General features: G+C 33.9%; 102 protein-coding genes, 5 tRNA genes and 1 pseudogene. 57 read left to right on the forward strand and 51 right to left on the reverse strand.

Going from position 1 to position 102,984, the window contains the following annotated elements; translation table 11 throughout:
• The coding region (locus B5X55_RS17885) for a beta strand repeat-containing protein (protein ID WP_143814539.1) at positions 1 to 2,519 on the reverse strand (2,519 nt) is incomplete at its 3' end.
• A 290-nt stretch (positions 2,520 to 2,809) separates the two neighbouring features.
• Between B5X55_RS17885 and B5X55_RS17890 the strand changes: the two genes are divergently transcribed.
• The 6 genes from B5X55_RS17890 to B5X55_RS17915 all read left to right on the forward strand — a co-directional run bounded on the left by B5X55_RS17890 (position 2,810) and on the right by B5X55_RS17915 (position 8,204).
• A complete protein-coding gene (locus B5X55_RS17890; protein ID WP_079514474.1) occupies positions 2,810 to 3,553 on the forward strand; it encodes a BamP family beta-assembly machinery protein in 744 nt (247 codons plus the stop codon).
• Positions 3,543 to 4,316 (forward strand): BamP family beta-assembly machinery protein, encoded by a 774-nt coding sequence (locus B5X55_RS17895; RefSeq protein WP_234999790.1) that lies wholly within the window; start codon positions 3,543 to 3,545, stop codon positions 4,314 to 4,316. The genes B5X55_RS17890 and B5X55_RS17895 overlap by 11 nt, the downstream gene beginning before the upstream one ends.
• 49 nt (positions 4,317 to 4,365) lie before the next feature.
• Positions 4,366 to 4,872: a DUF6702 family protein gene (locus tag B5X55_RS17900; protein ID WP_079514476.1), complete on the forward strand. Its 507-nt coding sequence runs from the start codon at positions 4,366 to 4,368 to the stop codon at positions 4,870 to 4,872.
• Positions 4,873 to 4,929: 57 nt separating this feature from the next.
• The gene (locus B5X55_RS17905; RefSeq protein ID WP_079514478.1) at positions 4,930 to 7,200 is read left to right on the forward strand and encodes a M1 family metallopeptidase; all 2,271 of its coding nucleotides are present in this window, start codon (positions 4,930 to 4,932) and stop codon (positions 7,198 to 7,200) included.
• 83 nt (positions 7,201 to 7,283) lie between these two features.
• Positions 7,284 to 7,622 (forward strand): Sec-independent protein translocase subunit TatA/TatB, encoded by a 339-nt coding sequence (locus tag B5X55_RS17910; RefSeq protein WP_079514480.1) that lies wholly within the window; start codon positions 7,284 to 7,286, stop codon positions 7,620 to 7,622.
• Between the two features lie 6 nt (positions 7,623 to 7,628).
• Positions 7,629 to 8,204, forward strand: a complete 576-nt coding sequence (locus tag B5X55_RS17915; protein WP_079514482.1) for a phosphatase PAP2 family protein — start codon at positions 7,629 to 7,631, stop codon at positions 8,202 to 8,204.
• Here the strand turns inward: B5X55_RS17915 and B5X55_RS17920 are convergent.
• A complete protein-coding gene (locus tag B5X55_RS17920; protein ID WP_079514484.1) occupies positions 8,167 to 8,808 on the reverse strand; it encodes an O-methyltransferase in 642 nt (213 codons plus the stop codon). The two genes, B5X55_RS17915 and B5X55_RS17920, sit on opposite strands and share 38 nt — an antisense overlap.
• A gap of 60 nt (positions 8,809 to 8,868) precedes the next feature.
• On the opposite strand from B5X55_RS17920, the gene B5X55_RS17925 reads away from it, so the two are divergent.
• The 3 genes from B5X55_RS17925 to B5X55_RS17935 all read left to right on the forward strand — a co-directional run bounded on the left by B5X55_RS17925 (position 8,869) and on the right by B5X55_RS17935 (position 11,931).
• Entirely contained in the window at positions 8,869 to 9,342 is a 474-nt protein-coding gene (locus tag B5X55_RS17925; RefSeq protein ID WP_079514486.1) for a GNAT family N-acetyltransferase, read from the forward strand.
• Positions 9,343 to 9,407: 65 nt separating this feature from the next.
• Complete coding sequence (gene kynU, locus B5X55_RS17930) at positions 9,408 to 10,676, forward strand: kynureninase (protein ID WP_079514488.1); 1,269 nt, start codon at positions 9,408 to 9,410, stop codon at positions 10,674 to 10,676.
• A gap of 106 nt (positions 10,677 to 10,782) precedes the next feature.
• Entirely contained in the window at positions 10,783 to 11,931 is a 1,149-nt protein-coding gene (locus B5X55_RS17935; protein WP_079514490.1) for an MFS transporter, read from the forward strand.
• Between the two features lie 16 nt (positions 11,932 to 11,947).
• Here B5X55_RS17935 and B5X55_RS17940 read toward each other — a convergent pair whose 3' ends face one another.
• Together B5X55_RS17940 and B5X55_RS17945 are read right to left on the reverse strand one after the other, a co-directional pair.
• Positions 11,948 to 13,114 (reverse strand): peptidase associated/transthyretin-like domain-containing protein, encoded by a 1,167-nt coding sequence (locus B5X55_RS17940; RefSeq protein ID WP_079514492.1) that lies wholly within the window; start codon positions 13,112 to 13,114, stop codon positions 11,948 to 11,950.
• A gap of 43 nt (positions 13,115 to 13,157) precedes the next feature.
• Entirely contained in the window at positions 13,158 to 13,838 is a 681-nt protein-coding gene (locus B5X55_RS17945; protein WP_079514494.1) for a hypothetical protein, read from the reverse strand.
• A 78-nt stretch (positions 13,839 to 13,916) separates the two neighbouring features.
• Between B5X55_RS17945 and B5X55_RS17950 the strand changes: the two genes are divergently transcribed.
• The 4 genes from B5X55_RS17950 (at position 13,917) to B5X55_RS17965 (ending at position 16,253) form a co-directional block, all read left to right on the forward strand.
• Entirely contained in the window at positions 13,917 to 14,540 is a 624-nt protein-coding gene (locus B5X55_RS17950) for an RNA polymerase sigma factor (protein ID WP_079514496.1), read from the forward strand.
• A complete protein-coding gene (locus B5X55_RS17955; RefSeq protein ID WP_079514498.1) occupies positions 14,540 to 14,725 on the forward strand; it encodes a hypothetical protein in 186 nt (61 codons plus the stop codon). The genes B5X55_RS17950 and B5X55_RS17955 overlap by 1 nt, the downstream gene beginning before the upstream one ends.
• Positions 14,726 to 14,751: 26 nt before the next feature.
• Entirely contained in the window at positions 14,752 to 15,585 is an 834-nt protein-coding gene (locus B5X55_RS17960) for a mechanosensitive ion channel family protein (protein ID WP_079514500.1), read from the forward strand.
• Between the two features lie 119 nt (positions 15,586 to 15,704).
• A complete protein-coding gene (locus tag B5X55_RS17965) occupies positions 15,705 to 16,253 on the forward strand; it encodes a ClpP family protease (RefSeq protein WP_079514502.1) in 549 nt (182 codons plus the stop codon).
• Positions 16,254 to 16,435: 182 nt separating this feature from the next.
• On the opposite strand, the gene B5X55_RS17970 is transcribed toward B5X55_RS17965, so the two are convergent.
• The 4 genes from B5X55_RS17970 to B5X55_RS17985 all read right to left on the reverse strand — a co-directional run bounded on the left by B5X55_RS17970 (position 16,436) and on the right by B5X55_RS17985 (position 20,132).
• Complete coding sequence (locus B5X55_RS17970; RefSeq protein ID WP_079514504.1) at positions 16,436 to 17,968, reverse strand: cryptochrome/photolyase family protein; 1,533 nt, start codon at positions 17,966 to 17,968, stop codon at positions 16,436 to 16,438.
• 82 nt (positions 17,969 to 18,050) lie between these two features.
• Entirely contained in the window at positions 18,051 to 19,346 is a 1,296-nt protein-coding gene (locus tag B5X55_RS17975; protein WP_079514506.1) for a DASH family cryptochrome, read from the reverse strand.
• Between the two features lie 16 nt (positions 19,347 to 19,362).
• Entirely contained in the window at positions 19,363 to 19,497 is a 135-nt protein-coding gene (locus B5X55_RS17980) for a DUF2256 domain-containing protein (RefSeq protein WP_079514508.1), read from the reverse strand.
• Positions 19,497 to 20,132: a flavin reductase family protein gene (locus tag B5X55_RS17985; RefSeq protein ID WP_234999792.1), complete on the reverse strand. Its 636-nt coding sequence runs from the start codon at positions 20,130 to 20,132 to the stop codon at positions 19,497 to 19,499. Before B5X55_RS17985 ends, B5X55_RS17980 begins: the two co-directional genes overlap by 1 nt.
• Before the next feature lie 153 nt (positions 20,133 to 20,285).
• Here B5X55_RS17985 and B5X55_RS17990 point away from each other — a divergent pair, with 153 nt between their 5' ends.
• Positions 20,286 to 21,629, forward strand: coding sequence for an FAD-dependent oxidoreductase (locus B5X55_RS17990; protein WP_079514512.1), 1,344 nt, complete (start codon positions 20,286 to 20,288; stop codon positions 21,627 to 21,629).
• Here B5X55_RS17990 and B5X55_RS17995 read toward each other — a convergent pair.
• The 3 genes from B5X55_RS17995 to B5X55_RS18005 form a co-directional block, all read right to left on the reverse strand.
• On the reverse strand, positions 21,618 to 22,031 hold the full coding sequence (locus B5X55_RS17995; protein ID WP_159447567.1) for a DUF4174 domain-containing protein: 414 nt from the start codon (positions 22,029 to 22,031) through the stop codon (positions 21,618 to 21,620). The genes B5X55_RS17990 and B5X55_RS17995 overlap by 12 nt on opposite strands.
• Positions 22,032 to 22,099: 68 nt before the next feature.
• Entirely contained in the window at positions 22,100 to 22,879 is a 780-nt protein-coding gene (locus B5X55_RS18000) for a zinc ribbon domain-containing protein (RefSeq protein ID WP_079514516.1), read from the reverse strand.
• Position 22,880: 1 nt separating this feature from the next.
• Positions 22,881 to 23,975, reverse strand: a complete 1,095-nt coding sequence (locus B5X55_RS18005; protein WP_079514518.1) for a Nif3-like dinuclear metal center hexameric protein — start codon at positions 23,973 to 23,975, stop codon at positions 22,881 to 22,883.
• 50 nt (positions 23,976 to 24,025) lie between these two features.
• Between B5X55_RS18005 and lpxK the strand changes: the two genes are divergently transcribed.
• A complete protein-coding gene (gene lpxK, locus B5X55_RS18010; RefSeq protein WP_079514520.1) occupies positions 24,026 to 25,027 on the forward strand; it encodes a tetraacyldisaccharide 4'-kinase in 1,002 nt (333 codons plus the stop codon).
• On the opposite strand, the gene B5X55_RS18015 is transcribed toward lpxK, so the two are convergent.
• The 9 genes from B5X55_RS18015 to B5X55_RS18055 all read right to left on the reverse strand — a co-directional run bounded on the left by B5X55_RS18015 (position 25,014) and on the right by B5X55_RS18055 (position 33,920).
• Complete coding sequence (locus B5X55_RS18015; protein WP_079514522.1) at positions 25,014 to 27,224, reverse strand: hybrid sensor histidine kinase/response regulator; 2,211 nt, start codon at positions 27,222 to 27,224, stop codon at positions 25,014 to 25,016. The two genes, lpxK and B5X55_RS18015, sit on opposite strands and share 14 nt — an antisense overlap.
• Positions 27,224 to 28,234, reverse strand: coding sequence for a type I glyceraldehyde-3-phosphate dehydrogenase (gene gap, locus B5X55_RS18020; protein ID WP_079514524.1), 1,011 nt, complete (start codon positions 28,232 to 28,234; stop codon positions 27,224 to 27,226). The genes B5X55_RS18015 and gap overlap by 1 nt, the downstream gene beginning before the upstream one ends.
• A gap of 102 nt (positions 28,235 to 28,336) precedes the next feature.
• Complete coding sequence (lipA, locus tag B5X55_RS18025) at positions 28,337 to 29,212, reverse strand: lipoyl synthase (RefSeq protein WP_079514526.1); 876 nt, start codon at positions 29,210 to 29,212, stop codon at positions 28,337 to 28,339.
• 97 nt (positions 29,213 to 29,309) lie between these two features.
• Entirely contained in the window at positions 29,310 to 29,867 is a 558-nt protein-coding gene (locus tag B5X55_RS18030; RefSeq protein ID WP_143814540.1) for an RNA polymerase sigma factor, read from the reverse strand.
• 44 nt (positions 29,868 to 29,911) lie between these two features.
• Positions 29,912 to 30,115, reverse strand: a complete 204-nt coding sequence (locus B5X55_RS18035) for a membrane or secreted protein (RefSeq protein ID WP_079514530.1) — start codon at positions 30,113 to 30,115, stop codon at positions 29,912 to 29,914.
• A 73-nt stretch (positions 30,116 to 30,188) separates the two neighbouring features.
• Positions 30,189 to 30,947 carry an anti-sigma factor gene (locus B5X55_RS18040; RefSeq protein ID WP_079514532.1) on the reverse strand — a complete coding sequence of 253 codons (759 nt, stop codon included), beginning with the start codon at positions 30,945 to 30,947 and terminating at the stop codon, positions 30,189 to 30,191.
• On the reverse strand, positions 30,944 to 31,507 hold the full coding sequence (locus tag B5X55_RS18045; RefSeq protein WP_079514534.1) for an RNA polymerase sigma factor: 564 nt from the start codon (positions 31,505 to 31,507) through the stop codon (positions 30,944 to 30,946). The genes B5X55_RS18040 and B5X55_RS18045 overlap by 4 nt, the downstream gene beginning before the upstream one ends.
• Positions 31,508 to 31,713: 206 nt before the next feature.
• A complete protein-coding gene (gene murB, locus B5X55_RS18050; protein WP_079514536.1) occupies positions 31,714 to 32,730 on the reverse strand; it encodes a UDP-N-acetylmuramate dehydrogenase in 1,017 nt (338 codons plus the stop codon).
• Entirely contained in the window at positions 32,730 to 33,920 is a 1,191-nt protein-coding gene (locus B5X55_RS18055) for a pyridoxal phosphate-dependent aminotransferase (protein ID WP_079514538.1), read from the reverse strand. The genes murB and B5X55_RS18055 overlap by 1 nt, the downstream gene beginning before the upstream one ends.
• 147 nt (positions 33,921 to 34,067) lie before the next feature.
• On the opposite strand from B5X55_RS18055, the gene B5X55_RS18060 reads away from it, so the two are divergent.
• Complete coding sequence (locus B5X55_RS18060) at positions 34,068 to 35,399, forward strand: aspartyl protease family protein (RefSeq protein WP_079514540.1); 1,332 nt, start codon at positions 34,068 to 34,070, stop codon at positions 35,397 to 35,399.
• A 61-nt stretch (positions 35,400 to 35,460) separates the two neighbouring features.
• On the opposite strand, the gene B5X55_RS18065 is transcribed toward B5X55_RS18060, so the two are convergent.
• On the reverse strand, positions 35,461 to 35,850 hold the full coding sequence (locus tag B5X55_RS18065) for a DUF1573 domain-containing protein (protein ID WP_079514542.1): 390 nt from the start codon (positions 35,848 to 35,850) through the stop codon (positions 35,461 to 35,463).
• Positions 35,851 to 36,043: 193 nt separating this feature from the next.
• On the opposite strand from B5X55_RS18065, the gene B5X55_RS18070 reads away from it, so the two are divergent.
• From B5X55_RS18070 to B5X55_RS18080, 4 genes are all read left to right on the forward strand, one after another.
• Positions 36,044 to 38,674 (forward strand): valine--tRNA ligase, encoded by a 2,631-nt coding sequence (locus tag B5X55_RS18070; protein ID WP_079514544.1) that lies wholly within the window; start codon positions 36,044 to 36,046, stop codon positions 38,672 to 38,674.
• Positions 38,675 to 38,799: 125 nt separating this feature from the next.
• Complete coding sequence (locus B5X55_RS18075) at positions 38,800 to 39,684, forward strand: dienelactone hydrolase family protein (protein ID WP_079514546.1); 885 nt, start codon at positions 38,800 to 38,802, stop codon at positions 39,682 to 39,684.
• A gap of 139 nt (positions 39,685 to 39,823) precedes the next feature.
• Positions 39,824 to 39,991 (forward strand): lmo0937 family membrane protein, encoded by a 168-nt coding sequence (locus B5X55_RS18740; protein WP_027067903.1) that lies wholly within the window; start codon positions 39,824 to 39,826, stop codon positions 39,989 to 39,991.
• A gap of 186 nt (positions 39,992 to 40,177) precedes the next feature.
• Positions 40,178 to 40,942 carry a creatininase family protein gene (locus tag B5X55_RS18080; protein WP_200811636.1) on the forward strand — a complete coding sequence of 255 codons (765 nt, stop codon included), beginning with the start codon at positions 40,178 to 40,180 and terminating at the stop codon, positions 40,940 to 40,942.
• Positions 40,943 to 40,953: 11 nt separating this feature from the next.
• Here the strand turns inward: B5X55_RS18080 and B5X55_RS18085 are convergent, their stop codons facing one another.
• The gene (locus B5X55_RS18085; RefSeq protein WP_079514548.1) at positions 40,954 to 41,430 is read right to left on the reverse strand and encodes a hypothetical protein; all 477 of its coding nucleotides are present in this window, start codon (positions 41,428 to 41,430) and stop codon (positions 40,954 to 40,956) included.
• A 14-nt stretch (positions 41,431 to 41,444) separates the two neighbouring features.
• Positions 41,445 to 42,590, reverse strand: a complete 1,146-nt coding sequence (locus B5X55_RS18090) for a transporter (protein ID WP_079514550.1) — start codon at positions 42,588 to 42,590, stop codon at positions 41,445 to 41,447.
• Positions 42,591 to 42,838: 248 nt separating this feature from the next.
• Between B5X55_RS18090 and B5X55_RS18095 the strand changes: the two genes are divergently transcribed.
• Positions 42,839 to 44,110, forward strand: a complete 1,272-nt coding sequence (locus B5X55_RS18095; RefSeq protein WP_079514552.1) for a sensor histidine kinase — start codon at positions 42,839 to 42,841, stop codon at positions 44,108 to 44,110.
• Positions 44,103 to 44,810, forward strand: a complete 708-nt coding sequence (locus tag B5X55_RS18100; RefSeq protein ID WP_079514554.1) for a response regulator transcription factor — start codon at positions 44,103 to 44,105, stop codon at positions 44,808 to 44,810. Before B5X55_RS18095 ends, B5X55_RS18100 begins: the two co-directional genes overlap by 8 nt.
• Before the next feature lie 2 nt (positions 44,811 to 44,812).
• On the opposite strand, the gene B5X55_RS18105 is transcribed toward B5X55_RS18100, so the two are convergent.
• The 6 genes from B5X55_RS18105 to rsfS are packed head-to-tail and all read right to left on the reverse strand — an operon-like array spanning position 44,813 to position 49,569.
• Entirely contained in the window at positions 44,813 to 45,070 is a 258-nt protein-coding gene (locus tag B5X55_RS18105; RefSeq protein WP_079514556.1) for an acyl-CoA-binding protein, read from the reverse strand.
• Complete coding sequence (locus tag B5X55_RS18110) at positions 45,045 to 45,728, reverse strand: phosphatidylserine decarboxylase family protein (protein WP_079514558.1); 684 nt, start codon at positions 45,726 to 45,728, stop codon at positions 45,045 to 45,047. The genes B5X55_RS18105 and B5X55_RS18110 overlap by 26 nt, the downstream gene beginning before the upstream one ends.
• Positions 45,718 to 46,521, reverse strand: a complete 804-nt coding sequence (locus tag B5X55_RS18115) for a phosphatidate cytidylyltransferase (RefSeq protein WP_079514559.1) — start codon at positions 46,519 to 46,521, stop codon at positions 45,718 to 45,720. The genes B5X55_RS18110 and B5X55_RS18115 overlap by 11 nt, the downstream gene beginning before the upstream one ends.
• Position 46,522: 1 nt before the next feature.
• Positions 46,523 to 47,134 (reverse strand): LUD domain-containing protein, encoded by a 612-nt coding sequence (locus B5X55_RS18120; protein WP_079514560.1) that lies wholly within the window; start codon positions 47,132 to 47,134, stop codon positions 46,523 to 46,525.
• Between the two features lie 41 nt (positions 47,135 to 47,175).
• The gene (gene ftsH / locus B5X55_RS18125) at positions 47,176 to 49,182 is read right to left on the reverse strand and encodes an ATP-dependent zinc metalloprotease FtsH (RefSeq protein ID WP_079514562.1); all 2,007 of its coding nucleotides are present in this window, start codon (positions 49,180 to 49,182) and stop codon (positions 47,176 to 47,178) included.
• 9 nt (positions 49,183 to 49,191) lie between these two features.
• Positions 49,192 to 49,569 (reverse strand): ribosome silencing factor, encoded by a 378-nt coding sequence (gene rsfS, locus B5X55_RS18130; protein ID WP_079514564.1) that lies wholly within the window; start codon positions 49,567 to 49,569, stop codon positions 49,192 to 49,194.
• 93 nt (positions 49,570 to 49,662) lie between these two features.
• Here rsfS and B5X55_RS18135 point away from each other — a divergent pair, with 93 nt between their 5' ends.
• Positions 49,663 to 50,394 (forward strand): biotin--[acetyl-CoA-carboxylase] ligase, encoded by a 732-nt coding sequence (locus B5X55_RS18135; protein ID WP_079514565.1) that lies wholly within the window; start codon positions 49,663 to 49,665, stop codon positions 50,392 to 50,394.
• Here the strand turns inward: B5X55_RS18135 and B5X55_RS18140 are convergent.
• Positions 50,391 to 50,783 (reverse strand): orotate phosphoribosyltransferase, encoded by a 393-nt coding sequence (locus B5X55_RS18140; RefSeq protein ID WP_079514566.1) that lies wholly within the window; start codon positions 50,781 to 50,783, stop codon positions 50,391 to 50,393. The two genes, B5X55_RS18135 and B5X55_RS18140, sit on opposite strands and share 4 nt — an antisense overlap.
• 2 nt (positions 50,784 to 50,785) lie before the next feature.
• Positions 50,786 to 51,430 (reverse strand): orotate phosphoribosyltransferase, encoded by a 645-nt coding sequence (pyrE, locus tag B5X55_RS18145; RefSeq protein ID WP_079514568.1) that lies wholly within the window; start codon positions 51,428 to 51,430, stop codon positions 50,786 to 50,788.
• Positions 51,431 to 51,437: 7 nt separating this feature from the next.
• Between pyrE and B5X55_RS18150 the strand changes: the two genes are divergently transcribed.
• Complete coding sequence (locus tag B5X55_RS18150) at positions 51,438 to 52,028, forward strand: NUDIX hydrolase (RefSeq protein ID WP_079514665.1); 591 nt, start codon at positions 51,438 to 51,440, stop codon at positions 52,026 to 52,028.
• A 7-nt stretch (positions 52,029 to 52,035) separates the two neighbouring features.
• Here the strand turns inward: B5X55_RS18150 and B5X55_RS18155 are convergent, their stop codons facing one another.
• The 6 genes from B5X55_RS18155 to B5X55_RS18180 form a co-directional block, all read right to left on the reverse strand.
• Positions 52,036 to 53,775, reverse strand: coding sequence for a M14 family metallopeptidase (locus tag B5X55_RS18155; RefSeq protein ID WP_079514570.1), 1,740 nt, complete (start codon positions 53,773 to 53,775; stop codon positions 52,036 to 52,038).
• Positions 53,776 to 53,841: 66 nt separating this feature from the next.
• Positions 53,842 to 54,246, reverse strand: a complete 405-nt coding sequence (locus B5X55_RS18160) for a response regulator (RefSeq protein WP_079514572.1) — start codon at positions 54,244 to 54,246, stop codon at positions 53,842 to 53,844.
• Complete coding sequence (locus tag B5X55_RS18165) at positions 54,233 to 56,086, reverse strand: PAS domain-containing sensor histidine kinase (protein WP_079514574.1); 1,854 nt, start codon at positions 56,084 to 56,086, stop codon at positions 54,233 to 54,235. The genes B5X55_RS18160 and B5X55_RS18165 overlap by 14 nt, the downstream gene beginning before the upstream one ends.
• Positions 56,087 to 56,466: 380 nt before the next feature.
• A complete protein-coding gene (locus tag B5X55_RS19100; protein ID WP_079514576.1) occupies positions 56,467 to 56,646 on the reverse strand; it encodes a hypothetical protein in 180 nt (59 codons plus the stop codon).
• 229 nt (positions 56,647 to 56,875) lie between these two features.
• A complete protein-coding gene (gene coaD / locus B5X55_RS18175) occupies positions 56,876 to 57,328 on the reverse strand; it encodes a pantetheine-phosphate adenylyltransferase (RefSeq protein ID WP_079514578.1) in 453 nt (150 codons plus the stop codon).
• Positions 57,329 to 57,359: 31 nt separating this feature from the next.
• Complete coding sequence (locus B5X55_RS18180; RefSeq protein WP_079514580.1) at positions 57,360 to 58,334, reverse strand: D-alanine--D-alanine ligase; 975 nt, start codon at positions 58,332 to 58,334, stop codon at positions 57,360 to 57,362.
• A gap of 173 nt (positions 58,335 to 58,507) precedes the next feature.
• Here B5X55_RS18180 and B5X55_RS18185 point away from each other — a divergent pair, with 173 nt between their 5' ends.
• The 4 genes from B5X55_RS18185 (at position 58,508) to B5X55_RS18200 (ending at position 61,395) form a co-directional block, all read left to right on the forward strand.
• Complete coding sequence (locus B5X55_RS18185; protein WP_079514582.1) at positions 58,508 to 59,098, forward strand: PASTA domain-containing protein; 591 nt, start codon at positions 58,508 to 58,510, stop codon at positions 59,096 to 59,098.
• Positions 59,099 to 60,127, forward strand: a complete 1,029-nt coding sequence (locus B5X55_RS18190) for an RluA family pseudouridine synthase (RefSeq protein ID WP_079514584.1) — start codon at positions 59,099 to 59,101, stop codon at positions 60,125 to 60,127.
• A 93-nt stretch (positions 60,128 to 60,220) separates the two neighbouring features.
• Positions 60,221 to 60,982, forward strand: a complete 762-nt coding sequence (yaaA, locus tag B5X55_RS18195; protein WP_079514586.1) for a peroxide stress protein YaaA — start codon at positions 60,221 to 60,223, stop codon at positions 60,980 to 60,982.
• Between the two features lie 47 nt (positions 60,983 to 61,029).
• On the forward strand, positions 61,030 to 61,395 hold the full coding sequence (locus B5X55_RS18200; protein ID WP_143814541.1) for a hypothetical protein: 366 nt from the start codon (positions 61,030 to 61,032) through the stop codon (positions 61,393 to 61,395).
• A gap of 2 nt (positions 61,396 to 61,397) precedes the next feature.
• On the opposite strand, the gene B5X55_RS18205 is transcribed toward B5X55_RS18200, so the two are convergent.
• Positions 61,398 to 61,526 carry a 30S ribosomal protein THX gene (locus B5X55_RS18205; RefSeq protein ID WP_079514591.1) on the reverse strand — a complete coding sequence of 43 codons (129 nt, stop codon included), beginning with the start codon at positions 61,524 to 61,526 and terminating at the stop codon, positions 61,398 to 61,400.
• 83 nt (positions 61,527 to 61,609) lie between these two features.
• On the opposite strand from B5X55_RS18205, the pseudogene B5X55_RS18210 reads away from it, so the two are divergent.
• From B5X55_RS18210 to B5X55_RS18220, 3 genes and pseudogenes are all read left to right on the forward strand, one after another.
• Positions 61,610 to 62,279 (forward strand): annotated as a pseudogene (locus tag B5X55_RS18210) (uracil-DNA glycosylase family protein).
• A 293-nt stretch (positions 62,280 to 62,572) separates the two neighbouring features.
• Complete coding sequence (locus B5X55_RS18215; protein ID WP_079514593.1) at positions 62,573 to 65,119, forward strand: phosphoenolpyruvate carboxylase; 2,547 nt, start codon at positions 62,573 to 62,575, stop codon at positions 65,117 to 65,119.
• 67 nt (positions 65,120 to 65,186) lie between these two features.
• Positions 65,187 to 65,843, forward strand: coding sequence for a TonB-dependent receptor plug domain-containing protein (locus tag B5X55_RS18220; protein WP_079514595.1), 657 nt, complete (start codon positions 65,187 to 65,189; stop codon positions 65,841 to 65,843).
• 65 nt (positions 65,844 to 65,908) lie between these two features.
• Here the strand turns inward: B5X55_RS18220 and B5X55_RS18225 are convergent, their stop codons facing one another.
• The 12 genes from B5X55_RS18225 to B5X55_RS18280 form a co-directional block, all read right to left on the reverse strand.
• Positions 65,909 to 67,402 (reverse strand): M20/M25/M40 family metallo-hydrolase, encoded by a 1,494-nt coding sequence (locus tag B5X55_RS18225; protein ID WP_079514597.1) that lies wholly within the window; start codon positions 67,400 to 67,402, stop codon positions 65,909 to 65,911.
• A 250-nt stretch (positions 67,403 to 67,652) separates the two neighbouring features.
• The gene (locus B5X55_RS18230; RefSeq protein ID WP_079514599.1) at positions 67,653 to 67,883 is read right to left on the reverse strand and encodes a hypothetical protein; all 231 of its coding nucleotides are present in this window, start codon (positions 67,881 to 67,883) and stop codon (positions 67,653 to 67,655) included.
• Between the two features lies 1 nt (position 67,884).
• Positions 67,885 to 68,649, reverse strand: a complete 765-nt coding sequence (gene trpA / locus B5X55_RS18235; RefSeq protein WP_079514601.1) for a tryptophan synthase subunit alpha — start codon at positions 68,647 to 68,649, stop codon at positions 67,885 to 67,887.
• A 1-nt stretch (position 68,650) separates the two neighbouring features.
• Positions 68,651 to 69,835 (reverse strand): tryptophan synthase subunit beta, encoded by a 1,185-nt coding sequence (gene trpB, locus B5X55_RS18240; protein ID WP_079514603.1) that lies wholly within the window; start codon positions 69,833 to 69,835, stop codon positions 68,651 to 68,653.
• Complete coding sequence (locus B5X55_RS18245) at positions 69,832 to 70,458, reverse strand: phosphoribosylanthranilate isomerase (RefSeq protein ID WP_079514605.1); 627 nt, start codon at positions 70,456 to 70,458, stop codon at positions 69,832 to 69,834. Before B5X55_RS18245 ends, trpB begins: the two co-directional genes overlap by 4 nt.
• Before the next feature lie 4 nt (positions 70,459 to 70,462).
• Complete coding sequence (gene trpC / locus B5X55_RS18250; protein WP_079514667.1) at positions 70,463 to 71,245, reverse strand: indole-3-glycerol phosphate synthase TrpC; 783 nt, start codon at positions 71,243 to 71,245, stop codon at positions 70,463 to 70,465.
• A gap of 100 nt (positions 71,246 to 71,345) precedes the next feature.
• Positions 71,346 to 72,341, reverse strand: coding sequence for an anthranilate phosphoribosyltransferase (gene trpD / locus B5X55_RS18255; protein WP_079514607.1), 996 nt, complete (start codon positions 72,339 to 72,341; stop codon positions 71,346 to 71,348).
• A gap of 66 nt (positions 72,342 to 72,407) precedes the next feature.
• Complete coding sequence (locus B5X55_RS18260; protein WP_079514609.1) at positions 72,408 to 72,977, reverse strand: anthranilate synthase component II; 570 nt, start codon at positions 72,975 to 72,977, stop codon at positions 72,408 to 72,410.
• A 1-nt stretch (position 72,978) separates the two neighbouring features.
• Entirely contained in the window at positions 72,979 to 74,376 is a 1,398-nt protein-coding gene (locus tag B5X55_RS18265) for an anthranilate synthase component I family protein (RefSeq protein WP_079514611.1), read from the reverse strand.
• Between the two features lie 267 nt (positions 74,377 to 74,643).
• On the reverse strand, positions 74,644 to 75,225 hold the full coding sequence (locus B5X55_RS18270) for a YceI family protein (protein WP_200811637.1): 582 nt from the start codon (positions 75,223 to 75,225) through the stop codon (positions 74,644 to 74,646).
• Between the two features lie 26 nt (positions 75,226 to 75,251).
• Entirely contained in the window at positions 75,252 to 75,884 is a 633-nt protein-coding gene (locus tag B5X55_RS18275; RefSeq protein WP_079514615.1) for an NAD(P)H-dependent oxidoreductase, read from the reverse strand.
• A 12-nt stretch (positions 75,885 to 75,896) separates the two neighbouring features.
• A complete protein-coding gene (locus B5X55_RS18280; protein ID WP_079514617.1) occupies positions 75,897 to 76,343 on the reverse strand; it encodes a MarR family winged helix-turn-helix transcriptional regulator in 447 nt (148 codons plus the stop codon).
• A gap of 139 nt (positions 76,344 to 76,482) precedes the next feature.
• On the opposite strand from B5X55_RS18280, the gene B5X55_RS18285 reads away from it, so the two are divergent.
• From B5X55_RS18285 to B5X55_RS18405, 25 genes are all read left to right on the forward strand, one after another.
• Positions 76,483 to 76,791 (forward strand): rhodanese-like domain-containing protein, encoded by a 309-nt coding sequence (locus tag B5X55_RS18285; RefSeq protein WP_079514619.1) that lies wholly within the window; start codon positions 76,483 to 76,485, stop codon positions 76,789 to 76,791.
• 57 nt (positions 76,792 to 76,848) lie between these two features.
• On the forward strand, positions 76,849 to 78,126 hold the full coding sequence (locus B5X55_RS18290; protein ID WP_079514621.1) for a DUF2851 family protein: 1,278 nt from the start codon (positions 76,849 to 76,851) through the stop codon (positions 78,124 to 78,126).
• Between the two features lie 11 nt (positions 78,127 to 78,137).
• Positions 78,138 to 78,365, forward strand: a complete 228-nt coding sequence (locus tag B5X55_RS18295) for a PspC domain-containing protein (protein WP_027067864.1) — start codon at positions 78,138 to 78,140, stop codon at positions 78,363 to 78,365.
• Positions 78,366 to 78,368: 3 nt separating this feature from the next.
• The gene (locus B5X55_RS18300; protein WP_079514623.1) at positions 78,369 to 79,376 is read left to right on the forward strand and encodes a potassium channel family protein; all 1,008 of its coding nucleotides are present in this window, start codon (positions 78,369 to 78,371) and stop codon (positions 79,374 to 79,376) included.
• Positions 79,377 to 79,465: 89 nt separating this feature from the next.
• The gene (locus tag B5X55_RS18305; RefSeq protein WP_079514625.1) at positions 79,466 to 81,076 is read left to right on the forward strand and encodes an alanine/glycine:cation symporter family protein; all 1,611 of its coding nucleotides are present in this window, start codon (positions 79,466 to 79,468) and stop codon (positions 81,074 to 81,076) included.
• A 10-nt stretch (positions 81,077 to 81,086) separates the two neighbouring features.
• Positions 81,087 to 81,965 carry a ComEA family DNA-binding protein gene (locus tag B5X55_RS18310; RefSeq protein WP_079514627.1) on the forward strand — a complete coding sequence of 293 codons (879 nt, stop codon included), beginning with the start codon at positions 81,087 to 81,089 and terminating at the stop codon, positions 81,963 to 81,965.
• Between the two features lie 10 nt (positions 81,966 to 81,975).
• Positions 81,976 to 83,145 (forward strand): acyl-CoA dehydrogenase family protein, encoded by a 1,170-nt coding sequence (locus B5X55_RS18315; protein WP_079514669.1) that lies wholly within the window; start codon positions 81,976 to 81,978, stop codon positions 83,143 to 83,145.
• Between the two features lie 100 nt (positions 83,146 to 83,245).
• On the forward strand, positions 83,246 to 83,440 hold the full coding sequence (gene rpsU, locus B5X55_RS18320) for a 30S ribosomal protein S21 (RefSeq protein WP_027067859.1): 195 nt from the start codon (positions 83,246 to 83,248) through the stop codon (positions 83,438 to 83,440).
• A gap of 92 nt (positions 83,441 to 83,532) precedes the next feature.
• Positions 83,533 to 84,426 (forward strand): tyrosine-type recombinase/integrase, encoded by an 894-nt coding sequence (locus B5X55_RS18325; RefSeq protein WP_079514629.1) that lies wholly within the window; start codon positions 83,533 to 83,535, stop codon positions 84,424 to 84,426.
• A gap of 43 nt (positions 84,427 to 84,469) precedes the next feature.
• A complete protein-coding gene (gene hpf / locus B5X55_RS18330; RefSeq protein WP_079514631.1) occupies positions 84,470 to 84,772 on the forward strand; it encodes a ribosome hibernation-promoting factor, HPF/YfiA family in 303 nt (100 codons plus the stop codon).
• 102 nt (positions 84,773 to 84,874) lie between these two features.
• Positions 84,875 to 84,948, forward strand: a tRNA-Thr gene (locus tag B5X55_RS18335).
• Positions 84,949 to 84,975: 27 nt separating this feature from the next.
• A tRNA-Tyr gene (locus tag B5X55_RS18340) sits at positions 84,976 to 85,057 on the forward strand.
• A 49-nt stretch (positions 85,058 to 85,106) separates the two neighbouring features.
• A tRNA-Gly gene (locus B5X55_RS18345) sits at positions 85,107 to 85,179 on the forward strand.
• 73 nt (positions 85,180 to 85,252) lie between these two features.
• Positions 85,253 to 85,324 (forward strand) — tRNA-Thr (locus tag B5X55_RS18350).
• Positions 85,325 to 85,379: 55 nt separating this feature from the next.
• On the forward strand, positions 85,380 to 86,567 hold the full coding sequence (tuf, locus tag B5X55_RS18355; RefSeq protein WP_079514633.1) for an elongation factor Tu: 1,188 nt from the start codon (positions 85,380 to 85,382) through the stop codon (positions 86,565 to 86,567).
• A 96-nt stretch (positions 86,568 to 86,663) separates the two neighbouring features.
• Positions 86,664 to 86,739 (forward strand) — tRNA-Trp (locus B5X55_RS18360).
• A gap of 54 nt (positions 86,740 to 86,793) precedes the next feature.
• Positions 86,794 to 86,982 carry a preprotein translocase subunit SecE gene (gene secE, locus B5X55_RS18365; RefSeq protein ID WP_079514635.1) on the forward strand — a complete coding sequence of 63 codons (189 nt, stop codon included), beginning with the start codon at positions 86,794 to 86,796 and terminating at the stop codon, positions 86,980 to 86,982.
• An 8-nt stretch (positions 86,983 to 86,990) separates the two neighbouring features.
• The gene (nusG, locus tag B5X55_RS18370) at positions 86,991 to 87,542 is read left to right on the forward strand and encodes a transcription termination/antitermination protein NusG (protein WP_079514637.1); all 552 of its coding nucleotides are present in this window, start codon (positions 86,991 to 86,993) and stop codon (positions 87,540 to 87,542) included.
• A 71-nt stretch (positions 87,543 to 87,613) separates the two neighbouring features.
• A complete protein-coding gene (gene rplK, locus B5X55_RS18375) occupies positions 87,614 to 88,051 on the forward strand; it encodes a 50S ribosomal protein L11 (protein ID WP_027067854.1) in 438 nt (145 codons plus the stop codon).
• Between the two features lie 18 nt (positions 88,052 to 88,069).
• Entirely contained in the window at positions 88,070 to 88,759 is a 690-nt protein-coding gene (gene rplA, locus B5X55_RS18380; protein WP_079514639.1) for a 50S ribosomal protein L1, read from the forward strand.
• 26 nt (positions 88,760 to 88,785) lie between these two features.
• Positions 88,786 to 89,301: a 50S ribosomal protein L10 gene (gene rplJ, locus B5X55_RS18385; protein WP_079514641.1), complete on the forward strand. Its 516-nt coding sequence runs from the start codon at positions 88,786 to 88,788 to the stop codon at positions 89,299 to 89,301.
• Between the two features lie 51 nt (positions 89,302 to 89,352).
• Entirely contained in the window at positions 89,353 to 89,730 is a 378-nt protein-coding gene (rplL, locus tag B5X55_RS18390; protein ID WP_079514643.1) for a 50S ribosomal protein L7/L12, read from the forward strand.
• Positions 89,731 to 89,862: 132 nt separating this feature from the next.
• Positions 89,863 to 93,672: a DNA-directed RNA polymerase subunit beta gene (gene rpoB, locus B5X55_RS18395; protein ID WP_079514645.1), complete on the forward strand. Its 3,810-nt coding sequence runs from the start codon at positions 89,863 to 89,865 to the stop codon at positions 93,670 to 93,672.
• A 61-nt stretch (positions 93,673 to 93,733) separates the two neighbouring features.
• Complete coding sequence (rpoC, locus tag B5X55_RS18400; RefSeq protein WP_079514647.1) at positions 93,734 to 98,032, forward strand: DNA-directed RNA polymerase subunit beta'; 4,299 nt, start codon at positions 93,734 to 93,736, stop codon at positions 98,030 to 98,032.
• 55 nt (positions 98,033 to 98,087) lie between these two features.
• Entirely contained in the window at positions 98,088 to 98,402 is a 315-nt protein-coding gene (locus B5X55_RS18405) for a DUF3467 domain-containing protein (RefSeq protein ID WP_079514649.1), read from the forward strand.
• A gap of 33 nt (positions 98,403 to 98,435) precedes the next feature.
• Here B5X55_RS18405 and B5X55_RS18410 read toward each other — a convergent pair whose 3' ends face one another.
• Positions 98,436 to 100,025: a peptide chain release factor 3 gene (locus tag B5X55_RS18410; protein WP_079514651.1), complete on the reverse strand. Its 1,590-nt coding sequence runs from the start codon at positions 100,023 to 100,025 to the stop codon at positions 98,436 to 98,438.
• Positions 100,026 to 100,404: 379 nt separating this feature from the next.
• Between B5X55_RS18410 and B5X55_RS18415 the strand changes: the two genes are divergently transcribed.
• Positions 100,405 to 102,984 (forward strand): gliding motility-associated C-terminal domain-containing protein (locus B5X55_RS18415; protein ID WP_200811638.1); only part of this gene is annotated, 2,580 nt, incomplete at its 3' end.

The following is a 102,984-nucleotide window of genomic DNA, read 5'->3' on the forward strand; positions in this document are numbered from 1 at the left end:
AGAACATCCCCAGAGGTTGCTGTTGCATCGTCTGGCAGTTCGATTTCGTTCTGGTCATCGGTGTCCCCGTCGTTTGTAATGTGCGTATTGATTAAAGTAGTGTTCGCCGTAATCGCTACGGTCTCTTCCAAAGCAGAAAGATCTACCGTCAACGGTATTTCACTATCATTTTCTAACGAAATGCTCAACAAGTTACCGGCTCCGAAAAGAAACTCGTCTACTGTTTGTTCATCTAAACTAGCTGGAAGAGCGGCCCATATAACATCTCCATTTATATCTGTTGTAAGAATTTCTCCGTTCCCTCCTTGTTCAATTTTATCTGGAGTTACATTATTGTCTGCAATATCAATTTCTAATATCGTACCATCTAAAATATTATCTGTTTCTACCCCGCCTAGTGCTATATCTACGGAACCAATTGTACCATTGGCGATATTTGTGGATAAAATAGTTTCAGCTTCAATTTGAACTGAGGTAATACTACCATCAATTACCTGTAATGGATTTAGGCTACTACCATTACCTTCAATTGTTGTATTGTCAGCTTCTACCGTACCACCAGTACCTGCGGGTAAGTTTGCCCAAGTAACTAAACCCGCAGTTGTATTTAAAAATTGTCCGTTAGCTCCTGGTTCAATTTTAAATGGATCTGCATTGCTACCTATTCCTGTAATTGTGCTACCATCTGCTTCTTCAGTAGAACCAGAATTTAACAATGCAGCATCAATGCCAGCTAAATGTGCTTCTACATCTTGGGTGCTGGCTATATAATTAATTGGAACAGCAGTTACCTCTACCTCATTTGCAACTTGGTTATCTAAAAATTGAGTTAGGTTTATAGGAGTTGCGTCATTTGTTATTGTAAGCAGATTTCCTGCTTCTAATGTTAGTTGTTGGTTGTCACTACCGGCAGGTAAGGCTGCAATTTCATCGTCTACATATTGTTTGGTTGCGGCATCGCTGTTAGCGGAAGGAGTGGGTAAGTTGGTTATTGTTGTACCATTAGCATTGTTGTTTAAGACTAAGATTTCGGTTAGACTTTGTTCATCAACCGTCTTTATATATCCAAAAGCCCCAATTTCAGCGTCGGATAATTGGGTATTCGTATCAATAGAAGATATCGGCACCGAAAAAGTACCTGATATATCGGTTATTCTAAGTTCGCCAGCAACAATACCAAATGCTTGATTTTGCTCATTAATTGGGTCACTACCACCAGAAGTGACAATATCTGCAATTTCGGTATCTACATAAACCTTTACTGCATTTTGAGTTGGATAAAGAACTGTTGAGTTACCTAAAGTTTCAATATTTGATTTATTTATAATATTTTCTTTGCCTGCTAAACCGGCTGTTACGACCGCGTCGGTGGCGAAAGCGCTCAAATTTGCTGTGGTGGGGTTTCCGTTTTGGATATTGATGGTAAGCTGTTCATTGGCCAAAGTTGCCGTACCTAAATTTTGTATATCGGTATTATCTATGTATTTACTTAAGTTAATAGTATTGCCGCCACTAATTGCTAAATCATCATTAGCGGCAAGGTTTAAGGTTTGTTCATCAGTATTGTCTAAATAGGTGGTAAGGTCGATATCAGCACCACCCTCTTCTAGCGATAAGTTATTATCTTCAAGAGTCAATTGTTGATCATCAGAACCTACCAAACCACTTAAATCTACCGAGGCTCCTACAGGAGTTGCAGATTGGCTGATACTTAAGGTATTGGTTAATTTGGTGAAGGTTAAATCTATTAATTCATTGGTGTCATCGGTATCTTGATCATCAATAATATGATCTGCAATTAATGCGGTATTATTTGAAATATTCAATTGTATGCCTTCGGTAATTTGCAGCGGATTGGCTGGTGTGCCACTTCCGGTAATGGTTATTTCGTCTCCTACTGCACCCATTAGGTCGCCCGCATCTCCCCACTGAACTATTCCATTTTCATCGGTAATTAATACTTGTCCTGGTATAAAGTTAGCGATATCACTTGGTGCAATACTACCATCTCGTATCTCATCTGAACCTACCGCATTCTGGCGTATTTCACTAGAACCAACAGATTCTGCCGCTAATTTATCTTGTGTAATACTGTTATCTTGTATGTCGTCTGGCCCAATGCCACCATCTACTATATTATCGCCAAGTATGCCATTTTTAGCAATTTCTAGGTTATAACCGCTTGCAGTTTGTGTAATTTCTATGGTAGCTCTATTGTTAATTATAGGGTCGTTGGTAATGGTGAAATTGACTGCATCGCAAAGGTTTACCCATTGTGTGCCATCATAATAATTAATACACTCGGTGTCGATATTATAAACGATACCACCTCTTTGCGGAGTTATAGCTTCCATTTCTAAAGTACTGACCCGTGTAATTACTAAGACTTTTGAAGTGCTTTCTAATTCTAGTACCGATGCAGGATCAATGTTTTGGGGATTATCACCTATTTTTATTTGCCCAAATACAGTTGGTATTGTGAGCATTATAAACAAAATAAACAGAATTATGGCTTTCATACTAAGCGTTTTATAACCTTAAAATGGTGGAAAACAAAAATAGTATTATCTTCTTATCTAGCTTTATTTATAAGTTGAAATAGTATGCTAATAGGTTAAAGAACATTAAACTTCGTTGAAAGGATGTATAACTTTAACCTATGGGTGCATATTTGTATAACAGTCTAAAAAAAGGCTGTTCTAATAAATTAACAAAAGTTTATTGACGCGTTTTTTTTTATCATATTAACATATCTTTACTTTATATCCTGAATACCCTATTATAGGGGTTCTTAGCTCAAAATAAAATAATGACCAAAAAATTACTCTTCTTAATAGTATTACTTACAACAGTAACCGGTTTTTCACAAGATGATGAAAGACGTCTTTTATTAGGTTCTGTTCTTTATATGAATGTTGCTGTACCTAATGAAAACGTGATTAACTCCACCTCTGAAAGGGCAACTATTACAAATGACCAAGGGAATTTTAAAATTAATGTAAAGCTGGGTGATCAGCTAGTATTTACTGCTGTCAACTACAATATTAAAGTGGTTACGATTACCGAAGAAATTTTGGCAAATAATCGCTTAGTTGTTGAGGTAAATGAAAAGGTGACCGAGTTAGATGAAGTGGTAATTACTCCAGATCAACAAGAGCGTTTTTTAAAGTTAAAGAATGAAGAGTTTAAAGCGTATGAATATGAAATTGATCGTAGTACAGAAGTAGAAAACATTTCATTATCTCAATCAGAAAGAGGAATGCAAGATGGTTTGAATTTCGTTAATATTTTCAGGGCAATTTTCAAGGCGCAGAACGAATCAGATGAACCCGGACCTAAGTTAAAGGTAAGTGATGTACTAAGACAAGTATATGATGATTCATTTTTTGTGGTTGATTTAGCGATACCTCAAGATAGAATAGATGAGTTCTTAATATTCTGCGATACAAGAATGCCAGCGCAATCTTTACTTAGGAAAGAAAATGAGTTTCAACTTATTGATGCCTTGGTTACTAACAGCAAATCGTTTCTGAAGGGAGTAGATGAGGAGTAGTCTCCTAATTTTACTTTTATTATCTAGCGTTGCAGTTGTAGCTCAAATTGGTGAACCTAAAAATTTAGAGGGTAGAGTATATAGCGATGATGGCGATGTAGCTGCCACACATGTTTTAAACTTAACGACAAAGCGAGCAACCATTACCGATGTAAACGGTTTTTTTACCATTGCCGTTCATCTATTTGATACTTTAGAGTTTTCTGCAATTCAATACAAAAAGAAGATTGTAATAATATCAACGTCTATTTTAGAAAGTAAGTTGGTGTCTATTGGTTTAGAAGAAGCTTTGACCGAGTTAGACGAGGTTACGGTAACACCTTATAACCTTAGTGGTGACCTCATTAAAGATTTAGCTACTTTAGAATTAGACCCAATAGTTACGGCATCTACCTTAGGCTTACCTAACGCATACGTTAAAATACCAACAAAGGCAGAACGAGAACTTACCGCTGCAACAGCCAACCCTATTATGAGTTTTGACCCATTAATAAACGCTATAACGGGTCGTACCAAAATGTTGAAGCAACGGGTGGAAAGAAATAAACTGTACGATCGAACAGAGCGTGTACGTGATTTTTATGAGGATAGTGTGTACCAAAAAGATTTAGGTATACCGTTAGAGAAAATAGATGATTTTCTCTATTTCTGTGAAGTAGACCCTAGGTTTCAAGAGATAGTTGATACCCATGACCAGATTAAAATTTGGGACTATTTTCTTCAGAAGAGTTTAATTTATAGAAAAAATAACTTCTTAGATTAGCAATTAAATTTGGCATATGCTTTGCAAACAGGTATTTAAACAAGACAATATGAAATTTTTTAGAACAGCATTGTTAGTAATCTTATTGCCGCTATTTGCTTTTGCAGGAGCACATAAATTCTATATCAGTGTTACCAACGTTGATTATTCTGAAAAAGACCAATCGGTGCAGATTATAACCCGCGTTTTTATTGATGATATAAATGCAGTATTGAAAGAGCGCTACGGTATACCCTCAAAATTAGGTACTGATAGCGAATCATCTGTTGATAGAGAGTATTTAGAGAAATACATTCGCACTAAATTTTTGGTAGAAATTAATGGAGAAACTGCTAAATATGATTTTATTGGTAAGAAGTATGATGCTGATATGGTCATTTGTTATTTAGAAGTAACCGATGTTCCACTAAAGAATTTGAAACAAATCGGTATTCAAAATGAAGTACTCACAGATATATATGATGATCAACAAAATGTTGTCCATTTTAATGTTAATGGGAAGAAAAAGAGTCACGTTTTGGTGAAATCACATACTAAAGGAATGTTAAATTTGTAACATATATTAAGAAATCTTTTTAAAAACTCTAAATTTCGCACACTAAATAATTAGATAATGATAAGAATAAAGTACGCGTTTGCCTCTGTATTATTTCTTTTTGTGGCACTTGGGTTTGCGCAAGAGAAAGTAACCAAAGAAAAGGAACCAGGGCATTATAATCAGAGTAAATTTAAACAATTATACGAGGAGTTTTCGACCCCAAATACTTACAGGTCAGCATCTGGTGCGCCAGGACCAGATTACTACCAACAACAGGCCGACTATGTGATGGACATTCTCTTAGATGATAAGAATGCCAAAATTTCAGGCCAAGAAACAATTACCTATACCAACAATTCTCCTGATGATTTAGAATATTTATGGTTACAATTAGATCAAAATATAAGGACTAAGGATTCAAAAGCAGCATTGAAAAATGGAGGTAATGTAAAAGAATCAGAAGATACGGCAGATTTTGTACAAAAGTATATCACAGAATCTTTTGATGGCGGTTTTAATATAGATTATATAAAAGATGCCTCTGGTAAAGCACTGCCATATACTATTAACTTTACTATGATGCGTGTCGATTTACCTACACCTCTCAAAAGTGGTGAAAAATATTCTTTTGATATAAAATGGAATTATAATATTCCTGATCATACCGTAAATAGAGCAAGATCTGGATATGAGTATTTTAAGGAGGATGGAAACAGGGCTTACGTAATTGCTCAGTTTTTTCCAAGAATGGCAGTTTACAGTGATGTAGAAGGCTGGCAGAATCATCAATTTTGGGGTAATGGAGAATTTGCCCTTCCATTTGGTAATTATGAAGTGAATATTACAGTGCCTGCAGATCATATCTTAGACGGTACTGGCGTACTTCAAAATCGAAAAGAAGTGTACTCAAAAGAAATGATGAGTCGTTACGAGCAAGCAAAAAAATCTTATGATAAGCCTGTAATAATAGTTACTCAAGCAGAAGCAGAAGCTGCTGAGAAAGGTTTTTCAAATAAAACGAAAACATGGAAGCTTAAAGCTGAAAATGTTCGTGATTTCGGTTTTGCAACATCAAGAAAATTCATTTGGGATATGCAAGCGGTGAAATTAGGAGGTAAGGATATCATGGCAGTATCCATGTATCCAAAAGAAGGTAACCCATTATGGGAAGAGTATTCAACTAAGGCAGTAGCACATACGCTAAAGTCATACTCGTCTCATACATTCGATTATCCTTATCCAAAAGCAATTTCAGTACATGCTAAGAATCAGGGGATGGAATACCCAATGATTTGTTGGAATTATGGTAGACCAAATGAAGATGGTAGCTATTCTGATAGAACTAAATACGGAATGATTAGCGTAATTATTCATGAAGTTGGTCATAACTTCTTCCCTATGATTGTTAACTCTGATGAACGTCAATGGGGATGGATGGATGAAGGCTTAGATACCTTTATGCAGTATATGGCTGAACAAGAGTTCGGAGAAGCTTATCCGGCAGCAATTGCACCAAATGATAAGTATCCTTCAAGAAGAGGTGATCCAACGAAGATAGTGCCTTATATGAGCGGCGATCAAAGCACAATTTCTCCGATTATGTCAAATCCTGAGAATGTATTTCAATTAGGGGCAAATGCTTATGGTAAGCCTGCAACTGCATTAAATATATTAAGAGAGACTGTAATGGGGCGTGAGGTTTTTGATCATGCTTTTAAAACCTATTCGCGCCGTTGGATGTTTAAACATCCAACTCCAGAAGATTTTTTCAGAACAATGGAAGACGCATCTGCCGTTGATTTAGATTGGTATTGGAGAGGGTGGTTCTATACGACCGATTATGTAGATATGGGAGTGAAGAATATTAAAAAGTTTCAGGTAGCAAAAAAACCTGTTACAGGTGATTTGATGTCGAAAGTATTTTTGGTGTCTTCTGACAGTGAAAGCTATGATCCTGCTTTAGATGGGGTAAACCCTTCTGAAACTTCAAAAACTCTTAAGGAGTTTATGATGGATAATATGACCGAGGCTGAAAGAGCTGCAGTGAAAGAACCAAAATATTTTTATGAGGTAACCTATAATAGTCCGGGTGGTTTACCTATGCCATTAATCGTAGAATATACCTATGCAGATGGTTCGGTTAAAAATATAACCTACCCACCAGAAATTTGGAGAAAGAACAGTAAAGAAGTGAGTATGGTGCTTTCTTCAACTTCTGAACTTACTGGTATTAATATTGATCCTAAAATGGAAACAGCAGATATTGATACTACGAACAACAGCTGGCCAAAGAAAGAACAGGAAAGCGAATTTGATAAAATGAAAGAGGAGATTAAAGGAAAATAAGCCTAAAAAATATTTCTATAAAAAGCCTCGTAGTTATACGAGGCTTTTTTAATTTGGATACTAAACTTGTTTATATTTGTAGTATGATTGCTATGTATTCGTTATTTATAAGTGGCGCAGAAATTTTCTTCATTATGTTTATCGTAGTGATGGTTTTTGGTGCCGACAAAATTCCTGGTATTGCCAAGGGGTTGGGTAAGGGTATGCGCCAATTGAAGGATGCGACCGAAGATATTAAACAAGAAATTCAAAAGAGTGCTGACAAGCAGGGTATTGATACTAGTTTTGTGACAGATATCAAGAAAGATATCGATGATATGAAAAAAGATATTGGTTCGGGCTTGGCAAAAGATGTTAAGAAGCAAATAAGTGATGTAGGCAAGAATATCAGCGATGTAACTGGCAGCATAAAGAGAAAGTAGCCTATTATGTTAGATAAGATTTTACAATGGGATCGAGAGACCTTTGTCTATCTTAACAGTTTAGGTATTGAGCAGTACGATATGTTTTGGTCAATAGTGACCAAGTTTCCACCTTGGATTCCACTTTTTGTACTTATTATCACACTTTTTTTTATAAAATTTTCGAAACGCGAAGCTTCATTCATGATTTTGACCCTTTTGGCTATGGTTTTGTTCGTGAGCACGTTAACAGATTTGACCAAGAACGTAGTTGCACGGTTGAGGCCAAACAACGATGAAGAAATAAATACCTTAATTCGTATTTTAAAGAGTCCGTCTGGGTTTAGTTTCTTTTCAGGGCACGCTTCGTCATCTTTTTCTATAATAACTTTAGTTGTCCTGTTTCTAAGGCAACATGTTAAATGGATATACCTACTTTATATTTGGCCCATCTTATTTGCTATGAGTAGAATTTACGTAGGGGTACATTTTCCAATAGACGTAATAATAGGTGCCTTGGTAGGAATATTTTCTGCTTGGATGTTTTATAAGTTGTATGGCTTACTTATTTCACCCTACTTAAAGTTAAACCATCGCGTATAGGCAATAATACAGTCTCTAAAAGCGGATGTTTGCTTAGTTTTTTATTGTAATCTAATAATACTTTCGTAGTAGTATCTTTTGGGTCTAAGGGTTCTACAACTTTACCAGACCATAAGACATTGTCAGAAAGTATAATTGTGCCCGATTTTGTTTTAGGTAAAACTTTTTCAAGATACTTATCGTATTGTTTTTTTTCTGCATCAATAAATATAAGGTCGAAAGTTATGTCAAGTTCAGGTATTATATCTAAAGCATTACCCACGTGTTGAATAATCTGATTTCCATAATCACTACGGTCAAAGAAAGTTCGTTGAATGTGTTTTAATTCGGCATTTACGTCGATGGTATGCAGTTCACCTTCTTTACATAATCCTTCGGCCAAGCATAAAGCTGAATAACCAGTGTAGGTTCCGATTTCAAGAATATAAGTAGGATTAATTATTTTAGACAACAAACTTAGAACTCTGCCTTGAAAATGGCCAGTAAGCATTCTCGGTTGAATCACTTTTAAATGAGTTTCGCGAGTAAGATCTTGTAATAATTTAGGTTCCTCTTGCGAATTATCTGCCAAATAGCTTTCTAAAAGTGGCGATATAAAATGCATACGTTTCTTTTTGCAAAAATAGGGTTTTAAGCCTTAATTTCATGACATCAAATTTAGCGCATGATAAACCAAGAAATTAGTATTAGGGAAGCTGTAATTGAAGATTTACCAGTGCTTTTACAACATGAGCAAGGAGTTGTTACCTCTGAGCGCCCTTTCGATCCTACAATTAGAAATAGTGATGTAACGTATTATGATTTAAATGCTTTGATGTCAAATTCACGAGCATTGGTTTTAGTTGCTTGTGACGGAGAAAAGATAGTAGCTACGGGTTATGCTTTAGAAAAGCCTGCACGACATTATTTAGATCATGAGACTTTTGCTTATTTTGGTTTTATGTACACCGACCCTGAATATAGGGGTAGGGGAATTAACGGCAAAATTATAAGTGGTTTACAAGAATGGGCAAGTTCTTTGGGGTTAGCAGAAATTAGATTACATGTTTATAGCGAGAATGAACCAGCTATTCGCGCCTATGAAAAAGTTGGGTTCAAAAAACACATGATAGAAATGCGACTGCGTACTAAATCGTAGCAAGCAATTATTCATTTGGACACATTAGATTATAGGCTTATGATTACTTTTATATAAAATTGGTTATGGAATTTAAAAATACGCTTGAGTTTGCACAATCATTAGATGCTCAAGACAACTTAAGAAGCTATAGAGATGAATTTATTTTCCCTAAAATAAACGGGAAAGAGGTGATATATTTCACAGGTAATTCTTTAGGTCTTCAACCAAAACGAACAAAAGGTTTTGTTGATGAGGTTATGAAAGATTGGGCAGAACTGGCAGTAGAAGGCCATTTTTATGCTGAAAAACCTTGGTGGGATTATCATGAACGCCTTGCGGAACCTTTAGCAAAGGTTGTGGGCGCATTGCCAGAAGAAGTTTCTGTGATGAATACTTTGACGGTAAATCTTCACTTATTGATGGTGTCTTTTTACAGACCTACCAAAACTCGATTCAAAATTCTATGTGAGGAAAAAGCTTTTCCTAGTGACCAATATATGTTTCAAAGTCAAGTGCGATTTCATGGGTTAGACCCAGATGAAACAATAGTGGAGATTAAAAAACGCGATGGTGAACATCATTGGAGAACCGAAGATATTCTTGAAAAAATAGAAGAATTGGGCGATGAACTGTCGCTTGTTTTAATAGGTGGCGTAAATTATTACAATGGCCAAGTGATGGATATGGAAGCCATTACCAGAGCAGGGAAAACGGCAGGAGCAAATGTAGGCTGGGACTTGGCTCATGCAGTGGGTAATGTGGAATTGAAGTTACATGATTGGGATGCCGATTTTGCATCATGGTGTAGTTATAAGTATATGAATAGTGGGCCAGGTAATGCATCAGGTATCTATGTGAATAAAAGACACTTGAATAAAAAAGATATTCAAAGATTCGAAGGATGGTGGGGAACAAAAAAAGAAACTCGATTTCTTATGAAACCTGAGTTTGAACCCATGGAAAATGCCGATGCATGGCAAATAAGTAATGTTCCTATACTGTCTGTTGCACCTTATTTAGCATCACTTACCATGTTTGAAGAAGTTGGGATGAATAAATTGATAGACAAGAGAAATACAATTGTCGCCTATTTAGAATTTATTCTGCATGAAATTGATAAAGAGGTCGATAGTTCTTTTGAAATTATAACACCAAAAGATAGAGGCTGTCAATTATCTGTCTTTTTGCACGGACAAGGAAAATCGTTGTTCAATTATTTGATGGAAAATGGAGTAGTTACCGATTGGCGCGAACCAAATGTAATACGGTTGGCACCTGCACCTTTTTATTCTTCGTATGAAGATATGTATCGTTTCGGGCAAATTTTGAAAGCAGGGGTTCTTGCGAACTAATTTGTAGTTAGAGGCTAGTCTTTATTGTATGGCTAGTAATATTCTTAAAAAACCTTTTGCTGAGCGAAGTCGAAGTAAACAACCAATAACCAACAACCAGCTGTAGATGAAATCATTAAAGTTAATTTTAGGTAATGCACGCTATTTCGGACCCTCTTGGGTTTTTGCAAGTATCAATATACTTTTTGGTACTTGGGCAATCTACATACCTACGGTAAAAGACACTTTAGATATTAGTAAGTCTGAATTGGGAATTGCTATTTTCTTTTTGGCATTAGGGGTATTCACTATTTTTCCGTTTGCATCTTCAATAATAAATAGGGTAGGAGTTGGTAAATCTACTTTCTATGGAGTTTTGTTGAGCTGTGCAGCTGCAATGTTACCTTTATTGGCACCAAACTATTATGTTTTAATGGCTGCGCTTTTTCTCTTCGGCGCATCGAATGGTATCACCGATATATCTATGAATACCTTGGTGACAGAAATAGAGAAAAAAGATAAAGTGAAATTTATGGCTGCTTCACATGGCTTTTTTAGCTTGGGCGGTGTATTGGCGGGTATGGGAAGTTTTTTAATTGGTCCGCTATCGAATCCTGTACTTCATATGTCAATTGCAGTTTTATTGGTTCTTGTAGTTAATTTTATATTTAGAAGGAAGTATATTTCTGAAATAGCCGAAGAAATAGAAAATGAACCATTTAGTTTTGGGTTGCTAAAACCACTTTTACTATTAGCGCTTATATCGTTTGTTGCCATGGGTAGTGAAGGAGCAATTGTTGATTGGAGTGGACTTTATTTAAAGGAAATTACCATGGCACCAGAAGCTTTATGGGGATTAGGCTTTTTAGGTTTTCAGGTAACAATGACCCTAGGTAGATTTTTAGGTGATGGAATTAGTGAAAAAATAGGCTCCATAAAAATTGTAGCCTTAGGAGCTATATTAGCAATTGTAGGGTATGTATTAGTATTGACCACAGATATTTATTTAAGTATTATAGGTTTTGCTTTAAATGGACTAGGTTTTTCGGTAATGGTGCCCGAAGTTTTTAGAATAGGTGGAAATGTGAAAGGTGTAGATTCCTCGAAAGGAATAGCTTTTATAGCTGGTTCTGGTTATGCGGGGTTTCTATGTGCTCCACCAATTTTAGGGTTCTTGGCAGAGAATTATAGTCTTACCAGAAGTTTTGTAGTACTTCTTGCCTGCGGATTTTTAATATTACTATTTACACTATTATTAAAAAGGAAAAAGGCATAAGTAATTCTGCACAATTTTAATTCTTGATGTTACTTCTTACTTTAAATTCGTTGTTTGGGTCTTGTACCTTTTCAATAAAATCTAACATTTCTTCTGTTAGCAATAACTGGTTTTGAGTATTCCAATAACTTTGGTCGTAAGGATAATTTATTTTGAATAAGTCTTTAGATGTACTGACATTTTTTTTGACGTCAAAATCACCTTCGTTATCTGATGTGGTCAAAATAAAAGAAACGTCGTAAAAGGAAGTATAAGAATTATTTTCATCGGTTTGTTCAATTACTACATGGTATTTTGATGATTCAATATAGTATTTTTGATTTTTACGAGATTTTGAAAGTGATATTTCTTTATCAATAGAAATTGTCCTGTATCTGCTGTCTTCATTTTCTGAAAATGGATTGTTTTCAAATTCAAAAACTATTTTAAACTGCTCTATCGCGTTGTTTTTAGCATTGATAATATAATGTCCCGTTACTTTCTCATTTGCAAATTCGGGTTTGGTTTGAAAGCTTAGATTAATTTTGCTGCCATTCTCAAATGTGGATTCAATCAAATCAAAAGCATCTCCGGTGGCATTCACAGGTATCAAGTTCATGAATAAACCGTAAAATGAATCGAAAATAAAATAAATGTCATTTTCATCAAGTACCAAACCGACTTTACGCATATTGGTCAGTTCAACTTTAAAATCTTTTTTATCTGGCTCAATTTCTTGAGTATACAGTAGCGTTCTTCTTTCCAGTTTTCCTTGTAGGTCCTGTATTCTGGTAATTTCACCATTATATCTTAAAACTCCCCTTAATAAGAATTTCTCCTTATAAGGATATAAAGGGTAATTAGAATCAATGGAATCTTTTACTTTTTGCCATAATGTTTTTTCATTGGTAACGGTGACCTCATTTAATTCTAAAACACTTTTGTTGAGATAAATGGTGTCATTGGTTTTCTGAAATGTAGTACTGATTTTATCATAACCAGGGCGGTAAATAATAATAGAATCAGAAGTAGAAGAAAACTGAAAACGCCCGTCAGCATTGGTCATCGTGTGGTCGGACTTGTTGTAAATACCAACAAATTCTAATGGGGAATTATCTGAAATATCCACTACAATTCCACTTAATTCATTTTGAGAATAAAGAAGAGTAGAAAACAGGCAAATAATAAAAAACTGAAGTTTCATAGGGTGTTTGATGTATATTGAAATTATCAAACACTATACCACATTACTTCACTTCAACACCAGTAAAGAAAAGTGAAAAATCTGCATCAGGTCTTTTGTGCATCATGCTAATTTTTAATCCTTTTAGTTCTTTATAATCTTCCCAACTTGTAACCATGTTAGGTTCTGCTTGGTTTTCTTTTCTATATGCCCACTCTTTAATGATGTAATCATCTCCAAAATAATAATCATAAGCATCGCCAGGGGTATAACCGCCTTCATTTGCATAAACGGTCGTTAACTTATTCATTTTGGTTTTGCTAATAGGTGCTTCTATACTTTCTGTAAGCTCGTAGGTAAAACCTTTTTGGTCCCAAACTAATTGATAAGGCGCCAATAGCCAAAATTTATCATTAACGAAACCGCCATCGGTACCTGCCATGGTACTATCTACAGCCTTTCTATTATACGTAATTGTATCTTGCCGTGTCATCATAGTGACATCGTTAGACCCTGTTTTCCATAACCAAGTACGTTCAAAATGTGAAGAATCGCGATCTACATTAAAAGTGAATTTTATGCTTGAGACATTCTTCCAGTTTTCATATCCATTTGCATGCGCAATTTTTTCTAGAACGGTCAATTCCGTATCTTCGGCCACTTCAATTTTCGTCTTATTGTTGTCGGTTTTGCAACTTGTAATAATACTTGATAATACTATGGAAAGGATAATTAATTTTTTCATTTTCAGCACATTTTAAATCAAATATATCAATTACAGTATCTTTAACCTACTTTTATTTTTTGTAAACAAAACACTAGAGTGACATTTCTTAAGAAGCTATGTTTTATTATAATTGGAAGTGAATTCAGTAAGAGTTCTTCTAATACGGTACATGATAAATATACCGACGATGAACTGATAGAGCAAATTGTCAAGAACAAGGATGCTTTGTTGTTTGGAGAGCTCTATGATAGATATTCCAAATTAGTCTACAACAAATGTTTGGGGTTTGCAAAATCTAATAAAGAGGCAGAAGATCTTACGCAAGATGTTTTTTTAATGCTCTATGTGAAATTAGGCTCTTTTAAAGGAACATCTAAATTTTCTACATGGTTATATTCTTTTACTTACAATTTTTGCGTCAATTACGTGAATAGAAATAAGGAAAGGAAGATTAATGATAATTCAGTAAAATTTGATACACAAGAAGAAGTACCAGTAGATGTTACCGATAATCTATTGCTGCAAATGCAAGTAGATAAACTTAAAAAAGCTTTAGAGCTAATTGCGCCAGAAGATAAAACACTTTTGTTGTTGAAATATCAAGACGGAGCTTCAATTAAAGAATTAGAAGATGTATTAGAGATTAAATCAAGCGCCATTAAAATGAGGCTTAAGAGGGCTAAAGCTAAAGTTGTGGAAATGTATAATACCATACCCTAATGACAGAACAGAACAATAATCCATTTAAAAATTTAGAAGGGGATCTTAAAGATGTTCCACCTGAACTACGTAAGAAAGTTATGGATGATGTAGCCGCAGCTAAGTTAATTATGGAATTGAGCAATCTGTTCACGGGTAATTTTGCCTCGATTATTGAGGGCATGATGAAAACGAAAACCAAATAAATATAATTAAAAGTAAAACTATATTCATGGAAACAGTAGATAAGTGGAAAGACCTAGCCTTTGAATCTTTGAGTGCCATTTTCAAAGATATTGCGGCTGCCTTGCCAGGTATATTTGGTGCATTTGTAGTGCTTATTTTTGGATGGATTATCATTAAAATAACCACATTCGTTTTAAAACGAATTTTTAAGGCGATTCAATTACATCGTTTTTCAGAAAAAATTAATGAAGCGAAACTTTTTGGCGAGGCTGATCTTAAAATAGATTTACCAAAAGTCATTGTCACTTTTATTAAGGTATTACTTTGGTTGGTATTTATAATTGTGGCATCTGATATTATGGGCCTAACTATAATATCTACAGAAATTGCAAACCTATTACGATACCTACCCATTTTACTATCGGCACTTATTATTTTTATGATAGGTCTGTATTTGGCTAAAATAATCAAAGAAATGATTGTTAAAGTATTCGATTCTATCGGTATGGGCGGTGGTAAAGTTTTAGGTAACGCCTTATTTTATTTGATTATTATTTTTGTAAGTATTACTGCTTTAAATCAAGCAGGTATTGATACTCAAATTATCACCAATAATTTCACCATAATACTTGGAGCTTTCTTATTGGCAATTGCATTGGCTTTAGGTTTAGGGGCAAGAGAAGTAGTTGGTGATTTATTAAGAACATTTTATACAAGAAAAATTTACGTAATAGGTGATAAGGTTAAAATCGGAAAACTAGAAGGTACTGTTATCGGTATAGATAGTATTTCAATGATTCTTAAAACTAAAAAAGGTAAAGTTGTAATACCTATTAAAAAGGTAGTTGAGAAAACCGTTGAGGTTGAAGAACAATTGTAAAGCCTAAATTTCGTTTTCATTTATGAATGATGAAATTAGGATAGTAATTCGGTTGTCTTATGTCACATTTGTTTATGAATTAATTGATTAATTTTGTTAGAGATAATTAAACTTAAAATATGAGTGCTAAAAAAGGAAAAATTCAGGAAGCCATAGATGAGAAAATGCTAGAGGAAAGAAAGGTATTCCTATGGGGTATGGTTGATGACGATTCTGCAAAACATGTAATTGATAGGTTATTGTATCTAGATATGCAGAATAACAAAGAAATTCAGCTGTATATTAATAGTCCTGGTGGTTATGTTACTTCTGGTTTTGCAATGTATGACACCATAAAATCTTTAAAGAGTCCGGTTTCTACAATCTGTACTGGTTTGGCAGCATCAATGGGTTCTATTTTATTGTCAGTAGGTAAAAAAGGTAGAAGATTCATTCAGCCACATGCTCAGGTTATGATTCACCAACCAAGTGGTGGTGCAAGAGGCCAAGCTTCGAATATAGAAATTCAGGCAAGAGAAATCATTAAAACTAAAGAGCTCAGTGCACATATATTAGCAGATAACTGTGGTCAAGAATTTGAAAAAGTCTTAAGGGATTTTGATAGAGATTATTGGATGAATGCAGAAGAGTCAATAAAATATGGTATCGTTGACGGAATAATGGAATAAATTCAGATTACTCGGTTACGGTGGTTTACGGCATCGTATTTGAATGTTCTGCTTAAAAAACAAAAACTCCTTTTTCTTTAGTTGAAAAAGGAGTTTTTTATATATAGACGCTCTCGCGGAATGTTCTTTTTATGTACGGTTCAAAAATATGTTTTGGACGCCCAAATCCTGTTAAATAGACATTAAAAATCATCCATATGCTCAATAATGTATGTGCCCCGTTCTTGTAATTCCTCTAATTTTCCTGAATCCATTCTATCCAATAAACTCAGCATCATAGTCATTCTATGATTATTCTTAAAGTGTTCTTTTTTGGTCTCAAGAAAATTCCAATATAGGGCGTTGAACGGACAGGCATTCGAGCCTATTTTTTTGGTGTGACTATAATGGCAATTACCACAATAATTACTCATTTTATTAATGTAGTTAGCGCTACTTACATAAGGTTTCGTAGCTACAATACCTCCATCTGCAAATTGGCTCATTCCTCTAGTATTGGTGATTTCGACCCATTCAATAGCGTCGATATAAACTCCTAGATACCATTTGTCAACTTCATTGGGGTCTATTTGGGTCAATAGCGCAAAATTGCCAATGACCATTAGCCTTTGAATATGATGTGCGTAAGCAGTATCGAGGCTTTGGCCAATAGCATGTTTCAAGCAGTTCATTTTTGTCTTACCCGTCCAGAAGAAATCTGGTAATTTGTTTGTGTTGTTTAGAGCATTTAGTTGTTTGTATTTCGGCATTTCTTTCCAATAGATACCTCTCATGTATTCTCGCCAACCCAATATTTGGCGAACAAAACCCTCAACTTGAGATATGTCAATCTCTTTGGCATGCTCATAGAAATGGTTTAAAACAGAATCAATTACTTCTTTTGGTGATAGTATTTTGGCGTTCATCGCAAATGATAGACGAGAATGAAAAAGGAATTTTTCATTCTCGTGCATTGCATCTTGATAGTCTCCAAAGTGATGTAAAAGTTCTTTGCAGAAATAATTTAAATTAGAAAGACATTCTGTTCTTGATGTTGGCCAATTAAAAGATTCGGGTTCTATATTTCCAAAAGTTTCAACATTAGCTTTTTTCACTTCTTGAATAATTTCGAGAACATCTTGGTTGAATTTTTTTTCGGAAGGAATGGCTGGCTGGCCTGTCCATTTTTTACGGTTGTTTTGGTCAAAATTCCATTTACCACCTTCAGGGTGGTTGTTAATCATCATAATTTGATGCTTTTTTCGCATCATTCTATAAAAATTTTCCATGACCATTTGCTTTTTACCCTTGTAAAAGTCTTTTAATTCAAATCTTGTGGTGTAAAAATGTTCGGTATCAACACAGCTTGATTCAATTTCTAATGATTCACATATTTGAAGTAATTGCTGGTCTAATCGATATTCATCTGGTAACTGATACTCAAATTTTTCAGCATTGTTTTCTATAGTGCACTGTGAAATTACTTTTTCTAAATCTTGAAGATTATTAGGGTCATTTAGTTCTAAGTAAATAAAATGATGACCTTGATGTGAAAGGTCTTTTTTAAAATTTCGCATCGCTAAAAAGAATGCGACTACTTTTTGAATATGATGTTTTACATAATCTGTTTCTTGACGCATTTCTGCCATTAAGTAAACAACATCATTATCTATGGTATTAAACCAAGAATGATTTTGGTTTAATTGGTCGCCTAATATCAAGCGTATTGTTTTCATTTTAGTGTATCGTTTTATTTAAAATTTTATAAAGTGGTCATCGGTTAATTACATAGTGAAGTAAACTAGATGTATTTACAAATTAAAACAAGGTTTCTTGCAACCACATTCTTTGAAATTTACCACTGCCGTCATAACGTTCGGCCTGACTTTTTATATTGAATTTACGGTCTCTGGGGTCATTGCCAACACCGCTAGTGTACATCCAATTTCCCCAATTACTATGTACATCGTAGTCTATTAACATACTCTCAAAATAAGCCGCACCTATTCTCCAATCTTGCTCTAGTTCTTTTGACCAAAAACTAGCTGCATTTTGCCTGCCTCGATTACTCATCCACCCGGTTAGTAACAATTCTTTCATATTTGCATTCACGAATGGTTCTTTGGTAGCCCCGGTTATCCAGTTATTTCTTTGTTGAATAGTTTCTTTCCATTCATACTTTTTCTGAAGGATACCACCGATTTGAAATATTCGGTTCTGGTGCTTTAGAGAAACATATTTAAAATAATCTCTCCAAATAAGTTCAAAAATAAGCCAGTAGGTATCTTGGTTTTTAGTCACTTCATCTTCAAATTTCTTCACCTCCCAATATATTGTTCTAGGAGAAATACTGCCATTTGCCAACCATGCAGATAATTTTGAGCTGTAATCTTTACCTACTAATCCGTTTCTAGTTTTCTTATAAAAAGCTAGTTTTTTGGTTTCCCAAAAGTAATTTTGAATTCTGTCTAAGGCAGCTACTTCACCACCAACAAAAGGGAAAGCAGTGCGTTCATCAGCAAAGAAATCATCTAAACCCAAATCTTTTAATGTTGGTATTCGTGTTTCATTCAGAACTAAATTATCGCAAGACATTATGTTAGAAATAATGGTAAGTGGTCTTACATCGACTTGATTTTCACACTTTTTTCTAAAATTGGTGAACACCTCTGGTAACGCATCAAAGTGGTTGTAGGGGATATCGTCTGGGTGGTATAGGAATTGGTCAAAAGTTTCAATAAAATCGGTTGTGGTTGAAACTTTCTTCTTAACAGATTCTAATATGTTCTGCTCGTCTCTTGTCCATTCCTTCTGCAAATAGACGGTCTCAATATTATACTTAAGAATCAATTGAGGTAGGTAGTTGGCAGATTTACCCACATATATAAATAACGGGATATTAATTTTTTTTAATTCCTTTCGAAGTTGAGTTACCGTTTCAATTAAAAATTTGGCTCTGAATTTTTCAGTTCTCTTAAATTCGAATTGATCCTTTTCAAAGTATATAGATTCAAAACAGAAAAAACCAATTACTTTTTCACCACTCATTGCTTTACAGAGAGAGGTATTATCTTGTACTCTTAAATCGTTTTTGAACCATATTAAATTATTCATATATTTTCAACATCTTTTATTTATTTCTTCTACATTTTTCGCTGCAATATTTTACATCCTTCCAATTCTTTTCCCACTTTTTACGCCAAGTAAAAGGTCTTGCACAAGTTGCACAAATCTTGGTCGCTAGATTTTCTTTCTTGTGGGCCATTATGTTATCGGTATTGTTGGTTCGTCGGGTTTTGAGTAATTGAACCGGTTTAAAAGCTTGGGTAAGGCATAACCATCTAAGCCTACTATAGCAACGGTATTAGCTTTATCTAAATTTACCCAACCATCTTCTTCGAGTATGTCGTCAGATAAATAGATATGCTCAATAGCACCAATAATTAATAGGCAGTTGTTTTCTTTAATTTCATATTCGTTGATATAGCGACAACCAAGTTTAATACTACTTTGACTTACATAAGGAGCATGAAAATCATCTAAATATGATTCGGTTAAATTGGTTTTAGAAAATTCAGAAATTTGCTCATTATAACTTGCAGCTGTATGGTGAGCGTCTTTAATCATATCCTTATTTACTTGATTAACAGTGAAGAAACCAGTTTCTTTAAAGTTTTTATAGGTATCTCTTTTAACGGTTAATGGTCTAAGAATAAAGCCTAACATAGGCGGGTTACTGCCGATATGAATCACCGAATTGAATATCGCTAAATTGGTTTCGCCATTCTTTGATTTCGTTCCCAGAAGGTTGGCAGACTTATAACCAGTGCAACTATTAATTAGATGAGCTCTTTTTCTACTAGGCATATGACCTAGGTCTGTTGTGTTTAAATATTTCAAAACTTTTATTTTGTTTATTAAAAGTACAAATATCTTAAACAAATTGATAAAAGATTAGAAAAATTATTTGCTTAGTTTGTGCTTGTAATAGTTGAAGTAGGGCATAATTTGCTACTTTTAACGCTCGCTTAATTTAGGCGTAAAGCTTAATGCATGACCCAAAGTAAAAAAAACATAGCCATCATTGGCTCAGGATTGGTAGGTTCGTTACTTGCTATTTATTTGAAGAAGTACGGCCATCAAATCACAGTTTTTGATAGACGACCTGACATTCGAAATATTGAATTTTCAGGTAGATCAATAAATCTAGCAATGAGCAATAGGGGGTGGAATGCCTTAAGAGCTGTTGGCATTGAAGATGAAATAAAAGAAATTGCCATACCGCTAGATAAACGTGCAATGCATGTGGTGGGTAAACCAGAGTATTATCAAAAGTATGGTAAAGATGGAGAGGCTATCTGGTCCATTTCTCGTGGTGTGCTTAATAAGCGGATGATAGATTTGGCCGAGAACAATGGCGTAGAATTTCGTTTTGAAGAAAAGGTATGGGATATTGATTTGCCTGAAGCTAAAGTTTACACTGGTGATACAGAGAAAGGCGAGTGGACGGAGTATCCTTTTGATTTAGTTTTCGGTTGTGACGGGGCATTTTCAAGGGTACGTCATAAAATGCAACGTCGTAGTCGATTTGATTATTCTCAAGATTTTATTGATGTAGGATATAAAGAATTGACCATTCCGGCCAATAATGACGGCACTCATAAATTAGACAAGAATTCATTTCATATTTGGCCACGAGGGAAGTTCATGTTCATAGCCATGCCTAATTTAGATGGAAGTTTTACATGTACTTTGTTTATGCCATTTGAAGGTGAAGTTTCTTTTGAGAGTATAAAAACGAAGAAAGATGCTGTTGACTTTTTTAACACCTACTTTCCTAATGTTAAGAATGAAATTGAGAACCTAACAGAAGATTTTTTTAAGAATCCGACCAGCGCAATGGTAACTATGAAATGCTACCCTTGGACCTATTGGGACAAAGTGGCTCTCGTAGGTGATTCTGCGCATGCTGTTGTACCTTTTTACGGCCAAGGTATGAATGCTGGTTTTGAAGATATTTTTGTGTTAGACGAGATAATACAGGAATTTGGAGATGATTGGGAAAAGATTTTTGATACATACCAAAAGCGGCGTAAGCCAAATGCAGATGCTATTGCTGAACTGAGTTATCGAAATTTTGTAGAAATGAGTAGTAAAACGGCAGATGCTAATTTTTTACTTCAAAAGAAAATAGAAAAACATTTTTCAGCTAATCATCCTGAGAAATGGATTCCTGCATATAGTAGGGTTACTTTTTCTGAACGACCTTATGCTGAAGCCTTAGCTGCAGGAGATGCTCAAGAAAGCATAATGAAGGAAGTAATGAAAACACCCAACATCGAGAAAAAATGGGATAGTGAGGAAGTAGAAAAATTGATGCTAGATTTAATTGGTTGATTTCATTTCGGCCCTACGCATTGGCATACTATCAATAAGCTCAAAAATTTCTTCCAGTTGTAGTGGATAAGGTTGTTTTGACTTTATACCGCCATCTTTACCGATTAACAAAAATCCATTCAAATGCTTGATTGTAGTATTTGAATTTTTAAAGAGTACTTCTTTATCGTCTAGGTTATAGAGGTTATCCTGTTTATATATTAATATAATAAGGTCTCTTTGTTCAATTTCTTTTGAACTGTCTTTAATTACTTGTAAGGCTTTCTTAAAGTCATTGGTGTGAGTGGGGCTATTAGTAAGAATCAGAACTCTATTTTTCCATTTAAAGTCTGATAATTGTTGAGCTGTTAAAGCAGAACCGTGCATAAGAAAAAGTAATAAGATTGTTTTTATGGCTTTCATTGACATGAATTTAAACAAAAAAAGCCATCTAATTAAAGATGGCTTTTTTACATATTACTTAAATGCTACTATAATTTAGCAAACATTTTTTTCATTTTTTCATTTTCTTCCTCAGCCAATGTTGGGTCAACTAAAATACGACCACTATGTTCATCGGTAATGATTTTTTTTCTTGAAGCGATTTCAACCTGTACTTGAGGTGGAATAGTAAAGAATGAACCACCTGCAGCACCTCTTTCGATTGGTACAACTGCTAAGCCATTCTTAACATTTTTACGAATACGGGAATAAGCCTTAACCAAACGCTCTTCAATTTTATCTTGAAATTTGATTGATTCTTCTAACAACGCTTTTTCTTCTTTCTCAGTTTCAGCAAGAATAGCATTTAATTCGCTTTTCTTATGCTTTAAGTGAGCATCGCGCTCAGACAAACGTTCTTTCGTTTCAGAAATAACCGTTTTCTTTTGCTCGATTTGAACTTTGAATTCTTTAATATTCTTATCAGCTAATTGAATTTCCAATTCTTGGAATTCCAATTCTTTACTAATTGAATTGAATTCTCTACTGTTACGAACATTTTTTTGTTGCTCGCCGTATTTTTTAATTAGAGTCTTTGCTTCTTCAATAAGGTTTTTCTTAGCACCGATTTCGAAATTTATATTTTCTAAATCAGATTTAAGTTTATCCATTCTCGTTTTTAGGCCAAGGACTTCATCTTCCAAATCTTCTACTTCCAAAGGTAGTTCACCACGAACATTCCTTATTTCATCAACTCTAGAATCAATTAATTGCAAATCATATAATGCTCTTAACTTTGCTTCTACAGAGGAATCTTCTTTTTTTGCCATATTAAAAATAATTGATGGGATTTGTTATACTTTCCGATAAATGGATTGCAAAATTAGGAATTTTTTTTGTAAGATAATCAACTAAAAGGGTTTTTGTAAACTGCTCAGTTTCAAAGTGTCCTATATCTGCCAAAACCATTTGATTTTCAGCTTCGTAAAATTGATGATATTTAAGGTCTGCGGTAATAAAAACATCAGCTCCGGCTGCTTTTGCAGCACTAATTGCAAATGATCCACTACCTCCTAAAACTGCCACTCTTTTAATTGGCTTTTTTAATAAATTAGAATGTCTAACCACGGAAGTTTTCATTTTTTGCTTCAAATCGGATAAAAACTCACGTTCTGATACCTCTTTTAATAGTTCACCAATCATACCCATACCAATATAAGGATTGGTATTATCTAAGCTTTGAATATCATACGCCACTTCTTCGTAGGGATGAGCAACCATTAAATTCTTAATAATTGTATACTCATCATTCTTTCCAAAAACACAGGTTAACATAACCTCATGCTCTGTATGAGTTTCACCAATTATACCTTTTACAGGGTTGGCTTTGTCATTTGCTTTATACGTTCCTTTGCCTTCGGTAGAAAAACTGCAGTTCGAATAATTTCCTATTTCACCCGCCCCGGCTTTGAAAAGAGCTTCTTTAACTTCTTCAACATTTGCTATTGGTACATAGGTGGTCAGTTTTTTTAGGGTACTCTTTTGTGGTATAAGTATTTTGGTGTTAGTGAGGCCAAGTACCTCACAAATTTTACCATTGACTCCATGTCCTACATTATCAAGAGCAGTATGCATAGAATAAATAGCAATATTATTTTGAATAGCCTTTATAACCACTCGTTCTACATAATTCTTGCCCGTAATTTTCTTAAGTCCGCCAAAAATAATAGGATGAAAACTGACGATTAAGTTACATTTTTTAGCAATTGCTTCATCAACAACGTTTTCAAGAGTGTCTAAGGTGACTAAAACTCCGGTTAATTTGGAAGATGAGTCACCTACGAGTAGTCCTACATTATCAAAATCTTCTGCATAGCCTAGTGGGGCAAAGTCTTCTAAAATCTGCGTTATGGTGTTTATAGTCATTTTATTAAAAAATAAGGTATTCAAAGATAAATTATTATAATTTCGTACTGATGCAGGTGTTACGAAAACTTCTTTTTCCTATTTCATTAGTATACGGTTTAATAGTGTTTTTGAGAAACCGTTGTTACGATATAGGAATTTTTTCTTCAAAATCATTTAACACAAGAACAATTTGTGTTGGTAATTTAAGTGTTGGTGGAACCGGTAAAACTCCCATGATAGAGTTATTGGTAAAGTCACTTCATCATGATTATCAATTGGCAATTTTGAGTAGGGGGTACAAGAGAAAATCTAATGGATTTTTGCTTTCCACCGATAAAACTAGTGTTGAAGACTTAGGGGATGAACCGTTTCAGTTAAAATCTAAATTTCCAAAAGTAGTGGTAGCTGTAGATGCTGATAGAAGTAACGGTATCACACAATTAGAACAGATAGTTAAGCCCGATGTTATTTTATTAGATGACGCTTTTCAACATCGAAAAGTAAGGCCAGGATACTCAATCCTATTAACGGCCTACAATAATATGTATGTGAATGATTGGTATTTACCGACCGGAGATTTAAGAGATTCTAAGAGGGAGGCACGGAGGGCAAATACTATTGTAGTTACCAAATGCCCTAAGAATTTATCGATATTAGAAAGAAATGAAATAGTAAATAGAATCAATCTTAAGGAGCATCAAAAAATACTCTTTAGCTGCTTGTCTTATAATAAAGACTTGAAGGGAGTTAGTGTAAATCTTGCTGTGCTTAAAGATAAAAAAGTGACCTTAGTTACCGGTATTGCAAATCCTGTTCCATTGGTAGATTTTTTATTAGAAGAGGGTCTCACATTTGATCATATGAAATTTAATGATCACCATTTTTTTACCGAACAGGAAATTAATGTATTAAAGGGAAAAGAATGTATTCTTACTACTGAAAAGGATTATGTACGGTTGAAATCTAGACTTACCAACTTACACTATATTGAAGTTTCTCACCAATTTATTGGGAATGATAAGGAGGTACTTGAAGAAGAATTAAAACAATTTATGACTACGAATTCTTAGGTTTTTTGTCAAAAATATTCTCACCTATTTTTTGATAAAATACATCTGGTTTAAAAGGTTTGGTGACTACATCATTACAGCCGGCCGCATAAAAACTCTCTAAACTGTCGTCTAGTGAAATTGCTGTTAATGCAATAATCGGTATGTCTTGGTTGAATTTTCTAATTTCAATTGTAGCCTCTTCGCCACTAATACCAGGCATATGAATATCCATAAGAATGGCATCGTATACATTTTCTTGGGCTAAAGTAATAGCTTCATGACCATTGTTGGCAATGTCACTCGTCATTTCCTTTTTAGATAGCATTTTTTTAGTGATTACTTGATTGATTTTATTATCCTCAACAATCAATAAGTGAAGATTTTTAAAATCGTAATCGCGCGGTGTTATTTCGAACGAAAAATCTTCCGGAATATCATCTAGACTTTTCATTTCAATTTCAAAGAAGAAAGAACTTCCTTCGCCTAATGTGCTCTCAAGTTCTATTTTACTTTTAAACAATCCTAAAAGACTTTTTACAATAGTAAGTCCTAAGCCAGTTCCACCATACTCACGGTTTATTTGAATAGAACCTTGTTCAAATCCTTCGAAAATACTTTTTTGTTTTTCTTTTGAAATACCAATACCATTATCGCTAACTTCAAAATAAATAGTTACATCATCTTCAACTTTATTAAGTAGTTTGGCAATAACTTTTACTTCACCACCTTTAGTGAACTTGATGGAGTTACCGATCAGGTTCATGAAAATTTGAGAAAGTTTTAATGGATCACTTAATAAATGGCTAGGTATTTCAGAATCGTACTCCAGAATCAATTTGGTATTATTTGCTTTAGCACTTTGAGTCAATGAATTAATAACCTCATGAATAACCTTGTTTAAGTTAAACTCCATATTAAGAGGTTCTAATTTATTGGCGTCAATTTTATTAATATGAAGTATATCATTTATAAAATTCAATAAATAATCACCAGAGAATTTTAATGCCTTTAAATGCTCCTTTTGATGTTCTTGTGGCTCCTCTTCTAAAAGAAGATGAGTTAAGCCTGTAACTGCATATAATGGAGTTCTGAGTTCATGACTAACAGTTGAAAGGAAGTTTGTCTTCGCTTCCATAGCTTGTACCGCGCCATCTCGTGCTATTTGTAATTCTTTATTCTTGGTTTGTAGTAAATCGTTCGTTTTAAATTTGATTTGATTGTTACGATATAAGGTAACTGCCAAAAGTGAGATAATAATTAAAAATGCCGAGGCTAAAATTGCTGTAAGTTCAGATCTATTTTGTGATTCTGTTAGCTCTTCAATTTTTTTCTGTTGCCTTGCTATTTCTTCAGTCTTATAATCATCTTTTATTTTATCGGCAGTTTTAGCTTCAATTTTATTTTTTTCTATGTTGAAGATTGAGTCTTTTAGCTGAAGTAGATTTTGACTGTTGACTAAAGATTTCTGATACAAACCTAATCTTTCATAAACAGTGGTTAATAAAGCATTAGCTGTTTTAATATCTTCTAAAAAGCCATTGGTCTGTGCTACGACTAATGCATTTTCTCCATTTTTGGCTGACTCGGCTAAATTGTCAGTTCTTAAATTTAACTCTGCCAGAGTTAAATATGCTTGAGTAGTGAGATATTCTTTTTCATGAATATCTGTATTTACAATAAGGGAGTTTAGGTTTTTTGTAGCACTATCATATTTTTCTAAACTAATATAAACTCTAGCCTCTGTCAATAATAGATTGTTGTAAAAATTTCTGTCATTATTTAGTTGTTTAGCATCGTTCAGCATAAACAATGATTGGAAATTCTGATTGCTTCGATGCAAGAGAATTGCTTTAATATATTTGTGCATCGCATCTGCATATGGGTATGCGATATCTTTCAATAAAACACTGGCTTGATCCCAATAGAATTCTGTATCTCCTTCTTTGTCAATTTTTAGAGATAACAATGCCAGCTCATGAAGACTATCGATTAATGCTTTGATATCTTCTTTTTTTTCAGCCTCATTAGCAGCGGTGTTTAAAGTTTCAAGGGCTAAATCTATTTTATCTTGATTCTTAAATTTTCTCGCTTGGTTAAAATAAGATTGAATGTCATTAGAGCTTACCGAATCTTGTGAAAATAAACAAGTGGTAGTCGCCAAAATAAAAATTGGGACTAAAAAGATTTTAATTGCTTTATTTAAGAATAATAGCATCAAATATAATTTTTACTGTTCATGTAGTTCATCAAATCAATGATTCTACTGCTATAACCGGTTTCGTTATCGTACCAACCAATAATCTTCACCATTTTTCCTATTACAGAGGTCATTAAAGAATCAAACGTACAAGAATAGCAACTATTGTTTATATCTATAGAAACTATTGGATCATCGGTGAAGCACAATATATTTTTGAATTGGTTTTTCGATGCTTTTTCAAATGTATCGTTTATTTCTTCAATAGTTGTAGTCCTTTTCACATTTAAAGTAATATCGGTTAAAGACCCATTTGGTACTGGTACTCTAATACCACAACCACCAATAGAATCAGCTAGTTCGGGAAATATTCTCGTCAAAGCTTTTGCGGCACCAGTTGTCGTGGGTACAATAGATTGTGATGCTGCTCGAGCCCTTCTTAAATCTCGATGGGGTTGGTCATGTAAGCTTTGATCTGTGGTGTAGGAGTGTATAGTAGTGATGTATGCTTGTTTAATGCCACAAAGGTCATTTATCACCTTAATCATAGGTGCTGCATTATTTGTGGTGCATGATGCGTTTGAAATGATATCGTCATTGGAGTTCAAAGTACCTTCATTTATGCCGAAGACAATCATTTTTATGTCATCTTCAGTAGGCGGCACTGATAGAATAACTTTTTTTGCCCCATTTGCAATATGAAAAGATAATGATTCTCGGTCCTTGAACTTGCCCGTGCATTCTACAACCAAGTCAACATTGGTAGAAGACCAGTTTATTTTTGAAGGATGGGTTTCGTTCGATAGCAGAATTTTCTTGCCATTAACTATAATATGTTTTTCGTCATGCCCAATTATATGGGGTGATGTGCCGTGTATACTATCGTATTTTAATAAATGTGAAAGTGTTCTTGTATCTGCTAAATCATTAATGGCAACTACATTTAAATGTTCTTGTTGCTGCAATAGGCGGAATAGGGTTCTTCCTATTCTTCCAAAACCATTAATGCCAATATTTATTTTTTGCATTGGTTAACGTTGGTGGTGAATATATTATAGAACGATTAAAAAAGTGAACTAGTAATAAAAACAACAACTATGTAAAACAATTCTAGTTGATGGTCGTACGAATTAAAGAATGTGTTTATGTGCTTTATAAGATGATCTCACCAATGCACCACTTTCCACATGTCTGAAACCCATTTCTAAGCCAATTTCCTCATATTTTTTAAATTGCTCTGGAGTGATAAATTCCTTTACAGGAAGATGCTTTTTAGAAGGCTGAAGGTACTGGCCTATAGTAACTACATCGACATTTACGCTTCTTAAATCGGCCAAAGTAGTAATTACCTCATCTTCATGCTCCCCAAGACCTAGCATGATTCCAGATTTAGTTCTATTAATACCTTGCTTTTTTAAATAGTTAAGGACCTCAAGACTACGTTCGTATTTTGCTTGTATACGTACTTCTCTAGTTAATCTTTTAACCGTTTCCATGTTATGAGAAACCACTTCTGGAGCAACATCTATTATTCTATCCAAATGCTTTTCGATTCCTTGAAAATCAGGAATTAAGGTTTCTAAAGTAGTGGTTGGGTTCATTCTACGAATAGCCTTTACCGTTTCGGCCCAAATAATCGAGCCCATGTCTTTAAGGTCATCTCTATCTACAGAAGTAACAACAGCATGTTTAATACCCATTATCTTAATTGAACGTGCCACTTTTTCTGGTTCTGCCCAATCAACATTTTCCGGTCTGCCAGTTTTTACTCCACAAAAACCACATGACCTTGTGCAAACATTTCCTAATATCATGAAAGTAGCAGTTCCTTCGCCCCAACATTCTCCCATATTTGGGCAACTACCACTAGTGCAGATTGTATGAAGATCGTACTTGTCAACCAAGCCTCTTAGTTGTGTGTATTTTTTACCTGTTGGTAATTTAACCCGAAGCCATTTCGGTTTACCTTTAGGTGGAGCAACATTTTCATTTAAGACTGTAGACATGCAAATATTTTGATACAAATATACGAACTTAATAAGTGTCTATAAAGTAGAATTACCTACGAAACAATAGGCTTTTAAAATTTAAAAATATAGAAGCTTACTTCCTTGCTTTAATGATTTCAGAAAGCAGTTTTTTAGCCCTAAGTAGCTTTACTTTAACGCTGTTCATAGGTTCATTTAAATTAGCTGCTATATCCGCATAGCTTAATTCATTGAAGTACCTTAGGTTTATGACTGTTTGGTAGTGAGGTTTTAATTTCTTAATGTCTCTTAATAAATCGGCTAAATTCTGTTCTTGTATCAACTGATCTTCCATAGATGGTGTTACATCTAATGCGCTGGTTATTGCTTCGGCACTGCTTCGAGAGTCTAACAGGCTCTTTTTACGCTTGCGAACCAAGTCTATGTGTATGTTCTTAGAAATGGTGATTAACCACGTTTTGAAAACATAGGAGTCATTATAGGTGTGTATTTTATCAAAAGCTTTAGAGAATGTTTGTATGGTAATATCCTCTGAGTCATTTTCGTTTTGGGTACGTTTTAATTGAAAACCATAAACATCGTTCCAAAACATATCCAATAATCGACTGAAAGCAATTTGGTTGCCTTCTTTCGCCTTTTGTATTGTTTCTTCTAAATTGTCTACGTTGTTCAAAAAATGATTTTGGGATAGGTAAGTTCTATAAGAATGAATTTACCTTATTCAGAAATTATATCTTTTTTGCAATCTTGTTCGGCTGGTAATTTACCGCACATACCACATGCTTGTCCGTCTTGATTTAAAAATGGACTCTGACTCGCACAAGTTCCAGCAAATTCTCCGTCTTTTTTAGACCAAATTTTAATTGCGATACCTGCAAAAGCCAATGCTAATAAACCGATGGTTAAAAATAATAGTTTCATAAGCTAATTTTAAACAAAGATAAAAAATAAAGCCCCAAAATAGGGGCTTTAAGAATACTTTATATTTGTAATGTTAGTAAGCTATATTCGCTACAATGTTTTCGACGCTAGGAGCGTGATTACCACCTTTCTGTTCAATGGTAATATAGCCAACAGCATTTTCGGCATAAGGTAATGCCATTAATTTTTGCTGATTGCCAGCCTCTTCAATGATACCTAGGTTAATCATTTTGCCATTAACCTCAGCCCACATTTGAAAACATTGACTTTCTGGAATGTGAGGTAATTTGCTCACATTTATATAAGACAATTTTTTCACAGGATTTATATAAGCAACAGCTTTTAGGTCTTTTGCTTTTTGATTACCTCTAACATTATACTTTTTTGTTTGTGGGTTGTTTAGTACGATAAACTGGTTACGTACATCTTCCAACTGTTCTTTCATGTTTTCTTCAAGCAACTTTATCTTATTGCTAACCACGCTGTTCTCTTGTTGTAAACTTTGATTTTGATTCCAGAAGAAAGTTGAAATTCCTGCAAACATGATTGCAGTAATACTTGCCGCGATAGCATACCTGAAGAATTTTTTTCTTCCACTTCGCTCAGCTTTTAACCTTGATTGAATTTTATCCTTTAGCCCCTGTGGTGCTTCGATAGCGTGTAATTTTGCAAAAATCTCAAGGTTATCTTGCAATTCATTATAAGTATCCCGTACTTCAGGATACATAGCAATATATCGCTCAACTTGCATAGCTTCTAAATCGGTAGTAGCTCCTAAAAGATATTTTTCTAATAAATCAGAATCTAGAAAAATTTTTATTTTGTCTTTCATAATACAATATTTAACATCATAGCTATAAGAGCAGGACCATAGATTTTACCTAATTCGCGCAAACCTATTTTTAATCTAGACTTAATGGTTCCTAAAGGAATGTCCAACTCATCACTTGCTTCTTGTTGGGTCATGCCTTGAAAGAAAAGAGCTTCTAGAACAATCTGATATTTATCCTCAATTTTGCTAAGGTGCTCTTTCACATCCATTAACTCTGGCCTTGTACTTTCTACGCCTAATGTATATACGTCAGAAACATCTATTTGGATTTCCTTATCAGATTTTGTGTTTACACTTCTTAACTTGTCAATTGCTGTATTACGGGTAATCCTAAAAAGCCATGTAAAAAGTTTTGCTTTCTTAGGGTCATATGTGTCAGCTTTTTTCCAAATTTTCACAAAAGATTCTTGAACAACATCTTGGGCCAATTCTGGATCGCGTACAATTTTATTGGCGACTCCTAATAAGGTGTCGGCATAATTATCATACAGAAGTGAAATCGCTTTTTCGTTTCGCTCTTGTAATAATTCCACAATATGATTTTCTAATAGAGTGCTCATAATTTAAAAGATGTACATATTTTTTTTAAATGGACATCCAAATACTAAGATTGAATCGTATATGCTTAAACGCTAAATTATAAAATTGATTGTTAATGATGCGTTATCTAAAAATATATATTGAATAAGTGGTCGGCTGGTAACTGCCCACTTTGTTTTTGGTTGGTTTGGTTTGGTAATAACCCTTGTAATTTATTTTACAGGGGTTATTTTATTATATTAACCTCAGGACTAATTGTAATATTAAATTCATTTTGGACCTCTTCAATAATTTTTGAAGCAAGTGCTAAAATTTCTTTTCCTGTAGCATTGTCATAATTTACAAGTACTAATGCCTGATGTTGGTGTACACCAGCATCACCAAATCTTTTTCCTTTAAACCCACATTTTTCAATTAACCAACCAGCAGGAATTTTATATATTAAATCAGAAATTTTATAAAAAGGAGCTTCAGGATGCTTGCTGATAAACTCATTAAAAACTTCTGTTGAAACCATGGGGTTTTTAAAAAAACTACCACTATTACCTAATACTTTGGGATCGGGCAATTTACTTTGTCGTATGGCAATTATAGCGTTAGAAATATCCTTTATGGTAGGGTTTTTAATTGCATCGCGCTCTAATTGCTCTTCTATAGCACCGTAACCAGAATTTATTTTATGATTATTCTTTGTTAATGAAAAAGTAACTGAGGTAATTACAAATTTATTTTTACCTTCATTTTTAAAGTAAGAATCTCTATACCCAAATTTACATTCTTCTTTAGTAAGTGTTATCAATTGCAGGTCTTCAATTCTAATTGCTTCACAGCTTACAAAGCTATCTTTTAATTCTACGCCATAAGCGCCAATGTTCTGTATGGGTGCACTGCCAGTATTCCCTGGAATGAGAGACATGTTTTCTAGACCTCCATAGTTATTTTCAAGTGTCCAAAGTACCATTTCGTGCCAATTCTCACCAGCCATTACTTTAACGCTTACAGTGTCATCAGATTCATTTACAATCCACTTTCCTTTAAGATTTACATGTATAAATAAAGCATCTATATCATTTGTGAGTAGCATATTACTACCACCACCTATCAATATTTTTCTAGGATAATCATTGTTGCCAAGTATTTCTTGAAGTTCCTTAACAGAATTAGCTTCCACAAAATATCGTGCCTTGGCATCTATACTAAAAGTATTGTAGTTCTTTAATGAAAAGTTTTCGTGTATTATCATTAACCGTTATAGCTTTTAAGAGCTTCACCTAAAATATGCACTGCTCTTTTAAGGCTATCTTGGTCAAGTACATAAGCAATTCTAATTTGGTTCTTGCCGAGCCCTTCTGTAGCATAAAATCCAGCTGCTGGTGCAACCATAACAGTTTCATTATCTACTCTAAAATCTTCTAAAAGCCATTGAGCAAAATGATCTGCATCTTTAATAGGTAATTCTGCAATACAATAGAAAGCACCTTGAGGTCTGGCAATTTTTATTCCTTTAATTTTTTCAAGTTCTGCAATTAGTATATTTCTTCTTGCAACATATTCTGTTTTCACTTCTTCAAAATAACTATCCGGAGTATCTAAGGCAGCTTCGCTTGCAATTTGGGCATACGTGGGTGGTGAAAGTCTAGCTTGTGCGAATTTAAGTGCCGTTGCAATAAACTCTTTGTTTTTAGAAACTAGAAAACCAATTCTAGCGCCGCACATGCTGTATCTTTTTGAAACTGAATCGATAATAATTGCATGGTCATCTAATCCGTTTTCTTTTAATATAGAAGCGTGAACTTTGTTATCATATGTAAACTCTCTATACACCTCGTCGGCAATAAGAAAGATATTATGCTTTTTAACTAAGGATGCTAATTTTTGAATCTCTTCTTTGCTATAAAGATACCCCGTAGGATTACCAGGATTGCATATTAAGATAGCTTTAGTTCTTGGGGTAATCAATTTTTCAAAATCTTCAATTGGAGGTAGGGCAAAGTTATCTTCCAGCTTTGAAACAACAGGTACTACTTTAACTCCACAAGCTGTGGCGAATCCATTATAATTGGCGTAAAATGGTTCAGGGATAATAATTTCGTCATCTGTATCGGCAACAGTATTCATAGCAAATGCTAGTGCTTCAGACCCACCAGTGGTTACAATAATATCAGACGCGCTTACCGGAATATTATTCTTCACATAGTATTGTGCAATTTTGGTTCTAAATTCTTCAGAACCTTCTGTACGGCTATATTCTAAAACGTTTATGGTATTGTTCTTAACCGCATCTAAAGCTTGCTGTGGTGTTTTAATGTCTGGTTGACCTATATTAAGATGAATAACCTTAACCCCTTTCTTTTTTGCATTTTCAGCAAACGGAACTAATTTACGTATAGGTGATTGGGGCATAGAAAGCCCTTTATTAGAAACAGATGGCATAATCAATTTATTTTACACAAAAGTGATAAATGATTATGGTTCTTACAATAATATTAGGTTTTATTTGATTTTTCTACATAGTGTTAAAATTATTTTTTGTAATCCTAAATTGGGTAACTTTAAGAGGATAACTAATTCATAACGATTATGTTACGAAGGTTAAAAATCTTTTTTGCTATTTTGACTGTGTGTTTTTCCTTTTCGGGAATAGCACAAACGTATCAATTGCCAGCTGGTAAGAAATTTCACAAAGTAAAGTTTGAGCTCATCAATAACTTGATGATTATACCAGTAGAGGTGAACGGTACCGAGCTGTCGTTTGTATTAGATTCTGGTGTTGGTACTCCTATTTTATTCAATTTATCTGATCAAGATTCCATTCAACTTAATAGTGTAACTGAAATAACGATAAATGGACTCGGAAAAGGAGACCCTATAAATGCACTTAAATCTACTGGTAATTTTGTAAAGCTTGGTAGTGTTAAGAATGTATCGCAAGATATTTATGTGGTAATGGATGCTGGTATTAATTTTTCTCCAGATTTGGGTGTGCCTGTGCATGGTATAATTGGCTATGAGCTATTTCGTGATTTTGTTGTTGACATTAATTACACGAACAAGGCGATTAAATTTTATAATCCTGATACATATAAACATAGGATATCTAAAAAGTCTCGAGTATTAGATATGTCCGTTATACGAAAGAAGGCATATTTGAATGCCAGTGTTTTGGTTAAGGGTACAGAAGAAGTTCCTGTTAGATTGTTAATGGATACCGGCAGTAGTGATGCCGTGTGGTTATTTGAGGATGATCGTCTGCAAATACCACAAAAGTATTACGAAGATTTTTTAGGTAAGGGGCTCGCAGGTGATATATATGGAAAACGAACTAAAATTCATCATTTGAAAATTTCAGATTATATTTTGAAAGATGCCAAGGCAGCTTTTCCTGATATGGAAACTTTTAATACCATAATGGATTTTGGGGGTAGAAATGGAAGTTTAGGTGGCGAAGTTTTGAAGCGATTTAATTTAGTTTTTGATTATGCAAACCGAAAAGTGGTCTTGAAGAAGAATTCTAATTTTAATAAAATGTTTCAATACAATATCAGTGGAATAAACTTGCAGCATGCAGGCATACGCTATGTATCCGAAAGAATAGCTGATCGTAATGGAATAGTGTATAGCGACCATAAAACATATGGTGATATACAAATGGTTCTTCAAGGAGCAACAAGACTTAGTGTGGTGCCAGAGATAATCGTGTCAGGAATACGACAAGGTAGTCCGGCGCATTCAGCTGGTTTGCAGGAAGGTGATGTTATTTTAGCGGTCAATGGTAAACCTATTCATCGGTATAAAATGCAAGAAATTATGAGTATGCTAAATGATAATAAAGACAAAAAAGTGAAAGTATTGGTAGAACGTTATAATAATGATTTGTTATTCAGTTTTGTATTGAAACCACTGTTTGAGTAAAAATATGACATAAAAAAAGCCCAACTTTAAAGTTAGGCTTTCAAATATTATAACCAAATTTTTATTTGGTACCAGTTGCTAAAACTTCTCCTTTGATTTTTAAAACCTTAGTGGGAGTATCGGCATTAGATATTACTGTGATTGCTTTACGAATAGGACCAACTCTGTTTGTATCATACTTAACTTGAATTTCACCTGTTTTTCCTGGTAAAATTGGATCTTCTGGTTTTTTTGGAATTGTACAACCACAACTAGAACTAACTTTACTTATAATAAGTGGAGCTGTTCCAGTATTAGTAAATTCAAAAACCCTTATTCCATCTGAACCTTTGGCGATTTCGCCATAATCAACTGTCTCTGATTTAAATTCTATTTTAGCTGCTGTATCTTGTGCAGTTAAGCTTAATCCTAGTAAACCAATAAATAATACAAGTACTATTTTTTTCATCATTTTTAATTTAGGGTGGACATCAAAATTAAATCTTTTCAGATCAACCTCAAAATCCTTTTGTTATACTCTAACGTTACTTATTTTTGTTTCGTATTTATGTTTGGGTAAAATTGGCTGAAATGACCGTTAGATTGTCAATTCGGCTTTATTTTTAATAACCCTAATTTATTATTATTCAAAAACTGTTCCAAATATGGAAATTCCTTCAAAATATAATCCGAGATCCACAGAAAGTCATTGGTATGAGTACTGGATGAAAAACGGTTATTTTCATTCTGTACCTGATGAAAGAGAGCCTTATAGTATTGTAATACCTCCGCCTAACGTAACCGGAATATTGCATATGGGCCACATGTTAAACAATACCATTCAAGATGTATTGATTAGAAGAGCTCGCCTTTTGGGAAAAAATGCCTGTTGGGTGCCTGGTACTGATCATGCTTCAATAGCTACAGAAGCTAAAGTTGTTGCAAAACTAAAAGAACAAGGCATAAATAAAAATGACCTTACTCGCGATGAGTTTTTAAAGCACGCTTGGGATTGGACACACCAATACGGTGGCATCATTCTAGAGCAGTTAAAGAAACTGGGCTGTTCTTGCGATTGGGACCGTACTGCCTTTACAATGGATCAAGAGCGCTATGATAGTGTTATCAAAGTATTTATTGATTTATATAATAAAGGATTGATTTACCGCGGATATCGAATGGTGAATTGGGATCCAGAGGCCATGACCACATTATCAGATGAAGAAGTTATATATGAAGAAAGACAGGGTCTATTATACTATTTGGCGTATCAAATAGAAGGTTCTGACGAAAAGGTAACTATTGCGACTACAAGGCCAGAAACGATTTTGGGAGATACTGCAATTTGTATAAACCCTAATGATGACCGATTTATCCATCTAAAAGGCAAGAAGGTTATTGTACCAATTTGTAATAGGGTAATACCGATAATTGAAGATGAGTATGTAGATATGGAATTCGGTACAGGGTGTTTAAAGGTGACCCCAGCACATGACATAAATGACAAGGCTCTTGGTGAAAAACATAATTTAGAAACTATAGATATATTTAATGACAATGCGTCATTGAATAGCTTTGGTTTGCATTATGAAGGTAAAGATCGTTTCGTAGTTAGAAAGGAAATTTCTAAAGAACTAGAGGAAAAGGGATTTTTGGTAAAAACCGAAACCCATATTAATAAAGTAGGAACATCAGAACGTACCAAAGCTGTAATAGAGCCTAAACTGTCTGATCAATGGTTCCTGAAAATGGAAGATTTGGCCAAACCTGCATTAGAAGCAGTTATGGAAAGTGGTGATGTGAAGTTGTACCCAAAGAAATTTGAAAATACATATCGCCATTGGATGGAAAATGTTCGTGATTGGAATATTTCAAGACAATTATGGTGGGGACAGCAAATACCTGCTTTTTATTTTGGTGACGGGCAAGATGATTTTGTTGTAGCAGCTAATGAAGTAGAAGCACTTGAACTTGCTAAGAATAAATCTGGTAATGCTAATTTACATGCGAACGACTTAAGACAAGATGCAGATGTATTAGATACTTGGTTCTCATCTTGGTTATGGCCAATAAGTGTTTTCGGTGGAATTTTAGAGCCAGATAATGAGGAAGTGAATTATTACTACCCTACCAATGATTTAGTAACCGGTCCGGATATTTTATTTTTCTGGGTAGCCAGAATGATTGTTGCAGGATATGAGTTTAGAGGTAAGCAGCCTTTTGAAAATGTTTATTTCACAGGTTTAGTGAGAGATAAACAACGTAGAAAAATGTCGAAATCATTAGGAAATTCACCAGATGCATTAAAACTGATAGAAGATTATGGTGCTGATGGTGTACGTGTTGGATTATTGTTAAGCTCTGCAGCAGGTAATGATTTAATGTTTGATGAAGATCTTTGTCAACAGGGTAAGAATTTTGCAAATAAAATATGGAACGGATTTAGATTATTAAAAGGGTGGGAGGTAGCAGATATTCCTCAACCAGAAGCATCTAAACTAGGCTTGTTGTGGTATGAATCAAAATTGAATAAGACATTATTAGAGATTGAAGACCATTTTAATAAATTCCGTATTTCCGACGCCTTAATGTCTATTTATAAATTGGTTTGGGATGATTATAGTTCTTGGTTGTTAGAAATTATTAAACCTGCCTACCAACAGCCGATAGATAAAATAACTTTTGATAAGGTTATTTATTTGTTCGAGCAGAATTTGAAATTGTTACATCCCTTCATGCCATTTTTAACCGAAGAAGTTTGGCAGCATATTTCAGAAAGAAATACGAGTGAGGCATTAGTGATTTCTAAATGGCCAACGGCAGGTAAAATAGATGAGAAATTAATAGATCAGTTCGAGTTTGCAGCTGAGGTTATTGCTGGAGTAAGAACAATTAGAAAGAATAAAAATATTCCAATGAAAGAGTCATTAGAGCTTTCAGTGTTAAATACTGAAGTGGTAGATGATAATTGGGATGTTGTGATTTCAAAGTTGACCAATGTTTCTGAAATTACTTATTTAAAAGAGCAATTAGAAGGCGCATTGACATTTAGGGTGAAAAGTAATGAATACTTTGTACCTATGGAAGGTGCTATAGATATTGAAGCTGAAATTTTGAAAATCAAAGAAGAGTTAAAGTATACAAAAGGCTTCTTAATGTCAGTTCAGAAAAAACTTTCTAATGAACGTTTTGTGAATAATGCACCTGAAAAGGTTATTACCATAGAGCGTCAAAAATTAGCAGATGCAGAAGCTAAGATTGAAACCTTAGAAAAGAGTTTAGCTAGTTTAGAATAACATTTAAACTTTAATTTAAAAAGCCTCATTTCTACTTAATTGGGAATGAGGCTTTTTCATGTTATTTAGTGAACTTAAAATCCAGTAGTTTTCGTATATTTAGGTGAGAACAAAACTTTTAGCAAATGAAGAAACTACATAAAGAAGATATTAAACAAGAAGTTTTTGATTTGTATGATGCTTATGCTCATAATAAAATTGAAAGACGCGATTTTGTTCAAAAACTTTCGGTGTATGCTGTAGGTGGTATAACTGTCGCATCGCTTATGAGTTTTATGATGCCTAATTATGAGGATACATTTTTAGTGGAAAAAACTAATCCCGATTTAGATTCTGAATATATAACTTATAACTCTCCAAAAGGCGGAGGTGATATTAAGGGGTTATTGTCCAAACCAAAATCTGCAAAAGGTAAATTACCCGGTATTGTAGTGGTGCATGAGAATAGAGGTCTAAACCCTTATGTGGAAGATACGGCTAGGCGTGCTGCGTTAGCAGGGTTTATTACCATTGCGCCCGATGCATTAAGCCCTTTAGGGGGATACCCAGGTAATGATGACAAGGGTCGAGAAATGCAAAGTAAGCGTGATAGAAATGAAATGCTTGAAGATTTTATTGCGGCCTTTAAATATTTAAAAACTAATGAGAATTGTAATGGTAAAATAGGAGTAGTAGGTTTTTGCTTTGGAGGATGGATTTCTAACATGATGGCCGTTAAAGTCCCTGATTTGGCAGCAGCGGTACCCTTCTATGGAGGTCAGCCTACAGAAGATATAAAGAATATAAATGCACCTTTAATGTTGCAATATGCAGGTTTAGACGAACGCGTTAATGCAGGATGGCCCGAATATGAAAAAGCACTGAAAGAAAATAATAAAAAGCATGTTGCATTTTTCTATCCAGACGTTAATCATGGTTTTCACAATACATCAACGCCACGTTATGATAAGGAAGCCGCAGAATTAGCTTGGTCACGAACAATTGATTTTTTTAAAGAAAATTTGATGTAAATTATTGATAATGAGTTTTTTTTGATATTTCTATTATATATTCATTACAGAATTTGAGTTATTATTACTTTGAATTGAGTTAATCGAAAACGAACAATACTATTAATTTTATCATATAAACAATCTAAAACAACACATTATGAGAAGTCTTTTATGGTTAGTAGCAGTTATATGTATTATTATTTGGCTACTTGGTATGTTAGGTATTGTACCTGGTCTTGCAACTGGTAGCTTAGTGCATATTTTATTAGTAATAGCAGTAATAGTTATTCTTTACAATATCATTTCAGGTAAGAAGGTCTTATAAATTATATTTCCAAGACCAATATTGAATAAAATATATACCCTTGATTTTTTTCAGGGGTTTTTTTATACGCTAATATGAATATCTCAATAATTACAAATAGCAAATTGGCATCAATGTATTTGCAATTTTAATTTTGCATGTATTTTAACATGCTACATAAGGTCTAATCATAGTATCTTTAATACTATGATTAGACCTTATGTACTTGCAGAAACGAATTGGGAAAGTTTAAAAGATGAACGGTTTGACTTGGCAGTGTTGCCATGGGGCGCTACCGAAGCTCATAATTATCATTTGCCATACGGTACTGACAATTATCAGGCTCAAAGTTTTGTAGAAGCGGCAGCCAAGATGTCATGGGAGAAGGGAAAAAAGGTAATTGTTTTACCAACAATTCCTTTTGGGGTAAATACTGGACAGAAAGATATTTATCTTGATATGAACCTTAACCCTTCTACACAATTGGCGATACTTAAAGACATTATAACTGTTTTGAATAGACAAGGCATTTATAAATTATTATTGTTCAATGGTCATGGAGGCAATAATTTCAAGCCTATCGTAAGAGAGTTGGGTTTATTGTTCCCCGATATGTTTATAAGCTTTAGTTTTTTTCCACAAATGTTAGATAAAACTCAGTATTTCAAGGAAAAAGGTGATCATGCTGACGAAATGGAAACAAGTCTAATGCTTTATTTAAGACCAGATTTGGTGTTGCCGAATGATAAATGGGGTAGTGGTGATGAAAAAAAATTTAAGATTAAGGCTTTTAATGAAGGATGGGTTTGGGCAGAAAGACAATGGTCAAAAGTAAGTAGCGACACAGGTATTGGTAATCCAGAATTTGCCACGGCAGAAAAAGGAGAGCGTTTCTTTAATGATATAACAATAAAACTAGACGAGTTGTTTTGTGCTCTTTGTGAAGCAGATTTAAAAGAGTTATACGAATAGTTATAAACTAACTAAATTCCCATTTTTTCACTGAATAAATTTAAAGATAATAGTTTTCTTTTCATTGACTTTTTTTTACTTGATTCTAAATCTATTTTCAAAGTAAATAGCGCCCCTAAAATGATAATGTTTTTAAAGATATACTGGCTTAATAAGGTGATAATGAATCTGTTTTCACCAAAAATTTGACCTGGAAATAGAAATAGTGGAGTAAACGTACAGGTAATGTGAGCAATTGCAGCATATATAATTAGTTTGTTTTGCCAATTTAGAATGAGGCAAATTCCTATAAATGATTCAAATAAAGCTAAAGCTATAAAACCAAAATAAGATGGTAGAAAGCCAAAAGTGAGAACTTGAATTGTGTTGGTTGCTAATTCTTCAGCTGGGCTTGTACCTGGGAAAAGCTTCAAAAATCCAAAAATTAAATAAACTAAACCAATTGATAAACTAATAATTTTGTTTTTGCGTTTTTCTAGATTTTCCATCTCCAATATTTAATTTAGTTAGAATTACCACTTTTAAAATCGTTCAATAATTCTCGTGATATTTTCACCTTATTTGAAATTATACGATAAGAAACTCCAAAATTTATCACATAATCTGCAAATGCGGCATCTCCATGTCTTGAAGACCCAGTAGAATTCTCTGTTTGTATATCTGTAATGCTTTGTGGACGTTCTCTTCGAACGGCAAATGGAATATTTAGATTAAAGGAAAAATTACTTTTGTTGTAACCTACTCCTGGGTCTATAGATAAGACACTGCCAGGTCTTCTAAAGCCATTATTGCCCCCTATTAAATCTCTAACTGGTACACAGTCAAATCGTGCTCCTATTGAGCTTGAAATAGTTGGGGAGATACTATAACTTATGCCCGTTCTAATTGAATATTGATCAGGAACGGCCATAATAGCTTCATTTTCAAGTAAAGGACTCAAAGTTTCCCTAAAAGTTCTGATTCCATTTGTCTCCCTTGGATTTAATAGATAAAATCCGCTTGCATAACTAAAAAGGCCATTGGCTATTTTTTGATATAATTGAAAGTCCATAGTAAACCCAAAACCCCCATCACCAGGTTGTATAGATTGGTCTACAGGTCTGGTTTGTGGTTCATCATTTGGGCCAACATTGTAAAATATGTCAGAAGCATTATAGTTTCCAGTAGGTAGTTTAACCCCTAGGCCAATAGCTAAGTTTCCATTTTTATGATTTTCAAGATCAAATAGCCAGTATCCTGCCCCAAGGCGTATGTCTCCTAAACCCCTAGAAAAGGTTGTATTTCGTTCTTCTCTTCCATGTTCATATAATGATGATCTTGAGTTAAATACGGTAGGTAAGGTTATACTGCTGTATAGTCTCTCGGTAATTCCATAGGTTAAAAAGAAGTCTGTACTATGTGAATTGTTAACCACTTCAGTATTGCTTGTAATACGGTCAGGTTCCTCTTCTGTGCCTCTAAAGTGTCTGAATGATTTAAAATATCTATAATTAATTCCTAATTGAACATCACCTTTATTTAAAACATTATTCTCTAGACTATTTCCAACACAAGAAGAAAAATGTCGAATGGCGACACAGCCTTGGGCTTTTATATACGAAGCTGAAAGAAGAATAAATAAAAAAAGTATTGGTAGTTTGTTTATCATGATGGTTTTGGTTTGGTGTTTTTATAAAATAAGGCCAACTCATAGCTACTAGAGATGACCATTATTCATAAATGTTTTGAAATCACTTAAATGACTTAAGTTTAATTATATTACTACCTACCAAATTAATGTTATAAGCATGCTTTGAGATTAACCGTTTTGTAAAAATGTTTAATGAAAAGTTAATAGACTTAATGAAAGATTAAGTTTGCTTAATTTACCAAACTAATTAAGTTTCTTTAGGGGCCATGTTAAAAAAAAGAAACATATATATAGCTATATTTTTTGTATCTCTTATTGGGTTGGCGGTTATTCAATATCAATATCTAAGAATTGGTTTGAATTTGGCCAAACTGCAGTTTAATACAAAATTGGGTAATGTTAGCAGTGATATAGCTAAAGGACTAGAGACAGAAAATCAATTAACTTTTTTAATAGGCAACGCATTAAAAGAAGATACATCTTACTTTACAAATAGAATTGATAGCGTACAGGAGGCTTCTCGATATTTTCTAAATGACTATATCACAGAAAAGCTAGTTACTAATGGGATTGATACTGATTTCACTTATACGTTACACTCAAAAGACTCATCTTTTTATCTTCAATCTCCTAAAAGATTCGAGATAAACGATAATGTCGAATCTTACCCTATTGAGCTAATTGGTTACTTGCCCAGAGAATTTGAGAAGAAAGTTGTTTTAGAATTACAATTCAAAAATTTAAACAGTTTCTTTTTATCAAAATTGAACGGACTCACATTGCCAAGCATTCTCTTTATTTTAGGTATCTGCATTGCGGTAATTTGGGTTCTAAGAACATATTATTGGCAACGAAATGTAATTACAACAACCAATGAATTTATAAATAATCTAACTCATGAGCTAAAAACTCCTGTATTTTCAATAGGTCTAGCAACTAAAATTTTGGAAGAATCTGCCTTAAATGAACAAAAACCTATTTTAGGTATGATTAGACAACAAGTTAAAAGACTAACTGTGCATATAGATAAGGTTTTAGAGTTAGGTAATCTTGAATCTAGTAATAATGTGTTGAAGCTAGAAATTATAGATTTTAGACCCTATTTGTTCAAATTATGTGAAGAATTTGCAACATTAGTTGCAATTGAAGAAGTTCAATTTATCTATGATTTACAACAAGAAAATTTTAGGATAAAAGCTGAGGTTTTTCATTTAGAAAATACAATCAATAATATATTAGATAACGCAAAGAAATATTCGGCTCGGCCAATTATAAAATTAAAAGCCTATAGTTTGAACAATCAATTTATTATTGAAATTATTGACAATGGCAAAGGGATATCTGAAGAAGAAAAGAAAAAAATATTCTTAAAGTATTATAGGGTAACTGATACAGAAGTTCAATCTGTGAAAGGGTATGGTCTTGGATTGAGCTATGTTAAAAAAGTTATTGAAAAACATAAGGGCAAAGTTTTAATTGAAAGTGAAAAAGGTAAAGGGTCTAAAGTATCTCTAAAAATACCTCTGTACAATGAATAAGAAGAAAAATAGAATAATTTTAGTAGAGGACAGTTCAGATTTAGGGTATTTACTTTCTGAATATCTTTCTATGAAAAATTTTGAAGTAAGCTGGTTTATAAATGGAATTAGTGCATTAAAAAAATTAGAGACTACTAATTATGATTTGGCCATATTGGATATTACCATGCCAGATATGGATGGCTTTTCACTAGCAGAGCAGATTAAGGACAGATTTCCTGATTTGCCATTTTTATTTTTATCAGCTCGGTCATTAAAAGTTGATGTGCTTAAAGGGTTCTATTTAGGTGCTGTTGATTACCTAAAAAAACCTATTGATGAAGAAGAATTGGTAATTAGAATAGAGAACTTATTGAATCGGTTAAATAATGAAAAAAATGTTGAAGAAAATACCTACCATTTTAAGCTAGGCCAATTTAATTTTAATTCATTGAACCAAGAGCTTTCGTTTAAAGATGAAATATTTCATTTGACCACTAAAGAAAGTGAATTACTCCATTATTTAGCGCTACGTCAAAATAGGTTATGTACTCATAAAGATATATTAATCAAGTTATGGGGAAATAATGATTATTTTAATAAAAAAAGCTTGAATGTATTTATAACACGCCTTCGTAAATATTTAGAAAAGGATACTGCAATTAGTTTAGATAATGTGCACAGTCAGGGTTTTATATTGCATGTAGAAAAAATGAATTAATATTATTTCAATTCTTTTGCAACCAATTCGATATAAGATTTCATTGCTTGCTTTTTATTCATGTTCTTGGCTTGAAATAGGGCATTAGCCTTAAAAGCATTAATAAGTGGAGTCTTACTGCCAGGATTGTCAAAATTATCGTTTGCAATCTTGTAATAAGCATAGAGTTTAAGAAGCACATCTGCGGGTATAGGTTCGGTAAAACTATTTACAAAACCTACTGCCTCTTCAAATTTAGTATGTGATTTCTTCTTTTTCATTTGGGTCAACAAAAGTAGCTATGCACGTATCGGCACCTTTTACTTTTTGGTTCAGTTTTACATTTATCTGACAATCTAAAGGTAAGAATAAGTCAACTCTAGAACCAAATTTAATAAAGCCTGCATCGTCACCCTGTTGTACGCTTTCACCTTTTTCAGCATAATTGACAATTCGTCTAGCCATAGCACCAGCAATTTGGCGGTATAATATTTCGCCGAATTTAGGGGTCTTGATAACTACAGTTGTTCTTTCATTTTCTTCACTCGATTTTGGGTGCCAAGCGACTAAAAATTTACCAGGATGATATTTTGAAAAAGTAATACTACCACTAGCTGGGTATCTTGTAACATGTACGTTTATAGGTGACATGAAAATGGATACTTGTTTTCTTTTCTCTTTAAAAAATTCTTTTTCAAAAACTTCTTCAATAACAACCACCTTACCATCTACGGGTGAGAGAATTTCATTGAAATTCTTTACAGTTATTCTTTTAGGGTTTCTAAAAAACTGAAGAATTGTTATCATTACAACTAAGGCAATTAGCTGAATGGTTAATTTTAACCATGATATGTCAATAAAGAAATGAGCTAAGATTACGCTGATTCCTACTAAACAAAAAGAAAACAAGATAATTTTTTGTCCCTCTCTATGAAACATAACTAAATATATTTAAAGTTAAATATGCAAATGGCGCTGCAAATACTAAGCTATCTAAACGGTCTAGCATGCCGCCATGTCCTGGCAAGATAGCACCGCTATCTTTAACACCTGCCGCTCTTTTAAATTTAGATTCTATTAAATCTCCTAAACTACCGGCAATAACTATTACAGTTGCTAGGATCATCCATTGTACAGGGCTAATTAGTTCTTCTTGCGTAGCAATTAAATAGGCCGCCCCAAGTGCAAATATAAATCCCCCAACGGTTCCTTCAATGGTTTTTTTAGGAGAAACTGATGGAAATAATTTAGTTCTACCTATACTTTTACCTACTAAGTATGCAAAAGAATCATTTACCCATATTAAGATAAATATTCCCATTATAAGAAGTTTTGCAAATGCATCATTCTTATATGGTATCATGGTTAAGAATATACAACCGCCTCCAATATAAAAAAGGCCTATTACAAACTTCTTTAGCTTAGTTAATTTTATAGGCTTTTTAGTGAATAGATTAATAAGTAGATAAACATCGACAATAATTGTAATCACCATTAAAATGTTTACTAATTGCTGATCCTTTACTAAATAGATAAATGCCCACCAAAGCGCTAAATATGCAGCGAAAATGTGATATCCTCTTAAGCTTACTAATTTTTTGTATTCGTACAAACAAGCTAAGCCAAAAGTCATAAACAAGAAGTCGAAAGCATCGGAGCTAAGGAAAACTGCTGATAATAATAAAATAATATAGACAGCCCCTGTTAACGACCTTCTTAAAATTTCTTTCATACTATAAATCTTCCAGAAGTAAAAGATAAAGATTTTTAGTGCTACTACCGTAAGTTAGAAAATCGTCTGAGTTTTCTGCGGTAGCTTTAAAGTGTTTTAATGTAGTTATATTACCCGGTATTTTTTGACCGTATTTCTTTTTAATAGTCTTTAAGCCTTCACCAATTGATTCTACTAACTGACTAGTGGTAGCAAAAACTACAAGATTACTTGGAAGCTCATTTACTTTTTTCTCATGCAATTGATTAGAACAAACGAGAATACTACCATTTTGGGCAATGAGATGTTCACAAGTAGTAAAGAACACCTCACTCTGTTTTACTTTATCTGTAAAGGAAATAGGCTCCTTTGCGAATTTTTCTGCGAGTCTTTTATTTAACACATAAAAAGGTTCGCTTTGCCAATTATTCTCATCAATTATATTTTGTAATGCCCTAGACACTTCTAAATCTGAAGTACAGTAAATAAATTTTCCTCCGTTTTGTTTAAAGTGAATTGTAAATTTCTCATCAACAGGAATATTTAAATCTGGCATATGGTCGCCTCGCGTTTCCGCAGTTTCTTTCGAAACCTTTTTCTTGCCACCACCAAATAAAATATCTAAAAGCCCCATTTATATGTTTATAACAATTGCTGATCTAAATTACTGCAATATTATTTATTATCTGTAATTTCTTCCTCTTCTGTTTTAGAATCTGAATCTTTAATCTTCTCAAGTTTTTTTTTGTTTTCTAGAGCTAAGATATCTTTTTCGAAATTTCGTACTCCAAATATTTTTTCTAAATCCTCTTTAAAGATAACTTCTTTCTCCAATAACCTTTCAGCCAAAGTTGTTAATTTGTCTTTATTGTCGGTAAGAACTTTAATAGCTCTTTGATACTGCTCCTCTATAATTTTAGATATTTCAGCATCTATTTTTCGAGCCGTATCTTCACTATAAGGTTTTGAAAAACCATAAGAATCTTGTCCTGCAGAATCATAATAGGTAATGTTTCCTATTTCATCATTAAGACCATAGATAGTTACCATTGCTCTAGCTTGTTTAGTGACTTTTTCTAAATCACTTAAAGCACCTGTAGATATTTTATTGAAAATCACTTTCTCTGCAGCTCTACCGCCCATAGTAGCACACATCTCGTCTAACATTTGCTCAGGTCGAACAATTAAACGTTCTTCTGGTAGATACCAAGCAGCACCTAACGATTGCCCTCTAGGTACAATAGTTACTTTTACTAATGGAGCAGCATGTTCTAACATCCAACTAGTGGTTGCGTGACCAGCTTCATGATAAGCAATAGTCTCTTTTTCTCCTGGAGTAATTATTTTGTTTTTCTTTTCAAGACCACCGACTATTCTGTCAACGGCATCTAAGAAATCTTGCTTAGTAACAGCTTTCTTTTCTTTACGTGCTGCAATTAAAGCAGCTTCGTTACAAACGTTAGCAATATCTGCACCTGAGAAACCAGGAGTTTGTCTTGCCAAGAAATCTAAATCAAGTGTTTCTGCAGTTTTGATAGGTCTTAGGTGAACTTCAAAAATTTCTTTACGCTCACGAATGTCTGGTAAATCAACATAAATCTGTCTATCGAATCTACCTGCACGCATTAAAGCCTTGTCCAATACATCTGCACGGTTGGTTGCTGCCAATACAATAACATTTGTATTGGTGCCGAAACCATCCATTTCTGTCAATAATTGGTTAAGTGTATTTTCGCGTTCATCGTTAGAACCAGTGAAATTATTTTTACCTCTAGCTCTACCAATAGCATCAATTTCATCAATAAAGATGATAGCTGGAGATTTATCTTTTGCTTGTTTAAACAAATCTCTTACTCTAGATGCACCAACACCTACGAACATTTCTACGAAATCTGAACCTGAAAGTGAAAAGAAAGGAACTTTTGCTTCACCAGCAACGGCTTTAGCTAAAAGAGTTTTACCTGTTCCTGGAGGTCCTACTAATAATGCGCCTTTAGGAATTTTACCTCCTAGAGAGGTGTATTTATCTGGGTTTCTTAAGAAGTCAACAATTTCTTCAACTTCTTCTTTTGCCCCTTCTAAACCAGCAACATCTTTAAATGATGTTCTGGTATCGGTCTTCTCATCGAATAATTTAGCTTTAGATTTTCCGATGTTGAAAATTTGACCACCTGCGCCGCCGCCGCCGCCGCCGGACATTCTTCGCATTAAATATATCCAAATACCAATAATCAATACAAATGGCAATAAAGAAAGAAGGAAATCTAAAATGGCTGTTGATTCCTTACCAAATTCTATTATGGTGGGCAGATTGTTTTCCTTTTTTATTTCGGTTATCTCATTTTGAAAAATTTGAAGATCACCATAATCCAAGGTGTACTGAGGTACGTTATCAGATGTAGGAAGAAAAGACTTCTCATTAACGTCTTTATGCACTTCTTTAGACATAGCCTCGTCAGTCAAGAAAACTTTCGCCTGATTGGTGTTTGTGATGATCATTATTTTTTTGACATCACCATTTCTTAAATACTGTTGTAGTTCTGAAGTAGTAGTTTTATTAGTGCTTGCTAAATCATCACTATTAAATAATTGAAATCCTATAAGTAATACTGCTACTAATCCATAAATCCACCAAGAGCTAAACTTTGGTTTTTTCGGACTTGTTTTGTTTTCTTTTGCCATTTTAATTTTTTATTTATTAACGCTGCTTTCTATGGTTGTGAACTTCGCATCACCCCATAAGCCTTCTATGTCGTAGAATTCTCGAACTTGCTTTTGAAATACATGAACTACTACATTTACGTAGTCCATTAATACCCATTCTGCATTGTCCTCACCTTCTACGTGCCAAGGCTTGTCCTGAATCGCTTTGCTTACTGTTTTTTGGATTGAACCTACGATTGCATTTACATGCGTGTTAGAGGTACCGTTACAAACAATGAAGTAATCACATACGGTATTCTCAATTTCTCTTAAATCTAATAGATTTATATTGTGCCCTTTAACTTCGTCAACTCCCTGTATTATTAATGCAATTAACTCATCTACACTAGCTTTACTTTCCTGCATTCAAAAATTTTAGTTTTTACAAAGTTATTATTTTTTTGTTCTTTTATGTCTAGTTTTTAACAATAGATTAAAGATTCACGATAAGTACTGTAAATGCAAATAATCAAACTTGATGCCACGGAGTCTACTAATACCTATTTGAAGGAATTATCAGCAAAAAAAGAACTACAAGATTTCACGATAATAACCACTGAAAATCAGACTTTAGGTAGAGGTCAATTAAATTCTAAATGGGAATCTGAAAATGGTAAAAATCTAGCAATCAGTGTATTGAAAAAAGATATTGACGTATCTATAGACCGTTTGTATCTAATGAATGTTTGTGTTTCATTAAGTATTTTAGAAAGTTTAAATCAATTGAATATTCCGAATTTGAAGGTGAAATGGCCGAACGACATTCTGTCAGGTAATTTTAAAATAGGAGGTATTTTAATTGAAAATATTATTTCTGGTTCAAAAATAAAACGAAGTATAATTGGGTTTGGGTTAAATGTAAATCAAACTGAATTTAAAAATGCTCCAAATGCCTCTTCTTTAAAGACTATAATGGGGCATAATTTTAATCTTGATTCAGTATTTTACGCTATCATTGAAAATTTACATCAACAATTAAGTAGCCCCATTTTAACTTTTGAAAATGAATTGTACGAAAAATACCATTCTCAATTATTTAAAATAGGAGTGAAGAGCACTTTTATAATTAAAAAGGAAGAACTTATTGAAGGTGTTATAGAAGGAGTCTCTAAAAATGGAAAACTTAAAGTGCAAATCGAAAATGGAAGCCTTCAGGAATTTGGATTAAAAGAAATACAACTTCAGTATTAAATCTTCGCTAAATTAGTTGAAAGCGTATTTATAAAGTTTGTAATAGGCGTTTTAATCATCATTGCCATCATTGCATTAAATTCACCTGAGAAACTTAAGACTACTTCACTTTTTTCATTTTCTAACTCTATAATATCTGCAGTTAAAGTAAAAGGAAGTTTTTCGCTCGCAGCACCTAAAACAATTTTGTTAAATTGAGTTTGCTCTTTTTTCTCTAATACTATTTCTGGCATTCCCTTTAATGCGAACAAAAATCTGTTTTCACTTAAAACTTCGAACTTACTAATGTTTTCAGGCATTAATTGTCTGAAGTTAGATAATTCGTTTAAAAAGTTAAAAGTATCTTCTTTACTTTTTGATACTTGAGCTTTTGGTGTTTCTATAAACATAATTATTTATTTGACCAATGTGAAGGATCTTTCCTCCATTCCATTAATGTTTTTAACTGCTCTTCTTTCACATATCCCGTGTCAGATGCTTGCTCTATAAGATATTCGTAACTACTTAAAGTGTGTAGTTCGATGTTTTTTTCTTGAAAATTATTCAATGCTGTTTCAAAACCATAGGTAAAAATAGCCAACATGCCTTTTACATTAGCATCTATAGCCCTTAAAGCATCTACAGCGTTCAAGCTACTTTTTCCTGTGCTAATTAAGTCTTCGATGACCACTACACTCTGGTGTGCTTCTAAGTGGCCTTCAATCTGATTTTGCCTACCATGAGATTTTGCTTCCGGTCTCACATATACAAAGGGGAGATTTAATTTGTCTGCCACTAATGCACCGATACCAATGGCGCCTGTAGCAACGCCAACGATGCAATCTGGCTTGCCATATAATTGTTCAACTTGCTTGGCCATTTCATCACGAATATAGTTTCTGATGATAGGATAAGATAGTAAAATTCTATTGTCGCAATAAATTGGAGATTTCCATCCAGAAGCCCAAGTAAAAGGATTTTCCGGTTTCAATTTTATTGCATTAATTTGCAACAGAAGCTCTGCTGTTTTTTTAGCCGTGTTTTTGTCTAAAACCATGACGCAAATGTATAAAGTTTTTGTTAATGAATTGCCTTTGATTTTAACAAATAAGCTCTCCGAAACAGCAAATGGGGAGTATTTTCTACTAAATCAGGATTCTATACATGAGGCAATAAGGTCTTTGAAGAAAGGAAAGCTAGAATCAGCATACATCTACCACCCAAATCATGAGGAAATTTTAAAGAAGTTTACTAAAGAAATTCCATTAGTAGTTGCCGCTGGGGGAGTAGTTACTAACGATGAAGGTAAGGTACTATTTATTTATAGAAATGATAAATGGGACTTGCCAAAAGGTAAATTAGATAAAGGCGAATCAATCGAAGATTGCGCCATTAGAGAAGTCGAGGAAGAAACGGGTGTTAAAGGACTCAAAATTGAAAACTTTTTACGTACCACCTATCATATTTTTAAAAATAACGGAATAATTACGCTTAAACAAGTGCATTGGTATGCGATGAAGACCGATTACACAGGCAAACTAAAGCCTGAAAAAAAGGAGGGAATCGTAAAAGTGAAATGGAAAGGTCCAGTTAAAATTCAAAAGGCGCTTTTAAATTCATACGCGAATATTAAAATTTTGTTTGAAGGCGATTAGTTTAAGTTTACAATATCCTATAAATAGGATATTGTAAATGTGCTTTCTCATAGAGATTACTTTGTTTAAACAACCAATCTAACTGAAGATACCAGTTAGAGCTGAAATTCGCGTCTAGTTTCTTTTTGTTGAAGAACGTATTTTTTAGGACTGAATCATTTTCTAGCATTAAAAGTGCAGTATCTTCAAAAACATAAGGAGAAAAACCTTCTTTTTGCTGAAGAATAGTATCGAAGAAATTCCAATTAAAGAATGAATCTATAGCTGTGGGCTCTAAAGTTTCTAAAATATATCTAACTCCTGGTTGATTTGTTGGTACTACTATATCGCCAGAATGAAAATTTACATTGGTTTCAATTGAATTTATTGTACTGTTATAGTGTAAGTAGTGACCTTCGTAAGGTGTTGAAACCGTTTGATAATCAACTATTTTGTATGCTTCAACCTTTATGATCGTGTCGTTTTTGAGAGTTGAATACGTTATATGGTTTAAATCTAATCTCTTAAAAACATTCTGCCACTGTTTGCCAATAACATAAGCTTTTGGGATTTTTATCGAATCTGATGCTTTAAAATAATCTTGATATGCTACTTCATTTTCAATTGGTATATCACGATTGAACTTTAACCGTGGTAACCCAGTCACTTTACTTATAATGGTATCTGCTTTATATCCTTTAAATATAAATTTAGATACTCTCGTTGTGTCTAGTTGCCATGCGATTGGATAATAATCATCTACCTTGAATGAGTTTAACGAATTATCGCGCAAAGATCTGATGTCGCTTCCATCTTTTTCAGTAATTGAAATCATTTTACACATTAGTTCATAAGTTCCTTCTACACGTTTGTCGTATGGCTTTAACATATGAGTTTCTACCATCATACCCAAAGTATTCCATAATGTAGTATAACCACTAGAGTATCTTGGGTAGTCCATGAATTGTTGAAACCCTAATTCTGGTGGTTTGTTGAAGACATTTACATAGGGTGTAATTTCCCAGTCAGATTTTAAAAGTGAATCTTTTAGCTGTGGCATTAACCTGTCATGAACATATTCTCCTAATTTTCCACCTAGTTTATTATGTTGTGTAAATAAGTGGGTCAGTGTGTATTGATAATCTGCACCATTGCTTACATGATTATCAATAAAAACATCTGGATTAACAAGATGGTATATTTGAGCAAACGTTTCAGCGTTTTTCGTATCTGTTTTAATAAAATCCCTATTGAGGTCATAATTTTTGGCATTACCTCTAAATCCATATTCTTTAGGTCCGTTTTGATTTGCCCTTGAGGTGCTATTTCGATTTAAAGAGCCGCCAATATTATAGATAGGTATGGTAGCTATGATAGTTTGTGTTGGAGTTTTTATTTTTTTACTTGCTAAATCTCGAAACAATAACATCGTGGCATCAATTCCGTCACTCTCGCCAGGGTGTATGCCGTTGTTAATAAGCATTAAGGTATGGTTTTCGCTTAATTTTTTAAAATCAAAATCGCCCTGTGGACTAAAGGTTACTAAATGCAAAGGTTTACCACTATCAGTCGTGCCAATAGTTTGCAAGTTTATACTTGAAAATTCTTTAGATAGCTCAAGGTAGAATTCAACCACCTGTTCATAGGTAGCAGTTTCGGTCTTGTTCGAAATTTCGAAAGGAGTAGGGAAATCAGCTTTGGTATGGTCTGCTTTTTTCTCGCAAGAAATAAATAAAACCAATAGCAGTAATTGTTGTAGTATTCTCATTGCCGAGCAAGTATTTTAAGATGTAAGCCTTTATTAACTTAGCTAAAATAATCAATACTTTATTGCTTATACAATTTTAGTAATTTCAGCAATTTTATCCCAATCAATTGGCTTTTGATTGAATGTGATTAAATGGTGACTTTTATTTTTATAAAAATCCCATTGTTTTTTATCAAAAGGGTCAATTGAAGATGTAACTATGTTGATTCTAATTTTGTCAGAAATAGGAAGTTTTATAAAAACCTCCAAGAATTCCCAACCATCCATAATAGGCATGTTAATGTCTAAAAAGATAATTTGAGGAATTCGCTCTTTTTGTTCTAACCTTTTCTTTATTCCATCGTATGCTAATAATCCATTACCATACGATATTATTGATTCACAATCTACTGTGCGAGAAATTAATTTGCGTAAGCCAAAAACTGTTATTGCGTCATCGTCAATTATAGTGATATCACTAATCTTTGTCATTAAAGAATATTTTAAATTCTGTTCCTTCTCCTACTTTACTAGTTACTTCTACTTTACCGTTCATTGCATCAATTTGATTTTTAGTAATATAAAGCCCAATTCCCTTGGCATCTTTATGCTCATGAAAGGTTTTGTACATACCAAATAATTTTTTACCATACTTTTCAAGGTCTATGCCTAAGCCATTATCTGCAATCGTTAAGATAGAATAGTTGTTCTTTTTAACTGCACTTAAGGTTATAATTGGTTTTCTATTGGGATCCTTATATCTAACAGAATTTGTTATGAAATTAGTTAAAATGTTATCTAAATAAGAAGGTACAGACTTTACATTAAAATTTGTAGGAATATTATTTTTTATTGTTGCATTATTATTAAAAAGATATGAAATCAGATTTTGATTTACGCTTATCACTTTGTCGTGCAAGTTAATTTTTTGTTTTTCTATGTTGGTGTGAGTGTTAATAGAAATAACATCATTTAGATTGTCAAGTGTATCCAATAGATTATTAGAAGCTTCACTAAGCATTCCTATTATTCGAACCTTTTCCTCCTCATCGGGTTCGCTTTCTAAGAAGTTTAATAACATTGAAAAATTAGCTGAATGGGATCGTAAATTGTGAGAAACAATGTGAGCAAAATTCAGAAGTTTTTTATTCTGAATTGATGCTATATTAATGATATTTCTTAACTCAGACTCTTTCTCTTTTAGTTTAGAAATATCTAAGCTAATACCTACAAGGCCATAAGCAATTCCTTTATTATTAAGTAGGGGTATTTTTGAGCTAAGAAAGGACGTTTCTTTGCCATCTAATTTTATGTTTATAGTTTCTTTGCCAATAACAGGTTTTAATGTGCTCATTACCCTTAAGTCTTCTTCTCGCGACTTAATTGCTGATTCTTTAGGATACAATTCAAAATCACTTTTCCCTAAAATATCTTCAGGGTTATCAACTCCTAAAAACTCACATTCAGCTTTATTAACTAAAATTTTTCTAGATTCGGTATCCTTTATATAAACATTGACCGGCAAGTTATCGATTAATGTTCTCAATAATTTTTCATTATCCAAAGATTTGATGTCAGCCTCAACTTGGTTATGAATATCTTGAAATGTACCCACTAAGCCAACCAATTCACCTTTGTTATAAACGGGTTTACCACTGGCCATAACCCATTTTTCGTTACCATTAGCTGTTATAATCTGTAATTTTAAATTACTCCATGCCTTACCATTATCTTGAGCTTCGAAAAGAGCCATAGAGATGGCATTTCTGCTGTGACCTTCTTTATAATAGAATAGTGCGTTCTCAATGTTAGGTTTAAAATGCGGAGGAACCTCATGTATTGCCTTCGTTGTAGTGCACCAAGTAAGTTTATTGTCTTTTAAATCATATTCCCATCGACCAATTTTGGTTATTTCAGCTTGCTGCTGTAACTGCAGGTCTTTCTTCCTTAATTCTATTTCGTTATTGATAGAATCGGTTATATCATATAATTGAATAATAGCGCCAACAATATTCTCATCAGAATCATACCAAGGTGCATTTGACCACTCAAACCATAATTCTTCTTCATTAATATTCTTTGTTTTATGAATACCCATAGGCTGAGCATTTCCTTTAAAACAATTTTCTAATACCATTTTCCATTTAGGACTTAGGTGTGGGAAAAGTTTAAATAAGCTTTTAGATTTATAGTTCTCGCTATTATTGCTAAATATGCTCTTCCATTTATTGGATGTATGAACAATATTATAATCAGTATCAATAAAAGCCGTTGGTGTAGGCAATTGATTAATTATGTACGAGGTATTTAATGTTAGGGGGACTTTTATCATACCGATGTAATTTCTTACAATAATAAGAGTAAAGTGGAGGTTAGGAGTATAATTGTTGTGAATTAGTAAATTATCGTTGTATAAGTTAATTTAATCTGCTTATTCGTCAGGTTTTAATATTTTTTATTGAAATATATTTTGAAAGTTGGCTCGTAGTCTTCTGATACTCCATATATTTTATTAACTACTGTTGTTCAGTGTAATGTTTCACTCTCTACATCGTAATCCCAGCTTTTAATTTTTGTGACAGCGCTTTTTTGATTGAGTATTTGTTTGGTCTTACTGAGTTTTAATTCAAGCTCATGCGTTTTTGAAATTGATTCTACTTTTATTATCGCACTTATTATGTTACCACAACCATCTTTCCAAGGGTTAAGGTGTTAAATAGAATCGTTTGAAGAATAATTACAATTTTTTGAATTATACTTAAACTTAATATCCCTTAAACCATCTAAGCTATATTCTAAATGTGTCTTTAACTCTTCAGCTAGTTCAGGAAATAATTCAATAAAATTTTGACTTTCTATTTGGTCTAGGTTAATTGAAAACTTGCTTGCCATCTAGGTGAAGCACTTATAAGTTTAAAATTTGTATCAATTATAGCTATAGAAGAAGGGATTTGCACAATCCAATCTAATGAAAATGAAAGGCTTTATTTAATTCAAATACATAGAAAGAATTTTCTTATTAATTCATAGGAATATTCTAACTAATCATATGTAATTGTTGTGATTTTATCTAAAATTGTTGTTGAAAATCACTTATGTGTTGTGCAATTAAACTGAAAATCTATTTTCTTACAGAATCTGGTACTAAGCCTGTGTAGTCTCCATTATTGCGAATTACATCTCTTACAATAGAAGAGCTAATGTATGATTTGCCCGATGAAGTCAATAAAAATACGGTTTCTATCTCTGACAATTTTCTGTTCGTATGTGCAATTGCTTTCTCAAATTCAAAATCCGCAGGATTTCTTAGACCTCTCAAAATAAAATTGGCATCCTCTTTCTTACAAAAATCTACTGTTAAACCTTGGTATGTTTTCACTTTAATTGAAGCTTCGTCTTTAAAAGCCTCTTCAATAAATTGCATTCGTTTTTCTAAACTGAACATATATTTTTTGTCGGCATTTTTTCCTATAGCAATAATTATTTCGTCGAATAGAGTTATACCTCGCATGATAATATCATGATGGCCTAATGTTAAAGGGTCGAAAGAACCAGGGAAGATTGCGCGTCTCATAGAAAGGTTTTACTTTTTAAATATAACTATTTTAAGACAATGCCTCTTTAATGGCGTGTTCAAATAACATACCTAGTTCAATACCAGCTGCTTTAGCTTGTTGGGGTAATATGCTGGCGGTCGTTAAACCTGGTGTTGTATTCATTTCTAATAAGAAAGGATCGTCGCCAATGAATATGAATTCACTTCTCGAAAAACCTGTCATCTTAAGTACATCGTATATTTTTTTAGCTACTGCTGTGACTTTTTCTAGCTGAGTTTTATTAATTCTTGCTGGTGTAATTTCTTGTGACTTGCCTTCGTATTTAGCTTCGTAATCAAAGAAATCATTTTCAGTGACAATTTCTGTAATAGGAAAAACTGTTGTTTCGCCTTTCAGTTTTAGAACGCCCACAGAAACTTCTGTACCTTCAAGAAAACCTTCTATGATTATTTCATCATCCTCTTTGTAAGCTGTTTCTATGGCACTTTTTAATTCTTCTTTTTTATAGACTTTAGTGATACCATAACTACTACCAGATTTATTTGCTTTCACAAAACAAGGAAGTTTCACCTTATTAATAATATCGGTCTCATTAATTTCATCACCTAAATTCAAATAATAAGAAGGTGCCGATTTAATGCCATAGGGTTTAAGAACACTTAATAAATCTCTTTTGTTAAAAGTCAGTGCGGCTTGATAAAAGTTACAAGAGGTATGCTTAATGCCTAATAATTCAAAATAAGCTTGCATTAGTCCGTCCTCACCTGGCGAACCATGTATAGCGTTAAAAACGCAATCAAATTTTATTGAGCTTCCGTTCAAGGGTATTGAAAAATCATTGCGATCAATCATAGTCTCTTTATCAGAATCATCTACGTAAACCCATTTGTTTTTGAAAATATGAATTCTAAAAAGGTTGAATTTGTCTTTATTCAAATAATTATAGACCACGTTACCACTATTAAGCGATATTTTATATTCGCTAGAATAACCGCCCATTATAATTGCAATATTTTTTTTCATTTGTATGGTCTATAAAGAAAGTTAGAACAAAGATGAAGTATTGATATAAAATAAAAAAGAAAACTAAGTGCATTAATACAAACAATATTGATTTTGGTAATGAAGTAACTATAAACCGAAGCGGCTAAATGGTATGAGGGCATTTACTATATTTGTGGGGTCAAATAATAAGTATGAGGAATTTTTTCAATTTTTTAAAAAGTAAGACATTTTTAATTCAATTAGGTCTTGCGTTGTTGGTATTGGTAGTTACGGTTTTTCTTGTGTTGAGATATCTTAACAGCACTACAAATCATGGTGAATTTGTTGAAGTGCCAGATTTTTCTAAAAAGTCGGTTATGGATATGCGAAAATCGATTGAAGAAGCCGGACTTAGATATGAAGTGTTAGATTCTGCTAGTTATAATCCAGATTACCCGAGATTTTCTATAATAACTCAAGATCCAGTAGCAGGAGCTAAAGTAAAGACAAATAGAAAAATATATTTAACGGTTAATCCTTCAGGATATAAAAAGGTTACGGTGCCAAAAATAATACAAGTAACTAAACGTAATGCTTCTTCAATGTTGAAAGCAGTAGGTTTAGATGTGGAACGTGTAACCTACGTAGACGAATTAGGAAAAGACATGGTTTATCAATTAAAGTTTAAAGGAAAGTATATAAAACCTGGAGATAAACTACCTAAAACATCAAAGATAGAATTGATTTGTGGAAATGGCGCCATAACTGAACGTGCCATCATAAAAGCTGAATCAGAACAATAAATGGAGAATATAGAGCAACCGGAGAATGAAGATGGTGAACTTTTTGAACATTACCGCTTTGTAGCTTCTAAAGGACAAGTACCCTTAAGAGTAGATAAATTTTTAATGAATTTCATTGAAAATGCTACTAGAAATAAAATTCAGCAATCTGCAAAAGAAGGCCATGTTTGGGTAAATGATGAGATTGTAAAATCGAATTATAAGGTTAAGGCAGGTGATGAGGTAAAGGTGTTGTTTGAGCACCCGCCACATGAATTTTTATTGGTTCCTGAAGATATTCCATTAGATATTGTTTATGAAGACGATGTGTTATTGGTTGTCAATAAACCAGCAGGTATGGTAGTTCACCCAGGTCATGGTAATTATTCTGGAACTTTAATAAATGCACTTATTTTTCATTCAGATAATTTACCGGCAAATAGTAACGAAAGACCTGGTTTGGTTCACCGAATAGATAAGGACACGTCTGGGTTATTAGTAGTAGCAAAGACTGAGGCGGCTATGACCCATTTAGCAAAGCAGTTCTTTGATAAGACATCTGAACGTGAATACATCGCTTTAGTTTGGGGTAATATTGAGGAAGATGAAGGCACTGTAGTTGGTCATGTAGGCCGAAACCCTAAGAATCGATTGCAAATGCATGTTTTTCCAGAAGGTGAAGAAGGTAAAGAAGCAGTTACCCATTTTAAAGTACTTGAACGATTGGGGTATGTAACCTTAGTTTCTTGTAAATTAGAAACAGGTAGAACACATCAAATTCGTGTTCACATGAAATATATTGGTCACACATTATTTAATGATGAACGATATGGTGGGGATAAAATTTTAAAGGGAACAACATTTACAAAGTACAAGCAATTTGTAGATAATACTTTTAAATTATTACCAAGACAAGCATTGCATGCTAAGACTTTGGGCTTTATTCACCCTGTTACTGGTGAGCACATGAGTTTTGATTCTGTAGTGCCAGAAGATATGATAAATGCAATAGAGAAATGGCGTAACTATAGTAAGGGCAGTATAGAATAAGATTCTTCGATAACGCTATTTAAACTCTTTTTTATCTTTCGTAGGTCTTCCTACAATTCCTTTTTATTTTTGGGTCTATTTAAAAATTGCACTATGAAAATTGTTATTTCACCGGCTAAATCATTGAATTACGAAAGTGAACTTCCAACTACTAAATATACATCGCCCGAGTTTATTGATGATGCTGAGAAGCTGAACAAGCTTTTGGCTAAGAAAAAGCCAAAAGTGCTAGCTGAGCTAATGTCTATTTCAGATAATTTGGCGCAATTAAATTGGCAACGAAATCAAGATTTCGAAACTCCGTTTACTCCTGAAAATTCCAGACAGGCTATTTATGCTTTTAATGGTGATGTGTATCAAGGTTTAGATGCGTATACGTTATCGGAAGATAAAATAGAGCGTCTGCAAAAAATACTTCGAATTCTATCTGGTCAGTATGGTATCTTAAGACCGCTCGATTTAATGCAACCCTATCGATTAGAAATGGGAACGTCTTTAAAGGTCGGTAGAAAGAAAAATCTCTATGAATATTGGGGTAATAGACTTACCGAACATTTAAACAATGAAATGGAAGAGGGCGAGTTACTTGTTAATTTGGCAAGTAATGAATACTATAGTGCTTTGAAACCAAAGAATATACGTGCAGAAATTATTACGCCCATATTTAAAGACTGGAAGAATGATAAATTAAAAATTATTAGTTTTTTTGCTAAAAAGGCAAGAGGCTCTATGGTGCGATATATTTTAGATTCTAACGCGAATACCTTAGAAGATATTAAATGTTTCAATTTAGATGATTACGAATTCAGTCAAGAGCATACCATAAAGCAAAACGAACCTGTATTTATTAGATAAAATATTATCTACTGTTCTACGTTATTAGATATACTTAAATAGCGCATATGAAACGGATATTATTACTTTCAATTTTTTGCATAGGTTTATTCTTTTCTTGTACGGATAGGGATGATAATGTAAACATGGTAAATATTCGTATTCAGAACAGTACAAGTTTGTTTTTTACTGAAGTTCGGGTAACTCAAAATGACACGGTATATGAAAATATCGAAGCGGGTAAATTCTCTGAATATATAGAGTTTGAAAAGGCTTATCCATATACTTCACTTAACATACTAACTGATTCTACTAGTTTTAATTATTTTCCTACGGAAGTTTCTACTGATTCTTTACCAATAGGTTTCTATACCTACGAGATAACTTTGGATGAAGAAAATCAAGTAGGTCTAAACTTTAGAATTGACGAATAGGATTACTTTTTTTTGCTAACTTTTATTTTCTCCTCAATCGTTGGTCTTTTTTTGATTTTTCGAGGTCTTCTTGCACCATAAGAATTGTTTGATATTTTCCCTTTTTTTGACTTTTTGTCTCCTTTACCCATAACTCTTTTTCTTTGATTTCACTTAAAGTTAGTAATTTAGGAATGAATAGTCGGTATAAAGAACTTAAGAGAGTAAACCTATAATGCAAAAAGTATTTCTTCATAGTCATCCTTATGAACCTTTTATTGACCATAATACAGAGAAACTTATTGTAGGTACCTTACCGCCACCACGATTTACAACGGGTGATTTAAAAGAAGGTGATGTTAATTTTTGCTACGGTAGTAGAGATGGTCAATTATGGCCAATTCTAGATAGAATATTTAATTTGAACTTAAAGTTTGAAACTACCCAAGAAGCTATTGAACAACGAAAATCATTTTTAAAGCAAAGACATATTGGTGTTTGTGATATTGTGGCATCGGCTGAGCGAGAGAAAGTAGATGCGTCGGATATAGGAATGCAGAATATTGAGTTACGTAATGTACTAGATTATTTAGAAAAGTATCCTAAAGTGAAAACACTTCTTTTTACAGGAGGAAAATAGTAAAAACGGACCTGAATATTTTTTCAGAAAACATTTAAAAGAATATGATGTTTCATTGGTTAATATTTTAAACACTGTTCCCCGATTACATCAGTTTATTCACCCAATCACAAAGAATAATATAAAAACAGTTTCGTTAATAGCACCTTCTGGCGCTGCGAATAGGGCAATAGGTAGTCTTGAAAGCTATAAGAGAATGAAACGCGAAAATGCCGAATTCAATACCATAGATTTTAGGGTGCTGCAGTATAAAAATTTTTTCTAAGTATGGTGTGGCTAGAACTTTTTAAAACTAAAAAGAGTCTTGCTTTTAGAACAAGACTCTTTTACGAGAACACTATATGAAAATGAAAATTTTATTTGCTTGATTACACTGTAAATGTAAATAGCTTTGTTAGTATTTTAGAATATTTGTTGTCAATACATACTATTTTGTGGTATACTTCTAGTAAAATGATATTTCGATGAAATGATTCTCTAGATTCTCTTGGAATAGCGATATTTATATTCGAAATTTATCAAGTTTGCCATAATGGTATGGCCAAAAGTTTTTGAAATATGCAACAACAAGAAAGGTTGGCAGAATTTAAAAAGTCTGTCCAAAATAAATTTAATGTCTATAACAGTCTATTCCTTAATTTACCTTACAAGAATATAGAGAATGTAGGTATGTTGATACCGTTATTGCTGAACCAATCAGAAAAGGGTTTGAGTAATGGCCTTAATCCGAAAGAAATTCTAGAGAATTTTTTCGAGAATTTTGTGGAAATAGAATCAGAAAAAGAACAAATTGATTTTATGTTTCGCATTATACAATATGTAGAGCGCCAAGTGGTACTTTATGATAGTGTTGAAGATGCAGCATTCCCGAAATTACATAAGCATTCTAGTTCATTGTCATTGAGAGAATATTTTCAATTGGTTGAAAAGAATAATTCTTGGGATACTATTTGGGATAAACTAAGCACCTTTAGTGCTAGAATTGTACTTACGGCTCACCCTACACAATTCTATACTCCGGCTGTATTAGATATTATCACTAATCTTAGAACGTTGATTCTTGAAGATAAAATAGATGAGATAGATGTTGGGTTACAACAATTGGGACTTACCTCATTAATTAATGCTACGAAACCTACGCCTTTAGACGAAGCAAAAAACATCATTTATACATTACGAAATGTATATTACGATGCAATTGGTGATATGTATGCCTATATAAAAGCTAGTGTGGGGTCAAAACAATTTGAGAATCATGATATTGTAAAATTAGGATTTTGGCCAGGAGGTGACCGTGATGGAAATCCTTTTGTAACAGCAGATATTACAAGAGATGTAATGAACGAGCTTCGTTTAACATTAATGAAATGTTATTACAATGAGCTTAAGAGCCTTTTGCATAAACTTACTTTTAAAGATGTACAAGAGCCATTACAGAAACTACGGTCGAATTTGTATATAGCAATGTTCGATAGTTTAAAAGATATTGGATATGAAGATTTGATAATTCCCCTTGAGGAAATTAGACTAATCTTGATTGAAAAATATCAAGGTCTATATTTAAAAGATTTAGAGCGTTTTATTGATAAGGTGAAAATTTTTAAAGTTCATTTTGCTACAATAGATATTCGCCAAGATCATAGTATGCATACCAAGGTTATGGTAGAAGTTCTTAAAAAGAAAGAATTTATTAAGGAAGAACTTAGTGAACTATCTGAAGAGCGCCTAATTGATATTTTACTGCATGAAAATTTCCAATTAGAACCAAATGATTATGAAGAGGAAATTGTAAAGGATACTATTAAGAACATTCTTCAATTACAAACCATACAAGATAAGAATGGTGAGGAAGGTTGTAATAGATATATCATTAGTAATTCTGAAGACGTTTTCTCTATTTTGTTTGTATATGCTCTTTTTAGATGGTGTGGTTGGGCAGATAAAAAAATAACATTTGATATAGTGCCGTTATTTGAAACAATGAAAGGTATGGACAGCGCACAGAAAACTATGCGATATATGTTCAACTTACCAGAGTATAGAGCTCATGTGCAAAACAGAAACAATAAGCAAACTATAATGTTAGGCTTCTCTGATGGCACTAAAGATGGCGGTTATTTAAAAGCGAATTGGTCTATTTTAAAAACAAAAGAAGAACTTTCTGCGGTTTGCGATGAAAATGATATTGCAGCTATTTTCTTTGATGGTAGAGGAGGTCCACCGGCAAGAGGTGGTGGTAAAACACATCGTTTTTATGCAGCACAGACTAAAGAAGTTGCAAATAATGAAATTCAACTTACTATTCAGGGTCAAACTATTACAAGTACTTATGGTACAAAAGAGCAATTTATTTATAATAGTGAGCAATTATTAACGGCAGGACTATCTAATACCATTTTAGGGAAGGAAATTTCAATTTCTGAATCTGATAGAAAGTTAGTGGAAGAGCTATCTGAATTAAGCTTTAAGAAATATGATGAGTTAAAGCATCATGATAAGTTTATGCCTTATTTAGAGAATATGAGTACGTTGAAGTACTATACCAAGGCAAATATTGGTAGTAGACCAGGTAAGCGTGGTAATAAGGCTAAATTAGAGTTGTCTGATTTACGGGCTATTTCATTCGTAGGATCTTGGAGCCAGTTAAAGCAAAACGTACCAGGCTATTATGGAATTGGTACAGCATTAAAGTCTTTAGAAGATGATGGTAGGTTTGAGGAGGCGCAAAAACTTTATGAAGAAGTTCCTTTCTTTCAAGCCCTAATGATGAATAGTATGATGAGTCTTTCAAAATGCTATTTTGAATTGACTAGCTATATGAAAGAGAATGAGGAATATGGCGCATTTTGGGAAATTCTACATGCAGAGTATATACTTTCAAAAGCAATGTTATTGAAATTATCTGGAATGAAAATTTTGATGGAAAAAGAAGCGATTTCTAGAGAGTCTATTAAAATTAGAGAGAATATAGTTTTACCATTATTAGTAATACAACAATATGCACTTCAAAGAATTGGCGAAGGCACAGAATTTAAAGAATTGTATGAGAAAATTGTAACACGATCTCTATATGGCAATATTAATGCAAGTAGAAATTCTGCTTAATATTCTTATTCTAGTTTGAGAGGCTACCTGAACAGGAAATTAATAACGTTTACTTAAAATATTGAATATGAAAAGTTTTGTAATTGTTTTCCTGTTTTTGTGTTTTTCCTTTCAAATTTTTTCTCAAGATACTGATGATAAAATAACATGGCTAACCGGTACAGTTCTAAATTCACAACAAGAGCCAGTAAAGAAGGCAATAATCTATCTTGATTCTGTGAAGACAAAAACAACTACAGATAAAAAGGGAAGGTTTGAAATTGGGCTACGTTCTAATACTAAATATATTTCTGCATATTCACAGAATTATGGTATTGAAACTATACCATTTCAAGGAAATACTACGGTCTTATTAGTATTTTCTAAGATTCAGTCTAATTTCTCTGAAGAGAAATTGAAAGAATTGGGTTTTAATAACAATATAATCAGAACAGGTAAAAAGCCTAATGACTATAGTGAGTATTTGAATATTTATCAATTAATTGCGAATGAAGTGCCCGGTGCTACCGTTGTAGGGAGTACGATCCGTTTGCGTGGTAATGCAATAAACTCCGACTATGCAGGTCAAGACCCTTTAATTATAGTAGATGGGGCTGTTGTAGGATCTATAGAGTATATCTTCCCTAGAGATGTAGCCTCTGTTAGGGTCATTCGTGATCAAGATGCCTCAATTTATGGGGTTCGAGGTGCTAATGGGGTTATCGTTATTAAGATGAAGCATTAACTGACTTATTGTATTTTTCAGTTAATAATAGAACTAAAGTTCACAAATAATTAAAATACTGAAATTTACATCTCTGTACTCAATAAGGCACAAAAAAGTTTAATACCATAAGCAATTTGACCAATTTTTAAGTTTTCATTTGGGCTATGTTGATTATTGTCTGGGTTCACCATTGGAACAATAAAAGCTGGAATTTTTAATTCATTTATAAATGGAGAAATTGGTACTGTACCGCCCATAATTCTTATTTGAACTGGTTTTTCGCCAAATTTGTTTTTCAATGTTTTTACGATTGAATTACCATAAGGGTTATTTAAATCTGTTCTAAAAGCATCGGTAACAGAGCCTTCTTGAACAGTAACGATATGGTCATACTTTAAACGCTCCTCTTTAGTAGGTACAGTATTCATTACATGATACCCTTGTTTTTTAATATGTTCTTTTACTAATGTTTTAAGGCGGTTACCATCAGATTCTGGTACTAATCTCAAATCTAACTCAGCTGTTGCGGTAGCAGGTACGATTGTTCTTGCTTGATCGCCGATCCATGCAGAACCTAAGCCTCTAATATTCAAAGAAGGGTATTGTAGTGATTCTTGATAAAAACTACCTACTTTTTCTGGAGTTGAAATGGCTAAATTAGAATTGATTTCTTCTGCATTATCGGGTACGCTTTTTAAGATTTCAAGAGTTGCCTCGTCTAAGGTAATTCCGTCATAATAACCCTTTATTAGAACTTTCCCTTCAGTATCTTTCATAGTCGCAAGTAGTTGAGCTAATTGAAACCCAGGGTTTGGTGCATAATTACCATAATGACCACTATGTTGAGGAATAATGGGGCCGTAAGTAGTTAATGAAAGTGTAGTTATGCCTCTACAGCCATAAACGATAGTAGGTTTTCCAGAAACATGAACAGGTCCGTCATTAATGACTAAGAAATCTGCTTTAAGTAAATCTTTATATGTTCGTACAGCTTTCGGTAATGGAGCGCTGCTTTTTTCCTCTTCACTATCTAAAATGACTTTTACATTATATGGGATGTCTACATTTTCTTTTCTGAGTATATCAATTGCATTTAAGAACATTACGATAGGGCCTTTGTCATCTGAGGTTGATCTACCAAAAAGGCGCCAATCATAATTAATATCATCAGATAAATCAGAAAATGGTTCCGTTTTCCAGCCATCCTCAGTTTTAGATTTTAAAACTACTTTGTATGGATCAGGTTGGTCCCATTTTGATGGGTCTACAGATTGTCCATCTAAATGCATATAAAATAAAATAGTAGGCTTGCTATCATCCATGGGTAATGCTGCAAAGAATAAGGGAAGACCTTCAGTATCTAAAATAGAACTATTGAATCCTCGTTCTGTAAACTTTTTTCTAAGCCAAAAAAGATTAGAATCTATATCATCTGCATTCAATGCATCATTTGGTATCGCTACAAAATCTCTCAATTCGGTTATAGCATTGGCAACCTTAGATTTTATTAGAACAGAGTCTTGTGAATAACTATAACAAAGAGATAAGAATAGTAGGTAAGAAAGAAATTTTTTCATGAATGTTCTTGTAGATATATTCTTTAAAAGTAATGAAAATGCAGTGAAATCTATTCAAAAATTGACTAGTACATATGTTAAGGTTCATAATATGATTGTCGAATTATTTTTAATGTCACATATACCCTCCAGACATGATCAGTATATTGTGTCTTGATGTTATATTTTAATCAATAAGGTAATTAAAACCGTAATTGAATAATCCCCAATCATCACCTAAAATGGGAGTGAGTACTACAAAAGAATAAGACTATTTACTAATTTTTGATTTGAAAAATTTCAGTACAATTAAACGAATAAGCAGTACAAATGGAAACCCATGTAATAACACATCAAACCAATCCATAAATCCCATTCCGTGTGCGCCTCCAATAATCCATTTTAACTTTCCATAAATATGAGGCTCAGGAAAAAAAGGTGCCATTCCCAAGGTTAGACATAACAGGAGTATCAATTTCCAATTGCTTGTGAATTCTTTCAAATCATCGTATTTTATTAATGAAATCGGCTATTTTGGTAATTCCATTTGCCGTCAAATGTTTAATAAAAGCTGAACCAATAATGGCACCTTTAGCAGTTTTAGTGGCTTGTTTAAAAGTTTCCGCGTCTTTAATACCAAACCCAACAATCTGTGTGTTTTTTAGATTCATTGCTGCAATACGCTCAAAATAATTTTCTTGCTCTTGCCCAAAACCAGATTTTGACCCCGTTACACTTGCCGAACTAACCATATAGATAAATCCGTCTGAAGCCTTGTCGATTTGGTGAATACGCTGATCACTAGTTTGCGGAGTAATTAAGAATATATTTAATAAGCCATATTTTTTGAATATCGCTTCATAATCCGATTGATACACATCTAAAGGTAAATCGGGCATAATTAAACCATCAATACCTATCTCATGACATTTTTTACAAAATGCTTCAACGCCATATTGTAGCATTGGGTTGAAATATCCCATAATAATCAAGGGAATAGAAACAGATTTTCTAATGGCTTTTAGCTGGTCAAAAAGTAGTTCGGTAGTCATACCGTTTTTTAAGGCATGGGTAGAACTTTCTTGAATTGTAGGGCCGTCTGCTAAAGGGTCACTAAAGGGTAAACCTATTTCAATCATATCTACACCGTTCTTCTCCAAATCTTGAATAATCTGAACAGTGTCATATAAAGATGGATACCCAGCTGTAAAATAGATGGAAAGAAGTTTCTTGTCTTCTTGTAATTTGCTTTTTATTCTATTGCTCATCTTATGCTAGCTTAAAATAATCTATATACGTGTTTAAATCTTTATCACCTCTTCCAGAAAGACTAATTACTACAACATCATCTTTCTTGAATTTTTTATGGGCAAAAATGGCAAATGCATGTCCCGTTTCAATGGCGGGTATGATTCCTTCTAACTGTGTTAATTCTAACCCTGCAGCCATAGCCTCATCATCGGTAGCTGAATAAAATTCTGCACGACCTGTTTTGAATAAATGCGAATGCATAGGTCCGACACCAGGGTAATCTAATCCTGCAGAAATAGAATAAGGCTCTGTAATTTGTCCGTCTGGAGTTTGCATTAACATGGTTTTGCAACCATGAATAACGCCTACTTTCCCTAAGGCCGATGTTGCAGCACTTTCTCCTGAATTCACGCCTTTACCAGCTGCCTCCACTGCGATAATACCAACTTCAGGCTCATGTAAAAAGTGATAATAGGTTCCAGCAGCATTACTGCCACCACCGATACAAGCAACTACATAATCAGGATTTTCACGACCTTCTTTTTCTTTTAATTGCCATTTTATTTCTTCGGATATAACAGACTGAAAACGTGTTACCATATCAGGGTAGGGGTGTGGCCCAATCGCAGAACCTATAATATAGTGCGTATCTACCGGATTGTTGATCCAATCTCTAATCGCTTCATTTGTAGCATCTTTAAGGGTTCTGCTTCCAGATTTTGCAGGTCTCACTTCTGCGCCCAACATTTTCATACGGGCAACATTTGGTGCTTGCCGTGCAATATCAATTTCACCCATGTACACAATACATTTCAGTCCCATTAAGGCACAAACAGTTGCAGTTGCTACCCCATGTTGGCCTGCACCTGTTTCAGCAATAATCCTCGTTTTACCCAGTTTTTGCGCCATTAGAATTTGACCAATGGTATTGTTTACTTTATGAGCACCTGTATGATTGAGGTCTTCTCGTTTAAGGTATATTTTACAACCGTGCTTTTCAGAAAGACGTTTGGCAAAATATAATGGAGATGGTCTGCCAACATAATCTTTTAATAGCTGGTTAAATTCTTTTTGAAAAGAATCCTCATACATTATTTTTAGATAGTTGGCACGCAGTTCCTCAACATTGGGATATAGCATTTCTGGAATAAAGGCACCGCCAAATTCCCCATAATATCCTTTTTCGTCAGCATTATAATTCATAGCGCTTTTTTAAATAGTTGTAATTCTTCAATTTTTTTTAATCCTGGTGTTGCTTCAAATTTACTGTTCACATCTATTGCATAGCAGTATTTAAATTCAGGTAATTTTATGAACTCGTTTATTTTATCAAGGTTATTTAACCCAATACCTCCGCTTAAAAAGTAAGGTTTGGTTGAAGGATAATTTTTTAAAATAGACCAATCAAAAGTATAGCCATTTCCACCGGGTAATTTTCCTTTGGTATCAAATAAATAGAAATCACATACTTTCTCGTACGGAATCAAAGCATTAAAATCGAACTCTTCTTTAATAGAAAAAACTTTAATGATATCTACTTTTTGATTTATATTTTTTAATTCCGCGGCTATTTTAGAGCAGTATTCTGGACTTTCATGACCGTGTAATTGTAAACCTTGTAACTGATGTTTCTTTACTTTTTCTATAATATAATCAGGCTCTGCATCAACAAAAACGCCTATTTTACTGATATTATGAGGAAGGTCAGGAATTTCACCTTCAAAGAATCTAGACGAATGTTCCCAAAAAATAAAACCAAGATAGTCTGGTCGCAATTGTGCAACTTCAACTGTATTAAGTTTCATTCCGCATATCTTCAATTTCATGATTCTATTTTAAATTTTGGATAAAGTCTATTGCACTTTGTCCTGGGTTATCGGTTTTCATGAAATTTTCTCCAATTAGAAATCCTTCATAACCATATTCCTTTAATTCTTTAATAGCCTTAATAGAACTAATGCCACTTTCTGAAACTTTCACAAAATCATCAGGTATCAATTGGGATAGTGACTTACTGGTATCGAGGCTTACTTCAAAAGTTTTTAGGTTACGGTTATTAACCCCTAACATATCTAAACTTGGCATAATCGATTTATGTAATTCTTCTTCATTATGTACTTCTAGCAGCACATCTAACCCTAAACTTTTAGCAAGCTCAGAAAAGTTTTTTATTTCTTGTTTCGTTAATACAGCAGCAATTAACAATATAACGTCAGCGCCATATGCTTTTGCTTCTATAATTTGGTATTCGTTGATAATAAATTCTTTACGAAGTAATGGTAGTTGAACCGACGCTCTTGCTAAAATTAAATCTTCAATAGAACCACCAAAATATTTTATGTCTGTAAGTACGCTCATACCGCAAACTCCGGCTTTTTCGTATCCCTTTGCTACTTGTCCAACATTTGCATTTTGATTAATAATTGCTTTGGAAGGAGACCTGCGTTTAAATTCAGAAATTATCCCCGTTTCACTTTGCTTCAACGCATGTGATAAAGAGGTTGTTTCTCTTCCAAAGAGTGCTGAAGCTTCATATTGTGATAAAGGAATAATCGATTTTTTTAAATCAACTTCTTTACGCTTATCCGCTACTATTTTATCTAGAATGTTCATTTTATTTCTTTCTGTCATTTCGAGGTACGAACCAATCTTTTGATTATTAAAACCTAAATAATCTTTTGATATGTCACATAAAGCTATTCGTAATGACGTTTTAATTTCTACTTAGTTCCTGTATTTTCTTTAATGCAACCAACCCTTTTCCACTTAGCAAAGATTCTTTAGCCCTTTCAAAACCTTGAAGAGGAGTTAACCCTTCTACTGTGGCTATAGCAATGCCAGCATTGGCGCAAACTACATTGTTTTGTGGCTCTGTACCTTTGCCTTGCAGCACATTTAAGAAAATTTGAGCTGACTCCTCTATAGAATCTCCACCAACAATATCTGATTGTTTTATTTGTTTCACACCAAAATCAGATGGTTTTAGCATACTTTCTGTGGTATTTGAAATGGTCTTGGTATTTCCTGTCAATGAGATTTCGTCATAGCCATCTAGTGCATGTAAAACGGTGAAATTCTTATCGGTTTTCTGATATAGGTACCCATACATACGAGCGAGTTCTAAATTGAATACACCCACCATTTGATTTTGAGGAAATGCCGGATTCACCATAGGTCCTAACATATTAAAGAACGTCTTCACGCCTAAATCTTTACGAATAGGTGCCACGTTTTTCATTGCTGGATGAAATAATGGTGCATGCAACACGCATATGCCAGCTTCATCGATACATTTTTCTAGGAAATCGGCTTGATTACTGAATTTAATGCCTAGAAACTCCATCACATTACTACTACCACATTTAGATGATACTCCGTAATTACCATGTTTGGTCACTTTCACTCCTGCGCCAGCTGTAACAAAAGATGCAAGTGTAGAAATATTAAACGTGTCTTTACCATCACCACCGGTACCACATAAATCAATTGGGTTATAAGCAGATAAATCTACGGCCAAACATAAGTCTAACAACGCATCTCTAAAGCCTTCTAGTTCTTCAATTGTAATGCTACGCATCATGTAAACCGTTAAAAAAGCAGCTATTTGACTTGTATTATAATCACCTTTCGCAATGTTGACCAAAATACATTTTGCGTCTTCCTTGGAGAGTATTTCGTGATTTATTAGTTTATTTAGTGTTTCTTTCATTTTCTTGATTGTATTAAGAATTTGGTGTTAAGTAAATAGCATTCGCCTATTACTTAGTGCTCTTTATTAAGCATTAGCATTTAACCAGTTCTCTAACATTTTTTTTCCATGCGGAGTTAATACCGACTCTGGGTGAAATTGTACGGCGCGAACATCATACGTTTTATGACGTAACGACATAATTTGACCGTTTTCATCAACTGATGTTACTTCTAAAACATCTGGCAATTCAGGATTAACTACCCAAGAATGATACCGACCCACTTCAATTTCATTTGGCATCCCTTTAAAAATTAAATCCTCTACTGTGATTTTAATTTTAGTTGCAATACCGTGATAAACTTCTTTTAAGTTTATAAGTGAACCACCGAAAACTTCTGCAATGGCTTGCTGCCCTAGGCAAACACCAAAAATACTTTTGGTGGGTGCATATGTTGCAATAATTTCCTTTAGTAGCCCAGCTTCATCTGGTATGCCAGGACCGGGTGATAGAACTATTTTATCAAAAGCGTCTACTTCTTCTAAAGTAAGTTGGTCATTTCGTTTTACAACGACTTCACAATCTAACTCCTCTAAATAATGAACAAGGTTGTAGGTAAAGCTGTCGTAATTATCTATAACTAGTATTTTCTTCATTTTAAATGTCTTCCGCTATTTCTAATGCTTTGGTTAAAGCACCTAATTTATTATAGGTTTCTTGTAACTCACTTTCTGGATTAGAAGCTGCTACAATACCCGCCCCTGCCTGATAATGAAGTTCATGGTTTTTACTAAGAAAGGTTCTAATCATAATTGCATGGTTGAAATTACCATTGAAATCCATAAAACCTATAGCGCCACCGTAGTAACCTCTGCTTGTTTTCTCATATTTTTCAATGAGCTGCATTGCCATATGCTTTGGTGCTCCACTTAAAGTACCTGCCGGAAAGGTGTCTGCAACTACTTTCATTGTAGAGATATCACTCTTTTTCATACCAGTTACTTTAGAAACCAAATGTATTACGTGGGAGAAAAACTGAACTTCTCGATAATTTTCTACTTGCACCACATTACCATTTCTGCTTAAGTCATTTCGAGCTAAATCTACTAACATTACATGCTCACTATTCTCCTTATCGTCAGCTTTTAATTCCTTAGCAAGTTCAGCATCTTGTTCGTCATTACCTGTTCTTTTAAAGGTGCCGGCAATTGGGTGTATTTCTGCTTTTCCATCACTAACAATTAATTGCGCTTCAGGAGAACTTCCGAATATTTTAAAATCTCCATAATCAAAATAGAATAAATATGGAGACGGATTTACCGATCGTAATGCTCTGTATACATTGAATTCATCACCTTTAAATCCTTGAGAAAACCTACGACTTAGTACCAGTTGAAAAACATCGCCACGTTGGCAGTGTTTTTTTGCCAAATCTACTTGTTCTCTAAATTCTTCGTCTTCTAAATTAGATTCTCTATCACCGTCTATCTTGAAATTATAGGTGGCAAAATTTCGTATGTTTAAGAGTTGCTCTAATTCTGGAATATTATTGTCTGCTTCATAACAATGTGCAAAAAGATAGGCTTCATTCTTAAAATGATTAATAGCAATAATATTTTGATACACCGCATAATAGATATCAGGTATTTGAATAGAGTCTTCTTTCACGGTTAAATTAACATCTTCAAAATACCGAACTGCATCATATGCCATGTACCCAAATAGTCCGTTGTTAATGAATTTAAAATCATTTTCATCTGCTTTGAATGCTTTACTAAAAGCATCAATGATTTCTACAACATTTGTTCCTTCATCAATTGAAAATTCTTCGGTGTTTCCATCTGGAAAATTTTTAGTAACCGTTTCGTTCTCAATTTTTATAGAAGCTATGGGGTTACAGCAGATATATGAGAAACTATTATCATTTGCGTGATAGTCACTACTCTCCAATAAAATACTATTTGGAAAACGATCTCTAATTTTCAAATAAACACTGACCGGAGTTAACGTGTCGGCAAGAATTTTTTTATGATATGTTTTAAATTGATAGGCCATAGGTACTTTTATAAAATAAGGAAGGCTTGTCGTGATGACAAGCCTTTATATAGTTTTACTACAATAATGCTATGCTCACGTTGTTATTCGCAAGTTATACCACCACCAAGTATTTACAATTAAATTTTCCATTGAGCCTCAAATATATAAAGGAATTTTAAACTTTCAAACTTTGTTTATATGAAAAATTTTAAATCCCTTTGAAAAATATCAAAGGGATTTAAAATTGTGTGTATTTATCTTATTTAATGCCTAAAACATAAATTCTTAAAGCGCTAAATCAACAACTAAATCGAACTCATCATATATAGCTTTGTCACCTAGGTCATCAAAGAAGCTTCCAGAACCGTATTTAATGTCATATTTAGTTCTATCAACCTTTATAGTAGCAGTTGCTTTATTCTCAAACATAGAAACTACAAGAGTTACAGGCTTTGAAATTCCTTTTATAGTTAAATCTCCAGTAACTGTGTATGAATTTTCATTCATGGGTTTTACAGAAGTGAAAACCAATTTAGAGTTAGGATTTGCATCTACACCAAAGAAATCAGCAGATTTTAAGTGACCTTCCAATTTTTCTTTTCCTTGACCAGCTGCTAAATCATTATTAGATAAAGTCGTCATATCTACTACAAATTCGCCGCCTATTAATTTCTTGCCTTTCATTTCTAAGAAACCCGATTTCAATTTAATTGAACCATTATGTTCTCCAGTAACTTTATAACCTTTCCAGGTAACGGTACTTTCGCTAACCTTTACTTGTTTCTTTTCACCTTCATTAGGCGTAGAGGCAGTTGCTGATAGTCCGAAAACTGCTACTAAAGCGATACTTAATATTGATTTTTTCATGTTTTTAATTTTAATTGTTTGTGTATTTATATATGTGTAATTATTTGTTTTTTTGAATATCGAACTTTTGGGTAATTTTGAGTTTCGTCGTTATCTGCTCGGTAGCCTACAGCTAAAACAACTGAAGCATTAAGATTTTTATCATTAAGACCTAGTATTTCATTGTATTGTGCTTTGTCGAAACCTTCCATGGGGCAAGTATCTATCTCCATTTCAGCTGCAATAGTCATAAGATTACCTAGCGCGATATAGGTTTGATCAGAAGTCCAAGATTTTTTTTGTTCATCTGGAAGACCTAAAAGTGCACCTTTCATCATTTGCGAGTAGCCTTCAACATCTTTTTTTGTAACACCACGTGTTTCAATTATATTATCGATATAGTTGTCTACTAAACTATCATCAAAAGTAGGTTTATTGGCAAGAACCAAAAGGTATGAAGCATCGGTTATTTGAGATTGATTCCAAGAAGCCTTTCTTAATTTAGATCTTACTTCACTATCTTCTATAACGAAAAAATGGTATGGTTGTAAACCGTATGATGATGCGCTCAATCTTGCTGCGTCTAATAAAATATTCAAATCTTCTTTGCTTACTTTTTTAGAATTATCAAATACTTTTGTGGCATAGCGCCAATTTAATTTGTCTAGAACGTTTTTCATTTATCTTTAAACTTAAAATTTATTTAATAGTGTATTTAATTCGTGTAATTCAGTTTCATTAAAATTCTCAAGTATTTTCTTTTCTGTTTCAAAAAGTATACCATCAATTTGTTCTAAAATCTTAATTCCTTCTTTTGTTATTTGAATTTCTATTTTTCTTCTATTTTGTTTACATATGTTTCTGCTTACAAAACCCTTTAAAAGTAACTTATCGACTAGCCTAGTTGTGTTGCTCATTTTAGAAACCATACGTTCATTTATAGTTGAAAGATTCGCAGGGTTTCCTTTTTGACCTCTTAGTATGCTTAAAACATTAAATTGTTGAATTGATATTTCATAAGGTTTCAAGCAGGTTGATACTTCTTCGTCAATTTTATTCATTACTAAAGACAAATGAATTATTGTCCGCTTATGTAACGGTATTTTAATATTCGTTTTAATAATGTCTTCAACATTCATGTATGTACAATATTTGTATATACAAATGTATATGTTATTTTGAAAACCACAAGGTTTAGAGGATTAATTTTTTGTTAAAATTTGACGATCATTTTATTTAAATAAAAATCGATTATTTTTACAGTATAATTTTTATACTATGGCAGATTTATCACAACAAGAATGGGAAGAGCAACTAGAAAAGGATTCTAATGCTGTAATACTAGATGTTAGAACAGAAGAAGAAATAGAAGAAGGTATAATTCCTAATTCTATCAATTTAGATATCTATAAAGGACAAGAGTTCATTGAAGAACTTGAAAAATTAGACAAGTCGAAAAACTATTATGTTTATTGTAGGTCGGGAAATAGAAGCGGACAAGCTTGTGCTATAATGAAAAGCATAGGGATTGACAATGCTTTTAACCTTCAAGGGGGATTTATGAATTGGGAGGGAGAGACCGCTTAATTTTAATTTCTTTAAAAAATTACACCCGCTTTATAGCGGGTTTTTTATTTTTATAGAATGAGGGAAGATTTGCTTCATTTTGTGTGGATGTACAGAAAGTACCCTATTAATATACTTGAAACCACTTCTGGTGAAAGTGTTATAGTAGAGTCGACCGGTGTTCACAATCATTTAAGTGGTCCAGACTTTTTTAACGCGAAGGTTGAACTGAATGGTCAATTATGGGCAGGTAACGTAGAAATTCATATAAAATCGTCAGATTGGTATGCGCATAAACATCAAGAAGATAAAAATTACGATAACGTAATACTACACGTTGTTTGGGATGATGATGTTTCGGTGTTCAGAAAAGATGGTACGCAAATACCGACATTATCGTTAAAACAATATATTTCTTTAGAGCTTTTAGAAACCTATCAATCGCTTTTTGATTCAAGAAATTATAAATTTATTAATTGCGAAAAGGAATTCAACGAGGTAGAGGATTTTTTGAGAAATAATTGGTTAGATCGGCTTTTTATAGAAAGATTAGAGGAAAAATCTGTATTCATAAATCAATTACTTGAGTCTAGTAATAACGATTGGGAGCAGGTCTTATTTTTAATGCTATTAAAAACCTTTGGGTCTAATATAAATAAGGACGTATTTGTTGAATTGGGGAAAACTATTGATTTTTCAATAATTAGAAAGCTTCATGAAAAACCTTTAGAATTAGAGAGTTTATTTCTTGGGCAAGCAAGATTATTAGATGATGAACAAGAGGTTGATGTTCATTATAAGTCTTTAAAGAGGGAGTATGCATTCTTAAAACATAAGTATCAATTAAACCAGCCTTATAAAACCCCAGAATTTTTTAGACTCAGACCATCTAATTTCCCAACAATTAGATTGGCACAATTGAGCGCTATATATTCTACGAACAATAATCTTTTTCATTTACTAATTGAAAAAGATCAGCCTAACATTTCTAAGATATTCAATTTAGGAACCAGTGAGTTTTGGGAGACTCACTATAACTTTGGGAAAACATCGAAAAAGAGTGTCAAAAAAATTTCAAACTCATTTTTAGATTTGCTGATGATCAATACTATTATTCCTTTAAAGTTTTGTTATCAACAATATCAGGGTAATGAAAATAATGATTCGTTGCTTAAAATGATGATGTCAATCAAAAAAGAAGAAAATAGTATAGTCGCTAATTTTAGAAAATTGGATGTCTCGATTAAAGACGCGAAAGAGTCACAATCATATATTCAATTATATAATGAATATTGTGTTAAAGACAAATGCTTAGAATGTGCTATAGGTGCATCTTTAATAAATATAAAAGTCTAATTTTATGCCCAATGAATGTATTCTATAAATTATTGTTATACTTTCAAAAAAGAGGGTTTGAGGTATGTGGTAGAATTGCTGAACGTTTAGGAATAAGAGCACGAGTGGTTCGAACCTCCTTTATTTATCTAACCTTTGTTACGGTGGGTTTTGGTTTTGCGCTCTATCTTTTTTTGGCTTTTTGGCTTAGAATCAAAGATTTAATTTATACTAAACGAAACTCAGTTTTTGATTTGTAATCTATGATACAATTATTTCGGTCTAAAATTTATTTAGCACTAGCCTTAATGCTTATGGCATTAACATTTGGGGTGCTCGGGTATCGATTTATAGCAGACTACTCTTGGGTAGATGCATTTTACATGACCATAATTACGGTCACTACAGTAGGTTTTTCAGAGGTGCGGCCAATGGGTCCAGAAGGCAAGATTTTCACAATAGTACTTATTGTCACCAGTGTTTTTATATTTGGTTTTGCAATTTCTGTCATAACAGAATATTTAATCAGTAGAAACTCATTACAATTATTAAAAAAGAAAAAAATGAAGAATATCATCGAAAATTTGAATCAGCATGTAGTCGTTTGTGGGTTTGGAAGAAATGGTATGCAAGCCGCTGAAAAATTAAAAGCATATAAGAAGCCATTTGTAGTTATTGAAAAAGATAAAGAGGTAATTGAACGTTTTAGCGAAGACATTTTATTTATTGAAGGTGATGCAAATGATGACGATGTGCTTTTAGAAGCAGGTATAGAGAGAGCTCAATATTTAATTGCTACACTACCCGATGATGCTGCAAACCTTTTTGTTGTTTTATCGGCAAGGCAATTGAAAAAAGACCTCTTTATTATAAGTAGGGCATCTTTAGTGAATTCTCAAAAGAAGCTATTCTTGGCAGGTGCCGATAAGGTGATAATGCCAGATAAAATAGGTGGAGATCATATGGCGTCTTTGGTGGTAATGCCAGACCTTATCACATTTATGGATAAGCTTTCTATGGAGGGCGAGAATACAACCAATTTAGAGGAGGTGGCAATTGAAGATTTCTCGAATCAAATAGAATGTAATTCATTGCGGGATTTAGACTTAAGAAGAAAAACCGGCTGCACAATAATAGGGTACATATCACCAGATGGCAAGTATACTATAAATCCGGAAGCGGATTTGCAATTGCAGCCAAAGAGTAAGGTAATTGTATTAGGTAGGCCCGAACAAATTAAAAAACTTAACAAAATGTTTCATATCGAATAATAATTTTTATCGCTCTTATATTTGATTGCATCCATTATTTTTAGGATATTGCTAGATTAACTAACTAAATCAAAATAAATTTCAAACTTATGAAGTATAAACTTCTAACTCTATTAACATTGTTACTGCCGTTTATAACCATTGCTCAAGAAAAAGGTTTAGATGAAATAGTAAATGATGCTTTTATGCCTTTCGCAACTTGGTGGGAAGCTACAGTTTTGACCCCAGTAACAATTGCGGGTTACAATATTCCAATCGTATTAATATTGTTAATTGTAGGCGCTACCTTTTTTACGATTTATTTTAAATTTCCGGGTATCACTAAATTTCCAATGGCATTAAATGTTGTGAGAGGAAAATATGAGGAAATTGAAAAGTATGGCCTTGAAAAGGTTCAATTACATATGACCGAAGATGGTGATATACCCGATACGATAAGAGATGAGAGTGAAGAAGGGGAGGTTAGCCATTTTCAAGCATTGGCTACCGCAGTTTCTGGGACAGTAGGTTTAGGTAATATCGCAGGTGTAGCAGTTGCAATCGCATTAGGCGGTCCTGGTGCTACATTTTGGATGGTCGTTTGTGGTCTTATTGGTATGTCTACAAAATTCGTAGAATGTACGTTAGGGGTTAAATATAGAGATGTTGGACCGGATGGAACTGTTTACGGTGGACCAATGTATTATTTGTCAAAGGGACTAAGCGAAAACAACATGAAGGTTTTGGGTAAAATTCTTGCCGGAATCTTTGCCGTATTGTGTGTAGGAGCTTCTTTTGGTGGTGGTAATGCATTTCAATCTAACCAAGCTGCAGTGCAGTTGACATCAATGTTCAATCTCGAAGGTGGTGCTACGGGTGTCATCATAGGTGTAATCCTTGCTGTATTAGTGGGTATTGTAATTATCGGGGGAATTAAAAAAATAGCAAGTGTTACTGAAAAGATTGTTCCATTTATGGCCGGTATATACGTGTTGGCATCATTGGTGATTATTTTTGCTAACATAAAATATATAGGTGATGCTTTTGTTATGATTTACGATGGCGCTTTTTCTCCAGATGCTGCAATAGGAGGTATCGTCGGTGTAATTATTGTAGGTTTTCAAAGAGCTGCATTCTCGAATGAGGCAGGTGCAGGTTCCGCTGCAATTGCTCACTCAGCTGTTAAAACAAGATATCCTGCAAGTGAAGGTATCGTGGCTTTATTAGAGCCTTTTATAGATACAGTGGTTATTTGTACCATGACAGCTTTGGTTATTATATTCTTTAATATGGATGCCGGTGCATTTGATTATGGTAACGGTATTGGTAGTACGGTACTTTTAAATGATACAGGAGCTTATGTTGGTGGTGTAGATTTAACGTCTATGGCTTATGACTCTGTAATACCAGGCTTTAGATATGTACTTACGATAGCAATTATATTATTTGCCTTTTCAACAATGATTTCTTGGTCTTATTATGGGCTTCAATCATGGAAATATTTATTTGGTAGAGGTAAGGTTGCAGATATCGTTTATAAAGTATTGTTCTTGATGTTTGTTGTAATTGGTGCTGCGGCAACTTTAGATGCGGTAATTAAGTTTTCTGATGCAATGATTTTAGCGTTGGTTTTTCCAAATATGATTGGTTTACTTATTCTTTTTCCAAAAGTGAAGAAAAGTTTAGAAAGATATTTAACGGCAATCAAAAAGGTATATTAATAGTCTGACTTTGAGAAATTTAAAATCCCACTTCAAGTTCAATAAACAAGAACGAAGTGGGATTTTCTTTTTAATACTTTTCCTTATAATTATTCATGTAGGGTATTTTGTGTATGATTCGTATCAAATAAATGAGAAATATCCATTAAATATAAATAGTGACTTTCAGGTTAGAATTGATTCACTAAAAAATGTATCGTTGAAGAATGATACTATAAAAATTTATCCTTTTAATCCAAATTTCATATCCGACTTTAAAGGATATACATTAGGTATGTCAACTGATGAGATTGATAAATTACATAATTTTAGAAAGACTAATAAATTCGTGAATTCGGCTGAACAATTCCAAAAAGTTACAAGCATTTCAGATTCATTACTACAAGTTATTTCTCCTTATTTCAAATTTCCAGAATGGACTACAAAGCAGAAATATAAACAAGTTAATCTGAGCAGTGTAAAAAATGTTGATGCAACTTCTGGGATTGTTGCTTGGGAAGATTTGAATACAGCAACTGCTGAGAAATTAAGGGTTATTAATGGAGTTGGAGAGAAGCTATCAGCGAGAATTATAAAATTTAGAAATAGATTGGGCGGTTTTTTGGTAGACGACCAATTATTCGAAGTTTATTATTTAGATGAAGAAGTCGCTAGACGTATATTAAAAAAGTTTAAGGTAATCAGTAAGCCTAATATTGTCAAAATTAATATTAATACAGCAACAGCTTATGAGTTGTCTAAATTGATATATATTCAAAAAGAGGTAGCTGAGCGTATAGTAAATTATCGTAATCTCAACGGAAGTATCAAATCATTGAACGAATTATTAAAAATAGAAGAATTTCCCGCAGAGCGAATTGATAGAATTAATTTATATTTGTCACTATAAAAAAAATGCTATGCAAAGTATGTACTTCAGTGAAGAACATCAATTATTTAGGGAGAGCCTAAAGGATTTTTTACAAAAAGAAGTTGTTCCTCATATAGAGAAATGGGAGGAGACAGGTACTATCGAAAGGTTCATATGGAAGAAATTCGGAGATATGGGTTATTTCGGTTTAGCCACCCCAGAAGAAGATGGAGGTTTAGGTCTTGATCTTTTTTATACCGTAGTCTTGTTAGAAGAATTACAAAAGGTTAATTCCGGTGGTTTTGCTGCCGCAATTTGGGCACATGCTTATTTGGCAATGACCCATCTTAATAAAGAAGCAGATTCTTTTGTTAAAGAAAAATATTTAAGACCTAGTGTTAATGGTGATAAAATAGGATGTCTTTGTGTCTCAGAACCTTTTGGGGGTAGTGATGTTGCTGCAATGCGCACAACTGCTGTAAGAGATGGAGATTTTTATATTTTAAACGGCTCAAAGACTTTTATAACAAATGGTGTTTATGCTGACTATATGATTATAGCTGCTAAGACTGCACCAGAATTGGGTAATAAAGGAATAAGCATTTTTGTGGTTGACAGACATAGTAATGGAGTTACTGCGAATAAATTGAACAAGCTAGGCTGGCGCGCATCTGATACTGCAGAGCTCGCTTTTGATAATGTGAAGATTCCTGTAGAGAACCTTATGGGTGATGAGAATATGGGCTTTTCATATATTATGGAGCACTTTTCTTTAGAGCGATTGATAATGGGTGTAAATGCTCATGCTAGATCAGAACATGTTTTAGAGTATGCTCTAAAGTATATGTCTGAAAGAGAAGCCTTTGGTAAATCGATAAATAAATTTCAGGCCCTACGACATAGGGTTGCAGATATGTATGGTGATATTGATATGTGTAAAGAATATAATTATTCAGTTGCATATCGTTTAGATAAGGGTCAGTATGTTGTTAAAGAGGCTACGATATCAAAATTGAAATCTACTAAGGTTGCTGATAAGGTTGCTTATGAATGTTTACAGTTTTTGGGTGGTTATGGTTATATAGAAGATTACCCAATGGCGCGTAACTTTAGAGATAGTAGACTTGGACCTATAGGTGGGGGGACATCAGAAATACTTAGAGAGATTATCGCTAAGATGGTCATTGATAAAAAAGAGTATAAGCCTGCTACAGTTTAATATTAGTAAAATTAGTTTTTAAAAATTCGATTATAGGTTGCCTAAATGAATATAGTTGTTATATTTGCACCCTTAATCATAAAGAGAGGAGGTTTAGCCCATGTTAATAATACCAGTAAAAGAAGGAGAAAACATCGATAGAGCTTTAAAACGTTTCAAACGTAAGTTCGATAAAACAGGTACAATGAGACAGTTACGTAAGCGTCAACAGTTCAATAAGCCATCAGTCGTTCGAAGAGCACAGATTCAAAAAGCAGAATACATTCAAGGTCTTAGAGATCAAGAAGAAATCTAGACTTTGTAATAGAGAATAAAAAATCCCGCTAATTGCGGGATTTTTTTTTGCATTAATCTCAAGTCATATAAAACTTTTGATACCTTTAGAATATGTTATTATCTGAATTCATTTCGTATCTATCCTTAGAGAAAAACTATTCTAAACATACGGTAAAAGCATATGAAAATGATATCCTTGAATTCAGTCATTTTTGTAATGTACAGTATGATTTTGATGATATTGATAATGTAGATTATAGCTTAATCCGTTTTTGGATTGTTAATTTGTCTGAAAGAGAGATGAATAATCGTTCAATTAACAGAAAAATTTCATCACTAAAGTCTTATTTTAAGTTTCTTCAAAAAATAGGTTCATTAGATGTAAATCCACTAGTAAAGCATAAAGCCTTAAAAACATCAAAAAAAATAGAAATACCGTTTTCAGAGTTAGAAATGCAGAATGTGCTTTCAGTAATTGAGTATAGTGATGATTTTGAAGGTATTAGAGATGAGTTGTTGATCCATGTTTTATATACTACAGGTATGCGTAGGGCAGAGTTGTTAGAGTTGAAGTTGTCTGACGTAGATTTTGAAACCATGACCATCAAAGTGTTGGGTAAGCGAAATAAGGAACGATTTATACCAATGTTGCCAGAAACAAAGAAAAAGTTTGAATCTTATTTTTTAAAACGAATGGAGTTAATTGAGATAAAAGATGCAAGCTATATATTCCTCACGCAGTCGGGCAATAAAATGTATGAAACTCTTGTTTATAGATTAATAAACAAGTATTTTAGAGTAGTTTCCTCAAAGGTGAAGACCAGTCCACATATTCTAAGGCATACCTTTGCTACACACCTCTTGAATAAAGGAGCTGACTTAAATGCTGTAAAGGAATTATTAGGGCATTCAAGTTTGGCTTCAACGCAAGTTTATACGCATAATAGTATTGCTGAATTGAAAAAAGTGCATTCTAAGGCTCATCCAAGGGGAAATAAACTATAATTGTATAATCAGGCTAGTTTCTTTAGCCATTAATTTTCTGACTATGAAAGTAAATACACAATCGGTAAATTTTAACGCAGATAGTGAATTAATTAATTTTCTACAAAATAGGCTAGATAAAGTCGAAACCTTTTATTCTAAGGTCATTAGCTCTGATGTTTACATGAAAGTTGAGAATACGAGTTCTAAGGCAAATAAAATAGTTGAGATTAAAATTACCGTTCCTAAAGATAAATTTATTGTTAAAAAGCAATGTAAATCTTTTGAAGAGGCTGTAGACTCGGCATGTAATTCCTTGGAAAGAAGGTTAATAAAGCAAAAGGAGAAATTAAGATTACAAGCTTGATGAAAATTTTTTAAAATTTGTTTTGAATAAACAAAAAATACTATACATTTGCAGTCCGTTAGAAATAGCGGGCTTTTTTATGACAGAAAAGTCATGAAATAAGCCGATGTAGCTCAGCTGGCTAGAGCAGCTGATTTGTAATCAGCAGGTCGTGGGTTCGAGTCCCTCCATCGGCTCTGAAGTTCTTTAAAATATTAGTTTGAGGGGAGATACTCAAGCGGCCAACGAGGGCAGACTGTAAATCTGCTGACTACGTCTTCGCAGGTTCGAATCCTGCTCTCCCCACTAAACTTTTTAGTAGGAACTTTAAATTGAAATATTGTAATTTTTATAAGCGGGAGTAGCTCAGTTGGTAGAGCGTCAGCCTTCCAAGCTGAATGTCGCCGGTTCGAACCCGGTCTCCCGCTCTATAATTTGACAGTAATGTCATCCCTGCGAAGGCAGGAATCTATTTTGAGAAAAATAGATTCGACACTTTACGCCGGTGTAGCTCAGGGGTAGAGCGTTTCCTTGGTAAGGAAGAGGTCACGAGTTCAATTCTCGTCATTGGCTCAATTAAGGTATAAATTTGTACACTAATATAAACTAAGATTAAAATTCATTAAACATGGCAAAGGAAACTTTCGATCGTTCCAAACCGCACTTAAATATAGGTACTATTGGACACGTGGATCACGGTAAAACTACATTAACTGCTGCTATTACAACTGTTTTGGCAAATGCAGGTCTTTCTGAAATGAGAAGTTTCGATTCTATCGATAACGCTCCTGAAGAAAAAGAAAGAGGTATTACTATTAACACTTCACACGTAGAGTACTCTACAGCTAATCGTCATTACGCTCACGTTGACTGTCCTGGTCACGCGGATTACGTAAAGAACATGGTTACAGGTGCTGCTCAAATGGATGGTGCTATATTAGTTGTTGCCGCTACAGATGGTCCTATGCCTCAAACTCGTGAGCATATACTTTTAGGTCGCCAGGTTGGTATTCCTAGAATGGTTGTATTCATGAATAAAGTGGATATGGTTGATGATGAGGAATTGATCGAGCTTGTTGAGATGGAAGTAAGAGAATTGCTTTCTTTTTATGAGTATGATGGTGATAATGGACCTGTAATTGCTGGTTCTGCATTAGGTGCATTGAACGGTGAGCAAAAATGGGTGGATACGGTAATGGAATTGATGGATGCTGTTGATAGCTGGATCGAATTGCCTGTAAGAGATGTTGAGAAACCTTTCTTAATGCCTGTTGAAGATGTATTTACTATTACTGGTCGTGGAACTGTTGCAACTGGTCGTATCGAGACTGGTATCGCTAACACTGGTGATGCAGTTGAGATTATTGGTATGGGTGCTCAAAAATTAAACTCTACAGTTACTGGGGTTGAGATGTTCCGTAAGATTTTGGATAGAGGTGAAGCTGGTGATAACGTAGGTATCTTGTTAAGGGGTATTGAAAAGTCACAAATTACTCGTGGTATGGTAATCTGTAAGCCAGGTTCTGTTAAGCCACATGCTAAATTTGAAGCTGAAGTTTACGTATTGAAAAAAGAAGAAGGTGGTCGTCACACGCCATTTCACAATAACTACCGTCCTCAGTTCTACGTAAGAACAACTGACGTTACTGGTAACATTGCACTTCCTTCAGGAGTTGAAATGGTAATGCCAGGTGATAACCTTACAATTACAGTTGAGTTGATTCAGCCAATCGCATTGAGCGTAGGTCTGCGTTTCGCTATCCGTGAAGGTGGTAGAACAGTAGGTGCTGGTCAGGTAACTAAGATTATAGATTAATTTAATCTAAAGAGTATTGTGTTTAAGGGTGTCTTGCTCAAGCGGGACACCTTTACATGCAAATAAAAGAATAGGTGGTTTTATATCACTATTCATACGGGTGTAGCTCAGTTGGTAGAGCACTGGTCTCCAAAACCAGGTGTCGGGAGTTCGAGTCTCTCCTCCCGTGCCACAATAAAATTTGGAAGAAATATCCTTTTGTTGAAATAGTAAAACAGAATCTAAAATGTTTACATATATAAAAGAATCCGTTGAAGAGTTAAGGAATAATGTTACTCTTCCTTCACGTGCAGAATCGTCAAACCTGATGGTTATTGTAGCTGTGTTTTCTATCATTTTTGCTTTAGCAACTTGGGGTGTAGATACGGTTTTTAGTAAAGTGATTAAGTTATATTTCAACACCGTTTTAAACTAGTAGGACCTATGTCAGAAGTATTAGAGAAAAAATGGTACGTTGTAAGGGCTGTCAGTGGTCAAGAGAATAAAATCAAAGGATACATTGAAAGTGAAGTAGAGCGTCATGGTTTTTCTGACTATTTAGAAGATGTTCTTGTTCCTACAGAAAAGGTAGTTCAAATTAGAAATGGCAAGAAAATAAACAAAGAAAGAGTTTATTTTCCTGGCTATATTATGATTAAAGCGAATCTGGGAGGTGAAATGGTTCACATTATTCGTTCTATAACGAATGTTATAGGATTTTTAGGGGAAACTAAAGGTGGAGACCCGGTTCCTTTAAGAAAAAATGAAGTGAATAGAATGCTAGGTAAAGTAGATGAGCTTGCTATTAATACAGATAGCGTAGCGATTCCATTTGTATTTGGTGAAACAGTTAAGGTAATTGATGGTCCATTTAACGGTTTTAATGGTACTGTCGAGAAGATTAACGAAGAAAAACGTAAGCTTGAGGTAATGGTGAAGATTTTCGGAAGAAAGACGCCTTTAGAGCTTAGTTACATGCAAGTTGAGAAAGTATAAGAATAAGTGTTACATACATATATTAAAGTAGTGTTGCTTCCGTAAACACACTTTCAATTTAATTTTAAACAATGGCAAAAGAAATAGGTAAAGTAGTTAAACTACAAGTTAAGGGAGGTGCAGCGAATCCATCGCCACCGGTTGGACCTGCCTTAGGTGCTGCTGGTGTTAACATAATGGAGTTCTGTAAGCAGTTTAATGCTCGTACGCAGGATAAACCAGGTAAAATATTACCAGTTGTTATCACCGTTTACAAGGATAAGTCTTTCGACTTCGTTGTAAAAACACCACCGGCGGCAATTCAGCTATTGGAAGCGGCTAAGATTAAGAAAGGATCTGGCGAACCTAACAGAGTAAAATTAGGTAGTGTTACCTGGGACCAAATCAAGGCAATAGCCGAAGATAAAATGGTTGACCTTAATGCATTTACAGTAGAATCGGCTATGAGTATGATAGCAGGTACTGCACGTTCTATGGGTATGAAGGTAGCAGGAAAGAAACCTTTTTAAAATCTTAAAAGTAATTAAATGGCAAAGTTGACTAAGAAGCAAAAAGAAGCGCACTCCAAAATAGAGAAAGATAGATTATACTCTGTTACGGAAGCTTCAGCTTTAATTAAAGAGATAACCAATACAAAATTTGACGCATCTGTAGATTTAGCGGTTCGTTTGGGTGTAGATCCAAGAAAAGCAAATCAGATGGTTCGTGGTGTGGTAACATTACCTCATGGAACTGGTAAAGATGTTAAGGTTTTGGCTTTGGTAACACCAGATAAGGAAGCAGAAGCTCTAGAAGCGGGTGCAGACTATGTTGGTTTAGATGAGTATTTGGAAAAAATAAAAAACGGTTGGACAGATGTTGATGTTATCATCACTATGCCAAGTGTAATGGGAAAATTAGGTCCTTTAGGTCGTGTATTAGGACCAAGAGGTTTAATGCCCAATCCAAAAACAGGAACTGTGACTATGGATGTGGCTAAAGCTGTATCTGAAGTAAAGGCAGGTAAAATAGATTTTAAAGTTGATAAAACTGGTATCGTACATGCTGCGATAGGCAAAGCTTCTTTTTCTGCAGATAAAATAGCAGATAACGCTAGAGAGTTGTTAGATACTTTGAATAAGATGAAGCCAACTGCGGCAAAAGGTGTTTATATGAAAAGTATTTTCATGTCGAGCACAATGAGTCCTAGTTTGCAATTAGATCCAAAGTCAGTTTAACAAACTGTTAGTTAAAAATTATAAGTATGACAAGAGAAGAAAAAGCAACGGTTATAAAAGATTTGACTACGCAGTTGGCAGATAGTACAACCATCTATTTGGCAGATATCTCTGGCTTAGATGCGAGTACAACTTCTGATTTAAGAAGAGCTTGCTTTAAGGCAAATATTAAATTGGCTGTAGTTAAGAATACATTGCTTTCTAAAGCAATGGATGCTTCTGATAAAGATTTTGGCGAATTACCTGAAGTATTGAAGGGGAATACCTCTTTAATGTTTTCGGATGTTGCCAATGCTCCTGCAAAATTGATAAAGAATTTTAGAAAAAAATCTAAAAAGCCTTTATTGAAAGGAGCTTTTGTTCAAGAAGCAATTTACATAGGTGATGAAAACTTGGATGCTTTAGTTAGCATTAAGTCTAAAGAAGAAATGATTGGTGAGGTTATTGGATTATTACAATCTCCTGCTAAGAATGTTATTTCAGGACTTAAATCTGGCGGTGGTAAATTAGCCGGAATCCTTAAAACATTATCTGAAAGATAAGTACGCACTATAAACTAAGTATATTTTAAAAATTTTATTAAACGATAGAAAATGGCAGATTTAAAAGATTTCGCAGAGAAATTAGTTAACCTTACGGTAAAAGAAGTAAATGAGTTAGCTGGTATATTGAAAGATGAATACGGTATTGAGCCTGCAGCAGCGGCGGTAGCAGTAGCTGCTGGTGGTGGTGCTGAAGCTGGTGAAGCGGCTGAAGAAAAAACTGAATTTGACGTAATTTTGAAAGCAGCAGGTGCTTCTAAATTAGCAGTTGTTAAATTGGTTAAAGAATTAACTGGATTAGGCTTGAAAGATGCAAAGGATATTGTTGATAGCGCACCTAAAGCTGTTAAAGAAGGTGTTTCTAAAGATGAAGCTGAGGGAATCAAAAAATCATTGGAAGAAGCTGGAGCAGAAGTTGAGCTTAAATAATAGCAACAACCATATCACTTTTGGTTTAGGTCTTTTCGCTTTTTGCGGTTAGACCTAAGCCTTTTTATAGAATTAGGTATATTTAGAGGTATACAACCCATTTAGTACTCACGATCATAACACTGTCCGTAGATGTTCACAAATCAGACTGAAAGAATAAGCTTTGCTTCCGCAAGAAACACACCGGATTATCCGGATTTCTTGGATATTCAGATTAAATCTTTTCAAGACTTTTTTCAACTAGAGACGAAATCAGATGAAAGAGGTAATGAAGGTCTTTATAATACCTTCATGGAAAATTTTCCAATAACTGACACAAGAAATCAGTTTGTATTGGAATTCTTAGATTATTTTATAGATCCACCGAGATATTCTATTCAAGAATGTATCGAGCGTGGTCTTACATATAGCGTACCGTTAAAAGCACGTTTAAAGTTGTATTGTACGGATCCGGAACATGAGGATTTTGAGACGATAGTACAAGATGTGTATTTGGGTACAATACCTTACATGACTCCAAGTGGTACTTTTGTAATCAATGGTGCAGAGAGAGTTGTGGTTTCTCAGTTGCATAGATCTCCAGGGGTTTTCTTTGGTCAGTCTTTTCATGCAAATGGGACAAAATTATATTCTGCTAGGGTAATTCCTTTTAAAGGTTCTTGGATAGAATTTGCTACCGATATCAATGGCGTAATGTATGCTTATATCGATAGAAAGAAAAAATTACCGGTTACTACATTGTTCAGGGCTATTGGTTTTGAACGTGATAAGGATATTTTAGAAATATTTGATCTTTCTGAAGAGGTTAAGGTTTCTAATGCCGGACTTAAAAAAGTATTAGGTCGCAAATTGGCTGCTAGAGTTTTAAATACGTGGCATGAAGATTTTGTAGATGAGGATACTGGTGAAGTAGTATCTATTGAGCGTAATGAAATTGTACTTGACCGTGATACTATTCTTGAGAAAGAACATATTACAGAGATAATAGATGCAGATGTAAAAACAATTCTTCTACATAAAGAGAATAATGCGCAATCTGATTATGCAATTATTCATAATACCTTACAGAAGGATCCAACAAATTCTGAAAAAGAAGCAGTTGAGCACATCTACCGTCAATTACGTAATGCTGAACCGCCAGATGAGGAAACGGCTCGTGGAATAATTGATAAATTATTCTTCTCTGATCAACGTTACAACTTAGGTGAAGTTGGTCGTTACAGAATGAATAAAAAATTACAGTTGGATATTGGAATGGACAAGCAAGTCTTGACTAAAGAAGATATCATAACTATTATAAAATACTTAATTGAGTTAATTAACTCAAAAGCAGAGATTGATGATATTGACCACCTTTCTAACCGTCGTGTTAGAACAGTAGGTGAACAATTGTCATCACAGTTCGGTGTTGGTCTTGCTCGTATGGCTAGAACAATACGTGAGCGTATGAATGTTCGTGATAATGAGGTATTTACACCTATAGATTTGATTAACGCGAAGACATTGTCTTCTGTAATTAATTCTTTCTTTGGAACAAATCAACTATCTCAATTTATGGATCAAACGAATCCATTAGCAGAGATAACGCACAAAAGAAGACTTTCAGCTCTAGGGCCAGGTGGTCTTTCTAGAGAGCGTGCTGGTTTCGAGGTACGTGATGTTCACTACACACACTACGGTCGTTTATGTCCTATTGAAACTCCAGAGGGTCCGAATATTGGACTTATTTCTTCACTTTCTGTTTTTGCGAAAGTGAACCCAATGGGCTTTTTGGAAACACCATATAGAAAAGTTACTGATTCTGTTGTTGATATTAATAGCTTTACTTATCTAAGTGCTGAAGAGGAAGAAGGAATGAAAATTGCGCAAGCAAACATTCCTATGAATGAAGATGGCAAGATAACTGCTGAAAAAGTTATTGCGAGAGAAGAAGGAGATTTCCCGGTTGTTGATCCATCAGATATTCAATATACCGATGTAGCACCAAATCAAATTGCCTCAATTTCAGCTTCATTAATACCATTCTTGGAACATGATGATGCGAACAGAGCATTGATGGGTTCTAACATGATGCGTCAGGCTGTGCCTTTATTGAAGCCACAATCACCGATTGTTGGTACAGGATTGGAGCGTCAAGTTGCTTCTGATTCAAGAGTGTTAATTAATGCTGAAGGAGATGGTGTTATTGAGTATGTAGATGCTCAAAAGGTTACCATAAAGTATGATAGAACTGATGAGGAAAGATTAATCAGTTTTGAAGAGGATGAGAAAACTTATTTCTTGGTGAAATTTAGAAAAACCAACCAAGGAACCAATATTAACCTAAAGCCAATTGTAAAAAGAGGCGATAGAGTTAAGAAAGGTCAGGTTTTGTGTGAGGGTTATGCAACTGAAAAAGGCGAATTAGCTTTAGGTAGAAACTTAACCGTAGCTTTTATGCCATGGAAAGGATATAACTTTGAGGATGCAATCGTGATTTCTGAAAAAGTTGTTCGTGAAGATATTTTCACATCTATTCATGTAGATGAATATTCTTTAGAAGTTAGAGATACAAAATTAGGAGCAGAAGAGCTTACCCATGATATACCAAACGTTTCAGAAGAGGCAACTAAAGACCTTGATGAAAATGGTATGATTAGAATAGGTGCCGAGGTTAAACCTGGCGATATTCTTATAGGTAAGATTACACCAAAAGGTGAATCTGATCCAACACCCGAAGAAAAGTTATTACGTGCCATCTTTGGTGACAAAGCTGGTGATGTTAAGGATGCATCTTTAAAAGCATCGCCTTCATTGAGAGGTGTTGTAATCGAGAAGAAATTGTTCTCTAGATCTGTAAAGGATAAGAGAAAACGTTCTGAAGATAAGGAAGATCTTTCTAAACTTGAATTGGAATACGAAGTAAAGTTCCAAGAATTAAAAGATGTACTTGTTGAAAAATTATTTACCATAGTTAATGGTAAAACTTCACAAGGTGTACTTAATGATCTAGGAGAAGAGGTTTTACCTAAGGGTAAAAAGTATACCATGAAAATGTTAAATTCTGTAGATGATTTCGCTCATTTAGTTGGCGGAAGCTGGACTACAGATAACGATACAAATACATTGGTTGCTGATTTACTTCACAACTATAAGATTAAACTTAACGATTTACAGGGTAACTTGAGAAGAGATAAGTTTACAATTTCTGTAGGAGATGAATTGCCAGCAGGTATTATGAAGCTTGCTAAAGTTTATGTAGCTAAAAAACGTAAACTAAAAGTTGGTGATAAAATGGCCGGTAGACATGGTAACAAGGGTATCGTTTCTAGAATAGTGCGTCATGAAGATATGCCGTTCTTAGAAGATGGAACTCCTGTAGATATCGTTTTGAATCCATTAGGTGTACCATCTCGTATGAACATCGGACAGATTTATGAAACTGTATTAGGCTGGGCAGGACTTAAATTAGGTAAGAAATTTGCAACACCAATTTTTGATGGTGCAACTTTAGACCAAATTAATGCCTACACTGATGAAGCAGGTATTCCAAGATTTGGACATACATACTTATTCGATGGTGGAACAGGACAACGTTTTGATCAACCAGCTACTGTTGGTGTGATTTATATGTTGAAACTTGGTCACATGGTAGATGATAAGATGCACGCTCGTTCAATAGGACCATATTCTTTAATTACACAACAACCATTGGGTGGTAAAGCTCAATTTGGTGGTCAACGTTTTGGAGAGATGGAAGTTTGGGCACTTGAAGCATATGGTGCATCGGCAACTTTACGTGAGATTTTAACGGTTAAATCTGATGATGTTATCGGAAGAGCTAAAACCTATGAATCTATCGTAAAAGGTGAAACTATGCCAGAACCTGGTTTACCAGAATCTTTCAACGTTTTAATGCACGAACTTAAGGGATTAGGTTTGGATATTAGACTTGAGGAATAGTTCAATATTTATATTGAAGACTATTAAGTAAAACAAATTAAAACATTATCAGCACGCTATTATGGCAAGAATAAAAGATAATAACCCAATAAAAAGGTTCGATAAAATTTCAATAGGATTAGCTTCGCCAGAATCAATTTTGGCAGAATCTAGAGGAGAAGTTTTAAAGCCTGAAACAATAAATTATAGAACTCACAAGCCAGAACGTGATGGTTTGTTCTGTGAGCGAATTTTTGGTCCTGTAAAGGATTACGAATGTGCTTGTGGTAAATATAAACGTATTCGTTACCGAGGTATCGTTTGTGACCGTTGTGGTGTTGAGGTTACTGAGAAAAAAGTAAGAAGAGACCGCGTAGGGCATATTAATTTGGTAGTACCAGTAGCTCATATCTGGTATTTCCGTTCTTTACCTAACAAGATAGGGTACCTTTTAGGCTTACCATCCAAGAAATTGGATATGATTATTTACTACGAACGTTATGTGGTAATACAACCAGGTGTAGCTAAAGGTCCTGAAGGAGAGGAAGTTCAAAAAATGGATTTCTTAACTGAGGAAGAATACTTGAATATTTTAGAAACCATTCCTCAAGAAAATCAATATCTGGAGGATTCTGACCCTAATAAGTTCATCGCTAAGATGGGAGCAGAATGCTTAATTGATTTGTTAGGAAGAATTAATCTAAAAGAACTTTCTTTTGAACTAAGACATAAAGCAAATACTGAAACTTCAAAGCAACGTAAAACTGAAGCTTTAAAGCGTTTACAGGTAGTTGAAGCTCTTAGGGAATCTCAAGAGAATAGAGAAAATGAGCCAGAGTGGATGATTATGAAGGTAATTCCGGTTATTCCACCAGAATTACGTCCATTAGTTCCATTAGATGGTGGTCGTTTTGCAACTTCAGATTTAAATGATCTTTACAGAAGGGTAATCATTAGAAATAACCGTCTTAAGAGATTAGTAGAAATAAAAGCTCCAGAAGTAATTTTACGTAATGAAAAACGTATGCTTCAAGAAGCTGTAGATTCTTTATTTGATAATACAAGAAAAGCATCTGCTGTTAAGACAGAATCGAATAGACCATTGAAATCTCTTTCAGATTCATTGAAAGGAAAGCAGGGTCGTTTCCGTCAAAACTTATTAGGTAAGCGTGTTGATTATTCCGCACGTTCGGTAATTGTTGTAGGTCCAGAAATGAGGTTGTTCGAATGTGGACTTCCAAAGGATATGGCAGCTGAATTATACAAGCCTTTTGTAATCAGAAAATTGATTGAAAGAGGTATTGTTAAGACGGTAAAATCAGCTAAAAAAATAATAGATAAAAAAGAGCCTGTAGTTTGGGATATTTTAGAGAATGTTTTGAAAGGACATCCTGTAATGTTGAACAGGGCTCCTACACTTCACCGTTTGGGTATTCAAGCGTTCCAGCCAAAACTAATTGAAGGTAAGGCTATACGTTTGCACCCGTTAGTGTGTACTGCATTTAACGCCGATTTTGATGGTGATCAGATGGCAGTTCACCTTCCTTTAGGACCAGAAGCAATTCTAGAATGCCAATTATTAATGTTGGCTTCACATAATATTTTGAACCCAGCTAACGGTTCACCGATTACGGTACCTTCTCAGGATATGGTTTTGGGTCTGTATTATATGACCAAAGAAAGAAAATCAACTCCAGAACTTATTGTTAAAGGTGAAGGGATTACATTTTATTCATATGAAGAGGTAGAGATAGCTTTCAATGAAGGAATGGTTGATTTGAATGCTGGTATCAAAGTAAGGGCGAAAGATTTTAATGAAGAAGGAGAATTGGTTTACAAGATTATTCCAACTACAGTTGGAAGGGTATTGTTTAACATGGAGGTGCCGGAAGCTGCTGGTTACATTAATGATGTATTGAACAAGAAATCACTTCGTGATATTATTGGTGGTATATTAAGTGTAACTGATGTGCCTACAACAGCTGACTTCTTGGATAAGATTAAAACAATGGGGTATGATTTCGCATTTAAAGGCGGATTATCCTTTAGTTTGGGAGATATTATTATTCCGCCAGAGAAACATGAGATGATTGCTGAAGCTAACTTACAAGTTGATGGAATTAAGGCCAATTATAACATGGGTCTGATTACTAACAATGAGCGGTATAATCAAGTAATTGATGTTTGGACTTCTACGAACGCACAATTGACTGAATTGGCAATGAAGCGTATACGTGAAGATCAACAAGGATTCAACTCGGTATATATGATGCTTGATTCTGGTGCAAGGGGTTCTAAAGAGCAAATTCGTCAGTTAACAGGTATGCGTGGTTTGATGGCCAAGCCTAAAAAATCTACTGCAGGTGGTGGGGAAATTATTGAAAACCCTATCCTTTCTAACTTTAAGGAAGGTTTATCCATTTTGGAGTACTTTATCTCAACTCACGGTGCGCGTAAAGGACTTGCGGATACTGCTCTGAAAACGGCAGATGCAGGTTACTTGACTAGAAGATTGGTTGATGTTTCGCAAGATGTTATTATCAATACAGAAGATTGTGAAACATTAAGAGGTGTCGAAGTTCAGGCACTTAAGAAGAATGAAGAGATTGTTGAAAGTCTTGGGGAAAGAATTTTAGGTCGTGTATCATTACATGATGTATATAACCCAATGACCGAAGAATTACTTCTTACTTCAGGTCAACAGATAATGGAATCTGATGTGAAGAAGATTGAAGCTTCTCCAATTGAAAAAGTAGAAGTTCGATCTGCTCTTACATGTGAAGCTGAAAAAGGAATCTGTGCTAAATGTTACGGAAGAAACCTTTCTACCAATAAAATGGTACAAAGAGGTGAAGCTGTTGGTGTTGTTGCTGCTCAGTCTATTGGTGAGCCAGGTACGCAACTTACATTAAGAACTTTCCACGTGGGTGGTATTGCAGGTAACATTTCAGAAGATAACAAATTAGAAGTAAAATTTTCAGGAGTTGCTGAAATTGAAGATTTGAGAACTGTTAGAGGTGAAGGATTAGATGGTAAACCTGCTGAAATTGTTATTTCAAGAACAAGTGAAATTAAGGTAGTAGATGCTAAAACAGGAATTACCTTAAGTACAAATAATATTCCTTATGGTTCGCAATTATTTGTGGATAACGGAGCTAAGGTTACTAGAGGAGATGTAATCTGTTCATGGGATCCATATAACGGTGTTATAGTTTCTGAATTCCCAGGTAAAATTGCTTATGAAAATATTGAACAAGGTGTAACTTACCAAGTTGAAATTGATGAGCAAACTGGTTTCCAAGAAAAAGTAATTTCAGAATCTAGAAATAAGAAGTTGATTCCAACTTTATTGATTCAAGATTCAAAAGGTGAAACATTGCGTTCTTATAATTTACCTGTTGGTTCACACATCATGGTAGATGATGGAGATAAGATTAAGGAAGGTAAGATTTTGGTTAAAATACCACGTAAATCTGCGAAAGCGGGTGATATTACTGGTGGTCTTCCAAGAGTTACCGAATTATTCGAAGCTAGAAATCCTTCTAACCCAGCGGTTGTTTCTGAGATTGATGGTGTAGTTTCATTTGGTAAAATCAAGAGAGGTAATAGAGAAATTATCATTGAATCTAAATTAGGTGAAGTGAAGAAATATCTTGTAAAACTTTCTAACCAGATTCTAGTTCAAGAGAACGATTATGTAAGAGCTGGAATGCCTTTGTCTGATGGTTCAATTACTCCAGAAGATATCTTATCTATCAAAGGCCCATCAGCAGTACAACAGTACTTAGTTAATGAGGTTCAAGAAGTATATAGATTACAAGGAGTTAAGATTAACGATAAGCACTTTGAAGTTGTTGTAAGACAAATGATGAGAAAGGTAAGAATTCAGGATCCAGGTGATACTATCTTCTTAGAAAACCAACTTATTCATAAAGATGATTTCATCAAAGAGAATGACGATATCTTCGGAAAGAAAGTGGTAATGGAAGCTGGCGATTCTGACAATCTTAAACCAGGACAAATTGTTACTCCTCGTGAACTTAGAGATGAAAATTCTTTACTAAGACGTGGTGATAAAGCTTTAGTAGAAGCACGTGATGCTGTATCTGCAACTGCGACCCCAATTTTACAGGGTATCACAAGAGCATCTTTACAGACGAAGTCATTTATTTCCGCTGCATCTTTCCAAGAAACGACTAAGGTGTTGAACGAAGCTGCCGTAAGTGGTAAAATTGATACGTTAGAAGGTCTTAAAGAGAATGTAATTGTCGGTCATAAGATTCCGGCTGGTACGGGAATGAGAGACTACGACAGCATTATCGTTGGATCCAAAGAAGAATATGATGAGATAATGGCCAGAAAAGAGGCCTTAAGATTTTAATATGATTATAACCCTCAAATTTAATTTGAGGGTTATTTTTTATAATTGATATAATATGAGTGACAATAAAAATCCGAATCAAAAGCAAATTAACATAGAATTGGATGAAAAAATGGCGGAGGGAATTTATTCTAATCTAGCTATAATTAATCATTCAGTATCAGAGTTTGTGGTGGATTTTATTAGTATGATGCCCGGTGCTCCAAAGGCAAAAGTGAAGAGTAGAATAATTTTGACTCCACAACATGCTAAGAAGTTTTTAAAAGCCTTGAATGATAATGTTCAACGTTTTGAAAAAGCTCATGGTACAATTAAAGATTATGAACAACCTTCGATACCAATGAATTTTGGTCCGACAGGAGAAGCTTAAAAAAAAGCCCAACTTTTAAAAGTTGGGCTTTTTTTATTCAAACTCAGAAGTAAAATGAAGTTTTACTAAAGGGTATTTTTGTTGAGTCATTTGTAGAGAGAATTGAGAATCTGCCAAAAACACCAATTGTCCTCTTTTGTCTTTCGCTAAGAATTTTTGTTTTACGCGTTCAAATTCTTTGAATTCTTCGGTTTTTCTATTTTCGTTCCCTACCCAGCATGCTTTGTATACATTGAAATTTTCGTAGCTACACTTTGCCCCATATTCATGTTCAAGTCTGTACTGTATAACCTCAAATTGTAATGCGCCAACCGTTCCAATAACCTTTCTGCCATTTAATTCTAAGGTAAATAATTGTGCAACACCTTCGTCCATTAGCTGGTCAATACCTTTGTTCAACTGTTTTGATTTCATCGGATCGGCATTATTAATATACCTAAAGTGTTCAGGAGAGAAACTAGGTATACCTTTATAATGTAAAATTTCTCCTTCGGTAAGGGTATCACCAATTTTAAAGTTACCAGTATCATGTAGACCTACAATATCACCAGGGTATGAAATATCAACAATTTCTTTCTTTTCTGCGAAAAATGCATTCGGACTAGAGAATTTTAGATTTTTTCCTTGACGTACATGTAAATAAGGTTTGTTACGCTCAAAAGTTCCTGATACTATTTTTATAAATGCTAAACGATCTCTATGTTTTGGATCCATATTAGCATGAATTTTAAACACAAAACCGGTCATGTCTTTTTCATTAGCTTCTACTAACCGTTCTTCTGCATTTTTAGAGCGTGGGGTAGGAGCAATTTGTATAAAACAATCCAATAGCTCTCTTACTCCAAAATTGTTCAATGCAGATCCAAAGAAAACAGGTTGTTGGTCCCCCTTTAAGTATAACTCTTTATCAAATTCAGGATAGACGCCCCAAACCAATTCTAAATTTTCCCTTAATTCGGTTGCTGCCTTGTTTCCTATTATTTTATCCAATTCAGGATTGGTTACATCATCAAATGCAATGGTTTGTTCGATGTTCTTTTTGCTGTCTCCACTAAAAAGATTAATGTTTTTTTCAAATATGTTATAAATGCCTTTAAAATCATATCCCATTCCAATAGGGAAGCTTAAAGGTGTTACCGAAAGACCTAATTTTTGTTCCAATTCATCTAAAAGGTCAAAGGCATCTTGCCCTTCTCTGTCCATTTTATTGATGAATACCAACATAGGAATTTTTCGCATTCTGCAGACCTCTACTAATTTAACGGTCTGCTCTTCGACACCTTTAGCAACATCAATAACCACAATGACACTGTCTACTGCGGTCAAAGTTCTAAAAGTATCTTCTGCAAAATCTTTATGCCCAGGGGTGTCTAGTATATTGATTTTTTTATTCTTATAAATAAATGCAAGTACAGAAGTTGCTACAGAAATTCCTCTCTGTCTTTCAATCTCCATAAAGTCACTTGTAGCCGATTTTTTTATTTTATTGTTTTTAACGGCTCCAGCTTCCTGAATTGCACCTCCAAAAAGTAATAATTTCTCTGTTAATGTGGTCTTTCCGGCATCAGGGTGAGATATTATGCCAAAGGTTCTTCTTCGCGCTATTTCTTGCTTAAAAGTCATGTAGAATATTTGTGCAAAAGTAATATAAATTGAATTCTTAACCTTTAAGTTTAATTAATGAAAACCTATAATGGTAAGTTTTATTTTATTAGGATTATACCATGTTTTATAGTCTAGTTTAAAATTTTGATAATTTATTTATTATTTTGAATAGTCTTTTTGTTTAATATCATCGTAATTAGAGTGTGAATTTTGCCAAGCATTAGTAATTGAGCTAAGATTTAGGTTAATTATCTAGTGAATTTGATGGTTGAACGAAAAACAATTTGAGTTGAATAATTTATAATATATCTTAGCACAGTGTTTATTAAGACAGCCCCACTTTCTTAAAAGAACCTAGTACTACCGTGCCATGGTGATTAGTAAAATACTAACACTTATGGGTAAAATTACTTTGACATTACGTTACTTTTTTTCGTTGAAAGGCTACGTTCTTTTAGCAACACTATTCTTAACGTTTTCCTTTGCTTCTATTAACAATTTAGAATCCGATTTATCAAGTCTGTATACTATAGATACAGATGGTGATGGGGTTTTGGATTCAATTGATATTGATGATGATGGTGATGGAATAATAGATTCTAATGAGGATAAGAATTTAGATGGGGACTATAATCACACAACAAATCCAACGGATACCGATGGAGATAAAGTTCCGGATTATTTAGATTTTGATTCGGATAATGATGGTCTTATAGATAATATTGAAGCACAAAATCCACAAACCTATTTAGCTCCATCCAATGTTGATGTTGATAAGAATGGATTGGATGATTGTTATGAAAATTCACCTGGATCTAGTGAAGGAATTACACCAATTGATACTGAAGGCGATACTATTTCGGACTATTTGGATATCGACTCAGATAATGATGGCATTCTAGACCAAAATGAATCAAGTAGTTTAGGAACTGAATTGCTGTGTGACCGGATTGCTCATTTAGATTTTAGTGCTGAACCATTACTTGAGTTCGGTATGCAATTTTCTGAAGGTTCTATATATAGGATAAACAGTGTATATCTAGGAATTGATGCGTTAATTTCAGTTGATAAAATTTTGAATGCTAGAATTGATATTCTAGATCAGAATAATGTTGATAGTCAATTTTTTAAACCGGAAATTCAATTTGAATTTTCCGATGAAGTTCGAAGACCTTATGTGGATTTAAGAATATCATTTGTTGAAACTAAAACTTCGAAACCAATTTCGATCCCTGAAGTTATTGCAAATTTTATTGATGTTGATGGTAATCCTAATTATCAAGAGTTTAATCGATTTGACACTCCAGCTAGTTTCACGTTAAATTCCCCTACGGAAGTTATAGTGAATAATACTTCTGGTGGGCTTTTGATAAATGGGGGAGTGAAAGAGTATACTGGTATTTCAAATCAAAACCCTTCTGTAAATCTTGCAGTAGAATTTCTTAATCTTTCGAGCTTTGTTTTTAGATTTGGTGTGCAGACATTATCATCAGATAATTTTTCTACTGTTGTAAGACAATCAGGAATTCAATTTTCATGTTTAGAAAATTTTGATAATCCACAAACTATTACATTTAGCGAAGATGTAGATTCTGATAGGGATGGAATTCCTGATAGATTGGATATTGATTCTGATAATGATGGAATCCCTGATAATGTTGAAGCTCAATCTACAAATGATTATTTAGCGCCAACCGGAGGAGATAATGATAATGATGGCTTGGATAATGCCTATGAAAATGGTGATTTTGAAGGTTTGAACCCTGTGAACACCGACGGCACAGATAATTTAGATTACCTTGACGATGACAGTGACAATGATTTGGTTCTTGATAATAATGAAGGCAATGATTTTAATTTCGACGGTATTCCTGATCAGAACTTTATGGGAATCGATACAGATGGAGATGGACTTGACGATGGTTACGAAGGTTCTAATATTAACGACGGCTTCGATGTAAATGATGAGATTAACGACCCTGCAAACGACCTACCCGATACCGATGGTACGGAGGATGTTAACTATAGAGATCTTGACGATGACGGCGACGGAATCGATACTCCCGATGAAGATGCCAATAATGATGACGACCCTACCAATGATGATACGGACAATGATGGAACCCCAGACTATCTTGATCCAGACCAAGGTACTGATACCGATAGAGATGGTGTGCCTGACAGCGCAGACCTTGATGATGATAATGATGGTATTTTAGACACAGTAGAAGATCTGAATATTGATGGGGACAACGACCCATTGACCGATTCATTAGATTCGGACAATGATGGTATACCGAACCACCTTGATATCGATAGTGACAACGATGGTATACCGGATAATGTTGAAGCCCAAACTACTTCGGGTTATATAGCTCCAAACGAAGATGACGCGGCGACGTATGCATCTAACGATGGTGTCAACAGTGCCTATCCTTCGGGACTTACACCTGTAAACACCGACGGCACAGATAATGTAGATTACCTGGATGATGACAGTGACAACGATTTGGTTCCTGATAATAATGAAGGAAACGATTTTAATTATGACGGTATTCCTAATCAGAACTTTACGGGAATCGATACAGATGGAGATGGACTTGACGATGGTTACGAAGGTTCTAATATTAACGACGGCTTCGATGTAAATGATGAGATCGACAATCCTGCCAACGACCTACCTGATACCGATGGTACGGAGGACGTGAACTACAGAGACCTTGACGATGACGGCGACGGAATCGATACTCCCGATGAAGATGCTAATAATGATGGCGACCCTACCAATGATGATACGGATAACGATGGAACCCCAGACTATCTTGATCCAGACAGTGGTAATATTGAAGATTTGGATGTTATAGATGATGTTGTCACCACACCGATAGATACACGAATAGATGTAGCTATTTTAGATAATGATTTTGGAATCCCGAGCGATGGTACGTTGACATTGACAGAACCATCTAACGGAATT

Origin of the sequence: Maribacter arcticus, from assembly GCF_900167935.1 — a bacterium.
GTDB classification, from domain to species: Bacteria; Bacteroidota; Bacteroidia; order Flavobacteriales; family Flavobacteriaceae; genus Maribacter; species Maribacter arcticus.

Coding starts and splice junctions, on each gene's coding strand:
- B5X55_RS17890 (WP_079514474.1), top strand. CDS start 2,810: ATGACCAAAAAATTACTCTTCTTAATAGTATTACTTACAACAGTAACC.
- B5X55_RS17895 (WP_234999790.1), top strand. CDS start 3,543: ATGAGGAGTAGTCTCCTAATTTTACTTTTATTATCTAGCGTTGCAGTT.
- B5X55_RS17900 (WP_079514476.1), top strand. CDS start 4,366: ATGAAATTTTTTAGAACAGCATTGTTAGTAATCTTATTGCCGCTATTT.
- B5X55_RS17905 (WP_079514478.1), top strand. CDS start 4,930: ATGATAAGAATAAAGTACGCGTTTGCCTCTGTATTATTTCTTTTTGTG.
- B5X55_RS17910 (WP_079514480.1), top strand. CDS start 7,284: ATGATTGCTATGTATTCGTTATTTATAAGTGGCGCAGAAATTTTCTTC.
- B5X55_RS17915 (WP_079514482.1), top strand. CDS start 7,629: ATGTTAGATAAGATTTTACAATGGGATCGAGAGACCTTTGTCTATCTT.
- B5X55_RS17920 (WP_079514484.1), bottom strand. CDS start 8,808: ATGCATTTTATATCGCCACTTTTAGAAAGCTATTTGGCAGATAATTCG.
- B5X55_RS17925 (WP_079514486.1), top strand. CDS start 8,869: ATGATAAACCAAGAAATTAGTATTAGGGAAGCTGTAATTGAAGATTTA.
- kynU (WP_079514488.1), top strand. CDS start 9,408: ATGGAATTTAAAAATACGCTTGAGTTTGCACAATCATTAGATGCTCAA.
- B5X55_RS17935 (WP_079514490.1), top strand. CDS start 10,783: ATGAAATCATTAAAGTTAATTTTAGGTAATGCACGCTATTTCGGACCC.
- B5X55_RS17940 (WP_079514492.1), bottom strand. CDS start 13,114: ATGAAACTTCAGTTTTTTATTATTTGCCTGTTTTCTACTCTTCTTTAT.
- B5X55_RS17945 (WP_079514494.1), bottom strand. CDS start 13,838: ATGAAAAAATTAATTATCCTTTCCATAGTATTATCAAGTATTATTACA.
- B5X55_RS17955 (WP_079514498.1), top strand. CDS start 14,540: ATGACAGAACAGAACAATAATCCATTTAAAAATTTAGAAGGGGATCTT.
- B5X55_RS17960 (WP_079514500.1), top strand. CDS start 14,752: ATGGAAACAGTAGATAAGTGGAAAGACCTAGCCTTTGAATCTTTGAGT.
- B5X55_RS17965 (WP_079514502.1), top strand. CDS start 15,705: ATGAGTGCTAAAAAAGGAAAAATTCAGGAAGCCATAGATGAGAAAATG.
- B5X55_RS17970 (WP_079514504.1), bottom strand. CDS start 17,968: ATGAAAACAATACGCTTGATATTAGGCGACCAATTAAACCAAAATCAT.
- B5X55_RS17975 (WP_079514506.1), bottom strand. CDS start 19,346: ATGAATAATTTAATATGGTTCAAAAACGATTTAAGAGTACAAGATAAT.
- B5X55_RS17980 (WP_079514508.1), bottom strand. CDS start 19,497: ATGGCCCACAAGAAAGAAAATCTAGCGACCAAGATTTGTGCAACTTGT.
- B5X55_RS17990 (WP_079514512.1), top strand. CDS start 20,286: ATGACCCAAAGTAAAAAAAACATAGCCATCATTGGCTCAGGATTGGTA.
- B5X55_RS17995 (WP_159447567.1), bottom strand. CDS start 22,031: ATGAAAGCCATAAAAACAATCTTATTACTTTTTCTTATGCACGGTTCT.
- B5X55_RS18000 (WP_079514516.1), bottom strand. CDS start 22,879: ATGGCAAAAAAAGAAGATTCCTCTGTAGAAGCAAAGTTAAGAGCATTA.
- B5X55_RS18005 (WP_079514518.1), bottom strand. CDS start 23,975: ATGACTATAAACACCATAACGCAGATTTTAGAAGACTTTGCCCCACTA.
- lpxK (WP_079514520.1), top strand. CDS start 24,026: ATGCAGGTGTTACGAAAACTTCTTTTTCCTATTTCATTAGTATACGGT.
- B5X55_RS18015 (WP_079514522.1), bottom strand. CDS start 27,224: ATGCTATTATTCTTAAATAAAGCAATTAAAATCTTTTTAGTCCCAATT.
- gap (WP_079514524.1), bottom strand. CDS start 28,234: ATGCAAAAAATAAATATTGGCATTAATGGTTTTGGAAGAATAGGAAGA.
- lipA (WP_079514526.1), bottom strand. CDS start 29,212: ATGTCTACAGTCTTAAATGAAAATGTTGCTCCACCTAAAGGTAAACCG.
- B5X55_RS18035 (WP_079514530.1), bottom strand. CDS start 30,115: ATGAAACTATTATTTTTAACCATCGGTTTATTAGCATTGGCTTTTGCA.
- B5X55_RS18040 (WP_079514532.1), bottom strand. CDS start 30,947: ATGAAAGACAAAATAAAAATTTTTCTAGATTCTGATTTATTAGAAAAA.
- B5X55_RS18045 (WP_079514534.1), bottom strand. CDS start 31,507: ATGAGCACTCTATTAGAAAATCATATTGTGGAATTATTACAAGAGCGA.
- murB (WP_079514536.1), bottom strand. CDS start 32,730: ATGATAATACACGAAAACTTTTCATTAAAGAACTACAATACTTTTAGT.
- B5X55_RS18055 (WP_079514538.1), bottom strand. CDS start 33,920: ATGCCATCTGTTTCTAATAAAGGGCTTTCTATGCCCCAATCACCTATA.
- B5X55_RS18060 (WP_079514540.1), top strand. CDS start 34,068: ATGTTACGAAGGTTAAAAATCTTTTTTGCTATTTTGACTGTGTGTTTT.
- B5X55_RS18065 (WP_079514542.1), bottom strand. CDS start 35,850: ATGATGAAAAAAATAGTACTTGTATTATTTATTGGTTTACTAGGATTA.
- B5X55_RS18070 (WP_079514544.1), top strand. CDS start 36,044: ATGGAAATTCCTTCAAAATATAATCCGAGATCCACAGAAAGTCATTGG.
- B5X55_RS18075 (WP_079514546.1), top strand. CDS start 38,800: ATGAAGAAACTACATAAAGAAGATATTAAACAAGAAGTTTTTGATTTG.
- B5X55_RS18740 (WP_027067903.1), top strand. CDS start 39,824: ATGAGAAGTCTTTTATGGTTAGTAGCAGTTATATGTATTATTATTTGG.
- B5X55_RS18080 (WP_200811636.1), top strand. CDS start 40,178: ATGATTAGACCTTATGTACTTGCAGAAACGAATTGGGAAAGTTTAAAA.
- B5X55_RS18085 (WP_079514548.1), bottom strand. CDS start 41,430: ATGGAAAATCTAGAAAAACGCAAAAACAAAATTATTAGTTTATCAATT.
- B5X55_RS18090 (WP_079514550.1), bottom strand. CDS start 42,590: ATGATAAACAAACTACCAATACTTTTTTTATTTATTCTTCTTTCAGCT.
- B5X55_RS18095 (WP_079514552.1), top strand. CDS start 42,839: ATGTTAAAAAAAAGAAACATATATATAGCTATATTTTTTGTATCTCTT.
- B5X55_RS18100 (WP_079514554.1), top strand. CDS start 44,103: ATGAATAAGAAGAAAAATAGAATAATTTTAGTAGAGGACAGTTCAGAT.
- B5X55_RS18105 (WP_079514556.1), bottom strand. CDS start 45,070: ATGAAAAAGAAGAAATCACATACTAAATTTGAAGAGGCAGTAGGTTTT.
- B5X55_RS18110 (WP_079514558.1), bottom strand. CDS start 45,728: ATGTTTCATAGAGAGGGACAAAAAATTATCTTGTTTTCTTTTTGTTTA.
- B5X55_RS18115 (WP_079514559.1), bottom strand. CDS start 46,521: ATGAAAGAAATTTTAAGAAGGTCGTTAACAGGGGCTGTCTATATTATT.
- B5X55_RS18120 (WP_079514560.1), bottom strand. CDS start 47,134: ATGGGGCTTTTAGATATTTTATTTGGTGGTGGCAAGAAAAAGGTTTCG.
- ftsH (WP_079514562.1), bottom strand. CDS start 49,182: ATGGCAAAAGAAAACAAAACAAGTCCGAAAAAACCAAAGTTTAGCTCT.
- rsfS (WP_079514564.1), bottom strand. CDS start 49,569: ATGCAGGAAAGTAAAGCTAGTGTAGATGAGTTAATTGCATTAATAATA.
- B5X55_RS18135 (WP_079514565.1), top strand. CDS start 49,663: ATGCAAATAATCAAACTTGATGCCACGGAGTCTACTAATACCTATTTG.
- B5X55_RS18140 (WP_079514566.1), bottom strand. CDS start 50,783: ATGTTTATAGAAACACCAAAAGCTCAAGTATCAAAAAGTAAAGAAGAT.
- pyrE (WP_079514568.1), bottom strand. CDS start 51,430: ATGGTTTTAGACAAAAACACGGCTAAAAAAACAGCAGAGCTTCTGTTG.
- B5X55_RS18150 (WP_079514665.1), top strand. CDS start 51,438: ATGTATAAAGTTTTTGTTAATGAATTGCCTTTGATTTTAACAAATAAG.
- B5X55_RS18155 (WP_079514570.1), bottom strand. CDS start 53,775: ATGAGAATACTACAACAATTACTGCTATTGGTTTTATTTATTTCTTGC.
- B5X55_RS18160 (WP_079514572.1), bottom strand. CDS start 54,246: ATGACAAAGATTAGTGATATCACTATAATTGACGATGACGCAATAACA.
- B5X55_RS18165 (WP_079514574.1), bottom strand. CDS start 56,086: ATGATAAAAGTCCCCCTAACATTAAATACCTCGTACATAATTAATCAA.
- B5X55_RS19100 (WP_079514576.1), bottom strand. CDS start 56,646: ATGGCAAGCAAGTTTTCAATTAACCTAGACCAAATAGAAAGTCAAAAT.
- coaD (WP_079514578.1), bottom strand. CDS start 57,328: ATGAGACGCGCAATCTTCCCTGGTTCTTTCGACCCTTTAACATTAGGC.
- B5X55_RS18180 (WP_079514580.1), bottom strand. CDS start 58,334: ATGAAAAAAAATATTGCAATTATAATGGGCGGTTATTCTAGCGAATAT.
- B5X55_RS18185 (WP_079514582.1), top strand. CDS start 58,508: ATGAGGAATTTTTTCAATTTTTTAAAAAGTAAGACATTTTTAATTCAA.
- B5X55_RS18190 (WP_079514584.1), top strand. CDS start 59,099: ATGGAGAATATAGAGCAACCGGAGAATGAAGATGGTGAACTTTTTGAA.
- yaaA (WP_079514586.1), top strand. CDS start 60,221: ATGAAAATTGTTATTTCACCGGCTAAATCATTGAATTACGAAAGTGAA.
- B5X55_RS18200 (WP_143814541.1), top strand. CDS start 61,030: ATGAAACGGATATTATTACTTTCAATTTTTTGCATAGGTTTATTCTTT.
- B5X55_RS18205 (WP_079514591.1), bottom strand. CDS start 61,526: ATGGGTAAAGGAGACAAAAAGTCAAAAAAAGGGAAAATATCAAACAAT.
- B5X55_RS18215 (WP_079514593.1), top strand. CDS start 62,573: ATGCAACAACAAGAAAGGTTGGCAGAATTTAAAAAGTCTGTCCAAAAT.
- B5X55_RS18220 (WP_079514595.1), top strand. CDS start 65,187: ATGAAAAGTTTTGTAATTGTTTTCCTGTTTTTGTGTTTTTCCTTTCAA.
- B5X55_RS18225 (WP_079514597.1), bottom strand. CDS start 67,402: ATGAAAAAATTTCTTTCTTACCTACTATTCTTATCTCTTTGTTATAGT.
- trpA (WP_079514601.1), bottom strand. CDS start 68,649: ATGAGCAATAGAATAAAAAGCAAATTACAAGAAGACAAGAAACTTCTT.
- trpB (WP_079514603.1), bottom strand. CDS start 69,835: ATGAATTATAATGCTGACGAAAAAGGATATTATGGGGAATTTGGCGGT.
- B5X55_RS18245 (WP_079514605.1), bottom strand. CDS start 70,458: ATGAAATTGAAGATATGCGGAATGAAACTTAATACAGTTGAAGTTGCA.
- trpC (WP_079514667.1), bottom strand. CDS start 71,245: ATGAACATTCTAGATAAAATAGTAGCGGATAAGCGTAAAGAAGTTGAT.
- trpD (WP_079514607.1), bottom strand. CDS start 72,341: ATGAAAGAAACACTAAATAAACTAATAAATCACGAAATACTCTCCAAG.
- B5X55_RS18260 (WP_079514609.1), bottom strand. CDS start 72,977: ATGAAGAAAATACTAGTTATAGATAATTACGACAGCTTTACCTACAAC.
- B5X55_RS18265 (WP_079514611.1), bottom strand. CDS start 74,376: ATGGCCTATCAATTTAAAACATATCATAAAAAAATTCTTGCCGACACG.
- B5X55_RS18270 (WP_200811637.1), bottom strand. CDS start 75,225: ATGAAAAAATCAATATTAAGTATCGCTTTAGTAGCAGTTTTCGGACTA.
- B5X55_RS18275 (WP_079514615.1), bottom strand. CDS start 75,884: ATGAAAAACGTTCTAGACAAATTAAATTGGCGCTATGCCACAAAAGTA.
- B5X55_RS18280 (WP_079514617.1), bottom strand. CDS start 76,343: ATGAATGTTGAAGACATTATTAAAACGAATATTAAAATACCGTTACAT.
- B5X55_RS18285 (WP_079514619.1), top strand. CDS start 76,483: ATGGCAGATTTATCACAACAAGAATGGGAAGAGCAACTAGAAAAGGAT.
- B5X55_RS18290 (WP_079514621.1), top strand. CDS start 76,849: ATGAGGGAAGATTTGCTTCATTTTGTGTGGATGTACAGAAAGTACCCT.
- B5X55_RS18295 (WP_027067864.1), top strand. CDS start 78,138: ATGAATGTATTCTATAAATTATTGTTATACTTTCAAAAAAGAGGGTTT.
- B5X55_RS18300 (WP_079514623.1), top strand. CDS start 78,369: ATGATACAATTATTTCGGTCTAAAATTTATTTAGCACTAGCCTTAATG.
- B5X55_RS18305 (WP_079514625.1), top strand. CDS start 79,466: ATGAAGTATAAACTTCTAACTCTATTAACATTGTTACTGCCGTTTATA.
- B5X55_RS18315 (WP_079514669.1), top strand. CDS start 81,976: ATGCAAAGTATGTACTTCAGTGAAGAACATCAATTATTTAGGGAGAGC.
- rpsU (WP_027067859.1), top strand. CDS start 83,246: ATGTTAATAATACCAGTAAAAGAAGGAGAAAACATCGATAGAGCTTTA.
- B5X55_RS18325 (WP_079514629.1), top strand. CDS start 83,533: ATGTTATTATCTGAATTCATTTCGTATCTATCCTTAGAGAAAAACTAT.
- hpf (WP_079514631.1), top strand. CDS start 84,470: ATGAAAGTAAATACACAATCGGTAAATTTTAACGCAGATAGTGAATTA.
- tuf (WP_079514633.1), top strand. CDS start 85,380: ATGGCAAAGGAAACTTTCGATCGTTCCAAACCGCACTTAAATATAGGT.
- secE (WP_079514635.1), top strand. CDS start 86,794: ATGTTTACATATATAAAAGAATCCGTTGAAGAGTTAAGGAATAATGTT.
- nusG (WP_079514637.1), top strand. CDS start 86,991: ATGTCAGAAGTATTAGAGAAAAAATGGTACGTTGTAAGGGCTGTCAGT.
- rplK (WP_027067854.1), top strand. CDS start 87,614: ATGGCAAAAGAAATAGGTAAAGTAGTTAAACTACAAGTTAAGGGAGGT.
- rplA (WP_079514639.1), top strand. CDS start 88,070: ATGGCAAAGTTGACTAAGAAGCAAAAAGAAGCGCACTCCAAAATAGAG.
- rplJ (WP_079514641.1), top strand. CDS start 88,786: ATGACAAGAGAAGAAAAAGCAACGGTTATAAAAGATTTGACTACGCAG.
- rplL (WP_079514643.1), top strand. CDS start 89,353: ATGGCAGATTTAAAAGATTTCGCAGAGAAATTAGTTAACCTTACGGTA.
- rpoB (WP_079514645.1), top strand. CDS start 89,863: ATGTTCACAAATCAGACTGAAAGAATAAGCTTTGCTTCCGCAAGAAAC.
- rpoC (WP_079514647.1), top strand. CDS start 93,734: ATGGCAAGAATAAAAGATAATAACCCAATAAAAAGGTTCGATAAAATT.
- B5X55_RS18405 (WP_079514649.1), top strand. CDS start 98,088: ATGAGTGACAATAAAAATCCGAATCAAAAGCAAATTAACATAGAATTG.
- B5X55_RS18410 (WP_079514651.1), bottom strand. CDS start 100,025: ATGACTTTTAAGCAAGAAATAGCGCGAAGAAGAACCTTTGGCATAATA.